Origin of the sequence: Methylobacterium sp. J-090 (assembly GCF_022829345.1) — a bacterium.
Classification (GTDB): Bacteria; Pseudomonadota; Alphaproteobacteria; order Rhizobiales; family Beijerinckiaceae; genus Methylobacterium.
In genome coordinates this window covers 1-90,800 of the sequence record NZ_JAKSXV010000017.1, presented here as the reverse complement: position 1 = coordinate 90,800, position 90,800 = coordinate 1, and the positions used below count along the sequence as shown (strand labels likewise).

The following is a 90,800-nucleotide window of genomic DNA, read 5'->3' as shown; positions in this document are numbered from 1 at the left end:
CCTGCGAGACCAAGACATCAACCTGACGCAGCTTGGCAACAATCTCTTCAGCCGTATGCTTCTTCCGTCCCATGACAACATCCTCCACATGGCTCAAAGCCATACCTCAGGGAGGACCACTTTTCAGGGGGCAGGCCACGTCGATGATCTTCTGGGCTTCGACCGGCCCGACCATGTCATCCAGAATGCGCCTTGCTGCCGAGAATCCCCGCATGAGCCGGTCTCCGATCGTCTCTCGTTCTTCAACGTCAACGACTCGATCGCGCCCCTCATCAGGCGGCGTGTCCCGCACGGTTTCTGGAATCAGACCTCCAACTTCGATGGACTTAACGTCTCCAAGATCTCCGCCAATCTGGGAGCGATCAAATTCGGATACTAGCTCGACGAAATGATCCGGTGCAATGCTGCCAGCGCAGTCGCGGAGCAGCCAAGTCAGGTACTCTTCAAGAGCTTTCGAAGGTAACGACGAGTGGGCTATGTGGTAGACATGATCGCCGATGGCAAGCCAGTATGCCATGCCATGCAAGTACTCGGTTCCCTGAGGGGCGGCCTGTTCGGCGACGCTGAAAGCGCGCATTACATCTTCAAGTGACTGATGCTCTCGTGCTGCTGTTGCGAGAATTGCTTGCATCTTTCCTGGCGAGAAAAGGCAGAGATCTCCAAATACTGAGACGTCGTCAACATGGTGATCGTTTACAACACGTCGCGCATCTTCGTTCCCTGGAACGCCGGCCAGCCGATGGTTCACATTTTCACCAATTGCTCGGCCATCAGGGCCGCGCTGGATCAGTGCTCGTGCAATGGCTGCCGAAAGAGGATCTGCCGGAAACATGCCCTGCTCTCTTCGGAGCCGGCGATAATGGATTTTGCAACGCTTCGTCGACATCAAACACCTTATGGCCGCTCAGAGGCCAGGGTATCCCTGCGCTGGAACTTCTGTACAGCGCAGCCTGAGGTCTGACAGGAATTTTCCCCCACGTCCTGCGGTTGAGGTGGAACCACCCATTCCCAACGGTCAAGTCAGGTCTTCACGCACCGGGCATGAGCCTGCTTTGACCATTGGCAGTCTGGCGTTGGACTTCGTCACGCCGCTCGCGCTGCCTCACAGTCCTTCCACTCGCGGCCGGTCTCGCGGCAATCGAGGAAGTGGAACAGATCGCCCATCCGCCACGTCCGCACGCTTGATGGATGTCAGCGGACGATCGGCCAGGGGCTTCCAGTCCTTGAGAAGGTGACGCTCCGTTTCCTCGTAGGACTGAGGTTGCAAACGGGTCTTGGCCCGCTTGAGGTAGGCGTCAGCGACGGAGCCAAGGGTGATGCTGGCCTGTTTCTCTGCTGCTGCCTTCTCCGCTTGGGGATCATGGCCGGTTTGGGCTTTCGCTAGGATTGTTCGGGCCAGTTTCCGGGCGTCGTCAAGCGAAATGGTGTTCACGCGATCGATCGTGGTGCGCGGTGTCCGGCCATCTAGAGTCCGGTACTGCGTCCCCCACTGCCGACTACCGCCGGGGTTCAGCTTCACTCCGAAGCCGGGAAGGCTGTCGTCCCAGAAGGCTGGCTTCGGCCCTGGAGGCAGCGGAAGCGCTTCGACGGCCGGCTTCGTAAGGCGCCCTGAATTCCGGACCTTGAACGACTATGGTCTAACCGGCTGCGCTTCTCGAGTTTCGTTCAACGAAGGGTACGGGCATGTCGCTCCGGGAGCTTCGGACTTTCATCGCCGTCGTCGAGGGTGGTTCGTTCGCCGCGGGCGCACGTGCGGTCGGTCGGACGCAATCGGCCGTGACGATTCAGATCAAGCTCTTGGAGGAGGAGTTCCGGGTCATCCTGTTCGACCGCTCACGCCGCCCTCCGGCGCTCACGGCGACGGGGCGCGCTCTGCTGTCCCACGCGATCGAGGCCGTCACCGCGTACGATCGCCTGTTCCACGTCGTCTCGGATACGATGGTCGAAGGGCATCTGCGCCTGGGTGTGGTGCCGAGCGTCATGACCGGGGTGATGCCGAAGGCCTTGAAGGCCCTGCGCGAGCGCTACCCCGCCCTCCACGTCGAACTCACCATGGGCCTCTCGAAGGATCTCGTCGGGCGCGTGCAGAAGGGGGCCATGGATGCCGCGATCGTCAGCGACTTCAGGCTCTCGAACGCGGGCATGAGCTGGTCGCCGTTCGCGCGCGAACCGCTCGTGCTCATCGCTCCGGTCGATGCCCCCGCCAGGAAGGCGGAGGAGTTGCTCACGAGCTATCCCTTCATCCGCTATTCCCGCCAAGCCTGGGTCGGACAGCTCATCGAGGAGTTTCTGAAGCGGCGGAAGATCCAGGTTCACGAGGCGATGGCCCTGGACACCCTCGAAGCCATCCGGACGATGGTGCATCACGGCCTCGGCGTCTCGGTCATTCCGCAGCGTGCGACCGATCAGGCGAGCGACCTGCCGGTCCGGGTGGTTCGGTTCTCGGGCCCCACGTCCATGCGCGTCGTCGGCATCGTTCAGAGGGAGGACCACGCCAAGACCGCACTCGTCGACGTCCTGCTCGAGGTCCTGAAGCGGGAGGCCGCGCCGCATTCCGACCGGACGGACGACGCGCCTCGCCCACGTGCCCGACGATCGGCTAACTTGAAGAAAGCTCAATGAAAGGTGCAGATCTATTCGATTGTGCCGAATGAGCCGGGCGTTTAAAAATCTTCTCGAGAGAAGGTTTTTGAAGGTGACGCAGGATGCCTCGGGACACCGGCGACACGCTCGAAGTGTCTATCTGGCGAGGAGGGCAGGATGGCGCTTATCAATCCTACTCGGTTCCGAGCAGGGATAGCCAAACCGTTCTCGATGTCGTGACCTATGTGCAGCGCTACATTGATCCGACCTTGACCTACCGATTCGCCTGTCGTGTCGGGATGTGCGGATCCTGTGCGATGACGGTGAATGGTCGACCCCGGTGGACCTGCCGGACGCACGTCTCCAAGGTTTCCAAGGGCGGAAACCTGAAGATCGCTCCCCTGTCGAACCTCCCCGTGATCAAGGATCTGGCCGCCGACATGCGGCCGTTCTTCGAGAAGTGGCAGGAGGCCAAAGGCGTCTTCGAGCCAACCAAGACGCGCCACGATCCCGTCGAGGCGATCCGGCCGAATGAGCCCGCGCGCGTTGCCGCGGACGAGGGCATCGAATGCATCAATTGCGGCGTGTGCTACGCGGGCTGTGACACGGTTCGCTGGAACGCGGACTACCTCGGCCCGGCCGCGCTGAATCGCGCGTGGACGCTGATGAACGACCGGCGGGATTCGGGACAGTCGCAGCGTCTGGCGGCGATCTCGACGGACGGCGGCTGCCACGCCTGCCACAGTCACCAATCCTGCCAGGAATTCTGTCCGCAGTCGCTGAATCCGACGGGCTCGATCGCGCAGCTGAAGCGGCTGGCGACGAAGGCCTACCTGCGCGGCGAGATCGGGTCGTGAACGTCCGGCTCTACGTCTGGCAGCGCGGCACGGCCGCCCTCATGGCGCCGCTGGTGCTGATCCACCTCGCGGTGATGTTCTACGCCACGCGCCAGGGCCTGACGGCGGCAGACATCCTCGGCCGGACCCGCGGAAGCATCGCGTGGGCGTTGTTCTACGGAACCTTCGTCGCAGCGTCGGCGATCCACGCCGGGATCGGTGTTCGCGGCATCCTCGTCGAGTGGGCGCCGATCCGCCCCCGCGCCGCCGAACTGACGGCCATCGTCTTTGGACTCCTGCTCTGCGCACTGGGAATCCGGGCCGTCTACGCCGTGGTGTCGGGATGAGGACTCCGCGTGCCTACCGACGCAATGCGCTCTGGATCGCCGCGATGGGGCATCGCCTTTCGGGGATCGCGTTGGCCGTCTTCCTGCCTCTGCACTTCCTCGCTCTGGCCCTCTCGCTGGAGGCCGTACGGTTCGAGGCGTTCCTGCGCTGGACCGACGTTCCCGTCGTCAAGCTCGCCGAGGCGGGTCTCGTCTTCGCATTGGCCGTTCATTTTCTCGGCGGGCTGCGGATCCTCTTCGTCGAAAACTTCGAATGGCGCTCGAACCAGCTTCGGGTCGCCACCGCGGCGGGCGGTGTCGCCGCGATGGTCGGGTTCGCATTCCTGCTCAGGGTCCTGTGAAGGTCAGCCATGACGATCGAACGAACCCGAACGGACATCCTCGTACTCGGATCGGGCGGCGCGGGTCTCTTCGCGGCCCTGCACGCGCACGACCACGGCCACGGCAACACCGTGACCATCGCCACGAAGGGGCTTCTCGGGAAATGCGGCTGCACCCGCATGGTGCAGGGCGGGTACAATGTCGCGCTGCATAACGGCGATTCGATCGAGCGCCACTTCATGGATACGATCGAGGGCGGCAAGTGGCTGCCCGATCAGGAGCTGGCGTGGACGCTGGTGTCCAAGGCTCCGGAGCGCGTCAGAGAACTCGAGAACGAGGTCGGGTGTTTCTTCGACCGGAATGCCGACGGTTCGCTCCACGGCAAGGCGTTCGCGGGCCAGACGTTCGACCGCACCGTGCACAAGGGCGATCTGACGGGCATCGAGATCATCAACCGGCTCATGGAGCAGATCTGGAAGCGCCAGAATATCCGGAAGCTCGAGGAGCATCGCGCCCTGGCACTCGTCCCGACCTCGGCGGGGGACGCCTTGGCGGGCGTGCTGATGATGGATGTCCGTACCGGACGTCTGCACTTCGTGCAGGCGAGGGCCGTCTTGCTGGCCACCGGCGGCGGCCCGACGATGTATCGCTACCATACCCCCTCGGGCGACAAGAGCATGGACGGCCTGGCGATGGCCCTCCGGGCCGGTCTTCCGCTCCGCGACATGGAGATGGTGCAGTTCCATCCGACCGGATTGCTGGCCGGCCCCGACACGCGCATGACCGGCACGGTCCTCGAGGAGGGGCTGCGGGGAGCGGGGGGCCATCTGCTCGACGGTGCCATGCGCCGCTTCATGGCGGATTACGATCCGCGCGCCGAGCGCGCGACGCGCGATATCGTCAGCCGTTCGATCTACGCCGAGATGAAGGCGGGCCGGACCTCGCCCAACGGCGGCGTCTATATCCAGATGAGCCACCTCGGGCCGGACAAGGTCAGGAAACAGTTCAAGGGCATGGTCGATCGCTGCCGGGATTCCGGTTTCGATCTCGCGGGCGGCCTCGTCGAAGTGGTTCCGACCGCCCATTACTTCATGGGTGGGATCGTCTGCAGGGCCGATACCTCGACGGAACTCCCCGGCCTGTTCGTCGCCGGCGAGGATGCGAGCGGCATGCACGGCGCGAACCGCCTGGGTGGCAACGGCGTGGCCAACTCGACGGTCTTCGGTGGCATCGCGGGCGATGAGATGCCGCGTTGGATCGCGGCGAATGGCGGCTATCGCGCCCCGGACGAGGCCGTCCTGGCCCTGGAGGCGGAGCGGTGCCTGCACCCCTTCCGCAACGCGCCGGGGAACGTCCATGCCCTCCGGGAGCGCCTGATGGAGGTGATGTGGGACCATGTCGGCGTGATCCGCGATGCGAACGGCCTTTCGCGGGGCCTCGCCGAGCTCGATGCGATCGAGGCGGAGCTGCTTCGCACGGGTGTGGCGGACGATGACCGCGCCTTCAACTTGACGTGGCACGACTGGATGAACCTCCGTTCGCTCGTCGAGACGAGCCGGATCATCGCGTTGGCCGCACAGCGACGCGAGAATTCCCGGGGCGCGCATTTCCGGTCGGACTTTCCCGAGCCCGGCGCCTTCGAAACCTCGACGTTCACCATGATCAGGAAACGGGACGACGCGCTTCAGATCACGGACGAGCCGGTTCGCTTCACGCACGTCAGGCCGGGCCAAACACTCATCGAGCCGGTCCTGGCGGCCGAGTGATCCCGGCCCTTCGGACAAATAAAGACCTGAGGTCATCGAACCATGATCCCCCAGAGCATCATCCAAGACACCGCCGAGAAACTGATGGCCAAGGCAGCCATCGAAATTCCGGACGATTATCTCGGCGGATTGCGGCGCTGCGCCGATACGGAGCGCGGGGATCTATCCTCCTTCGTCATACAGGCGATGCTCGAGAACTACGAAGCGGCCAAGGAAGACCGCCGCGCCATGTGCGGGGATACCGGCGTGCCACGCTGGTACGTGAAGTATGGAAACGACGCGCGTCCGCAGGGGGGCCCCATCGCGGTGGAGCAGACCCTTCGCCGGGCGACCGCGACCGCGACCCGAACCGTCCCGCTGCGGCCCAATCGGGTGCATCCCCTGTGGCGGACGGACCATGACAACAACGTCGGGATCAACGCGCCCGAGATTGAGTACGCGTTCCACCCGGAGGCGGATTGGATCGATCTCACGACCGTTCACAAGGGTGGTCTCTTCGGTTCGGATTACCGCATGCTGTTTCCCGGAGACGGATTGCAGGGAATCAAGCGCTTCTTCCTCGATACCCTGATCGGCTTCGGCAAGCGCGGCCTCGCGTGCCAGCCCGCCATCGTCGGCGTCGGCCTCGGAGGATCGAAGGATACGTGCATGGTTCTCGGGAAGCAGGCTTCCTGCCTCCGGACCGTCGGCAGCCGCAACCCGGACCCCAGGATCGCCGAGCTGGAGAACGAGTTTCGCGATCTCGGAAACAGCATCGGCATGGGCGCCATGGGGTTCATGGGCTCTTCGATGGTCGTCGATTGCAACATCGAGGTCGGATACTGCCACACCGGCGGGATGCCGATGAGCGTCCACATGTTCTGCCTGTCGTCACGTCGGGCGACGGCTCGGATCCATGCCGACGGACGGGTCGACTATCGGACCGATCCCGAATGGTTCACCGCCTACTCCCGCCGCGAGACCGTCGACTGGAGTGGTCCCGTTGCGGTCGCAGCCGAGTGACGAACATGCAGAAGAAACTCAAGACGGTCGAGCTGACGCTCCCGGCCTCGACGGAAGCGCTGCGCGACCTTGAAATCGGGACGGTCGTCTACCTGACCGGCCGGCTCTTCACGGCCCGCGAAGGCGTCTACAAGCGTGCCATCGAGGACGGGGTCGGCATGCCGGCTGCCAATGTCGATCTCGGGACCGCCAATTTTCACTGCTCGCCCGCCGCGACGATCGAGCCCGACGGGCGATTCAACGTCGGTGCCGTCACCGCAACGGCGTCCTTCCGTTTCGCCAAGTGGCTCGATGGATGGTTCAAGCTATCGGGCTGCAACATCATCATCGGAAAGGGCGGTATGACATCGGAGATATACCGCAATACCTTTGTGCCGAACAACGCGATCTACTTGACGACGGTCGGTTACGGAACCGGAGCCCTTCTCGGTCGCGGGATACGAAACGTGCCCGGGGTGTACTGGCGGCAGGAACTCGGCCTGGCCCAAGCCGTCTGGGTGCTCGATGTCGAGCGGTTCGGACCGTTCATCGTCGAAAGCGATCTCGAGGGTCACTCGTTGTTCGAGACCGAGCTCGCCAAAATCACGCCCGGCCTGGACCGGCTGTACGAAGGCACCAAACCGGCGACCCTCCGTCGGTACGGTGAGACCGACGACAAGAAGGACGAGGTCATCTGACGGCAAGCGGCCCCCCGCTCCGCCGGATGGCCGAGACGGTCGGCTGAAACAAGGGACGAATCTTTCGGACCTGTCGGGGTCGGTCGAACGCCCAACCCGTCTGCCTGCGCGAACACGACGTGCGGCGCGATCGGCATCCCCGAAGGTCTCCCGGAGCAAGCCGCCGACTCTGCGCGCTGGTTCCGGTCTCTGCCCATCACCGAGGCCAATCTCGCGCTCATCCTGTCCAGGAATGCGAAGGCTCCGCTTCGACTCTGAGGCTGGTGTTCGCCGGTTTCGGCCCCGGCCGGCTCTCGCCCGATGCGATCGGCGGACGGGCGAGCGCCGCGGGGGCATCGGTCCCGTCGCGACCCCCCGCGCAGCATCGTCGTCCGCCCCCTCGGAGGAGAGCGGCGCGACCGGTCCGATGCTCGCGCCGCCGCCCGGTATCCCGGTCTGGCGCGCCCTGACGGCGGCCTCCCTCGCCGTGCGGGCGCGCGTCGCGGGCCATCCCCGCGGCGCGGCGCGCGTCAGCGCTACTTCATCGTCGGCATGACGAAGTCGGCGCCGGCGCGGATGCCGGTGGGCCAGCGGGTCGTGATGGTCTTGAGGCGGGTGTAGAAGCGCACGCCCTCGGGGCCGTGCATGTGGTGGTCGCCGAACAGCGAGGCTTTCCAGCCGCCGAAGGAGTGGAACGCCATCGGCACCGGGATCGGCACGTTGATGCCCACCATGCCGACCTCGATCCCGTGGGCGAACTCACGGGCCGCGTCGCCGTCGCGGGTGAAGATCGCGGTGCCGTTGCCGAACTCGTGCGCGTTGATGAGCGCGGCGGCGGTGGCGTAATCCGGCGCACGCGTGACGGCAAGGACGGGTCCGAAGATCTCCTCCCGGTAGATCCGCATGTCGGGCGTCACCCGGTCGAACAGGGTGCCGCCGAGGAAGTAGCCGTCCTCGTAGCCCTGAAGCTTGAGATCGCGACCGTCGACGACCAACTCGGCGCCTTCGGCGACGCCCTGGTCGATGTAGCCGCGCACCTTGTCGTAGTGCTGCCGGGTCACCAGCGGACCCATGTCGGATTCGGGGTCGGTGCCGGGACCCACCTTCAGCGCCCGAACTTTCGGGATCAGCCGTTCCATCAGCGCGTCGGCGGTCTGCTCGCCCACGGGCACCGCCACCGAGATCGCCATGCAGCGCTCCCCGGCCGAGCCGTAGGCCGCCCCCATCAGCGCGTCCACGGCCTGGTCGAGGTCGGCGTCCGGCATGACGATCATGTGGTTCTTGGCTCCGCCGAGCGCCTGGGCGCGCTTCCCCTGCGCGGTCGCCGTCGCGTAGATGTACTTCGCGATCGGGGTCGAGCCGACGAAGCTGATCGCGGCGATGTCGGAATGGTGCAGCAGCGCGTCGACCGCTTCCTTGTCGCCCTGCACGACCTGGAAAACGCCGTCGGGCAGGCCCGCCTCCGTCAGCCACTCGGCCATCAGCAGCGAGGCGCCGGGATCGCGCTCGGAGGGCTTCAGGATGAAGCAGTTGCCGCAGGCGATGGCGACCGGGAACATCCACATCGGCACCATGACGGGGAAGTTGAACGGCGTGATGCCGGCCACCACGCCCAGCGGCTGGCGCAGGGAATGGCTGTCGACGCGCGTGCCGACGTTCTCGGTGACTTCACCCTTCAGAAGCTGCGGGATGCCGGTGGCGAACTCCACCACTTCCATGCCCCGCTGGATCTCGCCCACGGCATCCGACAGGACCTTGCCGTGCTCGGCCGTGATCACGGCGGCGAGTTCGTCGATCCGCGCATCGACGAGGGCGAGGAACTTGCCGAGGATACGGGCGCGGCGCAACGGCGGCATCCGCGACCAGGCCGGGAAGGCGGCGGCGGCGGCGGCGACCGCCGCATCGACTTCGGCCGTGGCCGCGAGCGCCACGGAGCCCGTCTGCTCGCCGGTGGCGGGGTTGAAGACGGAGGCGTGGCGACCGCTCCTGCCGACGACCCGGCTTCCGTTCACGTAGTGGCCGATCTCGGTCAGCATGGCATGTCCTCGTCTTCGGGCCGCGGCGGCTCCACGGTCCGCCCATTGATGGCCGCCCCATTTTCGATCTATGAATTTTGCAACTCAACGTGCGGTATCGCTCACCTGTTGTGCGGATTTTAATGGCCTTCAATTGGGATCACCTGCAGATCTTCCTGGCCGTCGCGCGGCACGGTCAGATGCTCGAGGCGGGCCGGAGACTCGGGCTCAATCACGCCACCGTCGCGCGCCGCCTCGAAAATCTCGAGGCGGCCGTCGGAACGGCCCTGTTTCATCGACGGCCCAACGGCTCGACGCTCACGGAGGCCGGCGAACGCCTGCTTCCTTCCGCCGAACGCATCGAAGCCGAGGTGATCGCCGCGACCTCGCGCATGCACAGCGAGGAAGCCGAGACGACCGGGACCGTCAGGATCGGCGCGCCGGACGCCCTGGGAAACCTGTTTCTCGCGCGGGAACTCAGCCTGCTCGCGCGGCGGCATCCCAACCTCGTCATCGAACTCGTGCCGCTGCCCCGCACGTTCTCCCTGTCCCGGCGCGAAGCGGATCTCGCGATCGGCCTCGACCGGCCGGCGCATGGTCGCCTCAAGCTCGCGAAGCTCTCCGACTACAGCCTGGGCCTCTACGCGGCGCGCGACTACCTCGAACGCGAAGGGACGCCGAACGAGCCCTCCGAACTCGCCCACCACGCCGTGGTGATCGGTGTCGAGGATTATGCCTATGCCTCCGCGCTCGACTACACGGCCTTTCTTCAGGACCGCACACGCCGCGTCTTCCGGTGTGCCGGCGCGATCGGCCAGTTGGAGGCCGTCAAGGCGGGCGCCGGGATCGGGATCCTTCACGATTTCGCGGCCGCGCACTGCCATGGCCTCGTGCGCATCCTCCCCGAGACGCGATTCCAGCGTTCCTACTGGCTGATGTCGCACCCCGACAGCCACGAGGCGCGCCGGGTGACCGTCTGTCGTGATTTCATCGTCCGCCGCTTCCGCGAGGAGCGGACCTGGTTTCAACCCTCGCCGCTCCGCGCGTGAATGGGCCGAACACGCGCGTTCCGGCGTGAACGGTACGATCGGTGGCAACCATGTGGGGGCTTCTCAGGACCACACCCGCAAGATGATCAGGAGACCGACGGGAACGACGAACATCAGGCCGATCGCCCATTGGATGTCGTTCCGCGCGCGGTTCAATCCGCTTTCCAGTTCGGCGATGCGCGCCTCCAAGGCGCGAAGCCTCGCCTCGTCCATGCCCGGCTCCCTCGGTTCTGTCGGCCCCGCCGATGGTGGAGGGGCCGGCCCCTCGCTGTCCACCGGTGCGCGAGGCCCCAGCCAAGGGTCGGCGACCGGTCGAGAGGGGGACGCGGTCGTTCCTTCTTCCGCCGCCGGCGTTGCGTCCGGTCCCCATGCCGCCGGGGCGCAGCACGGTGTGTGGCGGCAGAGATCCGCGCGCGGGTTCGCCTCGCGCGGATCGTCGCCGCGCTTCGGTCGGTCGAAGCGGCCGTCCGAGGCCGTCGCCGGAGATGGCCTCTGCAACCTGTGCACGGTTCCCGAATCGGGACGGATCGGGCTATCTCAAGCTTCGCCGTGAATGCGGCGCACCACCTGAGGAGCCTGGATGACCAAAGACGTGCAGCACGATCGCTCTGCCGCGCCGCTCGCCTCTGTCTCTGACGAGATCTCTCCAAACCCACGCAAGCGAAGGCCGGACATGCCGGCCGAAGACGTTTCGCCGACTCCCGCCGAAGACGCGGATCTCGCGGCATCCCATACCGAGAGCTTCGAGGGGTTCAGCTCCTTCGGCTGATCACGGCTCTCCAGCGTGGACGGCCTGCGGCAAGCGCAAGGCCTGCTGCCCCGGGCCGTCCCGTCGCGCATGAGCTGTCGCCGGGTTGCGCATGCGGCGGAACAATGGGGTACGTCGGCCCTTGTTGAGATCGAGGCGGGTTATCCGAGTCTCGCGGGATGAAACCCTGCGGCTCATTCGTGTGCGCGGATCATCGAGAGATGCTTGAGGACCAGCGGGATGTGGGTCGGCCGATCGCGCGCGGCGACGAGGCGCGCCGATCCGGCCCCGGTGACACGAAGGCGGTCCCCGAGGGGCGCAAGACGGAGGACCGCGATCGCGCGGATCGGACGCCGGATCAGGATTCGAAGTCCGGGTCGGACGCGTCCGAGGCGAAGAGGCCGAACCTCCTGCGCCGGCACCCGTTCTGGGCGCTCGGTCTCGCGGTGGCGGTCGTCGCCATCGCGGCCGGCGCGTACGCTTACTGGCTGACCGCCCTGCACCCCTACGAATCCACCGACGACGCCTTCGTGGATGCGCGGCAATTCTCCATCGCGCCGAAGGTGGCCGGCTACATCGTGGATGTGCCGGTGACCGACAACCAGCACGTGGAGGCCGGCACCGTCCTGTTCCAGATCGACCGGCGCGACTACGAGGTGGCCCTGGCCCAGGCCCGGGCCCAGGTCGCCTCGGCGGAGGCCTCGATCCGCAACTTCGCCGCGCAGATCGAGGGCCAGAAGGCGCAGATCGAAGCCTCCCAGGCGGAGGTGACGCAGGCGGACGCCTCGCTGAAATTCGCCCGCGAGGACGCGGCGCGCTACCGGGACCTCGCCGAGAAGGGCGCCGGCACGATCCAGCGCTCGCAATCCTCGACCTCGACCCTCGACCAGCAGCAGGCGGGCCTCGACCGGGCGAAGGCGAACGTCGTCGCGGCGCGCACGCAGGTCGGCGCGCTGGCGGCTCAGAAGGCCGGTGCGGAAGCGAACCTCGCCATGGGCAGGGCCCAGGTGGCGCAGGCCGAGCTGAACCTCGGCTACACCACCGTCACGGCGGCGCAGCCCGGACGTCTGGTGCAGCTCTCGGGTGCCAAGGGCCAGTACGCCCAGGCCGGGCAGACGCTCTCGACCCTGGTGCCGGACGACATCTGGGTGATCGCGAACTACAAGGAGACGCAGATCACCGACATGCGGCCGGGCCAGCACGCCGATCTCGAGATCGACGCCTACCCCGCGCGCAAGATCACCGGTCACGTGGATTCGGTGCAGCCCGGCTCCGGCACCGCCTTCAGCCTGCTGCCGGCCCAGAACGCCACCGGCAACTACGTGAAGGTGGTGCAGCGCATCCCCGTGAAGATCGTTGTCGACCGATGGCCGCCGGACCTCGCCATCGGGCCGGGCATGTCCATCGTCCCGAGGGTGCACGTTCGATGAGAGCCGGCTTGCGATGAGGGCCGGCTTTGCGATGAGGGCGGGCTTGCGATGAAGGCAGACTTGCGATGAGCGCCGCCGCATCGGCGGACGGCGGAAAATCCGGCGCGATGCCGAAGGCGCCCGGCGGGCACAGCCCCTGGGCCATCGCCCTGGTGGTGTCCCTCGCCACCTTCATGGAGGTGCTCGACACCACCATCGCCAACGTGGCGCTGCGCTACATCTCGGGTGGCCTCGCGGTCGGGCCGGACGAGGCCGCCTGGGTGGTGACGAGCTACCTCGTCGCCAACGCGATCGTGCTCACGGCGTCGAGCTTCCTCGCCAAGCGCTTCGGCCGCAAGGCCTTCTTCATGTGGAGCATCGCGCTCTTCACCGTGGCCTCGGTGCTGTGCGGCTTCGCCTGGAACCTCGAATCGCTCCTGGTCTTCCGGGTGCTCCAGGGCCTCGGCGGCGGCGGCATGGCGCCGCTGGCCCAGTCGATCCTGGCGGATTCGTTTCCGCCGGCCAAGCGGGGCCAAGCCTTCGCCCTGTACGGCCTCGCCGTGGTGGTGGCGCCCGTGGTCGGGCCGACGCTCGGCGGCTGGCTCTCGGACAACGTGTCCTGGCACTGGTGCTTCCTCATCAACGGGCCGATCGGCCTGATCGCGCTCGGGCTGATGCACGTGCTGCTCGAAGATCCGCCGGGGGCCGTCGCGGAGCGCAAACGCCTGCGCCGCGAGGGCGTGCGCTTCGACCTCATCGGCTTCCTCCTGGTCGCGACCTTCCTCGGCGCGCTCGAGGTCGTCCTCGACGAGGGCCAGCGCAAGGACTGGTTCGGTTCGAACTTCATCGTCGTGTTCGCGGCGATCTCCGCCGTCGCCTTCGTGGCGATGATCCCCTGGGAGCTGACGCGCAGGAATCCGGTCGTCGATCTGAGACTCCTCGGCAGCCGCCAGTTCGGCGCCTGCTTCCTGGTGATGATGGCGACGGGCGCCATCCTCATCGCGACGACGCAGTTCGTGCCGCAACTGGTGCAGGAGTATTTCGGCTACACGGCGACGCTCGCCGGCTTGGTCCTGGCACCCGGCGGCCTCGTCACCGTGTTCATGATGCTGGTGATCGGCCGCATCTCGGGGAAGGTGCAGCCGAAATACCTGATCGCCCTCGGCGCCGCGATCGTCTCGGCGGCCATGTACGACCTCACCCGGCTCTACGGCGACACCAGCTTCTGGTTCTTCGCGTGGTCGCGCATCTATATCGGCATCGGCCTGCCGATGATCTTCATCTCGATCACCGCCGCGTCCTACGAGGGCATCGACAAATCGCAGACCGATCAGGCCTCCGCGCTGATCAACGTCGCCCGCAACGTCGGCGGCTCGATGGGCGTGAGCCTCGCCCAGAACGTCCTCGCCTACCGCCAGCAATTCCACCAGAGCCGGCTCGGCGAGAGCATCACCGCAGCGAACCCGAACTACCAGGAGACGCTCCGGACCGCGACGCAGTACTTCCAGACCCATGGGGCGTCCGGCGTCGAGGCGCAGAACCAGGCCATCGCCTGGATCGGCCGGCAATTGCAGATCCAGGTGGCGTACTGGGGCTACATCGACGTGTTCTGGTCCCTCTGCCTCGTCTCCGGGGCGGCGGTGCCGCTGGCGATGATCCTGAGCAAGGTCAAGCTCGGCGGAGGGGCGCCAGCCGAGCCGTGATGCCCCTTGCGGGATCGAGCACCCGGAATGGCAGCGCATCCGTCATCCGAGGGGACCGACGCCATCGGATGACGATCTCGGGCGGAGTCCGCGCCGGCAGCCATCGCGCCTGCTGGCCGCCGCAAGGACGCCCCCCCGCCGGTGCCCGGCCGTTGCTCCGGGGCGCGTTGCCGGTGAGCCCCGTGTGGACCCGGTCGGGCACGGCCGCGCTGCGCTTGAACCGCCGGGTGGTTCAGAAAGGCCCTAGGCCGCCTTCACGCCGGACAGGAAGCGCTCCACCTCGTGGCCGAGGCTCTCGGAGTAGCGGGACAGTTCCTTGGCCGCGCCGAGGACCTGGGTGGCGGCGGCGCCCGTCGTGCCCGCGCCGATGCGCACGTGCTCGATGTTGCTCGTGACGTCCTGGGTGCCCTGGGCGGCCTCCTGCACGTTGCGGGCGATCTCGCGGGTGGCGGCGCCCTGCTCCTCCATGGCGGCGGCGATGCCGGCGGAGTAGTTGGACATGTCCGCGATGGTCCGGCCGATCCGCCCGATATCGGTGACGACCTCGCCCGTGGCGCCCTGGATCTCGCCGATCTTCGCACGGATCTCCTCGGTGGCCCGGGCCGTCTGGCCGGCGAGCTCCTTCACCTCCGTGGCGACGACGGCGAAGCCCCGTCCCGCCTCGCCGGCGCGGGCCGCCTCGATGGTGGCGTTCAGCGCCAGCAGGTTGGTCTGGCCCGCGATGGTCGTGATCATGGCGACCACGTCGGTGATGCTGTCGGCGACGGCGGCCAGGGTCTGCACGGTGGCCTCGGTCCGGCGCGTATCCGCCACGGCCTGGGCCGCGATGGCGGAGGATTGCGTGACCTGGCCGACGATCTCCTGGATCGAGGCCGACATCTCCTCGCTGGCCGCGGCCACCGTCTGGACGTTGGCGGAGGTCTGCTCGGCGGCGCCGGCCACGGACACCGCCTGGTTGATCGCCTGCTCGGCGGTGGCGGACATCGACTGGGCGGTGGCCTCCATCTCGGTGGCCGCGCCCGCCAGACCCTGCGTCAGGGCGGAGACGTTCGACTCGAAGCGCTTGGTCAGCCCGTCCAGCACCTCGGCGCGGCGCATCTTGGCGTCGTTCTCCACCTCCTGCTCGGCGGCGAGGCGGCGTGCCGTCACGGCGTTGACCTTGAACACCTCGAGCGACCGGGCCAGCAGGCCGACCTCGTCGCGGCGCTCGACGCCCTCGACGGTGATGTCGAGGTCGCCGTGGGCGAGGCGGCTCATGGACGCCGTCATCCGGCCGATCGGCCGCGCCACGCCCAGCACGACGATGGCGGCGGCAAGGCCCATGGCCGCCAGCAGGCCGACGCTCGCCGCGACGATGAGGAGGGTCGTCGACGAGGCCGCCAGCTGTTCAGCCTCGTCGGCGGACGCCTTGAGTTGTTGTTGAAGGATCGCGATCCGGGTTTGGATCGCCTCGCGCAGTTTCGCCCGGATGGGAGCGGCTTCCACCTGGGCGATGGTCATGGCTGCGCGATTCTCGTTCTTCAGGCCGAGGGCGGTCGCGCGTTCGAGAACGGCGTAATAGGCGTCCATACCCTGGCGAAGGCTCGTATTCACGGCTCTGCGCTCCTCGGAATCGGCGAGCGTTTCGAGGCCGGTCAAAGCGTCATAGCTCGCCTTGATCGCGGCGGTCTGCCGGGTCTGGTAGCCGTTCATCTTGGACTGATCGGTTTCGATGAGCGTGTTCCGGTTCTGGATTGTCGCTTCGGTCAGCTCGAGTTGAATATTCATGCTGTGGGCCTGACGGGCCGTCTGAACCTGAACGATCTGCTGGGTCTGATGGGCGAGCGTTGTCATCGCCGATCGGGCATAGGCGACGAGGCCGGCCGCGATCAGCGCGGTGAAGATCAGGGGGATGGCGATCTTCGCCAGAAGACCGAGATTGTTGAAGGTTTTCATGAGCAGGGCCTTTCCGATGCGGCGGCGCAGCGACCACACGGAAACGTTATTCTTGTCGAATGAAGTTTCAATTAATTGCATCGAATGATATACTGTTTTGATTCCAGGTGTATTCAGTCGTTACTGAAATGATCGATCATGCAACGTCGCGTGCGATCGGAAAAATTCGTCGCGGAGAGGCGGATGCCAGGAAGTACAGGGGCGGTTGTGGTCTCGCACCGAAGACACTCAATCACTGGCCGGATCTTGACGGTTTCATGACACCGCGGATCGGGGCTCGGACCAAAACACGGCCTGGACAAAAACACAGCCTGGTCCAACGCACGGCCTGAAGCGGGGCGGGGGACGGTGGAAACCGGTATTTCCCGACTCCCCATGCGGCGAACGGGTTTCGCGAACGGGTTTCGCCTGACGCCGCTTCGGCGCCCGCGCGGCGTCTGAGCGAAGCCCGGATCCGCCATCCCCGAACCCCTCATCCCGACGGGGATCGACCGGATTCGGGATGTGTCCCGGTGGGCGACCTACCGGTAATCGGTCGGGGTGAGGCCGTGGCGGGCGATCTTGTCGTAGAGGGTCTTTCGCGGGGTGCCGAGGGATTCGGCGGCGAGCCGCACGTCGCCGCCGGCCATGAACAGCTCCTCGCGGATGAGGCCGCGCTCGAACCGGTCGACCTGCTCGGCGAGGGTCCCGAGGGTGACGGTCCCGGCGGCGGCTCCGGGTGCGGCCGTCTCGGGTCGGCCGAGGCCCAGCGCGTGCCGCTCGGCGAAGTGCCCGAGCTCGCGCACGTTGCCGGGCCAGTCGTGGCGGCGCAGGTGCTCGCGCACGGCCGGCGTGACCGGGGGCGCCTCGCGGCCGAAGCGGGCGGCGGCCCGGGTCAGGAATTCCTGGAACAGCAGCATCACGTCCTCGCGCCGGTCGCGGAGCGGCGGGATCTGGATCGTGATGACGTTGAGCCGGTGATAGAGGTCGTCGCGAAACGTCCCCTGGGCCGCCGCCTGGCCGAGATCGACCTTGGTGGCCGCCACCACCCGCATGTCGATGGCGCGGACCTCGTTGGTACCCAGCGGCTCCACCGACCGCTCCTGCAGGACGCGCAGGAGCTTCACCTGCAGGTTGAGCGGCATGCTCTCGATCTCGTCGAGGAACAGGGTGCCGCCCTGCGCGTGCTCGATGCGCCCGACCCGGCGCTTGAGGGCGCCCGTGAACGCCCCGGCCTCGTGGCCGAACAGCTCGCTCTCCACCACGCTGTCGGGGAGCGCCCCGCAATTCATGGCGACGAAGTTGCGCCGCGCCCGCCGGCTCCAGCGGTGCAGGGCGCTCGCCACCACCTCCTTGCCCGATCCGGTCTCGCCGAACACGAGGACGTCGACGTCGGCGTTCGCCACCTCGCGCACGAGGCCGCGCAGGCGCACCATCTCGGGCGAGACCCCGAGGAACGCGGGGTCCTCCTCCACCGCCGCGTCGAGGGTCGCCCGCAGGGCGCGGTTCTCGAGGACGAGACGGCGGCGCTCCAGGGCCCGGCGCGCGGAGGCCATCAGGCTTTCCGCCGGGTAGGGCTTGGCGAGGAAGTCGTAGGCCCCGTCGCGCATGGCGCCGACCGCCATGCGGATGTCGCCGTGGCCGGTGATGAGGATGACGGGCAGATCCGGGTCGAGGGCGCGCAGGCGCGCGAACAGGGCGACGCCGTCGAGGTCGGGCAGGCGCACGTCGGTGACCACGAGGCCGGGCGGATCGGCCATGATCGCGGCCAGCGCCGGACCGGCGGCCCCGAAGGTCTCGACGATGAACCCGTCGAGTTCGAGGCTCTGGCGGTTGGCCTGCCGGACATCCGCCTCGTCGTCGATGAAGACGACCCGCTCGGGCGACGGCCGCTCCTGCGCTGGTTCGCTCAATGCCTCGCCTCCCGGTATCCGGCCGCCTCGGGCTCCGCCGTGCCGTTCGCCCGGGCGAGATCCATGCGGAAGACGGCGCCGCCCGCCGGATCGTCGCCCGCCGTCAGGCTGCCCCCGCAATCCTCGACGATGCCCCGGGCGATGGCGAGGCCGAGGCCGAGGCCGTCGGATTTCGTGGTGAAGAAGGCATCGAACACCTGCGCACGCAAGGCCTCGGGCAGGCCCGGGCCGGTGTCGTGCACCGCGATCCCGACGCGGTCGCCGTCCTCGCTCACCCGGAGGGTCACCCTCGGGTCGGGGCGCCCGGCGACGGCGTCGAGGGCGTTCTGGAGCAGGTTGACCAGAACCTGTTCCAGGCGCGGCCCGTCGCCGAGCACGTGGAGCCCGGCCCGGGGCGCGTCCACCACCAGGGGGATGCCGGCGCCGCGCGCGCGCGCCTCCACCAGTTCGAGGCCGTCGCGCAGGATCGCGTCCAGGGGCACCGGCTCGCGCCGGGGCGAGGCCCGCCGCGCGAAGCCCTTCAACTGGCGGGTGAGGCCGCCGATGCGGTCCGTGAGCCGGCCGATGGCGACCGTGTTCTCGGAGGCCTCGGTGGTGCGGCCGCGCTGCATCAGGATCGCGGCGTTGTCGGCGTAGGCGCGGATGGCGGCCAGCGGCTGGTTGATCTCGTGGGCCATGCTGGCGGCGAACTGACCCAGAGCCGCGAGGCGGCCGGCCTGGGCGAGCTCGCGGCCCAGGCGCTCGCGCTCGGCTTCAACCCGCTCGCGCTCGGCTTCGACCCGCTCGCGCTCGGCCTCGGCGCGCCGGCGCTCCTCGATCTCGAGGCGCAGCATCCGGTTGGCGTCCGTGAGTTCCTGGGTCCGCTCGCGCACGCAGCCTTCGAGCTCCTCGCGGCGGGCCGAGACCTCGGCGAGGCGCCGGCGCTGGCGCCGGCGCCGGTCCGCCAGGGTGGTGAGCCCGAGGCAGGCGAGCCCCGTGAGCAGGGCGGCGATGATCCAGGCCTGCACCCGCTCGCGCTCCACTGCGCCGCCGAGCGGCGTCAGGGTGTGGAGGCGCCAATCCGTGCCCGGGATCGCGGCGTCGAGGGCCAGAGCCGGCCGCGCCGGGGCCGCCCCCCGCCCGATCCGCACGCGGTCGGGTGCGCCCGGGATGGGATGGAGCGGCATCTCGGCCAGGGGCGCCGCCCCGAATTCCAGGGCCTCGCGGATGCGGCGGCGCTCGTCCTCGTCGATGCGGCGCAGGGTGGAGAAGTGCCAGGCCGGATCGCTCGCCACGAGGACGATGCCGCGGGAATCGGCCACGAACACCCCGTCGCCGCCCGCCCGCCAGGCGGCCTCGATCCCGTCGAACTCGATCTTGACCACCACGACGCCGCCGGTCCCGACGATCCTGCGCGAGAGGTAGAGGCCGGCTCGGCCGCTGACGGTGCCGAGCGCGAATTGCGAGCCGGCGCCCGTGGCGACCGCCTGCCGGAAATAGGGCCGGAAGGCGTAGTCCCGGCCGATGAAGCTGCGCTCGGCCTCCGCATTGCTCGCCGCCACGGTGATGCCGTCGGGGCGGATCACGTAGATCACCGCAGCCGCCGTGGCCGCCGCCACCTGGGCGAGGCGCCGGTTCACCCGCGCGACGAGGTCCTGCGACAGGGCAGGATCCTGGGACATGGACGCGCCCGCGACCGCCGCAATCTCCGGGTCCGCCGCCAAGGCCAGCGGCAGGGAGGCCTGCTTCTGCATCTCGGCGTGGAGCGCCGCGACCTGGAGCGCCAGGGTCGCGTGCGCCGTGCGGCGCAGGTCGGCCAGCGCCCAGCGCTCGGCCGCGCGCCCGGCGATCCAGGCGGCGAGGAGCATCGCCGCGAGGCTCGCCACCAGGACGAGGCCACGCCGCCGCCCCGGCCGGGTCGCGGCGGGATCGGGACGGGTCGGCCTCATTGGGCGCGGCGGCGTGCGGATTTCCGCACGGCTTTCTCCCGCCGGGTGCGGGTTCTCGGATCGAGGTCGGAAGAGGGCGCGCGCGGCATCGAAAAAATAGGCCTCAAATCAACGGGTTAACCAATTATTAGGGTGGTTCCCGGGCTGGCATGCCGGTTGCCATTCCGGAAACGAAACGCAGGCCTGCATCCACGGCAGGGCTGGGTGCCGGTGGGAGCGACCCGCCGGCCAACACCAGGATCGGACGGAGCCGGGGCCAACCCGCGCCTCCCAACCGACACCCGCAACGTCCAACCGGGAGAACGCCCCCATGGCTGCCGTACCATCACCGCTCACCGCCCCGCATCCGCCCGCCAAGCCCAAGCCCCTGTACCGGACCCTGTATTTCCAGGTCCTCGTCGCCGTCGCCATCGGCATCACGCTCGGCCACTTCTACCCGCAGGTCGGCGCGGACATGAAGCCGCTCGGTGACGCCTTCATCAAGCTCGTCAAGATGATCATCGCGCCGGTGATCTTCCTCACCGTGGTCTCCGGCATCGCCGGCATGACCAATCTCGAGAAGGTCGGCCGCGTCGGCGGCAAGGCGCTCATCTACTTCATCACCTTCTCGACCCTGGCCCTCATCGTCGGCCTGATCGTGGCGAACCTCGTCCAGCCGGGCGCGGGCATGCACATCGATCCGAAGTCCTTGGATCCCAAGGCGATCGCCATGTACGCCGAGAAGGCGAAGACGCAGACGATCACCGACTTCCTGATGAACATCATCCCGACGACGGCGGTGGGTGCCTTCTCGGGCGGCGAGATCCTGCAGGTGCTGTTCTTCTCGGTGCTGTTCGGCTTCGGCCTCGCCTTCCTGGGCGACCGCGGCAAGCCGGTGCTCGACATCATCAAGGTGTTGTCGGAAGCCATCTTCGGCGTCGTCAACATCATCATGAAGGTCGCGCCCATCGGCGCCTTCGGCGCCATGGCCTTCACCATCGGCAAGTACGGCATCGCGTCGCTCGCCAACCTCGCCTACCTCGTCGGCGCCTTCTACCTGACCTCGGCGATCTTCGTGCTCGGCGTCCTCGGCCTGGTCGCCCGCTACAACGGCTTCTCGATCATCAAGCTCATCCGCTACATCAAGGAAGAGCTGCTGCTGGTGCTGGGCACCTCGTCGTCCGAATCCGCGCTGCCCTCGCTGCTGGAGAAGATGGAGCGCGCCGGCTGCTCGAAGCCCGTGGTCGGCCTCGTGGTCCCCACCGGCTACTCGTTCAACCTCGACGGCACCAACATCTACATGACCATGGCGGCGCTCTTCATCGCGCAGGCCACGGACACGCCGCTGACCTACGGCGAGCAGGGCCTCTTGCTCCTCGTGGCGATGCTGTCCTCGAAGGGCGCGGCCGGCGTCACGGGTTCCGGCTTCATCACCCTCGCGGCGACCCTCGCGGTGGTGCCCTCGGTGCCGGTGGTCGGCATGGCGCTCATCCTCGGCGTCGACCGGTTCATGTCCGAGTGCCGCGCGCTCACCAACTTCATCGGCAACGCGGTGGCCTGCATCGTCGTCGCCCGCTGGGAAGGCGAGGTCGACGACGTGAAGCTCGCAGCGGCTCTGGGCGGCAACCCGATGCCCCTCGATTCCGAGCTGCCCGCCCTCCAGGCGGCCGAGTAGCCACCGCTCCCACACCGTCCGGTCTTCTCCGGTCCCCGACCCTCCGGCGCCCCGAGCCGGAGGGTTTTTCGTGGGCTTTTGTCCGACACAGGCGGGCGGCCTTGTCCCCGGCCCGCGCGCCCGCGATAGGAGGCCGACGTCTTGCGAGGCGCCTGCCCGGGCGGCTCCGCGGCTTGCGCCCGCAACGGGATGGGAATGGTATCGTCGAATGACTGAGCAGCGCGCACGGACCGCCGGGGACCCTTGCGATGTCGCGGTGATCGGGGGCGGCATGGTCGGCCTCGCCTCGGCCATCGCCCTGAAGGAGCGCGGGCTCGACGTGGTCCTCGTCGATCCGGGCGAGGCGCGGGCCCGGACCTCGTTCGGGAATGCCGGCGTGATCAGCCGCGGCTCGATCCTGCCCATGGCGAGCCCGGCCCTGTGGGGCAAGCTGCCGGTCTACCTGCGCAACGCCGACCGGGGCCTGCGCCTGCGCTACACCCATCTGCCGCGGGTCCTGCCCTGGACCCTGCACTTCCTCGCCGCCGCCCGGGCCTCGGCCTGGCGGCGGGCGGCGGGCGCGCTCCTGCCGCTGACCAGTGCGGCCTATGCCGAGCACGAGCGCCTCGCCGCCCGGGCCGGGACGACGCATCTCCTGAAGCGCACGGGCTGGCTCAAGGCCTACCGGACGGACGACGCCTTCGCCGCGGCCGCCCTGGAGCGGGCGATCCTGGCCGAGCACGGCGTCGCCATGGAGCTCCTCGACGGGCCGGGCCTGCGCGACCTCGAACCGGCCCTGGTGCGCCCCTTCGCGCGGGCCATGCTCCTGCCGGAGACGGGCAGCGTCGGCGATCCGGGCGCCCTGGTCGAGGCCTGCGCCGGGCTGTTCGCCGGCCTCGGCGGTCGCACGATCCGCGCCGCGACCCGTGGCCTCGCGCCGGAGGCGGAAGGCTGGCGCCTCGCGTTCGAGGGCGGAGAGGTCCGCGCCCGCCAGGTCGTCCTCGCGGCGGGGGCGGCGTCCGCCGACATCGCCCGGCCGTTGGGCTACCGCTTCGCCTTCGCGGCCGAGCGCGGCTACCACCGGCACTACGCCCTGCATCCCGATTCTCCGCCCCTGACCCGGCCGGTCCTCGACACGGGCGCGGGCTCGATCCTGGCGCCCATGGGCGAGGGCCGGGTGCGGGTCCTGTCCGGCGTCGAGCTCAACGCCCGCGGCGCGCCGCCCGATCACACCCAGATCGAGGCGGCCTCCCAGGAGGCCATGGGCACCCTGCGCCTCGGCGGCCCCCTCGACAATCAGCCCTGGCTCGGCGCCCGCCCGTCCACGCCCGACGGCCTGCCGGTGATCGGCCGGGCGCCCCGGCATCCGGGGCTGATCTTCGCGTTCGGGCACGGCCATATCGGCCTCTCGACGGGCCCCATCACCGGCCAGCTCGTCGCCGACCTCGCCACCGGCCGGCCCCCGCGCCTGCCCCTGGACCGCTTCGCCCCGGAACGCCTGCTGCGCTGGCCGCGCCCGTAGGAGGGGCGAGCCGTCAGAACCGCGTGGTCAGGGCGGTGAGCCAGGCGGGCGAGGCCTCGACGAGGGCGGTCTCCAGGCGCTTGTCGAGGCCGGTCAGGATCGCGAGGCCGGTCACGAGCAGGATCAGGCCGAGGACCGCCTTGAGGCCCCGGCCCAGCCCCATCATCCGGCCGCGCCACCCCATCAGCGTCGCCCGGGAGAGGAGGCCCAGGGCCACGAGGGGCAGGCCGGCGCCGAGGCCGAACAGCACCATGGTGAGCGTCACGGCGGCGAGGTCGCGGCCTTGCGCGGCGAGCAGCGAGGCGGCCCCGAGGGTCGGCCCGACGCAGGGGCTCCACACGGCGCCGAGCAGCAGGCCGACCCCGAACTGGCCGCCGAGCCCGGCGGTCGAGAACCCGCCGAACCGCGCCCGCGCCCGGTCGCTCAACGGGCCGGCGGCGACGGCCAGGCGCGTCTGGGCGGCGGGCAGCATCAGGACGAGGCCGATCCCCACGAGCAGGACGGCGGCCACCGTGCGGAACACCTCCGTGTCGAGGCCGAGGGTGAAGCCGATGGTGGCGACGAACAGCCCGATGGCGACGAACGACAGGGCGAGTCCGCCCGCCAGCGCCGCCGGCCCGAGGCGATGCTCCGTCGCCGCCGCCCCGAGGACCAGGGGCAGGAGCGGCAGCACGCAGGGCGACAGCACCGACAGGAGGCCCGCCAGGAAGGCGAGGCCGAGGGTGGCGGCCATCCGCGCGCTAGAGCGTCTTCTCCACCAGCCCCTCGATCCATTCGGGCTGGGTCTCGCCGACGGAGCGTCCGGTCTCGGTCTCGCCCTTGAAGGCGATGAGCGTGCTCTGCATGCGGGCGTCGAAGCGGCGCAGGACGTCCTTGCGGCTGTCGAAATCGACGTCGAAGATCACGAGGTCCTTGAAGCGCGGGTCCTGGGCGAGCTTGGCCAGGATCGGCTTCTGGGTCTTGCAGATCGGGCACCACGGCGCGCTGACCTCGACGAGGATCGGCCGCCCCGCCTTCTGCGCCGCCGCGAAGGCGTCCGCGTCGAAGGGCACGGGTTCGCCGGCAAGGGCGGGCAGCGCGAGCGCCAGGGGAAGGAGGGCGGCGAGGCCGAGGAGCGCGCGGCGCAGCATCATGGGGGTTCCTCCACCGAGCCTTGGCGCCCCCGTTCGGTCGGCGCGGCTCTTAGGACAGGCTTAGGGGATTGCAGCGCGCCTGTCTGCGACGGAGCGCCCCGCACCCGAAAAGTTGAAGGGCGCAAAGACGCCCCAAGAGATCCGCCCGATCGCTCCGCGATGCGGATCTCGGCCTCGCTCGGGCGCCGCGTCGCGATCCGGTCGCCGTTTCGATGAAGCACAGAATCAAGTCTCCCGGGGCGCATCCTGAACTTTGCGAACCCGCGCCGGCAGATCGCGCAGGAGGGCCGTGCGGCGAAACGGCGTCAACGTCATCCAGGCGCGGATCTCCGGGACCGTCCGGCCGCAGCCCACGCACCAGCCCGTCCGCCCGTCGAACCGGCAGACGGCGATGCAGGGATCGTTCTTGCGCATGGCTCCCGCCTCCTCCGACCCGGAGCGGACGCCCCGTGCGCTGATCCTGAGCGTCGCTCAGACGCCCGCGATCGGGCGTCGTGAGAAGCCCTCTTAGGGCATCCCGACCGCGTCGCGTAGGCACGCCGCGCGACAGGCCCGTTCCCGATCCCGGCCGACATCGCGCTGCGGAAGTTGTGTTGCAGGAGATCGTGTCGATCCAGGATGGTATCGAGTTTGTGTTCGAGGGCGATCACCGAACGTTAATCGAAACCTGATGGATGTCGGCGGATGTCGATCAAGGTCCGAACGATGTCCATCATGAGCCGATTTCTTGGCGACAGGCGCGGAAACATCGCCGTCATCTTCGGCCTGAGCTTCGTGCCGCTGATGTTCATCGCCGGAACCGGGATCGACTACGGCCGGGCCTCGGCCATGCGCACCCGGTTGCAGAACGCCGTCGACGGGACGGCCCTGAGCCTGTGCCAGACCAGCACGGCCACGACCAGCGCCGCCCTGGAGGATCAGGCCACCAAGCTCATCGCCTCCTACATGCCGGCCGCGACCCTGACGACACCGCTGGCCATCGGGGCGAACCCGCGCACGATCCTGGTGAAGGCCACCGCCACCTACACCACCGCCTTCGCCAGCCTCCTGCGCATCAACACCATCAATGTCTCCGCCTCGTCGCAATGCGCGACGCCCATGGCCCAGACCTTCGAGATCGCCATCGCGTTGGACACCACGGGGTCGATGAACAAGGCCGGCGGCTCGGGCACGAAGATGGCCGCCGCTCAGGACGCGACCAAGAAGTTCGTCGACTACGTCTACACCAAGCCCGCCTTCAGCCCGCAGACCCGGATCTCCATCGTGCCCTTCGCCGCCGCCGTGGCGGTGGACCCCAACACTTACGGGGCCGCGACGTCCTGGATCGACGGGTCGTCGGCCCCGAAATCCGCCTACCACTGGACCAACGTCGATTTTTCCGCCGCCAACGCCACCGTCAAGGCGGCGATCAAGAACCGGCTCGACATCTTTGCCCAGCTCAAGAAGCTCGACTCGACCTGGGGCTGGGCCGGATGCCTGGAGACGCTGCCCTATCCCCTGAATGTGCAGGATGCGGCCCCGACTGCGGGTAATCCCGACAGCTACTTCGTGCCGATGTTCGCACCCGACGAGCCTGCCGGCAACACCACCGGCCTTGCGCGCATCTACGGCGATTACAACTACAACATTCCCTCGACGACGGACCGCTACGCCAGCTTGAATCCATCGGTGCAGAATTACAGCAACAGCTATCTGGAGGATCATACCGCGCAGTCGGATTGCAGTGCCAAGACGATGACCGCCTCCGAGGCGGAGATGCGGGCGTGCAAGTACTACAAGCCGACGCAGTATTCCTCGCCGACGAGCACCTGGCTCTCGATCCCCAACGGGCCGAACTTCCTCTGCACCAGCAAGCCTCTGCAGACGCTGACCAACGACACCGTGAAGCTCAAGGCCCTCGTCGACGGCCTCGCCCCCCTCGGCAGCACCAACATCTTCGAAGGCTTCATGTGGGCTTGGCGGACGATCTCGCCGCTGAGCGTGTTCGCCCAGGGGACCGCCTACAGCGACACGACGGTCCGCAAGGTCATCGTCCTGATGACCGACGGGTTCAACTCGTGGAACACCAATGCCGACCTCGGCATCTCCAACATCAACAATTCCCTGTTCAGCGCCATGGGCTACATCACCAACGGCAACGGAACCAAGGTCTCGGGCAGTTCGGCGCTTGCCGGGCGCCTCGTCACGGGCACGGCCACGCCGACCTCGGACGCCCAGGCGCGCGCCGCCCTCGACGCCCTCACGCGCGAGGCCTGCACCAACGCCAAGGCGCGCAACATCGCCGTGTTCACCATCGGGTTCAGCGTGCCGAACGACCCCATCGACCAGGCGGGCATCGATCTCCTGCGGGACTGCGCCACGGTGCCGGCCCAGGCCTACGTCGCCAACTCGTCCACCGCCCTCATCGCGGCCTTCGACGACATCGCGAAAAGCATCGGCAAGCTGCGCATCGTCCGCTGATCCGGCCGGGCGACCCCGTCAACCCGACGTCGCCGGGCAGGCGACGCCCGCCGGCAGGATGACCTCGTCGTCGGCGCCGCTGGTGACGGCCTTGCCCTGGCGGGTCGGCCAGATCACCGTATCGGCCAGGGGGAACGCGCCCGTGCTGGCGCGGGTGAGGGTGGCGTAGGCGGCGCCGAGGACCGGCGTGTAGGGCATCGTGACCTGGGCGACGACGAGGCGCATGCCGTGGCGATTGTAGTTGGCCGGAATCGTCAGGCTTGTTGGCGCGAGACCGACGGGCCACTTGGCGGTGCTCGGAGATCCGTCGCTGGAGCAGATTCGGACCGTGCGGGTCGACCCCTGCATGTAGATGCCGATGGCCGCGACCCGGATCACCGCCTGCGTCGCATCGAACGGGCTGTAGACGAGCCGGGACGCCGCCAGGATGTCGTCCATGGTGGCCCGCGCCATGGGCGAGGTTGTGTCGCCCAGGGCGGTGAGGTCGGCCACGGTCCGGGCGAGCAGGCTGGTGCGCCGCTGGGCCATCGTGGCCCGGGCGAGTTCGGCACCGCCGACATACATGAGCAGCAGCACCGGCGCGACGAGGGCGAACTCGATCGCCGCGACGCCGCCCTGGGCGCGCCGGAAACGGCCGAGGACGCCCGGCCGGGCCGGCGCGACGGAGACCGGCGCGGTCATGGAAGCCTCCGGGGATAAGCGGGTCACGCGGGACTCCACGGTTCAGAACGGCTCGGTGCGAAAGACCTGGACGGATTGCAGCAGGCGCGATCCGTCCCCGAAGGCCGGCGTCATGGGGAACATGAGGGTGAGGCTCGGGTACTTCACCGCCGCCTGGATCACCACGATGGTGCTCGCCTGGGCGTTGGCGTAGTTCGTGCCGAACCCCGTCGACCAGTCCCTGGTGGACGGATCGATGGGGCTGGCGGTCGCGCCCGTCGCCATGGAGGCGAAGACCCGCACGTCCAGCTTCACCTCCGTGCACTTGAACAGGGTCCAGCGTTCGGCGCCGTTCACTTGGCAGAGCTGCTTGCGCAGGTTCTCCAGGACCAGCGCGGGATCGGCGACGCCGGAATTCACGCTCTGGAATTGCCCCGTCTGGATCGTGCGCGAAGCGTCCGCGAGGGCGTCGTCCAGGGTCTGGCTCGCCCAGAACAGCATCGACATGTCGATGATGCCGGTGATCAGCGCCAGGAACGGGAACGCCAGGATGGCGAATTCCACCACCGTCGCGCCCTCGCGCGCGCGCCGGAACCGGGCGACGAGCGCACCGGGTGTGAGCGCCCGGCGGGGGGGCGGGGGCGAGGGATCCATGGGGCGTCGAGCCTTGTCGGAGGAGCCGCGATCGAGCGCGCGCTCCACTCCTGCCGCATCCTCCTTTCAAACCTGTTGCGTGGCGGGCTTGCTGTGCAGCATCGCGCAAGATGGCCCGCCCGCGCCGGAGCTCCGGCGGCGTGCCGCGAAAGACTCCGCCGGACCAAGTCGTCGTCGCGTGCCGCTGGAGCGTTTTCTGTGATCCTTGGATCGCAGAAAACGCTCCAGCCCTTTGTTGTGTATCGCATTTTCTTGCGCCGAACCGGCAACCACTTCGGCGGAAAATGCTCTAGGGCCACGGACGTCGTGCGGCGATCGACGACGACGTCTTTGGAAGATCCGGTGCCGTTGCGTCAGGTCGGGCGCGCCGGGGCGCGATCCTGGGCCTCCAGGCCGCGCAGCACCTTGTCGAGGGTGAGCGGATAGTCGCGGATCCGCACGCCGGTGGCATTGTAGACGGCGTTGGCCAGGGCCGCCCCGGCGCCGCAGATGCCGAGCTCGCCGAGACCCTTGCTTTTCAGAGGATTGGCCTTGTCGTCGAGTTCGGGCAGGAACAAAGCCTCGACGGCCGGAATGTCGGCATGCGCCGGCACGTGGTACTCAGCGAGATCGTGGTTGACGAAGTGGCCCGTGCGCGGGTCGATCACCACCTCCTCCATCAGGGCCGCGCCGACGCCGAAGACCATGCCGCCGATGGCCTGCGAGCGCGCCGTCTTCTGGTTGAGGATGCGCCCGCCGGTGAACACCCCGAGCATCCGCCGCAGGCGGACCTCGCCCGTATCGGCGTCGACCCCCACTTCGGCGAAGTGCGCCCCGTAGGAATATTGCGAGAACGCCTTCGTCATCGCGCCGGGCTTGATCTCGCCCGTGGCCTCCATGTCGCCTTTTCGCCCGGCGATGTCGGCGAGACTCTCCGAGCGGTTGCCCGAGACGACGCGTCCCTGCTCGAAGCGCGCCTCTTCCGGCCCGAGTTCGGCCGCGGCGACGATCTTGGCCCGCAGGTTCTCGCAGGCGACGTAGAGGGCCGAGCCGGCGCTGCCCGCTCCGAACGAACCGCCCGAACCGGAGGCCTTGGGGAAGCGCGTGTCGCCGAGTTCGACGCGGACCCGCTCCACGGGGAGGCCGAGCATCTCGCCGGCGATCTGCGTCAGGATCGTGTAGGTGCCGGTGCCGATGTCGGTCATCGCCATGCGGACGGTGACGGAGCCGTCGCCCTCGAGGCGGATGGCGGCGGACGAGGGCATCAGCGGGTTGAGGCGGGCGGCGGCCGAGACGCCCATGCCGACGAGCCACTGCCCGTCCCGCGTGGTGCCGGGCGCGCGTCGCCTGTCCCAGCCGAAGCGGGCGGCGCCCTCGCGCAGGCACGGCACGAGCTGGCGGGTGGAGAACGGCACGCCCTTCTCGGGGTCCTGCGTCGGCTCGTTGCGGATGCGCAGCTCGACGGGGTCGATCTTGAGCTGCTCCGCGAGCTCGTCCACGGCGCATTCGAGGGCCAGCATGCCCACCGCCTCGCCGGGCGCGCGCATGGCCGAGGCGAGCGGCAGGTTGAGGGTGGCGAGGCGGTGCTTCGTCATCCGGTTCGGCGCGGCGTAGAGGGAGCGCGTCGCGTTGGCCGACGTCTCGTAGAACCCGTCGCCCGGCGTGGTGTCCGACCAGGATTCGTGGCCGATGGCGACGAGCGTGCCGTCCGGTCCGGCCCCGAGGCGCAGGCGCTGGATCGTATCCGAGCGCCGGGTGGTGATGTGGAATTCCTGCTGGCGGGTCAGCGCCACCTTCACCGGCCGGCCCACCGCCTTCGAGCCGAGGGCGGCGAAGACCGCGTCGGCCTGGGGCTGCAGCTTGCCGCCGAAGCCGCCGCCGATGTAGCGGCTGACGAGTCGCACGTTCTCCGGCGGCAGGCCGAACACCGAGGCGAGGGACACCTGCCCCCGGTTTAGCATCTGGTTGGCCGTGAACAGGATGACGTGATCGCCCTCCCACGAGGCGATGGTGGCGTGCGGCTCCATCATCGCGTGGGTCTGGACCGGCGTGGTGTACTCGACATCGACCCGCACGGCGGCCTTGGCGAAGGCGCCCTCGAAATCGCCGAGCGCCGAATCCGGCGGGCTCTGCATCTGCTTCGGCACCACTGCGTCCGCCATGCCGGCGCGCAGGTCGTAGGCGCCCGTCTCCTGCGCGTACTCGGCCTTGATCGTCGCGGCGGCGGCGCGGGCCTGCTCGAAGGTCTCGGCCACCACGAAGGCGATGGGCTGGCCGTGGTGACGGATCTCGGGGCCCGCCAGGACCGGCGACACCTGCTCCTTCTTCTCGCCCTGCGGCGGCACGTTCTCGTGGGTCATCACGTGAAGGACGCCCGGCATGGCGCGGGCGGCAGCGACGTCGAGGCTGCGGATGCGGCCCTTGGCGATGCCGGCCTCGACGAGGGCGCCGTAGGCCGGGTTCTTCAGTTCGCGGGTCTCGTAGGCGTAGGGCGCCGCGCCCATGACCTTGAGACGGCCCTCGATCCGGTCGATGGGCTTGCCCAGCAGGCCGTCGGGCTTGTCGTCGAGGGGCGTGCGGCCGATCGGCTGGTTCATGTCCATCGGACGGTTCCTGATTCTTTCGGGGTGTGGCGTCGCGTCAGGCTCGAAAAGGCCTCAGGCCCTGAGCGCTTCGGCGACGACGGCGCGCAGGGTCCGGCGGGTCAGGGGGATCTTGAAGTCGTTGGTGCCCTGGCCCTTGGCCCCCGCCAGAACCGCGTCGGCGGCGGCGTCGGCATCGCCGTTCGAGGCGACGAGGGCCGCCTCGGCCGCCGGGACCCGCCACGGCTTGTGGGCGAGGCCGCCGAAGGCGAGCCGCGCCGCGCGGACCCTGCCGTCCGGCCCCTTGTCGATCACCGCCGCCACGGAGATGATCGCGAAGGCGTAGGACGCCCGGTCGCGAACCTTGCGGTAGAGGTGCGCGCCGGGAACCGGCTTGCCCAGGGTCACGGCGGTGACGAGTTCGCCGGGCTTCAGGGCGGTCTCGATCTGCGGCGTGTCGCCGGGCAGGCGGTGAAAATCGGCGAGCGGGATCGTGCGCTCCGCGCCCTTGGCGTCCACGGTCTTGACGGTGGCGTCGAGCGCCCGTAGGGCGACGGCCATGTCGGACGGGTTGGTGGCGATGCAGGCGTCGCTCGCCCCCAGCACCGCGTGGATGCGGGTGAACCCGCCGATGGCGGCGCAGCCCGAACCGGGGTTCCGTTTGTTGCAGGCCTGGGTGGTGTCGTAGAAATACGGGCAGCGGGTCCGCTGCAGCAGGTTGCCGGCGGTCGTCGCCTTGTTGCGAAGCTGGCCCGAGGCCCCGGCCAGGAGCGCCCGCGACAGCACCGCGTAATCCTTGCGGATGCGCGGATGGGCGGCGAGGTCGGAATTGCGCACCAGGGCGCCGACGCGCAGGCCGCCGTCGCCGGTCTCGGTGACGTCGGCGAGGCCGAGGCGGTTCACATCGACGAGGTGGGCCGGCGTCTCGACCTGGAGCTTCATCAGATCGAGGAGGTTGGTGCCGCCGGCGATGAAGCGGGTGTTCGGCTGCGCGGCCGCCATCTCGGCCGCTTCCGCGACGGTCTTGGGCCGGGCGTACGTGAAGGCTTTCATCGGCGTGGTGCCCGTTCTGGTGTGGCCCCGTGGAGAAGGACCCGGATGACCGGGACCCGAATGCGTGCCCGGACGGCTGGGCCGGGACGGTGTTTCCCGTGAAACATGGTTAACTCAACCGGCGCGGCCGGCGGCGTCGCCGATGGCCGCGACGATGTTCGGGTAGGCGCTGCACCGGCACAGGTTGCCGCTCATGCGCTCGCGGATCTCGATTTCGGTGAGCTTCGGTGCGGCCAGGAGATCGGCGCTGGCGTGGCTCGGCCAGCCGGCCTCGACCTCGGCGAGCATGCCCTTGGCCGAGCAGATCTGCCCCGGCGTGCAGTAGCCGCACTGGTAGCCGTCGTGTTCGAGGAAGGCCGCCTGGAGCGGATGCAGCGCCTCGCCCTTCGCCAATCCCTCGATGGTCTCGATGCTGTCGCCCTCGTGCATGGCCGCCAGCGTCAGGCAGGCATTGATGCGGCGCCCCTCGACCAGCACCGTGCAGGCGCCGCACTGGCCGTGGTCGCACCCCTTCTTGGTGCCGTTGAGATCGAGGTGCTCGCGCAGGGCGTCGAGGAGGGTGGTGCGGGTGTCGAGGACGAGGTCGCGGTCCTGCCCGTTGATGGTGAGGCGCACCGGCATGGTTTGGGGCGCGGGATCGCCGGGGGCGGGTGCCGGCGCGGCGAAGGCCGGCCGGTCGACGCCGAAGCCCGCCACCCCGAAGGCGGCGAGCGCGGCGCAGCCCTCCATGACGGTGCGCCGGCTGGGGCCCGAAACTCTGTCGGTGGCGGTCTTGTCGGTCATGCGCGCGTCCCCTGCGTTCATTCCCACCGGCCGGACAGCCGTGGCGCAGGTCCCGGTTTTCACCGCCGGGTGCGCGCTGTTTGGAATGAATACGAATTCGGGGGGTGAACGCGCGCACGCCGCGTTGCGATCCGTTCGGGGAGGTGCGCCGGGATGGCGCAACCGGGCCTTCGGACCCGTCCGGCCGTCACGACCTCGCGAGCGGGCCCGCGCCGGCACCCGCGCCGCCGCGACGGCGCGGGTGCCGCGGCGTCAGAACGACAGCTTCATCCCCGCCACCAGGGTGCGGGGGGCGCCGGCGTAGATCGAGCCGGTGACGCCGGCCGGGGCCGCCGCCCCCGTGGGCAGGCCGGTGGTGGCGCTCAGGCCGTTGGCGAGGTTCTGGGCCGAGGCCACGTAGGTCCGGTCGAGCAGGTTGCGCGCCTCGACGTAGAGGTTGAGGCGCTTCGCGTAGCCGCCGGGCAGGTCGGTGACGTAGTGGAGGTTGGCGTTGACCAGGGCGTAGCCCGGCGCCTTCAGGGTGTTGGCGTTGTCGATGAAGAACCCGTCCTGCGCCACCACCTCGACGAAGCCGCCGACGCCCGAGAGCGGGCCGCCGACCTGCTCGTAGCCGAGGCGGGCGAGCAGCTGGTGGACGGGCACGCCGGGGATGAGCCGGCCGGCCCGGTCGAACCGGGCGGTGACGCTCCCGGCGCTCAGCTGCTCGACGTAGCGGGTGTAGATCTGGTCGTCGAAGGTATAGGCGAGGGTGCCGCGCCAGCCTGAGCCGAACGCCCAGTCGGCGGCGAGCTCGACGCCGCGATGCTCCGAGGCCGGGGCGTTGAAGGTGTAGGCCAGGAGCCCGGCGCCGGGGCTCTGCGACACGAGCTCGTTGCGGAAGAACTCGGCGAAGCCCGTGAGGCTGACGCGCAGGCCCTCCCAGGGGGTCCAGTCGGCGCCGAGGTCGAAGCCGAGATTCTCCTGGGTCTGGAGCCCGGTGTTGTTGCCCGGTACGCCGGCCGGGGTCACGAACAGGTTGCCGGCCGCCGGGGTGGTGTAGCCCGTGGCGGCCCGGCCCCGGAACGCCCATTCGGTGCTCGGCCGATAGACCAGGGCGAGTTCGGGCGCGACGTTGAGGAAGCTGCGATCGGCGAAGGCCGGCGTCGTGGTGCGGCCGGCCGCCGAGTAGGCGTAGGCGCGGTTCTGCCCGGTGATCCAGGTGTTCTCGGCGCTGATCCCGATCACCCCGGTCCAGGCCGGCGACAGGGCGATCTCCGTGCGCGCCCGTCCGCCGAGGTTCGATTGCTGTGCCACCTGATCGCCGATGAGGGCGCCGAGGGTCGGTCCCGCGAGCGGCTGCAGGTTGAAGGTGGTGGCGTGGGCGTCGAGGGCGTTGAAGGAGAGCGCCGCGTAGCTCACGGCGGGCAAGCCGAACAGCTCCGAGCGGTGGGTGACGTCGCTCATCACGTTGTAGGACGGGATGCTGCCGCGCCCCGAACTGGTGAAGAACGGCTGGTTGTAGTTGCGCTCGTCGAAGCCGACCTGCGTGCGCCACGTGGTCTCGGCATCGACATCGTGTTCCCAGCGGGCCGCCACGATGGTGCGCCGGTCCTTGCGCTCGAGACCGACCTCGGCCGCCGTCACCGGCACGGTGGCGCCGAAGGCGCCGTTGCGGAAGAAATTGTAGACCGTGCAGCCGGGCGCCGCCGTGGCGGCCGAGGCGCAGCCGCGCTGGTACGGGTTGATCCGGTACTGGTTGAGCGAGGACCGCGCCGGGATGTCGGCGTGCAGGTCGTTGTTGATCACCTTCAGGGTGAAGCGGTTGTCGGGGGTCGGCGTGTAGCTCGCCAGCAGGTTGATGGTCTGGGTGTCGTAGGACGCATGGTCCTGGTAGCCGTTGGCGCGGACATCGCTCGCGAACAGGCTGATCTCCACCGGGCCGCTGGCGCCGCCGACGGTGAAATAGTTGCTGAGATACCCGAAGCTGCCCGCGTCCGTGCCGATCTCGTAGCCCAGGACCTGCCCGCCCGAGATCTCCCGGCCCGTGCGGGTGCGGAAGGCGATGGCCCCGCCCGTGGCGTAGTTGCCGAACAGGGCCGATTGCGGCCCCCGGAACACGTCGATGCGGGAATAGGCGCGCGGATCGACGAGGTCGAAGCGCGAGGCGCCGTCGGGCTGGGTCAGGACGAAGCCGTCCTCCAGCACCACCATGTTCTTGGTCACTCCGGTGGAGCGGGCGTTGCTGCCGCGCACGGAGATGACGACGTCGCGGGCGCCGTTGCCCTGGCGCACGGTGACGCCGGGGCTGTCCAGCAGGACGGAGCCGATGCTCGTCGCCGGCCGGTTGGCGATGGCGCCGTCGCGTCCGACGGCGGTGACGATCTGGCCGACGGGGTTCTCGATGACACTCGGGGCCGAGCCCGGCAGGGACGCGACGCCGAAACCGGTGCGGCCGACGGGTGATCCGGTGCCGTCGCCGACGACGGAGACCTCGTCGAGGGTGACGCTCGACGCGTCCTGCGCCCGCGCGTCGAAACTCAGGCAGGCGACGGGGAGGGCGAGGAGCGGGCCGAGGCACCGCCGCGTGGGGAAGAAGAGCAACATGGGAAACGCGTCCGATCGGTCGAAGGGGGAGGGGCGACGGGATCAGGACGGATTGGGCGGCGCGCGGGGCTGGCCGGTGGGACGGGCGCGGCGGTGCGGGGGCGGCGGCGGCGGGGGCGCCCAGGCCACGGCGCGCCAGCGGGCGGCGCGCGCCACCTGCGGACCGGCCGGGACCAGGGGGGCGGTCGCGATGCCGGTGCAGAACGGGCAGGACGCGCACGGGCCCGGCATTCCGTCCTCCGACGCGACGGCGGCTTGCGCGCCATGGCCGCAGATGACCGCGTGGGCCAGGGGGTCGGGCGCGGTCAGGCGCAGGGCCGCGCCCGGCGCCAGGGCCTGGAGCCACAGGGCCAGGATCACCAGGACGATCCCGAGGCGGGCCCGGATCGGGGGGGAGGACACGGGCGACGCGCCCGGTGCGGGGTGCGCTCAGGCCGCGATCCGCCCGGCCAGGGCCCGGCCGGCGCCATCGAGGAGGATCATGCCGAGGATCGCCGCCCCCGTGAGGGGGAACAGGACGCCGAGGCCGACGACCAGAAGTGTCACGCCGGCGACGATCCCGGGTGCGCGTGGCCAGGGCGGAATGCCCAGACTCCCCGAGGGCCGGCGCTTCCACCACATCACCCCGGCGGTGACGCTGAGCAGGAGGCCGGCGAGGCAGATGGCGAGCATCAGGAACTGGTTGAGCCGGCCGAAGACCTCGCCCTTGTGCAGGCCGATGCCCCACTGGATCGCCCGGCCGACGATGCCGATCTCGGAGAACCGCACGTCGACGAGCGCCTGTCCGGTATACTGGTCCAGCGAGATCATGCGCTGGCGGGTGACGTCGCGCGGATAGGCGGCCGCCGCGTAGACGCCGGTCTCGCCCACGGGCAGGGCGAGTTCATAGCCCGCCGGCATGCCGCGCTCGCCAAGGATCGCCGCCGCCCGGTCGAGGCCGATGGGTGCGGTGGGGGCGGCCCGCGACAGGGGCACGGGCGCCTCTTCGAGCGCCCAGCCGGCGGTGGTGAGCGCCGCGCCCATGGGGACCGTCGAGACCGGCACCCGCGCCCACAGGGCGCTCGGCTGGCCGAGGCCGGCTGCGTTGGAGAGCGCCCGCAGCTGCTGACCCCACACGATGGACCAGGGCAGGCCCGTGAGCGCAAGGAACAGCAGGCCGCCCCCGGCCACAAAGCCCGTCACGGCGTGGAGATCGCGCCACCACACCCGCCGGCGGGGCGTGCCCCGGACGCTGACGACCCCACCGGGCTGCCCGCCGGATTGTCCACGCGGCCACCACAGGTAGGTGCCGGTGATGACGAGCACGATGAGGAAGCCTGCCACCACTTCGACGATCCCGTTCGCGATCCGTCCGAAATAGCTCAGGCTGTGCAGGCGCCGGATCACCGCCATGACCTCGCCGTCCGCCGCGACCCGCCCGAGGATATCGCCGGTGCGCGGATCGAGGGTGACGAGGGTCTTCACCCCGTCCTTCGCCAGGGTGACCACGGCCGGGGCCGTCGGGCCGGCCGGGTCGAGGTAGGTGAGGGGGGTGGCATCCGGCACCGCCTGGCTCGCCACGTAGACGAGGCGGTCCGGCCCCAGGGGCGCCTCGGCCGAGGCGGGCACGACGAAGCGCCGGGTGAACAGGGCGGCGTTGATCTCGTCCTTGAACAGGTAGAGCGCCCCCGTGGTCGAGAGCAGGATCAGGAACGGCAGGCAGACCAGCCCGGCATAGAAGTGCCAGCGCCACACGGCGCGGTAGACCGCCTCGCGGGAGAGGCGGGCGGGCGCGGCGAGGATCTCGCCGGTGAGGGAGGGGGGCATGGTCGTCCTTGCGGGGCACGAGCGCTCGGGGCCGCGCCTCGAGGCACGGCCGATCCGTCGAACCCGTCCGGTCTGGCGGACGGGCGTTCGGGGATCGGGGCGCCGGCCGCACCGCCGGCAGGGCGGCGGACGAGGGGCGCCCTCAGGCGACGGGCGGTGCCCGGGGCTGTGCGTGCCGTTCGGGCGGGGCCCGCGGCTGCGCGACCGCGTGCGGGCGCCACGCCGTGGGGGCGATGCGCCGGTCGGGCCAGGCGATGCCGGTGGGCACGAGGGGCGGCAGAGCGAGAGGGGAGACCGCCTGGGCCGCCGTGCAGCAGGCGAGATGCACGTGGACCGGAGCGGGCGCGTCCGGCCCGGCCTCGGCGGCCGCGTGCAGGCACAGGCCGGGGGTCTGGCCCAGGGCCGGCAGGGACGCGGCGCTGCCGAGGATGGCCTGGAGGCACAGGGCGTAGAGCGCGATCACGGCGATGATCGCGCGGTGGCTCGCTCCCCTGGGCCGGCGTCCGTGCATGGGTCCGGTAAAGGCGCCCGTCGGCGGTCCGTCAATGGCCCGTCCGCGCGGGGAGCCGTGGGCGCAACATTTTTCATGGGGGCTGTGGCCGCCGCGCGCCGCACCGGGCGGGACCAAACCGGCCCTGCGGCGTTGGCCCCCCATGACCGCGAAGCCAAGCTCGACGACCCCCAACTCACCCACGCCCAAGACGGGCCGTCCCGCACCGATGACCGATGGCGAACCGCGCCTCGGCTTCTGCTGCAAGTTCATCGTCGAGGCCCCGCCCGAGGGCTTCAAGACCCTGAAGGCCGCCCGCGAGGCCGCCCTGGAGATGAACCTCAGCCACGTCACCATGGCCAACCTCGCGCGCCTCGCCCCCGGTGCCCGCCGGGCGAAGCTGGAGGATCTGGCGCGCCACAACCTCGCCGCCCTGGAGCGGCAGGTCGCCTGGGTCGCGGCGCGCCCGCCCCTGGAGCGGCTCCTGCGCATGGCGAGCAACGTGCTGCCCGGCTACACCCACCCCATCGCCAGCGAGATCTACGCCGAGCCGGGCTTTCGCGCCCTCATCGAACCAGGCCTCGCCCGCATCGGCGATCTGGCGCGGGCGGGAGGCGTACGCCTCAGCTTCCATCCGGGACAGTTCTGCGTCATCGCCTCGCGCAATCCCGCCGCGCAGGCCAACGGTATCGCCGAGTTCGAGTACCATGCCGAGGTGATGGCGCTCCTCGGCTACGGCGCGGGCTGGCACCCGCACGGCGCGCACATCAACATCCACGTCGGCGCCCGCGACCCCGGCGTCGAGGGCTTTCGCGCGAGCCTGCCCCTGCTCTCGCGGACCGCGCGCGATCTCATCACCGTCGAGAACGACGAGAACGTGTTCGGCCTCGACACCGTGCTGCACCTCGCCGATGCGGTGCCGGTGGTGCTCGACCTCCACCACCACTGGGTCGAGAGCGGCGGCGCCTACATCGAGCCCGAGGACCCACGCATCGAACGGGTGCGCGAGTCGTGGCGCGGCGTGCGGCCCATCGCGCATATCAGCGTCTCCCGGGAAACCCTGCTGGCGGGCACCGACGCCGACGCCGCGCCGGATTTCCTCGCCCTCTCCGCCGCCGGCCATTCCCGGCGCGACCTCGCGGCTCATTCCGACATGATGTGGAACCGGGCCGTCAACGCCCTCGTCGGCCGCCACCTCGCCTGGGCGGATTTCGAGATCGAGGCGAAGGGCAAGAACGTCGCCTCCGGCCAGATCGCCGCGCAGGTCGCCCCCGGCCTCGCCGCCGCGACGCGGGTCGCGGCCTGAGCGCCCGCGTGTGACCCCCATGGAACAGGAGCTGCGCGAACCCCCGGTCCTGCCGGGCGAGGCGACCCGGGAGGAGGTGCGCATCGGCTGGCTGCGCCAGCAGCTCGCCCGCCTGCGCAAGCGCCTGCCCCTGCGCCGGCGCCTCGTCGGCGGAGCGGCGCACGGACTGATGTCGGCGTCGGCCGCCCTCATCGCCTACGTGCCGACCCAGGCCCTCAACCTGCGCGAGGGGTTCTGGAGCGCCATCACGGCCATCGCCGTGGTGCAGACGGAGTTCCGTGCCACCCGCACCATGGCCCGCGACCAGTTCCTCGGCGCCGCCACCGGCGGCCTCATCGGCCTGGCCGTCCTCAGCACCGTCGGCCAGGACCTCGTCGCCTACGCGGTCGCCGTCATCCTGTCGCTCACCGCGTGCTGGCTCCTCAACGTGGCGAGCGCCGGGCGGCTCGCCGGCATCACCGCCACCATCATCCTGCTGGTGCCCCATACCGGCACGGCCCAGCACATGTTCGGCTCGCGCCTCCTGGAGGTCGGCTGGGGCGTCAGCGTCGCCATCGCGGTGGGCTGGGTCGCGACCCGGATGATGCGCCATCCCGAGGATGGAGACTGAGCGTCCGATCCGCGGTCGCGCAAAGGATTGGTTTACCATTCCGGCACAGGATCGCGCCGTGCCGGCTCCTAGGCTGCCGGCGGCCTGCGGCTGCTCCGGCGAGCGCCCCGGCTCCACGGAGAGCGCACCCCATGATGTCCCGCGCGGAACGCACGCCTCTCACCGATTGGTGGTGGACCGTCGATCGCGGCCTGCTGGCGGGCCTCGGCGCCCTCATGGTGGCGGGCCTCGTCTTCCTCATGGGCGGCGGGCCGCCGGTCGCCGAGAAGATCGGCCTGCCGACCTTCCACTTCCTCAACCGGCAGGCGCTCTACCTCGCGCCCACCCTCCTCATCATCGTCGGCGTGTCGTTCCTGTCCCTGCGCCACATCCGGCGCGTGGCCCTGGGCACATGGCTCATGGGCGTCGTCCTGTGTGTGCTGGCCGGAAAGTTCGGGCCGGAGATCAAGGGCGCGCATCGCTGGATCCAGTTCGGCCCCTTCGGCCTGCAGCCCTCGGAATTCGTCAAGCCCGCCTTCGTGGTGGTGGCCGCCTGGGCCTTCTCGGAGGGCGCCCAGCGCCGGGACATGCCGGGCGGCCTCCTGGCGATCCTGCTCCTGCCCGTCACCATCGTGCCCCTCGTGCTCCAGCCGGATTTCGGCCAGACCATGCTCATCACCATCGTGTGGTGCGCGCTGTTCTTCGTGGCCGGCCTGCACTGGTTCTGGGTCGCGGGCCTCGGGATCGCCGGACTGCTCGGCGTCGGCGTCGCCTACCGCTTCCTGTACCACGTGCGCGAGCGCATCGACCGGTTCATGAACACCGAGTCCGGCGACAACTTCCAGGGCTTCTGGGCCCACGAATCGTTCAATGCCGGCGGCTGGCTCGGCGTCGGTCCGGGCGAGGGCCTGGCCAAGCGCCACCTGCCCGACGCCCACACCGACTTCCTGTTCTCCGTCATCGGCGAGGAGTTCGGCGTCCTCGTCTGCCTCGGCCTCGTGTCGCTGTTCGCCTACCTCGTCATGCGCGGCCTCAAGCTCGCGCGGCGCACGGACGACACCTTTTCGCGCCTCGCCATCACGGGTCTGGTCACCCTGTTCGGGCTCCAGGCCTGCATCAACATGGCGGTGAACGTCCAGCTCATGCCCGCCAAGGGCATGACCCTGCCGTTCGTGTCCTACGGCGGCTCGTCGATGCTGTCGCTGGCCCTCGGCATGGGCTTCCTCGTCGCCTTGACCCGCAAGCGCCCGCGCACCACGACCCTGAGCCAGAAGCCGCCGGGCACCGCCCCGGCGACCGTCGCCGGAGTGATGCGTTGACCGTCGCCACTGCCACGATCCTGCTCTGTGCCGGCGGCACGGGCGGGCACCTGTTCCCGGCCGAGAGCCTCGCCCACGTTCTGCGCGCGCGCGGGCTGCGGGTGGTGCTCGCCACCGACGCGCGGGTGGATTCCATCGCCACGGGGTTTCCGGCCTCCGAGATCGTCACCATCGCGTCGGCGACCCCCTCGGGCCGCTCGCCGGTGAAGCGCGGCCTCGCGCTCCTCACCCTCGGGCGCGGCTTCGGCGTCGCCGCCCGGCAGATCAGGCGCCTCGACCCCGCCGCCATCGTGGGCTTCGGCGGCTATCCCACCGTGCCGCCCATGCTCGCCGGGCAGATCCTGCGGGTGCCCACGGTCCTGCACGAGCAGAACGCCGTCATGGGCCGGGCCAACGCGTTCCTGGCGCGCGGCGCGCGGGCCATCGCCACCGGGTTCAAGGAGGTGCGCGGCGTGCCCGTGAAGGCGCTCGCGCCGCGTACCCACACGGGCAATCCCCTGCGCCCGGCGGTGATCGCGGCCGCCGCCACACCGTATCCCTCCGTCGCTCCGGACGCCCCCCTCCACCTCCTCGTCTTCGGCGGCAGCCAGGGCGCGCGGGTGATGGGCGAGGTGGTGCCGAAAGCCATCGAAGCCCTGCCGGCGGATTTGCGCGCGCGCCTCCACCTCGTCCAGCAGGTGCGCTCGGAAGACCTCACGGCCGTGCAGAACCTCTATCTCGGCCTCCGCCTCGGCGGGGTCGAGGCGGCGCCGTTCTTCAAGGACCTGCCGGCCCGCATGGCCGCCGCCCACCTCGTCATCGGGCGTTCCGGCGCCTCCACGGTCTCGGAACTCGCCGCCATCGGCCGGCCGTCGATCCTCGTGCCGCTCCCCGGCGCCATCGATCAGGACCAGGCCGCCAACGCCGCGACCCTCGCCTCCATCGGCGCGGCCCTGGCGATTCCCCAGAGCGCGTTCACGCCCGACCGCCTCGCGGCCGAACTCGTGGACCGCTTCACCAACCCTGAAAAATTGACCGCGGCGGCGGCAGCGGCCAAAAGCGCGGGCATCCACGACGCCGCCGAACGCCTCGCCGACATCGTCGTCGCCACGGCCGCCCGCACCTGATTCTTACCCAACGGGCGCTCCGGCGCGCCCACCCTGGACTGGTTCATCCCATGAAGCTGCCCGACAAGCTCGGACCCATCCACTTCATCGGCATCGGCGGCATCGGCATGTCCGGCATCGCCGAGGTGATGATGAACCTCGGCTACACCGTCCAGGGCTCGGACGCCTCCGACAACGCCAACGTGCGGCGCCTCTCCGAGAAGGGCATCCGCACCTTCGTCGGCCACTCCGCCGCGAACGTGGAGGACGCCGCCCTCGTCGTGGTCTCGACGGCGATCCAGCGCGACAACCCCGAGCTCATCGCCGCCCGCGAGCGCCGCCTGCCCGTGGTGCGCCGGGCCGAGATGCTGGCCGAGCTCATGCGCTTCAAGTCCTGCGTCGCCATCGCGGGCACCCACGGCAAGACCACGACGACCTCCCTCGTCGCCACCCTGCTCGATGCCGGCAACATGGACCCGACGGTCATCAACGGCGGCATCATCAACGCCTACGGCACCAACGCCCGCATGGGCGAGGGCGAGTGGATGGTGGTGGAGGCCGACGAATCCGACGGCACCTTCCTGAAATTGCCGGCGGATGTCGCCATCGTCACCAACATCGACCCCGAGCACCTCGACCATTTCGGCTCGTTCGACGCGGTCAAGGACGCGTTCCGGCGCTTCATCGACAACATCCCGTTCTACGGGTTCGCCGTGATGTGCATCGACCACCCGGTGGTGCAGGATCTGGTCGGCCACATCGAGGACCGCCGCATCATCACCTACGGCGAGAACCCGCAGGCCGACGTCCGCCTCATCGACATCGACCTGCGCGGCGGCCAGAGCCGGTTCCGGGTGATGATCCGCGACCGGCGCCCGGGCTTCCGCCTCGAGATGGAAGACCTGATCCTGCCGATGCCGGGCAAGCACAACGCCCTGAACGCCACCGCCGCCCTGGCGGTGGCCCACGAGCTCGGCGTCGAGCCCGAGGCGATCCGCAAGGCGCTGGCCGGCTTCGGCGGGGTCAAGCGCCGCTTCACCAAGACCGGCGAGTGGAACGGCGCCCTGATCTTCGACGATTACGGACACCACCCCGTGGAGATCAAGGCGGTGCTGAAGGCCGCCCGTGCCTCCACGGACGGCAACGTCGTCGCCATCGTCCAGCCGCACCGCTACACCCGGCTCGCGTCGCTGTTCGACGATTTCTGCACCTGCTTCAACGACGCCGACACGGTCATCGTCGCCCCGGTCTACGCGGCCGGCGAGGCGCCCATCGAGGGCATGGACCGCGACGGCCTCGTCGCGGGCCTCAAATCCCGCGGCCACCGCGACGCCCTCGCCCTCGACCGCTCGGAGGATCTCGCCGGCCTCGTCGCGGGCCGCGCCAAGGCCGGCGACTACGTGGTGTGCCTCGGCGCCGGCAACATCACCCAGTGGGCCTACGCCCTGCCGGGCGAACTCGCGGCGCTCGGAGGTGTGACGGGGTGAGATCGCGTCACGCGGCTTCGGCGTCCGGCACGAGATCGTCCATGTCGACGCCGAGTGCCTCGGCGAGGGCTCGATAACGCGTGATGTCGCTCACGGCCGCGCCCCCCTCCATTGCGACAAGATCGGATTCCGCGAGACCGGCCCGTTCGGCGAGCGCGGCCGTTTCGACCCCCCGGCGCGCCCGCCAGAACGCGAGGGGCGTGGGTGCCGCCCGCAGGGCATCGAGATCGGCTTCGCTCAACAGATCCTCGGTTCCCCCGTCGATCCGGGCTTTCGAGGCCGACAGGGCCTTTCCGTCGAGGGCGTCCTCGGCCAGCGCGGTGAGCCGCTCGAACTCCGCCTCCGGCACGATCACGATGGCCTCGCCGGACGGGGTCCTGGTACGCACGACGGTCATGAGGCCCACTCTATCCGTAGATCGACCCGCGCGGTCCGACATCATGCACAATGACCCGATCGGGCTCGCTCGTGAAGATCACTCGCCAATCGCCGACGCGCAGGCGGCAGCCGTCCTGTCCTTTCAGGGCCCTGACGTTGTTGGCCAGGGCGTCCGGCTCGTCGGCGAGCTGGCGCAGCTTGGCGCGGATCAGGGCCTCCGTCGTCGCCGGCATCCGGCTCAGCGCCCGGGCCGCCGGGCGGGTGAAGACGATCGCCCTGCCCATTGCGAGATCTGCCCGATTGATCTGCAATCCTTAGTTGATTCCGCCGAAAGGCACCAGCTCCCATGACCGCCTTTCCCGATCTCACCCCCGCCATCCGCGCGGCGGCGCCCGCCCTGCGCGGACGCCTCATCGCCAACCAGCCCCTGTCGGACCTGACGTGGTTCCGCGTCGGCGGTCCGGCGCAGGTGCTGTTCACCCCGGCCGATGCGGAAGACCTCGCCGCCCTGCTCGCCGGGCTCGATCCCGAGATCCCCGTCACGGTGATCGGGCTCGGCTCGAACCTCATCGTGCGCGACGGCGGCGTGCCCGGCGTGGTGGTGCGGCTGGGCGGCAAGGCCTTCGGGTCGGTGGCGATCGACGGCGCGCACCTGCGCGTCGGCACGGCCGTGCCCGACATGCGCCTCGCCAAGGCGGCGGCGGAGGCCGGGCTCGACGGCCTCGCATTCTTCCGCGGCATCCCGGGCGCCATCGGCGGGGCGCTGCGCATGAACGCCGGGGCCCATGGCGGCGAGACCACGGACGTGCTGATCGAGGCCGAGGGCGTCGACCGGGCGGGCAACCGGCGCACCTTCACCCACGCCGAGATGGGCTTCGCCTACCGCCACAGCGGGGCGCCCGACGACGTGATCTTCACCAGCGCCCTGTTCCGGGGGCGCCCCGGCGACCGCCAGAGCATCGAGGCCGAGATGGACCGGGTGACGGCGGCACGCGAGGCGGCCCAGCCGATCCGCGAGCGCACGGGCGGCTCGACCTTCAAGAACCCGCCCGGGGGCAAGGCCTGGCAACTCGTCGATGCCGCCGGCTGTCGGGGCCTCACGGTCGGCGGCGCCCAGGTCTCGGAGATGCACTGCAACTTCTTGATCAACCGCGACGGCGCCACGGCGGCCGACATCGAGGGGCTCGGCGAGGAGGTGCGCCGGCGCGTGCGCGAGACCAGCGGCGTCGACCTGCACTGGGAGATCAAGCGCATCGGCCTCGAATCATCGCAGACAGGCGCCTGAGCCCGTCCGGAGAAAAGCATCATGTCCCAGCACGTCGCCGTCCTCATGGGCGGGTGGTCCTCCGAGCGGCCGGTCTCGCTCAACTCCGGCAACGCCTGCGCCGAGGCCCTGGAAGGCCGGGGGTTCCGCGTGACCCGCGTCGATGTCGGGCCGGACATCGCCACGGTCCTCACCGATCTGAAGCCCGACGTGGCCTTCAACGCCCTGCACGGGCCGGCGGGCGAGGACGGCACGATCCAGGGCCTGCTCGAACTCCTGCGCATCCCCTACACCCACTCGGGCGTGCTCGCCTCGGCGCTCGCCATGCACAAGGAGCGTGCCAAAACGATCATGCGGGCGGCCGGCGTCAGCGTCCCCGAGGGCCGCGTCGTTAACCGTCACGAGGCCGCGAGCGCGCACCTGCTGACGCCCCCCTACGTGCTCAAGCCCGTGGCCGAGGGCTCCTCCATGGGGGTCATCATCGTGCGCGACGGACGCTCCCACCCGCCCCAGGAAATCGGCCGGGACGATTGGGGCTACGGCGATGAAATCCTTATCGAAACCTACGTCGCCGGGCGCGAGCTGACCTGCGCCGTCATGGGGGACAGGGCGCTCGGCGTCATCGAGATCAAGACCGCGTCGGGGGACTGGTACGACTACGACGCGAAGTACGCCGAGGGGGGGTCGATCCACGTCCTCCCGGCAGAAATTAAACCAAATCTTTACCAGCGTGTCCAAGAGTTGTCGTTAACGGCGCATCAAGCACTCGGGTGCCGGGGCATCAGCCGTGCGGACCTCCGCTACGACGACACACCGGGTGGAACCGGTGCCCTCGTCGTCCTGGAGGTCAACACGCAACCCGGCATGACGAAGACGAGCCTTGTGCCGGAGATCGCAGCCCACGCTGGCTATAGTTTCGGTGAGCTCGTCCAATGGATGGTGGAGGACGCAACGTTGGGCCGCTGAGCGCGCCGGGTCATCCCGGCGGCGCAGGCTTCGCCCCGGCCCGCGCCCTGCGCGACGCCCTGACCGCACGTCTGCGGCGCCTCTCCGGACCGGGCCGCCGCTCGCGCCTCGCCCTGCCCATCGAGCGGCGCATCCCGCGCCACCTCGGCACCATGGCCGTCTCCGTGTCGTTCGCCGCCCTGGCGCTGACCGGCTTCGTCGCCAGCGGCCGCTACGAGCGCTTCGTCCTCGAGAACGGCCGCCCCTTCGACATCCTCGCGCGCCTCGCCGGTTTCGGCGTTGAGCGCGTCACCATCTCGGGCATCGCCCGCCTCTACGAGCGGGAGGTCCTCCAGGCCGCCGGCATCGACGGCCACTCGTCCGTCGTGTTCCTCGACGTCAACGAGGTCCGCGAGCGGCTGATGCAGGTGCCCCTCATCGCCAGCGCCTCGGTGCGCAAGGTCTACCCGAACGAGATCGTCATCACCCAGGTCGAGCGCGAGCCCGCCGCCCTGTGGCAGCGCAACGGAATCATCTCGGTCATCGCCGCCGACGGCAAGGTGATCGACGAGATGCGCGACGACCGCTACGCCGCGCTCCCCCTCGTGGTGGGCGAGGGCGCCAACGAGCGCCTCAAGGATTACCTCGCCCTCATCGAGGCCGCCGGCACCCTCGCCGAGCGCGTCAAGGCCGGGACCTACGTCTCGGGCCGGCGCTGGACGCTCAAGCTCGACGGCGTCGACATCCGCCTGCCCGAGACCGGGGCGGCGGACGCGCTCGCCCGCCTCGTGCGCCTCGAGCGCGAGGCCGGCATCCTCGAGAAGGACATCATCGCGGTGGACCTGCGCATGCCCGACCGGGTGGTGGTGCGGCTCACCGAGGAAGCCGCCGCCGCCCGCGCCGAATCACAGAAGAAGCCGAAGGCCAAGGGAACCGCGACATGAGCCGCACGATCCGTCCGGCGCATCCCGCGTCCACGCCGACTCCCTCCACGTTCCTGGCCCGGTAGCACGATGCACCACCAGCATGGCCTCACCCCGCGGCTCAAGCCGCTCTCCGCCCGCCGGAGCACCACCCTCTCGGTGCTCGACATCGGGACGAGCAAGATCGTCTGCCTCATCGCCGAGCTCCAGCCGGCCGAGGCGCTCTCCACCCTGCGCGGGCGCACCCATTTCGCCCGCATCATCGGCATCGGCCACCAGCGCTCGCAGGGGCTCAAGGGCGGCGCCATCGTCGATCTCGAGGCCGCCGAGGGCGCCATCCGCCAGGCGGTCCACGCCGCCGAGCGCATGGCCAAGGTCGAGGTGCAGTCGGTCATCGTCAACATGTCGGGCGGCCGCATCGGCTCCCAGCATTTCGAGGCCCGGGTCAACACCCGCACGGGCACCGTCACCGGCACGGACGTGGAGCGCGTGCTGGAGACTGCCTCCGCCCACGGCGTCAGCCCCGGCCGGGCCGTGCTCCACGCGCTGCCCACGGGCTACGCCATCGACGGCCAGGGCGCGGTCATCGACCCGTCGGGCATGATGGGCGACGCGCTCGGCGTCGACCTCCACGTGGTCACCGGCGAGGCGGCCGCCGCCCGCAACCTCATGCTGGCGGTGGAGCATTGCCACCTCGGCGTCGAGGCGGTCATCGCCACCCCCTACGCCGCCGGCCTGTCGGCCCTCGTCGACGACGAGGCCGAAATGGGCGTCTGCGTCGTCGACATGGGCGGCGGCACCACCAGCGTCGGCGTGTTCTCCGGCGGCCACCTCGTCCACGTCGACGCCATCGCGGTGGGCGGCCACCACGTCACCATGGACATCGCCCGCGGCCTCTCCACCCGGGTCGCGGCCGCCGAGCGGTTGAAGACGCTCTACGGCTCGGCCATCGCCACGGCGTCCGACGACCGCGACATGATCGCGGTCCACGGGGTCGGCGAGGACGAGGGCGACGCCCCCACCCACGTGCCGCGCTCGCAGCTCGTGCGGATCATCCGCCCGCGCGTCGAGGAGGTCATCGAACTCGTGCGCGACCGCCTGCGCAACGCCGGCTTCTCGGCCCAGGCCGGGCGCCGGGTGGTGCTCACGGGCGGGGCGAGCCAGCTCGTCGGCCTGCCGGAAGTCGCCCGCCGGGTGATGGAGGGCCAGGTCCGCATCGGCCGGCCGCTGGGCATCCGCGGCCTGCCCGAGGCGGCCAAGGGACCCGCCTTCTCGGCGGCGGTGGGACTGCTGGTCTATCCGCAGGTGGCGCATGCGGAGCACTTCGAGCCGCGCGGGCACGGCGCCTTCGCCCGCACCGGCACGGACAACTACATCCAGCGCGTCGGGCGCTGGCTGCGGGAAAGTTTCTGAGACGACCGCCGCCCGCGCCCCGAACCCCCGGCATCGGGGTGGGCGCGAACGGCCAGACGAGAATCGGCGCCTTCCTCCATCGAGGCGTCAAATGAAACGTGAAAGGCACGAGAGGCTCGACACCCATGGCCATCAGTCTGCAGGCACCTGACATCCGGGAACTGAAGCCCCGCATCACCGTCTTCGGCGTCGGTGGAGCCGGCGGCAACGCCGTCAACAACATGATCGAATCCGGCCTGCTCGGCTGCGAGTTCGTCGTCGCCAACACGGACGCCCAGGCGCTCACCTCCTCGAAGGCCGAGCGCGTGATCCAGATGGGTCTCGGCGTGACGCAGGGCCTCGGTGCCGGCTCGCACCCCGAGGTCGGCTCGGCCGCCGCCGACGAGGTCATCGACGAGATCCGTGACCAGCTCTCCGGCGCCCACATGTGCTTCATCACCGCCGGCATGGGCGGCGGCACCGGCACCGGCGCGGCTCCCGTCATCGCCCGCGCCGCCCGCGACATGGGCATCCTCACCGTCGGCGTCGTGACGAAGCCGTTCCAGTTCGAGGGCGTGCGCCGGATGCGCACGGCCGAGGCCGGCATCCAGGAGCTCCAGGCCGCCGTCGACACCCTCATCGTGATCCCGAACCAGAACCTGTTCCGGGTCGCCAACGAGAAGACCACCTTCGCCGACGCCTTCGCCATGGCCGATCAGGTGCTCTACTCGGGCGTCGCCTGCATCACCGACCTCATGGTCAAGGAAGGCCTGATCAACCTCGACTTCGCCGACGTGCGCGCGATCATGCGCGGCATGGGCAAGGCGATGATGGGCACCGGCGAGGCCTCCGGCGAGAACCGCGCCAACCGCGCGGCGGAAGCGGCCATCGCCAACCCGCTCCTCGACGACGTGTCGATGAAGGGCGCGCGCGGGCTGCTGATCTCGATCACGGGCGGCAACGACCTCACCCTCTACGAGCTCGACGAAGCCGCGACGCGGATTCGCGAAGAGGTGGATTCGGACGCCAACATCATCCTCGGCGCCACCTTCGACGAGAGCCTCGACGGCATCATCCGCGTCTCCGTGGTCGCCACCGGCATCGAGCCGGCCCTGATCACGGCCCATTCGCAGAACAACCCCGAGATCCAGCAGACCGAGCAGCGGATCGCGGAAGTCGCCGAGCGGCTCCGGGCGGAAGCGAGGGCCCGGGCGGCGCAGCCCGCCCCGACCTTTCGCGCCCCCGGACAGGACCAGCCCCTGACCGCCACTCCGGCCGCCGCCCCCGCCGCCGCTCCGGCGCCGGTCCAGGCTCCCCGCGTGGCCCTGCCGGAGGCCGCCGCCCCCGCCGAGCCCATGCGGATGGAGCCGGCGCCCGTCATCCGTGACGAGGTCGTGCTGACCCAGACCCAGCCCCGCGCCGCCATGGCGTACGAGCCGGCGCCCCAGCCCCTGCCCGAGCCGGCACCCGTCCCCGCCGCCGGCCCGTTCGTGCCGCCGCGCCCGGCGGTCGCCGTCGCCCGCTCGCCGCGCATGCCGCAGATCCAGGACCTGCCGATGCCGGGCCAGGCCCAGATCCGCGCCAGCCGCGGCGAGGAGCCGGCGGAGCCCGCCGGCGACACCAAGCGGATGACCCTCCTGCGCCGCCTCGCCAGCGTCGGCTTCGGCGGACGCCGCGAGGAGGCCGAGACCGCCCCGGCGCCGGTTCCGGTGCCCGTGCGCGCTCCGGCGGCGCCCGTGCCTCAGGCCCCCGTCGACTATGCCAAGCGGGCGCCCGCGCCCGTCGCCCAGGGCTACCGCCCCGCGCAGGGCAACCTCGACGCCCAGGGCCGTGTCGCGGCTCCGCAGGCCCGGATGATGGACGACGATCAGCTCGAGATCCCGGCCTTCCTCCGTCGTCAGGCCAACTGAAACGTCCCGGACGGGGCGCATCCCCGTCCGGCTTGATGTGTTTTTGCAACGCACCCGGGGTCTCGCGACCTCGGGTGGCATGCGTTGTTAAATCATTGATCGAAAAAAGCTTTTTCGATCGGGTTCCGGACGCTGCATTGTAACACAGCGTAAGAAACCGTGATTTGGTCCCGCTTTGGGGCGGGGCTATACGAATTTTGGAACGAAAAGCGCGGCGGTTTCGCCGCCCGCGCTCGCGGGGCTTCAAGCAGCGGACGGATCACGGGAACGACTTGCCTCCCTCGAAGGAGGCCTGCGTTCGATCACGGCCGAGGGCTATGGAATGCGAACGAACCAACAGACAACGCTCAAGGCACCGGCCACCCTTCGGGGGATCGGCGTGCATTCCGGCAACCCGGCGGAGATCACGCTCCACCCCGCGCCGGCGAACCACGGGATCGCGTTCCTCCGCACCGGGATGCCCACCGGCAACGACCGCCTCATCAAAGCCCACCACGCCTGCGTTTCCGCCACCGAGCTCTGCACCGTCATCGGCGATGTCCAGACCGGCGCCGTGGCCACCATCGAGCACCTGATGTCGGCCCTGTACGGGCTCGGGCTCGACAACGTCCTCGTCGAGATCGACGGCCCCGAGATGCCGATCCTCGACGGCAGCGCCCGTCCCTTCGTGCAGGCCATCGACGCCGTCGGCCTCGCCTCCTGCGGCGCCGCCCGGCGCTGGATCAAGGTGCTGCGCCCCGTCCGCATCGAGGTGGACCGGGCCTTCGCCGAACTCCGTCCCATCGACAGGGGCTTCCGCCTCGACGTGGAGATCGATTTCGAGAACCCGGTGATCGGCCGCAGCCGCAAGGCCATGGACCTCACCCCCTCCGCCTACCGCCGCGAGATCGCGGGCGCGCGCACCTTCGGGATGATGCGCGACGTCGAGCGCTACTGGAAGGCCGGCTTCGCCCTCGGCGCCTCCCTCGAGAACACCGTCGCGGTCGGCGAGACGGCCGTCGTGAACCCCGAGGGCCTGCGCTACGCCGACGAGTTCGTGCGCCACAAGTTCCTCGACGCCGTCGGCGACCTCGCGCTGGCCGGCCTGCCGATCCAGGGCGCCTACCGCTCCTATTGCGGCGGCCACCGCATGAATGTCGGCGTGCTCACCGCCCTGTTCGCCGACCGCGCCAACTACGCCATCGTCGAGGCCGCGAGCCCGCGCCGCGAGACCAGCCTCGCCGAGTTCGGCAGCAGCCTCGGCCTCGCCGCCTTCGCGGGCGATCTCTAGACCTGTAGCGGGTCTGCAACACGCGTCCGGTTCGGATGCGTCGGCGGTGCGGACCGAAGCGGCCGCCGCTTTCACGCCCAAATCACACGCCACGGTGAATCGTCCGTGAAACGGAGCAAGGTCCGCTGGGCAACGCAGCCGGACCGTGGCATCACGCCGTCAGCCACGCGACCGACACCTGTGATGGCTTGACGACGCGCGTCCCGAGCGGGCCGCCTGTTGGGGGAAGTACCGGAATGCGCCTCATTCATCCCAACCGCGGTGCGATGGCGGCCGTGCTTCTCACGCTCTGCGGCGTGGGCCTCGGCGGCTGCGACGCCCTCGATTCGATCAATCCCTTCGCCGAGAAGTACAAGCCCGAAATCGTGCCGGATGTTCCCGCCGACAAGCTCTACAGCGACGGCTTGGCGCGGATGGAGGACAAGGACTACGAGGGCGCCTCGAAGAAGTTCGGCGAACTCGACAAGGCCTACAGCTATTCCGACTGGTCGCGCCGCGCGCTCCTGATGACGGCCTACTCGAACTACGAGGGCCAGAAGTACGACGACGCCATCTCGGCCTCGAAGCGCTACCTCCAGCGCCACCCGGCGAGCAAGGACGCGGCCTACGCCCAGTACCTGATGGCGATGTCGCACTACAAGCAGATCCCCGACGTGACCCGCGACCAGGACCGCTCCGAGAAGGCGCTCACCGGCCTGCAGGAACTCGTTCAGAAGTATCCGACCTCGGAATACGCCGCCGACGCCAAGGCGAAGATCCAGATCACCCGCGACCAGCTCGCCGGCAAGGAGATGGAGGTCGGTCGCTTCTACCTCGAGCGCCGCAACTTCCCCGCCGCCATCAACCGTTTTCGCGATGTGGTGAGCAAGTACCAGACGACCCGCCACGCCGAAGAGGCCCTCGAGCGCCTCGTCGAGGCCTACATGGCGCTCGGCATCACCGCCGAGGCCCAGACCGCCGCCGCCGTGCTCGGCCACAACTTCCCCGACAGCCCCTGGTACAAGGACGCCTTCGCGCTCCTCCAGAACGGCGGCCTGGAGCCCCGCGAGGAGAAGACCTCCTGGCTGAGCAAGGTCTATCGCGGCGTCATCGGCCGGACCGCCGAGGCGCAGTGATCCGCGGCGGCCCCGCGCGGGGCCGCCCCTCAGCGCAGCCCGTGCGTCTCCGCCGATGCGGGCAGGCGATTTCGTCCCACCCCGAATCCCGCTAAGAGATCCTCACGCAAAGCCCCCGCGCCCTTCGTCGCCGGGGGAAGGCGCCGGACGGGCGTTTCGTGAGAGGCACCCAAACGTGGCCACCGTTTCCAACAGGGCCGAACCCGCGGCATGCTGAGCCAGCTCGCGATCCGCGACATCGTCCTCATCGACAAGCTCGACCTGAATTTTCGCGAAGGGCTCAGCGTCCTGACCGGCGAGACGGGGGCGGGCAAGTCGATCCTGCTCGATGCCTTCGCGCTGGCGCTCGGCGGGCGCGGCGACGGCCGCCTCGTGCGCCACGGCGAGGCCCAGGGCGCGGTGACCGCCGTGTTCGACATCGGCCTCGACCATCCCGCCCGGGCGCTCGCGGCCCTGGCCGACCTCGACACCGAGGGCGACCTGATCCTGCGCCGCATCCAGATGGCCGACGGCCGCACCCGGGCCTTCGTCAACGACCAGCCCGTTGGCGTTCAGGTCCTGCGCGCCATCGGCGCCGCCCTGGTCGAGATCCACGGCCAGCACGATGACCGGGCGCTCGCCGACCCCGGCACCCACCGCGCCATCCTCGACGCCTTCGGCGGCCTGCACGGCCCCCTCGGGCAGGTGGGGGAGGCGGCCAAGCGCGTGCGCGCGGCGCGCACCGGCCTCGCCGAGCACCGCGCCCGCGTGGAGGCCGCGCGCAAGGAGGTCGACTTCCTGCGCCACGCCGTCGACGAGCTCGAGACCCTCGATCCGAAGGCCGGTGAGGAGACGGGCTTGGCCGAGCGCCGCACGGTGATGCAGCAGGGCGAGAAGGTCGCCCGCGAACTCAACGAGGCCATCGAGGCGTCCGGCGGCCCGAGCGTCGCCCACCTCTCCTCCGCCCTGCGCAAGCTGGAGCGCCGCGCCGGGCAATTGCCCGCCCTGGTCGAGCCCTGCGTCGCCGCCCTCGACGCCGCGCTCACGGCCCTCGACGAGGCCCACACGGTCCTCGACGCCGCCCTGCGCGAGGCCGAGTTCGACCCGCGCGAGCTGGAGCGCGTCGAGGAACGGCTGTTCGCGCTCCGCGCGGCCTCGCGAAAATACGACGTGCCCGTCGACGATCTCGCGGCCCTGCGCGAGCGCTACGCCGCGGATGTCGCCGCCATCGATGCCGGCGAGGAGGCGCTGGGCGGCCTGGAGAAGACCCTCGCCGAGGCCGAGGCCGCCTACGCCAAGGCGGCGACGAAGCTCACCGAGGGGCGCAAGCGCGCCGCCAAGGCCCTCGACGCGGCGGTGAAGGGCGAGCTGCCCCCGTTGAAGCTGGAGCGCGCCCGCTTCATCACCGAGATCGGCACCGACCCTGAGTCGCGGGACGCCGCCGGCTACGACCGGGTCGAGTTCTGGGCGCAGACCAATCCGGGCACCCGTCCGGGGCCGATGATGAAGGTGGCTTCCGGCGGCGAGTTGTCGCGCTTCATGCTGGCCCTCAAGGTGGTGCTGGCCGACAAGGGCTCGGCCCCGACCCTGATCTTCGACGAGATCGACACCGGCGTCGGCGGCGCCGTCGCCGACGCCATCGGCGCGCGCCTCGGGCGCCTCGCCACCCGGGTCCAGGTGGTGGCCGTCACCCACGCGCCCCAGGTCGCCGCCCGGGCCGAGACGCACTTCCTCATCGCCAAGGACCCGGTGAAGGGCAGCGACCGCGTCGCCACCCGGGTCGCGTCCCTGGCCGCCCCCGCCCGGCGCGAGGAGATCGCCCGGATGCTCGCCGGCGCCACGGTGACCGACGAGGCCCGCGCGGCCGCCGCCCGCCTGCTTCAATCGGCGGATGCATGATGCGCCCGGGACACGGTGCGCCTTAAGGTTTCGTTTACCACGATCGCGGACTCTCGTGCGGTGACGGACACGCCCTGATTCGGCGCAGGCGTTGAACATCGCTCGAGAGGAGGGGCTGCGACGTTGGACCAGAGACTCACCGGTATGGGCAGGGATTGCGAGCACGACGGCGACGTGCATCCGACCCTGACCGACGACACGCGCTACCGCCTCGGCACCGCCCTGCGCTCCCTCTACGAGGAGACCTGCGACACGCTGCCGATTCCGGACGGTCAGATCGACCTGCTCCTGCGCCTGCGCCACAAGGAGCGCGACCGCCGCCGGGTGGACTGAGCGCCCGGCCTTCGCCGCCTACCAGCGCCGCGCGCCCGGCCGCCGCCGATACTCCGCCGCCCGGATCAGGGTGAGCACCCGGTCGAGGTCGAGCAGGGTCTCCCGCTCCTCGCTGCCGGCCCGCGCGATCGCGTCCGCGTTCGTGCCGAATTGCTGCTGCTGCTGGACGAGGACGAGCCTGCGCTCCAGGGCCTCTCGCTGCACGTGCAGATCGAGGAAGGCGCCGTCGCCCTGGTCCGCGCCCACCGGCGCCGCGCCGCTCGCTTCGTTCGTCACCGTCGCCTCCTCGCCAGGGCCGCATCGCTCCGCCCGGAATGCCACGGGCCGGGAACCCGATCGGGTCTCGCGGACGCGACGAGGGTCCAACGCGCGAAGCCCGAAATCCGTGCCATCCGGCCCCCGGCGGGTGCTGTCATCGGCGTGTCACGTCGCGGTCATAGAGCCGCACCATCGGGCGGCTAACGGGTCGTGGCGGATCGAGGGCGCGCGGACCGCGCGGGCCCGCGGTCCCCCCTCTCGCTCGACAGACACGGAGAGCCTCGTGAAACCCTTCGCCTACGCGCTTGCCCTCGGGCTCGCGACCGCCCAGCTCGCCACCTCCGTCCTCGCCGCCGACATCACCGGCGCCGGCGCGACCTTCCCGTTCCCGGTCTACTCCAAGTGGGCCGAAGCCTACCGCAAGGAGAGCGGCATGGGGCTGAACTACCAGTCCATCGGCTCAGGCGGCGGCATCAAGCAGATCCAGGCCAAGACCGTCGATTTCGGCGCCACCGATGCGCCCCTCAAGGGTGCGGCCCTCGAGAAGGACGGCCTCGTCCAGTTCCCCACCGTCATGGGCGGCGTCGTCCCGGTGGTGAACATCGCCGGCGTCGAGCCGGGCAAGCTCAAGCTCACCGGCGAGATCGTCGCCGAGATCTATGCCGGCCGGATCACCAAGTGGTCCGACGCGAAGATCGCCAAGCTCAACGACGGCGTGAAGCTCCCCGAGGCGACCATCACCCCGGTCTACCGCTCGGACGCGTCGGGCACGACCAACATCTTCACCACCTACCTCTCCCAGGCCTCCGAGGCCTGGAAGAAGGAGTTCGGCGCAGCCACCACGGTCAGCTGGCCCGCGGGCCAGGGCGGCAAGGGCAACGAGGGCGTCACCGCCACCGTCAAGCAGGTCCCCAACGCCATCGGCTACGTCGAGTCGGCCTATGCCAAGCAGAACAAGCTCAGCCACGCCCTGATCCAGAACAAGGCCGGCAAGTTCCCGCAGCCCGACGACAAGGCCTTCCAGGCCGCCGCCGCCAGCGCCGACTGGAAGTCCGCGCCGGGCTTCGGCATCTCCCTCACGGATCAGGCCGGCGAGAATGCGTGGCCGATCACCGCCGCGACCTTCATCCTCGTCTACAAGGAGCCTGTCGACGCGGCCAAGTCCGCCGACGTGCTCAAGTTCTTCGACTGGGCCTACAAGAACGGCGACAAGCTCGCCACCGACCTCGACTACGTGCCCCTGCCCGACAACGTCGTCGGTCTGATCCACGACGCGTGGAAGGAGATCAAGACCAAGGACGGCAAGCCCGTCTTCAACATGTAAGCCCGTCTTCAACAGGTAAGCCCGTCTTCGGCGGGCAAGGCTTCGGTAGGCAAGGCTTCGGTAGGCAAGGCTTCGTCCTCCCATAGGACGGGTGATCCATCGACGGGCCCGGCGCATGCGCCGGGCCCGTCCCATGGGAAACGATCGGCTCGCGTCGGGACACGCCGCGCTGTAGACGCCGCAGAGAGAAGAGACACTTCGGATGGGCGCCTTGACTGAACAGATCTCCCTGACGCGGACAGCCGCTCCGGCCCGGCGCAAGCCCGGCGGCCTCGGCGACCAATTGTTCCGCGCCGCGTCCTACGCCTCGGCGATCCTCGTTCTCCTCGTGCTCTTCGGCATCCTCGCCTCCATCGCGTATGGCGGCTGGCCGGCCTTCGCCGAGTTCGGCCCCGGCTTCATCACGTCGAGCGCCTGGAACATCGGCCAGGAACAGTACGGCGCCTTCGTCGCCATCATCGGCACCCTGGCCTCCGCCCTGCTGGCCCTGCTCATCGGCGTGCCCCTGTCGCTCGGCATCGCCGTCTACCTGACGCAGCTCTGCCCGGGCTGGGCGCGCAAGCCCGTCTCGATGACCATCGAGCTCCTCGCCTCGGTGCCGAGCATCATCTACGGCATGTGGGGCCTGTTCATCTTCGCGCCGCTCTTCGCCCGCTTCGTGCAGGTGCCGGTGTCGAACCTCGTCGAGGGCATGCCCATCGTCGGGACCCTGTTCTACGCCCGCGTGCCCTCGGGCGTCGGCATCCTCACCGCCGGCATCATCCTCGCCATCATGATCGTGCCCTTCGTGGCCTCGATCACCCGCGACATGCTCGATCAGATCCCCACGGTGCTGCGCGAGAGCGCCTACGGCATCGGCTGCACCACCTGGGAGGTGGTGCGCCACGTCCTCGTGCCCCAGGCCTCGGTCTCGATCATCGGCGCGATCATGCTCGGCCTCGGCCGGGCGCTGGGCGAGACCATGGCGGTGACCTTCGTCATCGGCAACGCCAACCGCCTCTCGGCCTCGGTGTTCGATCCGGGCTCCACCATCGCCTCGCGCATCGCCAACGAGTTCAACGAGGCCGACGGCCTGCAGCTGAATTCGCTCATGGCGCTCGGCTGCATCCTGTTCGTCATCACCTTCGTCGTCCTCATCGTCGCCCGCCTGCTCGTGCGACGCGTGAAGGTCGCGTGAGTTCGCCGGAGCCAACACCCATGGACGCGCTCAACACCGTCGCCGGCGCCGCGCCGCCCCTGCAGGCCAGCCGGGTCCGCTCCGGGCGCCGGGTCGCCGACAAGCTGCTCATCGGCGCCAGCACCCTCGCCACCCTCATCGGCATCCTCGTGCTCGGCTCCATCCTGGCGATGCTGATCATCGAGGGCGTGAAGGGCTTCTCGCCGCTCCTCTTCACCGAGCCGACGCCCGGCCCCGGTTCCGAGGGCGGCGGCATCGCCAACGCGATCCTCGGCAGCCTCGTGATGACGTTCCTCGGCATCCTGGTCGCGACGCCCGTGGGCGTCATGGCCGGCACGTTCCTCGCCGAGTACGGCCGCAACTCGAAGCTCGCCGACCTCGTGCGCTTCCTCAACGACATCCTCTTGTCGGCGCCCTCCATCCTCATCGGCCTGTTCGTCTACACCCTGATGGTGCGGCCCATGGGCAGCTACTCGGGCTGGGCCGGCGCCGTGGCGCTCGCCATCATCGCCACCCCGGTCATCGTGCGCACCACCGAGGACATGCTGCGCCTGGTGCCCTCGACCCTGCGCGAGGCCGGCGCGGCCCTCGGCGCCCCGCCCTCGAAGGTCATCACCGCCATCACATGGCGCGGGGCGAGTGCGGGCATCGTCACCGGCATCATCCTGGCGCTCGCCCGCATCGCCGGCGAGACCGCGCCGCTCCTGTTCACGGCGCTCAACAACAACAGCTGGTTCTCGCCGAACCTCATGGGCGGCGTGCCGAACCTGCCGGTGATGATCTACCAGTTCGCCCTTTCGCCCTACCCGAACTGGCAGCAGCTCGCCTGGGCCGGCGCCCTCCTCATCACCATCACGATCCTCGCCCTGTCGATCGTGGCCCGCTTCGTCATCAAGAGCGAGCGGGCGCGCTGACCCGCGCGCCGCTCCCACCGCCCCCCGCCCGATCGAAGGATTGCCACCGATGAACGCCGCCTCCGGGATCACCGCCGCGCAGCTCACCGGCCGCCACAAGGCGGACGAGAACTCCCCCGTCCGCATCGCCGTGAAGGACCTGAACTTCTACTACGGCAGCTTCCACGGCCTGAAATCCGTGAACCTCAACTTCCACGACCGGCAGGTGACGGCGCTCATCGGCCCGTCGGGCTGCGGGAAATCGACCCTGCTGCGCACCTTCAACCGCATCTACAGCCTGTACCCCGACCAGCGCGCAGAGGGGGAGATCCTGCTCGACGGCCAGAACGTCCTCGATTCGAAGGTCGATCTCAACGAGCTGCGCTCGCGCATCGGCATGGTGTTCCAGAAGCCGACGCCGTTCCCCATGTCGATCTACGACAACGTCGCCTTCGGCCTGCGCCTCTACGAGAAGCTGCCCAAAGCCGACCTCGACGTCCGCGTGGAGGAGTCGCTCCGCAAGGCCGCCCTGTGGGACGAGGTGAAGGACAAGCTCAAGCAGTCCGGCATGGGCCTCTCGGGCGGCCAGCAGCAGCGCCTGTGCATCGCCCGCACCGTGGCCCAGCGCCCCGAGGTCATCCTGTTCGACGAGCCGACCTCGGCCCTCGATCCGATCTCCACGGGCCGCATCGAGGAACTCATCGAGCAGCTTCGCTCCGAGTTCACCATCGTCATCGTCACGCACAACATGCAGCAGGCCGCGCGCATCTCGCAGTTCACGGCGTTCATGTATCTCGGCGAGCTCGTCGAGTTCGGTCCGACGACGCGGATCTTCATGAACCCCGAGAAGCGCCAGACCCAGGACTACATCACCGGCCGCTTCGGCTGAGTGTCTCCCGCGAAACGCCCGCCGCGCCGCCGGATTCGAGAAGAGAACCGGCCGTGATCGGGGGGTTCGCGCGGCACTCTGATCCTCGGGCGGGGGAGATCGACCCCCGCATCCCGCCCCAACGCCACGTGGCAGGTTCCCTGAGGACCTGACCGAGGAGTGCGACATGCCCGACCACATCGTCAGTTCCTACGACACCGACCTCGAAGACCTGCGCCGTTCCATCTCCGAGATGGGCGGCATCGCCGAGAAGATGATGACGGAAGCGAGCGACGCCCTCGTGCGCCGCGACGTGCCCCTGGCCCAGGCCGTCATCGCGGCGGACCATCGCCTCGACACCCTGCAGCGCGAGATCGAGGAGCGGGCGATCCTGCTCATCGCCCGGCGCCAGCCCATGGCCATCGACCTGCGCGAGACGGTCTCCGCCATCCGCGTCTCGAACGACCTCGAGCGCATCGGCGATCTCGCCAAGAACGTCGCCAAGCGCGTCGTCGCCATCGCCGAGCAGAACCAGCCGCAGAAGATCGTCATCGGCGTCCAGCACATGAGCGACCTCGTGCAGGAGCAGCTCAAGGACGTCCTCGACGCCTATGCCAGCCGCGACACCAAGGCGGCGTTGGACGTGTGGGAGCGCGACGACGCCATCGACGCCCTCTACAACTCGCTGTTCCGCGAACTCCTGACCTACATGATGGAGGACCCGCGCAACATCTCGTTCTGCACGCACCTCCTGTTCGTCGCCAAGAACATCGAGCGCATCGGCGACCACACCACCAACATCGCCGAGACCATCCACTACCTCGTCACCGGCGCCAACAGCCTGGCCGAGAGCGATCGTCCCAAGAACGACGCCTCGAACTACGCGACGGTCGACGTGCCGCCCCTCGACGTCGCCACCGGCGTCTGAGTGACGGCGGGCCCTCCCCGACGGGCACCGGGCCCGATCGCCGGGGGGCTGGAGACGGGACAGTTCCGGGGGCGTTCGGACCAGGCCCGGTCCGAACGCCCCCGGATTCGCATGGGCGGGCGTATGTTGGGCGGGCGTAAGTTGGGCGGGCGGGTGTGATGAGTACGCGGATCCTGATCGTCGAGGACGAGGAGGCCCTGACCCTCCTGTTGCGCTACAACCTCGAGGCCGAGGGATTCGTGGTCGATACCGCCGCGCGCGGCGACGAGGCGGACATCCGGATGCAGGAACAGGTCCCCGACCTCGTCCTCCTCGACTGGATGCTGCCGGGCCTGTCGGGGATCGAGCTGTGCCGCCGCATCCGGGCGCGCCGGGAGACAGAGCGCCTGCCGGTCATCATGCTCACGGCCCGGGGCGAGGAGAGCGACCGCATCCGCGGCCTCGGCACGGGGGCCGACGACTACATCGTCAAGCCGTTCTCCGTCCCCGAGCTCCTCGCCCGCGTGCGCGCCCTCCTGCGGCGGGCCAAGCCCGCCCACGTGGCCAACCTGCTGGTGGCCGGGGACATCGAGCTCGACCGTCTCAGTCACCGCATCCGCCGGGAGGGCCGCGAGATCCATCTCGGACCCACCGAGTTCAAGCTCCTCGAATTCCTGATGCAGAGCCCCGGCCGCGTGTTCTCGCGCGAGCAGCTCCTCGACGGGGTCTGGGGCCACGACGTCTACATCGACGAGCGCACGGTGGACGTCCATGTCGGGCGCCTGCGCAAGGCCCTCAACCGGCCCCGGCAGAGCGACCCGATCCGCACGGTGCGGGGCTCGGGCTACTCGTTCGACGAGATGTTCGCGAACGCCGAACCCTGAGACCCGGCGACGACGTGTGAACGCATCGTCGTCTACCCACACGACCGCGTCGATGGTCGGCCCTCGGTCGCAATCAGGGCCGCGTGTGATGGCGCCTGCGCCTCAGCGGAAGCCGCCGACCCGGCGGTCGCGCCTGCGCTCGGCCGCCGGCTGGTAGGCGATCTCGGCGTGGTGGGTGCAGTAGGGCAGGCCGGTGATGGCGCGGTCGCCGCAATAGTGGAAATCGGGCGTGGTCGGGTCGCCCAGCGGCCAGCGGCACATGGATTCGCGCAGGTCCATGATCGTCACGCGCCGGGAGGCCGCCAGGGCCACGGGCTCGACCCGCGCGACGGGCGCCGGGTCGGCACAGGCGGTGGCCTCGGCCGCCACGGGCACCATGGCGATGACCGATCCGGAGCCCGTCACGGTTCCGGCCTCGGCGCCCGGTCCCGCCTCGGCCGCTTGAGCCGCCCCGGTCCCTTCGGCCCCGGCCGTCTCTTGGGCTTCCACCTCCCGGACCGCCTTCTTGCGGGGGAGGGCCGCGTCGGCCCCCTTCGCCACGCGGCCGGACAGGCCGAGTCGATGGACCTTGCCGATGACGGCGTTGCGGGTGACGCCGCCGAGCTGCGCGGCGATCTGGCTGGCGCTGAGGCCCTCCTGCCACAGGCGGCGCAGGAGATCGACGCGCTCGTCCGACCAGCTCGGGATCGTATCCGTCATCGCCCCCTCCGACATCGTCCTCGATCACCCTCGGGCGTCGCGGGCACGAAGGGACAGCGGCGGGGCTCCGCGGCTGGCGACTTCGGGACCGGACGGGTGACGTTCGCCTCGGGCTCTCTTCGGCGACGGGCGAACCGTACAGGAGCGCGCGAGCCGGAGGCAAGAGCGGCTTCGGCGGCGACCGGAAGGGCGGCCAAGTTCTCACCGGCCAAGTTCCTTTCGATCAAATTTCCTCCGATCAAGTCTCCACCGGCCGGTTTCCACCCATGGGCTTCCGCCGGCCGAGGCGCGCCCGCGGCTCCGCATTGCCGGTGGGGGAGGGGCGGCCTATCTGAGGGGCGACCGCCGCATCCCGATTCACCCCATCAGGAGACCCCATGCGTCTGCCCCGCGCCACGGCCTGTCTCATCCTGTTCGCCACCGGGGCGGCCGCCGCCGAGCCCGTGCACCTCGCCAGCCACCGGGCGGTCTACGACCTGTCCCTGGCCCAGAGCGGCGGCACCCGGGCGGTGGAGAGTGCGCGCGGGCGCATCGTCATCGATTTCTCGGGCGACGCCTGCAAGGGCTACACGATGCAGACCCGGCAGGTGACGGTGCTGGAGAGCGGCGAGACCGGCAGCCGCACCTCGGACCTGCGTAACACCACCTTCGAGAGCGCCGACGGGCGCAGCTACCGCTTCAAGGTCAGCACCCTCCTCAACGGCACGCCCGGCCAGTCCGTGGACGGCACCGCCGAAACGGCGGCGGATGCCCTCAAGGTCCGCCTCAAGGAGCCCAAGCGCGACGGGTTCCAGGCGAGCGGCGAGGTGCTGTTCCCCACGGTCCACATGCGCCGGCTCATCGAGGCGGCCCGCGCCGGTCAGACCACCCTCTCCGTCAAGGTCTACGACGGCACCGACGACGGCCGGAAGGTCTACGACACCCTGGCGGTCATCGGACGCCCGGCCACGACCGCCTCCGCCAAGGCGGAGTCCGACCGCGACAAGCCCCTGCGCGAGGGCGAGATGGCGGCCATGCCCCATTGGCCGGTGACCCTGAGCTACTTCACCTCCGGCGAGGGCGAGCGCACGCCGATCTACGTGCTGACCTTCGACCTCTACGAGAACGGGGTCAGCGGAAACCTGCGCCTGGACTACGGAGAGTTCGCCGTGGCGGGCAATCTCAGCCGCCTCGACAAGCTCCCGGCCGCGACGGACTGCAAGTCCTGACGCTCCCTATCGCTCGGGGCGCGGCACGGCGGTGAAGGCGAGGCCGCGCTGGATCGCCCCGGCGCCGAACTTTTCGCGGAGCCGATCGAGGGCGGCCTCGCGCCGGACGGTGCGGGCCAGCCCTTCCGGGACGCGGCCGCCCGCCGTGAGGCTCCCGTCGATGAGGTCGCCCCGGTCGGCGTGGACCGCGTCGCACAGGTCGCCCCCGCCGATGCCGAGGAGGCGGAACGAGGTGCCGTCGCAGGCCTCCCGCAGGAGGGGTTCGCTGTCGGCGAACAGGCGCGCGGCGAGCTGGGTCGGCGCCAGGCCCCCGCGCGTGCGGGTGCGCAGGCGGAACGCCGAATCCTTGAGCTTGAGGGTGACGTTGGCGGCCGCGAGGCCCTGGCGCTTGAGCCGGCCCGAGACCTTCTCGCACAGGCGCCACAGGATCGGCCGCAGGGCCTCGAAGGCCGCGATGTCCGCGCTGAAGGTGGTCTCGGCCGAGACGCTCTTGGTGTCGCGCTCGGGCCGGACGGGGCGCAGGTCGTCGCCCCGGGCGAGGGCCAGGAGCCGGCCCGCGTCGCGCCCCAGGGCCGCGTGCAGGGTGCGCGGGTCGGCCCTGGCGATGTCGGAGACGAGGCGGATGCCGCGCTCGGCCAGCCTGGCCCGCGCCGCCTGGCCGATGCCGGGCAGGATCGAGACCGGGCGCCCGGCGAGGAATTCCACGGCCTCCGCCCGGCCGAGGATGGCGAACCCGCGCGGCTTGTCGAGGTCGGAGGCGATCTTGGCCAGGAACTTCGCATCCGACAGGCCGATGGAGACGGTGATGCCGATCTCCCGCTCCACCCGGGCGGCGAAGCGCGCCAGGGTGAGGGCCGGGCTCGCCCCGTGCAGGCGCTCGGTGCCCGACAGGTCGAGGAAGGCCTCGTCGATGGAGACGGGCTCCACCAGGGGCGTCAGGTCGAGCATCATCCGCCGGACCTCCCGCCCGACGCGGGCGTACTTCTCCATGTCCGGGCGCAGGACCACGGCGTCGGGGCAGGCCTTGAGGGCCTGGAACATCGGCATCGCCGAGTGGACGCCCGAGATCCGCGCGAGGTAGCAGGCGGTGGCCACCACGCCGCGGGTGCCGCCGCCGATGATGAGGGGCCGGTCGCGCAGGGACGGGTCGTCGCGCTTCTCCACCGTGGCGTAGAAGGCGTCGCAATCGACATGGGCGATGGTGAGCCGGTCGCGCTCGGGATGCGACAGCAGGCGCGGCGAACCGCAGGCGCGGCAGCGTGTCGAGCCGGCCTGTCCCGTGCAGCAATCCCGGCAGAACGCCGTCATGGGAAATCGTCGCCCGCCGCCCCGTGGTCGGAGAAACCGTCGTCGAACTCCGTGGGCGAGAGCCGGCGCCACGCCGCCGCGATGCGCTCGGGCGGAACCGCGAGGGCTTGGGCCGCGGCCATCAGGGTGGCCTCGTCGCCCATCACGTGGTCGAGGAGGCCCGCGAGGAAGCCGGCATCCTGCGCGCTCGCCCGCAGGGTGTCGGGGGTCGCGCCGGTGGCGTTGAGGAAGGGGTGGAGCCGCTCGTCGTCGGTGGCCAGCCAGGCGAGGACCGCCACGGCGAGGCGCTCGGCCGAATCGCGCTCATTGTCGGATTTGCGTTTCGTCAACATGTATCCGTTACATCTTCTCGCGCGGGCCATGTCGCGCGGGCCGAGCCTCCAAGAACGGGCCATGCCTCCAAGAACAATGAGCCGCTCGAACGCCGGGAACAATGGGCCATGACAAAGACGGTGCTCATCGTCGAGGACAACGAGCTGAACATGAAGCTCTTCAACGACCTGTTGGAGGGGCACGGCTACGCGACGCTCAAGACCGCCAACGGCATCGAGGCGATCGAGCTCGCCCGCACCCACCGGCCCGACCTCATCCTGATGGACATCCAGCTCCCCGAGGTCTCCGGCCTCGAGGTGACGAAGTGGCTGAAGGAGGACGACGACCTGAAGTCGATCCCGGTCATCGCCATCACGGCCTTCGCCATGAAGGGCGACGAGGAGCGCATCCGCGAGGGGGGCTGCGAGGCCTACCTCTCGAAGCCGATCTCGGTGGCCAAGTTCCTCGCCACCGTCCGTCAGTATCTCGGCGACGGCCGGACGACGTGACCGCGTCCGCTCCCTTCGACTCGAACGCGTGAGGACAGATGTCGGCCCGTATCCTGATCGTCGATGATCTCTTCCCCAACGTGAAGCTCCTCGAGACCAAGCTCTCCCTGGAGTATTTCGACGTGCTGGCGGCCATGAACGGCCCGGACGCCCTGGCGATCTGCGCCAAGGGCCTGTGCGATCTCGTGCTGCTCGACGTGATGATGCCCGGCATGGACGGGTTCGAGGTGTGCCGCCGCCTCAAGAACGACCCCAACACCGCCCATCTGCCGGTGGTGATGGTCACCGCCCTCGACCAGCCCTCCGACCGCCTGCGCGGCCTCGACGCGGGCGCCGACGACTTCCTGACGAAGCCCATCGACGATGTCGCCCTGTTCGCCCGCGTTCGCAGCCTCGTGCGGCTGAAGGCCGTGACGGACGAGTTGCGCAGCCGGGCCCTCGCGTCGCGGGATTTCGGCATGGGCGACCCCCTGGCGCTGGCCACCGCCGAGACCGGCCAGAACGCTTCGATCCTGCTGGTCGACGACCGTGCGAGTTCGGCCGACCGCCTGTCCACGGCGCTCAGCCAGCACCACAGCGTCACCGTCGAGTCCGATCCGCACAAGGCCCTGGTGCTCGCCACCGAGGGGAATTTCGACCTCGCCCTCGTCAGCCTCGATCTGGCCGATTTCGACGGCCTGCGCCTGTGCAGCCAGCTGCGGTCCCTCGACCGGACCCGGGCCATGCCGGTTGTGATGATCGCCGAGCCGCACGACAAGGCGCGGGTGGTGCGCGGCCTCGATTTCGGCGTGCACGACTACCTCATGCGCCCCGTTGACCGGAACGAGCTCGTCGCCCGCGTCCGCACGCAGGTGCGCCGCCGCCGGTTCTCCGACACCCTGCGGGGCGCCGTGCAGGCCTCCATGGAGCTCGCCATCACCGACGGGCTCACCGGCCTGCACAACCGGCGCTACCTCGACAGCCATCTCGGCGCCCTGTTCGCCGAGGCCGCCCTGCGCGGCCGCCCGGTGGCGACCCTGATGCTCGACATCGACCGCTTCAAGGCGATCAACGACACCTGGGGCCACGAGGCCGGCGACGAGGTGCTGCGGGCCTTCGCCGACCGCATCCGCACCCATACGCGCGGCATCGACATCGTCTCCCGCTACGGCGGCGAGGAGGTGGTGATCATCCTGCCCGACGCCGAGCCGCCCGAAGCCCATGCCATCGCCGAGCGCATCCGCGAGCGGATCGAGGCGGTGCCGTTCTCGATCCAGCGCGACACCCGCGCCATCGCCGTCACGGTCTCCATCGGCGTGTCCTGGCGCCGGCCCGAGGATGTGGGCCCCGCCGACATGCTCAAGCGCGCCGATCTCGCCCTGTACCGGGCCAAGAACGCCGGCCGCAACCGCGTCGAGGCGGCCGCCGCCTGAGGCTCAGGCGGGCTCGGCCCGGCCCTCTCGCAGCCAGCCCTCCCGGAGCCAAGTCACGGCGCCGCCGAGGCCCGCCACCCACCAGGCCTGCCACGCGCCGTGCTCGACGAAGGCGACCGCCGCCGCCGCGCCGAGGAGGCCCAGAGCCGTGACCATTTGGGATCGGTGCATCGCCGCGATGGACCGGAGCGTCAGGAACAGCAGGGCCGCCATCAGGCCGGCTCCGACGATCCCGAGCTCGGCCCAGACCTGCAGGAAACTGTTGTGCGGGTGGCCCACCGCCAGCATCCGGCGCCAGTCCGGCGCAAGGGAATCGGCCACGGGCGTCCAGGCGAAGCGCCCGGCCGTGCCGTAGCCGGCCCCGCGCCACGGATCGGCGGCGACCGCCGCGCCGAAGCTGCGGGCGATGGCGACGCGGGCCCGCGAACTGCTCTGGATCAGGCGTTCATGGGCCGCCTCCGGCATCAGGCGGTGCAGGAGGTCGCCCTCCACGGGGCTGAGCGCCACGGCCAGCGCCAGGCCCGCTCCGGCGAGGCCGAGGCCGGCGCGCCGGGGCAGGCGCCAGGCCGCGAGCGCCAGCCCCGACCCGGCCAGGAGCCCGAGGGACGCCGCCCCGCTCACGGAGCGCAGGATCGCGGCGGCGGACACGAGCACGGCGAGGCCCGCCGCCAGCCGGTGCCCGCGCCGCAGCAGCACGGCCGCGAGGGGGCCGGCCACCAGCAGGATCGTGAGGACCGGGCGGTTGAAGACGAAGTAGGCGACCCGCGTGCCGAGCGCCTTCTGCACCGGCAGGTCGGCGGCGAGATCGACCACGATGTAGAGACCGGCGAGCGCCAGCATCCAGGCGGCGGCCAGGGGGGTTCCGGGCGGCATCCGCCCGGGTGCCAGGCGCGCGACGCAGTAGGCCGCCACGAGGGTGGGCCCGAACTCGCCGGCCGTGCGCCAGGACAGGGCGGGGAACGGGCTCCAGGCGATGGAGACGAGGCCCCAGCCGAGGAAGGCGAGGGCGGCGAGTCCCGCCGGCGTGCGCAGGGGCGCGGCGAGCGCGGTCCGGGCCGCGCGCCGGTCCTCCACCAGGGAAGCGGCCAGGAACAGCACGGCGGCGAGGCCGATGACGGCCGGGCTCGACCGATTGGCCGCCGCCATCGCCAGGGGGAGGGCGGCCAGGACCAGGGCGCCGGCGCCGCGCAGGCGCGCGACGGACGGGGACGTCACGGGGACGACCGCGCGGGAGCGGGGCGCCCTACTGGAGCTGGTGGCCGCGCTTCACCATCTCGGTCCGGACGCGGACCATGACGTATTCCGAGACCTCCTGGGTCCAGCCCTGCATGGCCTGGACGATGCCGTCGAGGACCTGGGGCTGGGTCTCGACGTAGCGCTTGCCGGCCGGGGAGCGGAAGAAGGCGGCGATGTCGGCGAGTTCGGCCTCGGTGAGGCGGGTGGCGTAGATGCGCGCGGCCGTGTCGATCATGGCCTGCTTCTGCATCTCCATCTCGGGCTGGAGGCCGGCCAGCACCTCGTCGAGGTCCTTGCCGAGTTCCGGCCGGGTGACGGCGTTCTGCCGGATCTGCTCGCTGAAGGCCGGGATGATGGAATCGAACGAGCGGGCGATGCCCGAACTCAGCATGACCTCGCGGGCCAGCGCCATGTGCGACGGGGCGAAGGCCGGGGCCTGCGTGTTCGCCGCCGGGGTCGGCGCGGCGGGCGTCGGCGCGGCGGGTTTGGCCGGGGCGGCCTTCTGCGGGGCGGCCGGCTTCTGCGGTGCCTGGGCCCAAGCGGCCGGGGCGATCACCAGAACGGCCCCCGCCAGGGCGGCGCGCAGGGTCTGAGAGCGGACGAAGGGGCGGGACATGGAAAGCGCTCCGGAGGTCTTCTGCGATGCGGTTCGGGCGAGGGGTCGAGCCAAGGATCGGACTTCTGGTCAGACGGCGCCGAGGCAGGTCACGTGTGCGACCCCGTTCCGTGCTTCCGCCAGGATCGCCCCGGTGGCGAGGCCGAGGAACAGGCCGTGCTCGACCACGCCCGGCACCGCCCACAGGGCGGCCGACAGGGCCTCGGGATCGGCGATGCGCGTCAGGTGCGCGTCGAGGATGTGGTGGCCGCCATCGGTGCGCAGGGGCGTGCCGTCGGCACCCGCGCGCAGGACGATCTCGCCCGCGCAGCCGGTGGCGGCGACGGCCGCCGCGACGGCGCGGCGGGTGGCGCCGAGGCCGAACGGGTTGACCTCGATGGGCAGCGGGAAGGCGCCCAGGGTCTCGACCCGCTTGGCGGCGTCGGCGATCACCACCATGCGGCGGCTGGCGAAGGCGACGATCTTCTCCCGCAGCAGGGCCGCGCCGCCGCCCTTGATCAGGCGCAGGTGGCCGTCGATCTCGTCGGCCCCGTCGATGGTGAGATCCAGTTCCGGCATCTCCTCGAGGGTGGCGAGCCGGATGCCGGCGGCCTCGGCCGCCACCCGCGTCGCCTCCGAGGTCGGCACGCCGACGACGTCGAGTCCGGCCCGGACGCGGGCGCCCAGGAGTTCGACGAAGACGTTGGCGGTGCTGCCGGTGCCGATCCCGAGGCGCATCCCGTCGGTCACGAGGGCGACGGCCCGCTCGGCGGCGGCGCGCCGCAGGTCGGGCCCGCTCACGCCGAGAATCCGGCGGCGCGGGAACGGATCGGGACGGCAGGGCGCATGGAACGGGCTCAGGGCTTCGGGCGTCGGCAGGCCCTACCACGGCTGGCAGCGCCGTCAAACGCGGGGCGGCGGCGGGTTCGATCAGGGGCGCGGCGCGCCTTGAAGCCTCAGGGGCGCGGCGCGCCTTCAAGTTTCAGGGGCGCGGCGCGCCTTGGGGCGGCGTCACGCTCGGGCTCGCCCGGCCGGGCGCGGGGCTCGCGGCCTCCTCCGGCCCGGCGGGGTTGGCCTGGGCCGTGCAGACCACGGCCTCCTTCTGGAGCTGGACGTAGCAGATGCTCATCTCGCCCGTGCGGTAATTGACCCGGAACACCCCCGCTTCGCGGGTGTGGCGGGAGGCGACGAGGCCGTACTCGGACGGCGCCTGAGCGCTCGCCCCCTCGCCGGCGCCGTAGCACACGGTCACGCCGACGCTGCCGACCGCGCCCTCGCGCAGGCCGTACTGGCACGAGGTGACCTCGCCCGTGACCTTGTCGACCCGGTAGACCCGGTTGAGGTCGATCTGCGGGGCGGGCACGAATTCGTAGGAGCTCGCCGCGGCCGTCCCCGTGAGGAGGCCGAGCACGATGCCCGCGCGCAAGAGGTGGGAGGCCTGGTGTGTCAGACGCATGAGTGCCCCGATGTCCCGTTGTCGGATGTCGCGCGAGCGGTATCGCCGCCTTGCGGCGCAACCGTGACCCTTGCACCGTGACCCTTCCACCCGGACCCTTGGGCCGCGACCTTCGGGTCGGCGTCTTGCCCCTGCCGCATCGCCCCGGTAGCCCTGGCCCCGATCCAGAGCCGAGCCATCGCGGAAAGCCAGTCCATGTCGTCCCTGCCCAGCCTGCCGCCCATCGCGGTGTTCGACCTCGACGGGACCCTGGCCGAGACGGCCGGCGACCTCGTCGGCACCCTCAACGCGATCCTGGCGCAAGAGGGCCTGAAGACCCTCGACCTCGCGCAGGCCCGCGACATGATCGGCGCCGGCGCCAAGGCGCTGATCCGGCGCGGGTTCGAGGCGGCCGGCGAGGCTCTCGACGACGACCGGCTCGAAGTCCTGTTCGTGGCGTTCCTGGATCATTACGGCCGCCACCTGTGCGACCACTCCCACCTGTTCCCCGGCGTGACCGAGGCCCTGGACGGCCTCGCCGCCCGGGGCTTCATGCTCGCCGTGTGCACCAACAAGGTCGAGGCCCACGCCCTCGCGCTCCTCGAACTGCTCGGGGTCTCGGGGCGCTTCTCCGCCATCTGCGGCCGGGACACCTTCGCGCATTTCAAGCCGGACCCGCGCCACATCACCCTCACCATCGAGCGCGCCGGCGGCGATCCGGCCCGGGCGGTGATGGTGGGGGATTCGCGCGCCGACATCGACGCGGCGAAGGCCGCCGGCATCCCGGTGATCGCGGTGCCGTTCGGCTACACCGACCTGCCCGTCGAAGCTTTTGGCCCGGACCGGGTGATCGCGCATTTCGACGCGCTGGTGGAGGCCGTGGAGGCTCTCGTGCCGGTGGGGCGGAGATAACGCCACCGGCACTGTCGGTTCGATGGATCTGTTTTCCCCCGGTCAATTACCTTCTCCCGAGGCGGTTGACCGGACTGAAATCAGATGCACGACCGCACGCCATGCGGCGGCGAGAGCTCTCGGAAGATTGGGGTTCGTCGAAGGAAATGGTGGGCGGTACAGGGATCGAACCTGTGACCTTCCCCGTGTGAAGGGGACGCTCTACCGCTGAGCCAACCGCCCGTTGCCATTGTCGTGCCGGTTCGCTTAGGGGGCTCTCGCGAGCGTTCCCATGATCGTCGGGCGAACGGCGTCCCGCGGGCGCTGCCGCCGGAACCGAGGGCCTTCTAGGGCGCGGCCCCCCGGGCCGTCAAGGCGGGAATTTCGCCGGGACCGGATTTCAGGGACGGGTCGTCGCGGCGGCCGCGCGCCAGGTGCCGAGGCGCATCAGGACCACGACGGGCACGAGGCCGACGAGGACGATGAGCAGGGCGGCCACCGTGCCGTCCTCGTAGGTGCCGCGCGCGGCCTCGCCGTAGAGGTGGGTCGCGAGCGTCTCGACGTTGAGGGGGCGCAGGAGCAGGGTCGCGGGCAGTTCCTTGACGCAATCGACGAAGACGAGGAGCGCCCCGCTCAGCACCGCCGGCCAGGCGAGCGGCCATTGCACCCGGGCGAGTGTCGCGGCGGGTCCGCGGCCGAGCATGCGCCCGGCATCGGGCAGGCTCGGCGGGATGCGGGCGAGCCCGGCCTCGCAGGTTCCCGTGCCGACGGCGAGGAAGCGGATGAGGTAGGCGATCACGAGGGCGCCACCGGTGCCGAGGCCGATGAGGGCGGGGGCGACGCCGAACAGGCGCGTGAGGACGTCCGACAGGATCGTGTCGGCGAGCGCCAGGGGGCCCAGCAATCCGATGGCCAGGATGGCACCCGGCAGGGCGTAGCCGAGGCTCGTCACCCGGATCATCCCGCGCCCGAAGGGACCGGGCAGGAGGCGGGGTCCGGCGGCGACGAGGAAACCGATGCCGGCGGCGAGCCCCGTCGCGAGGCCCGCGTACAGCACCGTATGGCCGATCTCGGCCAGGATGGTCTCGGGCCAGCCCATGCGGGTGACCCGCGCGAAGGCCGCGCGGCACAGGTAGGTCGCGGGAATCAGGAAGCCGATGGCGACGGGCACGAGGCCGAGCGCCAGGGCGGCTCCGGCGCGCCAGCCCTGGAGGGCGCGGCGGGCGAGGGCGCGCGGGCGCTGGGCGGTGCCGGCGAATCCCCGGCCGCGCCGGGCCCAGCGCTCGATGGCGACGAGGGCGAGGACGGCCACCAGCATCACCAGGGCGATCTGGGCCGCACCCGGCAGATCGGAGCGGTTCACCCAGGTGGCGTAGACCTGCACCGTGAGGGTGCGCACCCCCAGGAATTCCGCCGCGCCGATGTCGTTCAGCGCCTCCATGAGGGCGAGGCTGGCGCCGAGCGCGATGGCCGGCCGCGCCAGCGGCAGGGCGACGCGCAGGAACACGGCGGAGGGCGCGCGCCCGAGCATCCGCCCGGCCTCGATGAGGTTGGCCGCCTGCATGAGGAACAGGGCGCGGGTCGGCAGGTAGACGTAGGGATAGAGGACGAAGCCCAGCAGCAGGATGCAGCCCGGCAGGGAACGCAGCTCCGGCAGCACGAAGTCGCGGGGCCGGGCGTAGCCGAGCCACCCGCGCAGGGCCGTCTGCACCGGGCCGATGGGGTGCAGGAGGTCGAGATAGGCGTACGCGACGATGTAGGTCGGCACCGCCATCGGCAGGAGGAGCGCCGCCTCGAGCCAGCGCCGGCCGGGAAACGCGTAGGCCGAGACGAGCCAGGCCGCGCCGGTGCCGAGCACCACCACGAGGGCGCCGACGCCGGCAAGCAGCAGGCCGGTGTCCCACACGGCCCGGGGCAGCACGTGGGCGAGGAGGTGGGGCCACAGGGCGCCGTCGCCCAGCGCCGCCGCGCGGACGAGGGAGGCGACGGGGCTGAGCACCAGGGCCGCCAGGACCAGGGCGGCCACGGTCCAGGCGAAGGTCCGGGGCCGCAGCCGCGTCGCCCGCCCTTTCGGCCGGGGCGTCGGCAGATCTTCGGCGTCGAGCGCCTGCGCCGCGCCGGTCATGGTTGCCCGATCAGTTGTCGAAGCCGACCTTGTCGAGGAGCAGGCTCGCCGCCTTGCGGTTGCGGGCGATGTCGGCGAGCGGCGTCGTGTCGACGGTCAGGGGACCGAGGGCCGCGAGCAGGGGATCGACGGGCGCGCCGGCCTTGACCGGGTACTCGTAATTGCCCTGGGCGTAGAGCCCCTGCGCCTCGTCGGAAACGAGGTATTCGAGGAGCTTGACCGCCTCGTCGCGGTTCGGCGCCGATTTCGCCACCACGGCGCCCGACACGTTGACGTGGGTGCCGCCGCCGAGGAACGTCGGCAACAGCACGGCGATGCCGTCGCCCCAGGCCTTCTGCTCGGGGCCGCCTTTGCCCGAGCGCATGAGGCCGACATAGTACGAATTGGCCAATCCGATCTTGCAGGTGTCGGCGAGGATGTCGCGGGCGACGTCGCGGTCGCCGCCGGCGGGCTTGCGGGCGAGGTTGGCCTTCACGCCCTTGAGCCATGTCTCCGTCGCCTCGGCACCGTGCCGGACGAGGTAATGGGCCACCAGCGCCGTGTTGTAGGGGTGCTGGCCGGAGCGCAGGCACAGGCCGCCCTTCCAGCTCGGATCGGCGAGGGTCTCGTAGGTGAGGCCCTTCTGGTCCTTCAGGTCCTTCGCCGCGTAGGCGACGCGGGCGCGCATGGAGAGGGCGAACCAGCGCCCGTCCGCGTCCCGCAGGGCGGCGGGGATCGCCGCCTCCAGAATGGGCGAGCGCACGGGTTGCGCCAGATCGCGGTCCACGAGCTCGACGAGGTTGCCGATATCGACGGTCATGAGCACGTCGGCCTTGGCCCGCGTCCCCTCCGCCGCCACGCGCTCGGCCAGGCCCTTCTCCACGAACACCGTGTTGACGGTGGTGCCCGTGCGGGCGGTGTAGGCATCGAGCAGCGGCTTGATCAGGCCGGGCTCGCGGGTGGTGTAGAGGTTGACCTCCGCCGCCTGCGCCGATCCGAGGGTCGCCCAGGCGACGACACCCGCCAGAGCGAACTGCTTGACCCCACCGACCATGATCCGTCCTCTCGTAGCGTTTCGGAGGACGTTCAGACGCAGAGCATGGGAAAAAGCAAGCGCGATCTATTAGACTTATAATCGTTAAAAACTAACGCTCGTCTTCCGATCGGCCTCGTTGCAGTGCGGATGCAAGCAACGGCTTTTAATCCATCCCATCGGCGAAAATAAATGTGCTCGCCTCGTCGCAGCGCAGACCCACGGCGTCGCCCGGCCCGCGTCCATCCGTGCCGGACACGGGCAGCGGGAGCGACGCGTCGAACCCTGCGGCCTCGACGGCGAGGATGGCCGTCGCGCCGAGGAAGCGGCGGCCGACGACGCGGCCCGGAAGGCCCTCGCCCACGGGCGCGAGCCGGATCGCCTCGGGGCGCCAGCAGGCGACGGCGCCGGCGCCCTCCGGCAGGTCCGGCGCGGGGCAGGCGCCGAAGGGCGTCGCCACGTGGCCCGCCCGGCAGGTGCCGGTCACCTCGACGAGATCGCCGAAGAAGCGCGCGGCGAAGCGCGAGATGGGGCGGCGATAGAGGTCGTCCCCCGTGCCCACCTGAACGATGCGCCCGGCCCGCATCAGGGCGATGCGGTCGGCAAAACCGAGGGCCTCTTCCGGATCGTGGGTCACCAGGATCGTCGTGGTGCCGGTCTCGCGCAGGAGATCGAGCGTGTCGGAGCGGACCCGGTCGCGGGTGCGCCGGTCGAGGTTCGAGAACGGCTCGTCGAGGAGCAGGATGCGCGGCCCCGGCGCCAGGGCGCGGGCCAAGGCCACTCGCTGGCTCTCGCCCCCCGACAGGGTGCCGGGATAGCCGGCTTCGCGGTCGGCGAGGCCGACCTGCTGCAGCCGCGCCGTCGCGACGGCGCGGGCCGCCTTGCCGGGATGGGCATGGAGGCCGAAGCGCACGTTCTCGGCCACGGTGAGGTGCGGGAACAGGGCGTAGTCCTGAAACATGAGTCCGACGCCGCGCGCCTCGGGCGGCACGCCGCCGACATCGGCGCCGTCGAGGCGGACGGTGCCTCGATCCGGCCGCTCCAGCCCGGCGATGGTGCGGAGAAGCGTGCTCTTGCCGCAGCCGGAATCGCCGAGCAGGGCGACGATCTCGCCGGGTCGCACCGCGAGATCGATCCCGTCCAGCGCCCGCACGGCCCCGAAGCGCAGGCCGAGACCCCGCATTTCGAGGCGGGGCGGTAGGGCGGGGTCGGTCCGGGTCATGGGCGTCCTTCGGAGGGCTTCGCGTCGGGGGCGAGGAATCGTCCGTTCCGGACGAAGTGCAAGGCTTCGCCGATGACGCGCGGGTTCCACATCATCAGGCCGTGCGTGGTGTGCAGGGTCACGTGGGCGCTCATGCCGGCGACCCGCGTGCGGTCGACGCTCACCCGCCCGTCGTTGGGGCGGGGCAGCATCAGCCAGGATTCGACGGGATAGAGCGTGCGGTCTCCCGCGATGACGCCGAGGGGATAGTCGACGGGGCCGAGGAGCGCCGCCAGCTCTGCGTCCCGCCGCGTCGTCAGCTGCGCCCCGGCCGGGCCGAAGAAGGACCGATAGGCGGCCAGGCGATGAAGGCGGTCGGCGACCTCGCTCCCGCCGTTGGGCGGGGCCAGCATCACCACGCGGCCGAGATTGTCCGGGCGGTGGCGGGTCAGGAGGGCGCGGGCGACGAGGCCGCCCATGGAATGCGTGACGACGTGCAGGCGGCGCACCCGCGCGGCGAAGGCGGCCACGGGCGGGGCGATGCCCGCCGCGAGGTCCGCGAGAGCGGCCGTGCGGGCCGGGTAGTCGAGGTTCAGGGTCGCGTGTCCCTGCGCCCGGAAGGCGCGCTCCATCCGGGCCAGGGAGGAGGCGCGGCGCGCGATGCCGTGCAGGAACAGCACGCCCTCCGGCGGGCCGGCGCCGGGAATCGGCCCTGGATCTGGATGGCGCATCGTGACCTCGCGGCACGGATTCGACGGGGGGTCGGCGCCCGGAATGGTCGAGGCGTGCCCGTCGCGCAACCGGCCGATCATGCCTATATTCCGGTTATGTTCCAGAACAGCTCACGCCGATGCCCAGCGTCACCGAGATCCTGATCCCGCTCGCGCTCGACAGCGCCTACAGCTACGCCGTGCCCGCCGGCCTCACCCTGGCGGTGGGCGACGTGGTGCAGATCCCCCTCGGTCCCCGCGAGACCGTGGGGGTGGTCTGGGGCGTGCGCGAAAGCCCGGCGGGCTCGAACCTGCGTGCCGTCACGGGCCGCCTCGACGTGCCGCCCCTCGCCGGGCCCTTGCGCGAGCTCGTCGACTGGCTCGCCCGCTACACCCTGGCACCGAAGGGCTCGGCGCTGGCCATGGCCCTGCGCCTGCCCGACGAGGCGGCCCAGGGCGAGACCGTGCGGATCGGCGTGCGCGCGTCCGGCAAGCCGCCCGCCCGTCCGACGACGGCGCGGACGAAGGTGCTGGCGGTCGCCGCCGACGGCGCCATGCGGGGCAAGAGCGCGCTCGCCAAGGAAGCCGGCGTGTCCCTCAGCGTCGTCGACGGCCTCATCGACGACGGCGCCCTGGAGGCGACGGCCCTCGCCCCCGAGCCCGTCGCCCTGCCGCCCGACCCGGACCACGCCCGCGTGCCCCTGTCGGAGGCGCAGGCGCAAGCCGTGCGCGACTTGATCGCGATGATGAACCCGGCGCCCGCCGATGCGCCGACGGACGCGATCGGCGACCCGTTGCCGGAGGGGACGGCGCCCGTGGCGACGGCCGCGCCCCCGGGGCATGGGGAAAAGGCGCCCACCATCCTGCTCGAAGGCGTCACCGGCTCGGGCAAGACCGAGGTGTATTTCGAGGCCGTGGCCGATTGCGTCCGGCGCGGGCGCCAGGCCCTGATCCTGATGCCCGAGATCGCCCTCACGGCCCAGTTCCTCGACCGCTTCGCCGAGCGCTTCGGCGTGCGTCCGGCGACCTGGCATTCGGGGATCGGGGCGAAGCGCCGCGAGCGCATCCGCGCCGGGGTGGCGGCCGGCGAGATCGCCGTGGTGGTCGGCGCCCGCTCGGCCCTGTTCCTGCCGTTCGCGAAACTCGGGATTATCGTCGTCGACGAGGAGCACGAGGCCGCCTACAAGCAGGAGGACGGGGTGCATTACCATGCCCGCGACATGGCGGTGGTGCGCGGGCGCATCGAGAACTGCCCGGTGGTGCTGGCCTCCGCCACCCCCTCCATCGAGACCCGGGTGAACGCGACGCGCGGGCGCTACCGCCACGTCGGCCTGCCCGAGCGCTTCGGCGGCCGGCGCCTGCCCGACATCGCCGCCATCGACATGCGCTCCGACAAGCCGGAGCGCGGCAGCTTCATCGCGCCCGCCCTCATCGCCGCCGTGCGCGAGACGGTGGCGGCGGGCGATCAGGCGCTGCTGTTCCTCAACCGCCGGGGCTACGCGCCGCTGACCCTGTGCCGGGCCTGCGGCCACCGCTACCAGTGCCGCAACTGCTCGACCTGGCTGGTGGAGCACCGCTTCCGCAAGGCGCTCGTGTGCCACCAGTGCGGCCACGCCGAGCGGCGCCCCGAATCCTGCTCGGAATGCGGCACCTTCGACAATTTGACTCCGTGCGGGCCCGGCGTCGAGCGCATCGCCGAGGAAGTCGCGGCCTTGTTTCCCGACAAGCGCGTCATCGTCCTGTCAAGCGACTTTCCCGGGGGAGCCGAGCGCCTGCGGGCCGAGCTCCAGACCGTGGCCGAGGGCGGCTGCGACATCGTCATCGGCACGCAGCTGGTCGCCAAGGGCCACAACTTCCCGCACCTCACCCTGGTCGGCGTGCTCGACGCCGATATCGGCCTGACCTCGGGCGATCCGCGCGCGGCCGAACGCACGTTCCAGCTGCTCCAGCAGGTCACCGGCCGGGCCGGGCGCGGCGAGAAGCCGGGCCGCGCCCTGGTCCAGACCTTCCAGCCCGAGCATCCGGTCATCGCCGCCCTGCTGTCGGGGGATGCGGCGCGGTTCTACGAGGAGGAGATCGCCGCCCGCGAGGCCGCCGGCCTGCCGCCCTTCGGGCGTCTCGCCGCCCTCATCGTGTCGGCCAACGACCGCGCCGTGGCCGAAGCCCACGGGCAGGCCCTGGCGCGGGCGTCCGAGCCGCCGGACGGCGTGATGGTGCTGGGACCGGCCGAGGCGCCGCTGGCCCTGGTGCGGGGCCGCTACCGCTTCCGCCTGCTGGTGAAGACCGAACGCTCCGTCGATCTGCAGAGTTATCTGCGCGACTGGATCGCACGCGGACCCAAGGTTCGCGGCAACGTGAAGGTCGCCATCGACGTGGACCCGCAGAGTTTCCTATAACGCGGGCTCGACGTTCGCTCGGGGTCGCGTTCGACCCCATCAGGAGTGCTGCACGTGCTGACCTATACGAAGAAGCCGGACTCGAACGTCGCCGAGATCGTGGTCGACGGGCAGATCACCGATGCGGACATGAACACCGTCATCACCGCCATGCAGGCCGACCTCGACAAGGGCGGCAAGATCAAGCTCCTCGAGGATGTCCGCGAGTTCAAGGGCATGGAGCCGGCGGCGTTCTTCAAGGACCCGCGCTTCGGCCTCGCCATGATGAAGGGCGTCAGCCACGTCGCCCTCGTCACCGACGCGTCGTGGCTGCGGATGATCGCCGACACCTTCGGCAAGGTCTCGCCGGCCACCATCAAGACCTTCGACCGCGCCCATATCGAAGAGGCGCGGAGCTGGCTGGCGACGGCCTAAACCCTACTCGGCCTGGGCGGTGCGCGTCGTGTGGCGCCGTGCCGTCCAGCGGCCCGAGCACAGGGACGAGACCTTCCAGGTGCCGCCGCCGGAGGTCGCCTGGAGCCGGCCCGAGACCGCGCCCGTGGCGGTGCCGTTGGTGACGCTGAGGCCCACGGTGCCGTCCGGCCCGACGCGGCCGCTCATGGTGGCGTTCTGACCCGAGACGAGGCGGACCTGCCCCTCCTGCACCGACACCGAGTAGCTGTAGCGGCTGTCGCAGACCATGCCGCTCTCCGTCACGAGGTCGACCGACCAGGCGCCGTTGAAGTTGCCGGCGTCGCGGGCTTGGCCGGGAAGCGGCGCGAGGGCGGCGAGGCCGGTTCCGAGGGTCAACAGCGCGGCGAGTCTGGACATGCATCATCCTTCGGCAAAACTGCCCGGCCGATCCCCCGCGCAGTCGGCGCGACAGCATCCCAAGCAAACGATCAGTGAAGAGTGACCACAGGATACTCGGGCAAGCGGCAGGATTATGACGGGCGGTGCCATTTCAAGATGACAGCCATGGCGGAGGCCGCCTGAACCGGCGATGACTGGACCGATCCGGATCGATAACCTTGGCAGTCTTGGCGATCTCGGCGTCGGACGCGACGGGGACCGAACCGCTTCCCCGGACACGCGGGCCTTCGCGCCATCCGCACCCCTGGCGGACGGCGCCCGCGGCTATCGGTCGTAATAGGCCTGGAGCGCCGCCCGGTCCTTGGTCAGGGGAACCGCCAGGAGTGCCAGCACCCGGGCCTTGTCGGGCGTCAGGTCGTCGGCGAACACCGCGCCGGCCTTGAGCAGGGTGTTGCCGCCGCCCTTGAACCCGTACACGGGCAGGGCCCGGCCGTTATGGACCTTGGTCGCGACGATGACCGGCACGCCCTTGGCGATGGCGTCCCGGATCGCGTCGTGCATCGCCGCGTTGACATTGCCGAAGCCGTAGGCCTCCACCACGATGGCCTCGGCGCCGCCCTCGGCGGACTGGCGCACCTGCGTGCCGTCCGCGCCCGCATACATGGACACGAGGTCGATGCGCGGCATGCGCTCGGGGATCGGCAGGGTCTGGCGGCGCAGGGATTTTCGCGAAAAGATCACCCGGTCCTCGTCGACGTAGCCGAGGGTGCCGGCATCGCCCGAATTGAAGGTCTCGACGTTGCTCGTATGGGTCTTGCGCACCTCGCGGGCCGCGTTGATGCGGTGGTTGAGGGTCACCGTGACGCCCATGTCGACGGCGTCGCGCGACAGGATCTGCCGCACGGCGTTGAGGAGGTTGCGGCTCCCGTCCGAGTCGGCATCGGACGCGTTGCGCTGGGCTCCCACCATCACCACCGGCTTGGGGCTGTGCAGGGTGAGGTCGAGGAAATAGGCGGTCTGGTCGAGGGTGTCGGTGCCGTGCAGGACCACGGCGCCCGCGATGTCGGGCCGGGCGAGCAGTTCGTCCACCTTGGCGGACAGCCCGGGCCAGAGCTCCGGGCCCATGTAGTCGCTCGGCACGTTGCTGAACTCGGTCACCTCGATCCGGGCGATGTCGGCGAGTTTCGGCACGGCGCCGACGAGGTCGGCCCCCGACAGGGCCGGCACCGGTGCCCCGGTGACGGGGTCGTTCTTCATCGCGATGGTGCCGCCGGTGGCGACGATGGCGACCAGGGGGCGCTCGGCGGCGGTGACGGTCATGGTGGCGGTCAGGGCCCAGGTGAGAAAGGCCAGGGCGGCGTGACGGAGGAAGGCAGGTTTCGTCATGGCGCGCGCCCGGGCTCTGAGGGAGGATACGTCAGTCGAGGGGCCGCGCCTCTTCGGGCAGCATGATCGGGATGCCGTCGCGGATCGGATAGGCGAGCTTGGCCGACCGGCTGATCAGCTCCTGACGGGCGACGTCGTAGTCGAGCGTGTCCTTGGTCAGGGGGCAGACCAGGAGTTCGAGGAGCTTGGGGTCGACGCGGGTCGCCTCGACCGGGCTCTGGGTGTCATCGGCCATGGGCACTCATCCTCGAAGGCAACGGATCACTGCAGGGTGGGCTCGGAGCCCGAGCCCCGCACCAACTCCATTTCGGTCACCGCAATCAAGACCTCGGCCCGCGTCTTGAGGTCGGGGGCTTCCAGCATCGCCTGCTTCTCGCGGGCGCCGAACGGGCTCATCATGCACAGCGCGTTGACGAGCGCCTCGTTGGGCGCCTCGTCGATGCCGGCCCAATCGACCTTGAGATCGTTGACCTCGACGAAGTCCTTCAGGGCCTTCAGCACGCCCTCGCGGTCCACGGCGTCCTCACCGGCCCGCGGCTCGAAGTCGGTGGCGAAGTCGTCGTAGGAGACCTGGCAGCGGCGATAGCGCGAGGCCACCGCCATCTCGCTCTCCACCCGGAACCGGGCGACGCCCGTGAGCGAGATGAGGTAGCGCCCGTCGCCGGTCTCGGCGAACTGGGTGATGCGCCCGGCGCAGCCGACCCGGAACAGCTTCGGGGTCATGGGCGACGCGCCGCTTTCCACGTCGGGCTGGATCATGCCGATGATCCGGTCCGTACGCAGGGCGTCGTCCACCATGGCGAGGTAGCGCGGCTCGAAGATGTTGAGCGGCATCTGCCCGCGCGGCAGCAGGAGCGCGCCGGGCAGGGGAAAGACCGGGATGACCCCGGGGCAATCGGCCGGTCCCTTGTAGCCCGCATGCGTGCTCATCGCGTCGCCCCGTCGGTTCGATGCCTCACGCCGACACCCGATCTTACGTGAAGATCTGGCCTCACGCGAAAACCAGGGTGGAGAGTCGTCGCCGGCCCCGGATCGAGGCCTTGTCCATCAGGCCCCAGGCTTCGAAGAAGGTGAGGAGCTGCTTGCGCGCCGCGCCCTCGTTCCATGTCCGGTCCCGCCGCTCGATCTCGATGAGCTGGTCCACGGCCTCGTCGCGCTTGTTGAGGCCGTTGAGGCCGAGCGCGAGGTCGAAGCGGGCCTGATGATCGCCGGGGTCGGCCTCGATCCGGTTCTGAAATTCCCCGAGGTCGCCGAGTTCGGCGGCCTTCTCAGCCAGCTCCAGGGCCGCGCGCACGCCGGTCAGGGCCGCATCCCCCGCCTTGTCGGCCGGCGCCATGGCGAGAATCTCCTTGGCCTTCTCGATCTCGCCGAGATCGAGCTGGAGCTTGGCCAGGGCCGCGATGGCGGCGATGTTGTCGGGCTCCTGCGCGAGGATCGCAGCGTAGAGCTGGGCGGCGCCCGCCGCGTCACCCACGCCCAGCATCGCCTCGGCCTCGGACAGGGCCTCCTCGATGGGGGAGGGGCCGGCCGGACCGGCGAGGCGTTCGATGAAGTCCTTGATCTGGGCCTCGGGTACGGCACCCATGAACCCGTCCACCGGCTGGCCCTTGTCGAAGGCGATGACGGCGGGAATCGATTGGATGCCGAGCTGGCCGGCGATGGAGGGGTGCTCGTCGATGTTCATCTTGACGAGTTTCACGGCGCCGGCCGAGGCCTGCACCACCTTCTCCAGCACGGGGGCGAGCTGCTTGCACGGGCCGCACCACGGCGCCCAGAAATCCACCAGCACGGGCTGCTGCATGGACTCGGCGACGACGTCCTGGCGGAAGCTCGCCGTCGTCACGTCCTTGATCGGTTCGCCCGCCTGGGGCGCGTCGTTCAGCATCGGGTCCTCGAAACGTCGTCAGGAGTCTTCGGTAAAGGTTCGGGGCAGAGGTCTCGGGTGTCGGCCGGGTCTGTCCGTCCGCGTGCCCGTCCGTCAAGAGATGGTCGCGCTCCGGCCTCGGAACCAGACCCGAAATCCTCCTCAGGGCGCCGGCGCACCGGGCGGCGCCTTGGTGTCGGTCACGAACGTTCCCGCATAGGCGCCCTTGGCGGCGTTGGCCTCGCAGGTGATGGCGGTCTTGCCCGGCATCGGTGTGCTGAACGAGCAGGAGCCCACCGCCACCAGCGGGCCCTGAACCACGCCGTCCTTCGTCGTCTCGCTCGGGATCACGAGGTTGATGGGCTGGAGCGGGTCCGTCTCCTCCGTGCGCTCCTGCTGGGCGCCGTTGCCGCTGAAGCTGAGGGCACGACCCTCGGCCGAGAAGTCGAAGCTCGTGCGGCTGCGCGAGACCGAGTTCATCAGCGTGCCCTTGCACGAACTGGTCACGTCCTGGCCGGCGATCACGAGCTTCTCGCAGCGGCCCTCGAGCTTGATCGCCGTCTGCGCCAGGGCGGGACCGGCGAGCAGAAGGGGGGCGAGGGCCAAAGCGAGGCCGAGGGTCGGGGCGAGGCGGAGGGTCGGAGCGTACATCATGGGGCAGATGTATGGTGGCGTCCCGATCTGTCGAGGGGCAGGCGCCGTCGCGAGACCGGGTTCGGGCGGCCTACGGGGCCTCCCGACCCGGCGGCGTCTCCTTCTGGAACGCGCGGATATCGAAGCGATCGTCGGGCACGCGGGTGAGGAAGCGCTCGGCCATCTCGAACAGCAGCAGGTCGGGCCGCACGGATTCGACGTAGCCCCAGTCGAGGCTCGACGACCACACGAAGTGCACTTCGGCAAACGTCTCGGCCAGGAGGCCCGTCAGCATGATCGGCGCGAAATGCGCGTAGGAATCGCCGAACAGCACCACCGTGCGCGGGTCGGCGCCGGGCGTGTCGTTGCGGTAGACCACGTGGGCGCCGACGTGCAGGTCGTGGGCGCGCCCGGCCGTCTCGTAGGCCTCGACCAGGGGGCTGGCGTAGTGGCGCCGCGCATCGCGGTCGATGACGCCGTGGCTCGCCGTCTCCGTGGGCTGGCTCGGGAGCTTGTCGCCGAGGTCGCGCACCCGGGTCGTCTCGAAGCGCGGCCGGTCGAACAGGTCGGCGGGCGGCACCGCGCCGCAGGCACGCAACAGGGTGCGGTAGGCGAAGAGGCAGCCGTCGTAGTTCCAATGGGTGTCCGTGCGGTAGTAGAGCGGCACGGGCCCGTCGCGGCCCGCCCGCATCGGTCCGAGGAGATCGACGAAGGCCGGGTCGTTGACGAGCCTCCGGGCCAGGCGCCGGGCCGGCGAGCGCCTTGCGTCGAAGCCGAGGCCATCGGTGCGGTCGTCGTAGACGGAGAGCTTTTCCGGCACGAGGGTGTGGACGTAGCGGATGCCAAGGGACCGCGCCCGGGCGGCCCGGGCCTCGATGAGCTTGCTCCAGGCGCGCAGGCGCCACCAGCGCGCCGGGGTCGCGCGGTACTGCGCGAGCACGCCGTTGCTGCCCCCGATCAGGAAAAGCCAGCCCTCCCGCCCCACATGGACAATCTCCCGGTGTTTGCGCCGCATGTCCGGCTCTCTAGACGGCGAACGGGTTCCTGAACAGACCGGGGCTGGACCCGTGAGGCCGACCGCGCCATCTGCACAGCCACATGACGAATTCCGGCGCGACGCCCGACCCCCTGATCCTGACCCTGCAATTCGATGCGCAGACCTTCGCGCGGTTCGACGGCCTGCGCCGGCGGCACTTCCCCGCCGCCCTCAATCACATCCCGGCCCACGTCACCCTGTTCCACCACCTGCCCGGCCTCGACGAGGCCGGCATCGCCGAGACCGTGGCGGCGCTCGCCCGGGTCGAGGCGCCGCCGCAGGTCGCGGTGACGGGCCTGCGCTTCCTCGGGCGCGGGGTGGCGTACGGGTTGGAATCGCCCGCCCTCGCGACGTTCCGGGGCCGCCTCGCCCACGAATTCGCGGCCGTGCTGACCGCCCAGGACGGCCAGGGCTGGCGCCCGCACGTCACCGTCCAGAACAAGGTCGCGACCGGTGTGGCGCGCGCGCTCCTGGCCGAGTTGGAGGCGGAGTTCACGCCCTTCGCCTTCACGGCGCCGGGCCTCGTCCTGTGGCGCTATCTCGGCGGACCGTGGGAACGCCGGGCCGCCTTCGCGTTTGGAGAGAACAGGTGAGCCAGGTCAGGACAAGCGCCCGATGAAATCCCTCCCGGCGCTCGGGCGCATCGACCCGCTGATCGGCCGCGCCAATGCCTTACGGCTGGCCCTGCGCCTCAACGAAGTCGGCGCCGTCGTGGCGCTGCTCGCCGTCAGCCTCCTCGGCTACGGCTTCTTCGCCCTGGCGAGCGAGGTCGGCGAGGGCTCGACGGCCGCCCTCGACCGCAAGATCCTGCTGTCCCTGCGCAACCCGGCCGACCTCTCGGACCCCATCGGGCCGCGCTGGCTCGAGGAGACCATGCGGGACATCACCGGCCTGGGAAGCGTCTTCACCATCGTGTTCGTCACGGCGGTCGCGGTGGCCTACCTCGCCATGACGGGGCGGCGCCGGATCGCCGCCTTCGTGGTCGCCGCCATCGGCGGGGGCGAACTCGCCTCCACGGTGCTGAAGCTGTTCTACCACCGGCCCCGGCCGGACCTCGTGCCCCACGGCATGGAGGTGTTCACGGCGAGCTTCCCCAGCGGCCACGCGATGATGTCGGCCATCGCCTACCTCACCCTCGCGGCCCTCGTGGCCCGCGTCGATCGCCAGCGCGGCGTCAAGGTGCTGGTGATGCTGGTGGGGGTGTCGATGACCCTGCTCGTCGGTTTCAGCCGGGTCTATCTCGGCGTGCACTGGCCGAGCGACGTGCTCGCCGGCTGGTGCGTCGGCGCGGCCTGGGCGGCCCTGTGCTGGTTCGTCGCCCTGCAACTCCAGCGCCGGGGCGAGGTCGAGGCGCCGAAGGCGGCCCCGGCGCCCCGTTAACGCTTCGGTCGGAAAGGCGGCCCGACCGCGCAGCCGTTAGGGCCTGGTTGTGGTTGTATGGTCACGCAACCGATGGAGCGCCGTGTGACCGATCCCCGCGAACGCCGCCGTGACCCACGTCAGCGCAGTCTCCTCGGCGCCAGTATCCAGGTCGGCCCGGGGGAATCGACCACCACCTGCCTCGTGCGCAACATCGGCCCGGCGGGAGCGAAGCTGGCCCTGAACGAGGCGATCCCCCTGCCCGCCGCATTTCCCGTCACCATCGACGTCCGCCGCGTGACCCGGACGGCGAACGTCGTCTGGCGCAGGGGGGATGCCGTCGGTGTCAGCTTCGCGCCCGAGCCGGCCGCCGGGACGACCATTCCCCTCGACCTCGTGCGCGCCTTGCGCGCGATACGGGCGGAGAATGCCGGCCTGCGTGGACGCCTCGCCGCCGCCGGCCTGGACGACTGACTGCAGGAACACCCGCCCCCGCATGGCGTTCCCGGACAGCAATCGACCTGTCCGAAACGTCAGCGGCGTGACTTCATGAGCGACGACCTGCCCCTCTCCCGGCGAAATCTCCTGCGCGCCGGAGGCCTGACGGTCACCGGAGCGGCCCTCGGCCTCGGCACCGGGGCGGTGAACGCGCAAGGGCTGCCCGGCCCGTCCGTGCCCGCCGATACGGGGGCGGTCCAGGGCGGGCGTGTGATGTTCCCGAACTGGCGCGGAGCCGGTGACCGGGTGCCGCCGCCGCCGCCCGCCCCGATGCCGCCGTCCGAGCGCGTCGGGTTCGCCGTGGTCGGCCTCGGGCGCCTCAGCCTGGAGGAGATCCTGCCGGCCTTCGGGGAGACGAAGCGGGCCCGCCTCGCGGCGGTGATGTCGGGCACGCCGGCCAAGGCCCGGCTGGTCGCGGAGCAGTACGGCGTTCCGGCCGACGCGGTCTACGGCTACGACGCGTGGGATCGCCTGGCCCAGAATCCTGCCGTCAAGGCGGTCTACATCGTCACCCCGAACGGCCTGCATCGCGACCACGTGCTCGCCGCCGCGCGATCGGGCAAGCACGTGCTGTGCGAAAAGCCCATGGCCAATTCCTCGGCCGAAGCCCGCGAGATGATCGAGGCCTGCGCCAAGGCGGGCCTCAAGCTGATGATCGCCTATCGCTGCCAGTATGAGCCCTACAACCGCGAGGTGACGCGCCTCGCCCGCTCCGGCGAGTTCGGCAGGCCGCGCCTGATCCAGGCCTTCAACGGCCAGACCACCGGCCTGCCCCAGCAATGGCGCCTCAAGAAGGCCCTCTCGGGGGGCGGGGCCCTGCCGGATATCGGCCTCTACTGCCTCAACGGCGTGCGGGCGCTCACGGGCGAGGAGCCGGTCTCCGTGGAGGCGAGCCTCCATTCGCCGCCGAATGACGCGAAGTTCGCCGAGGTGGAGGAGACGGTCTCGTTCACCCTGCGGTTTCCCTCCGGCCTCATCGCCCAGTGCATGACGAGCTACGGCATCCACGAATCGCGCCGGCTCCAGCTCCACACGGAGCGGGCCGACATCGACCTGCGCAACGCCTTCGCGTATCGCGGCCAGCACCTCGTCGTCTCGCGCCCCGACGGCGCCGCGGAATCGCAGGATTCGCGGGTCCTGACGCCGAAGAACCAGTTCGCCCTCGAGATCGACCACATGGCCCGGTGCATCCTCGAGGACCGGCGCCCGCGCACCCCCGGCGAGGAAGGGCTGCAGGATCAGATCCTGATGGAGGCGATCTACGAGGCGGCGCGCTCCGGCCGTCCCGTCACCGTCGGTCCGCCGGCCGGGAGCGGCGGCGGCCTCGATGTCACGCGCGGCCCGGAACTCGACGAGGCCGGCTGAGGGCTCTCGGGATCGTCATGAAACCGGGGTAGGGTTCGCCGAACACCTGCCCAGGGGCCGTCCATCTCCCTCCGCCGCTTCATCGCCCCCGGCCTGGCCCTCGGCTCGACCCTCGGCCTGCTCGGCGCCGCGAGCCTTCGCGGCGCGCAGGCCCAGAGCCCCGCCGAAGAGCTCGCCCGGATCGCGGCCGAGCCCGTCGCCATCGGATCGTCGCGCGGCGCGGGCGGCGATCCGCTGACCTCGGTGGCCCAGTCGGTCACCTCGTCCCGCCCATCCGCCAACCTCGACACCTCGATCCAGGATCAGCTCGGCGCCTACGGCGATCCGTTCGGCCTTCGCGCGTATCTCAAGGCCCGCGGCATCACCTACAGCTTCACCTACATCGGCGAAGGCCTGGGCAACGCGACGGGCGGCCTGCGCCGGCGCGCGATCCTCGAGGGCCTCCTCGACCTCGAGATCGATGCCGACCTCGGCCCCCTCCTCGGGTGGCAGGGGGCGTTCCTGCACACCAACCTGTTCCAGATTCACGGGGCGGGCCTGTCGCGGGGCACCGTCGACAACCTCGTCACGGTCAGCGGCATCGAGGCGCTGCCGTCCTCGCGGCTCTACGAACTCTCCTTCGAGCAGAAGCTGTTCGACGACCGGGTCTCGGTGCGGTTCGGGCAACTCGCCGCCGACACCGAGTTCGCCGTGACCCAGACCGGCACGGTGTTCGTGAATTCCACCTTCGGCTGGCCGAACAACATGGCCGTGGTGATCCCGAGCGGCGGGCCGATCTATCCCCTGGCGGTGCCGGGCATCCGCGCGAAAGTCGTGCCCAACCCCAACCTCTCCCTGCAGGTGGGCGTGTTCGACGGCGATCCGGCGGGGGCCGCCCGATCCGGCATCGATCCCGATCCGCAGCGCCGCAACCGCACCGGCACCAGCTTTCGTACGAACGATCCCGCCCTCGTCATCGCCGAGGCCGCCTACGCCTACAACATCGAGCCCGGCAGCACCGGCGAGGCCGGAACGGTGACGCTCGGCGGCTGGCACCATTTCGGGCGCTTCGACAGTCTGCGCTTCGACCAGAACCGCACGCCCCTGGCCTCATCCGGCGGCACCGGCATCGCCCGGCGTTTCCGGGGCGACAGCGGCCTCTACGGCATCATCGACCAGACGATCTATCGCGAGCCCGACGACCCCAACGACGGCGCCAGCGTGTTCGTTCGCGTGGCGGGCGGGCCGTCCGACCGCAACCTCATCGACCTCTATGTCGATGCCGGCATCGCCTACAAGGGGCTCCTGCCGGGACGCTCCGACGACACCGTCGGCGTCGCCTTCGCCCTCTCGCGGATCTCCCGCGACGTGCGGGGCTTCGACGCGGACACGATCCTGGCCAGCGGCGTCCCCGGCCCGCGCCGGAGCAGCGAGGCGGTGCTGGAGGCGACCTACCAGGCGGTGCTCGGCCCCGGCGTGACCCTGCAGCCGGACATCCAGTACATCTTCCGGCCGAGCGGCGGCATCCTCAACCCGCGCGATCCCGATGCCGGGCGCATCCGCAACGCGGCGGTGTTCGGCCTGCGCACGACGATCCGGTACTAGGCACCCGTACGTCTCGGGCGCCCGCCATGGCGTGTGCAAAATCCCCTGTTGGCGAATCCCCTGTTGGCGAATCCCCTGTTGGTAAGCCTGCGGCCACTCGTCCAGGGCGGAACACCGGGTCTGTTCGCCCGGTTGCACAGGGCCGCGTCATCGGCTGCCGCATCTCTGCGCAGCCGGCGTTGGCCGAGTGATGAGTGCGTATGCAGTTTCCCAGGGACGACCGTGACCATGCGCTGGCGCATGCCTTCCGCGACTTCATCCGTGACCCACCCTTTCCCTGCGTCGGCGCGAAATCGGCCCTGTCGAAGGGGCAGATGAAGATCGTGGTGGCCCGGGACATCACCTCCGGCTGGGACGACATGCGGATCTATCCCGCGCTCCTCGCCTTCGCCGCGCGCTACAAGCGGGCACCGGACCTGTTCCAGAGCTTCGCCGTGGTGTTCGAGGGGCCGGGCGACCTCGGGGAGGAACAGTTCGAGCGTCACCTCTGGGCCCGCGCCCAGTCGCTCGCCGACAAGGATCAGTGGCTCGGCCAGCCGTGGGACCGGCGCGTCGCGAGCGATCCCGAGAGCCCGCACTTCTCCCTGAGCTTCGGCGGCGAGGCCTTCTTCATCGTCGGCCTCCACCCGCGGGCGAGCCGGCCGGCCCGGCGCTTCTCGTCGCCCGTGCTGGTGTTCAACCTCCACGCCCAGTTCGAGGCCCTGCGCGAGGCCAACCGCTACGAGAAGCTGCGCACCTCCATCCTCGCCCGCGACGCGGCCTTCGCCGGCTCCGCCAATCCGATGCTGGCCCGCCACGGCGAAATGTCCGAGGCCCGCCAGTACAGCGGCCGGGCCGTCTCGGAGGCGTGGCAATGCCCGTTCCAGGGCCGCGCCCGCGCGAGCGAGGCGACCCAGGCTCGCGCGAGCGAGGTGACCGATGTGTGACGCGCCTGCGCCCCACGCGATCGCGCCGCGCTCGGGCGTCGCCTTCACCCTCGACCGGGGCCAGCGCCTCACGGTCATTGACCCGCAGGGCGAGCAGGTCGCCGACCTCCTCGCCTACAACCGGCACGACATCGCGGAAGTCCTGTCCTCGGGCCGCACCCTCGACTATGCGAGCCGGATCTACCTCACCACGGGCGATCCCCTGTACTCGAACCGCTCCAACGTGATGCTCACCATCGTGGCCGACACCGTCGGGCGCCACGACTTCCTGATGACGCCGTGCTCGAAGGACACGTTCCGGATCATCTACGGGGATACCGATCCGCATCGCGGCTGCTTCGGCAACCTCGCGGCGGCGCTCGCTCCCTACGGGATCGGGCCCGACCAGATCCCCATCGCGTTCAACTGCTTCATGAACGTGCCCATCGACGCCGCGACCGGGGCCATCACCGTCGAGCCTCCGTTGAGCCGGGCCGGCGACCACATCACCTTCGAAGCGCAGGCCGACCTCATCATCGGTCTCACGGCCTGCTCGGCCCTGCAATCGAACAACGGCAGCTTCAAGCCGATCCATTACCGGATCGACACGGCGGACGCCGCCTGAGTCAGGCGGAGCCGGGGTCGATCGCGGATTCTAGTCGGATTTCTTCGCCCCATCGTCGCTCCATTCGGGCGGCAGTCCGAGATGGGTCGCGACGGCGCCGGCGAGGCCCGGGCTTCGGCCGAAGGCTTCACAGACCGAGTATTTGGGTGCCATTCCGAGGGCGCGGCCCATCTTGTCCGACGACGGCCAGGAGCCCATGCGCCCGAAGGGACTTTCGCCGTCGACGAGAAGGTCGCTGAAATCCTCGCCGAACTTGCCGGCGAGGGTATAGGCATCGCCGACATCGGAGACGGTCGCGGCCGAGGCCATGATCTCGGCTCCGCGCGCCCAGACCATCGCGGCTTTCTGGGCGCCCTTCGCGTCCCGCGCTTCCGCCTCCACGGAGAGGCTGCCGAGGCCGAAGGGAAGGCGTGGGACGGGGGCGCTCACGCCGATCGCCATGGGTACGAATCCGAGGCCCTTGGAGACGCCCGCAGAGACCTGGTCGGTGACTTCGAGGTTGCCGACGACGGCCTGGACCGTGAGGTCGGCGGTTGTAATTACCCACCCCCGTAATCTCGGGGTTCAGGCGCCGACGGTTTTGAGGATGGTGCCGAAGGAGCTGCTGCCTGTGAGGCGCGCGGTATCGACGACGGTGCGGATGGCAGCTTCGCCCTCGGCGGCCCACATCG

Annotated in this window: 87 protein-coding genes, 1 tRNA gene and 1 pseudogene; 47 read left to right on the top strand and 42 right to left on the bottom strand. The window is 70.4% G+C overall.

Going from position 1 to position 90,800, the window contains the following annotated elements; all coding sequences use genetic code 11:
- Nucleotides 1-106 precede the first annotated feature (106 nt).
- Both MKK49_RS01975 and MKK49_RS01970 read right to left on the bottom strand, forming a co-directional pair.
- Nucleotides 107-832, bottom strand: coding sequence for a hypothetical protein (locus MKK49_RS01975; protein WP_244026382.1), 726 nt, complete (start codon nucleotides 830-832; stop codon nucleotides 107-109).
- A gap of 270 nt (nucleotides 833-1,102) precedes the next feature.
- Nucleotides 1,103-1,591, bottom strand: a pseudogene (locus MKK49_RS01970) (Arm DNA-binding domain-containing protein); the annotation flags it as partial.
- 92 nt (nucleotides 1,592-1,683) lie between these two features.
- Here MKK49_RS01970 and MKK49_RS01965 point away from each other — a divergent pair.
- From MKK49_RS01965 to MKK49_RS01935, 7 genes are all read left to right on the top strand, one after another.
- Nucleotides 1,684-2,622: a LysR family transcriptional regulator gene (locus MKK49_RS01965; protein ID WP_244026381.1), complete on the top strand. Its 939-nt coding sequence runs from the start codon at nucleotides 1,684-1,686 to the stop codon at nucleotides 2,620-2,622.
- Between the two features lie 83 nt (nucleotides 2,623-2,705).
- A complete protein-coding gene (locus MKK49_RS01960; protein ID WP_244026380.1) occupies nucleotides 2,706-3,440 on the top strand; it encodes a succinate dehydrogenase/fumarate reductase iron-sulfur subunit in 735 nt (244 codons plus the stop codon).
- Entirely contained in the window at nucleotides 3,437-3,766 is a 330-nt protein-coding gene (locus MKK49_RS01955) for a succinate dehydrogenase (protein ID WP_244026379.1), read from the top strand. The genes MKK49_RS01960 and MKK49_RS01955 overlap by 4 nt, the downstream gene beginning before the upstream one ends.
- Nucleotides 3,767-3,837: 71 nt before the next feature.
- Entirely contained in the window at nucleotides 3,838-4,107 is a 270-nt protein-coding gene (locus MKK49_RS01950) for a succinate dehydrogenase, cytochrome b subunit (protein ID WP_244026378.1), read from the top strand.
- Between the two features lie 9 nt (nucleotides 4,108-4,116).
- Complete coding sequence (locus MKK49_RS01945; protein ID WP_244026377.1) at nucleotides 4,117-5,853, top strand: L-aspartate oxidase; 1,737 nt, start codon at nucleotides 4,117-4,119, stop codon at nucleotides 5,851-5,853.
- A 42-nt stretch (nucleotides 5,854-5,895) separates the two neighbouring features.
- Nucleotides 5,896-6,855, top strand: coding sequence for a fumarate hydratase (locus MKK49_RS01940; RefSeq protein ID WP_244026376.1), 960 nt, complete (start codon nucleotides 5,896-5,898; stop codon nucleotides 6,853-6,855).
- Between the two features lie 5 nt (nucleotides 6,856-6,860).
- A complete protein-coding gene (locus tag MKK49_RS01935) occupies nucleotides 6,861-7,532 on the top strand; it encodes a fumarate hydratase C-terminal domain-containing protein (RefSeq protein WP_244026375.1) in 672 nt (223 codons plus the stop codon).
- Nucleotides 7,533-8,047: 515 nt separating this feature from the next.
- Here MKK49_RS01935 and MKK49_RS01930 read toward each other — a convergent pair.
- Entirely contained in the window at nucleotides 8,048-9,547 is a 1,500-nt protein-coding gene (locus MKK49_RS01930) for a CoA-acylating methylmalonate-semialdehyde dehydrogenase (protein WP_279595265.1), read from the bottom strand.
- A gap of 122 nt (nucleotides 9,548-9,669) precedes the next feature.
- Here MKK49_RS01930 and MKK49_RS01925 point away from each other — a divergent pair, with 122 nt between their 5' ends.
- Nucleotides 9,670-10,575, top strand: coding sequence for a LysR family transcriptional regulator (locus MKK49_RS01925; protein ID WP_244026388.1), 906 nt, complete (start codon nucleotides 9,670-9,672; stop codon nucleotides 10,573-10,575).
- A gap of 63 nt (nucleotides 10,576-10,638) precedes the next feature.
- On the opposite strand, the gene MKK49_RS01920 is transcribed toward MKK49_RS01925, so the two are convergent.
- Nucleotides 10,639-10,788 carry a hypothetical protein gene (locus MKK49_RS01920; RefSeq protein WP_244026374.1) on the bottom strand — a complete coding sequence of 50 codons (150 nt, stop codon included), beginning with the start codon at nucleotides 10,786-10,788 and terminating at the stop codon, nucleotides 10,639-10,641.
- Between the two features lie 367 nt (nucleotides 10,789-11,155).
- Between MKK49_RS01920 and MKK49_RS01915 the strand changes: the two genes are divergently transcribed.
- The 3 genes from MKK49_RS01915 (at nucleotide 11,156) to MKK49_RS01905 (ending at nucleotide 14,435) form a co-directional block, all read left to right on the top strand.
- Complete coding sequence (locus MKK49_RS01915) at nucleotides 11,156-11,344, top strand: hypothetical protein (RefSeq protein ID WP_244026373.1); 189 nt, start codon at nucleotides 11,156-11,158, stop codon at nucleotides 11,342-11,344.
- A gap of 200 nt (nucleotides 11,345-11,544) precedes the next feature.
- Nucleotides 11,545-12,753, top strand: a complete 1,209-nt coding sequence (locus tag MKK49_RS01910) for an HlyD family secretion protein (RefSeq protein ID WP_244026372.1) — start codon at nucleotides 11,545-11,547, stop codon at nucleotides 12,751-12,753.
- 65 nt (nucleotides 12,754-12,818) lie between these two features.
- On the top strand, nucleotides 12,819-14,435 hold the full coding sequence (locus MKK49_RS01905) for a DHA2 family efflux MFS transporter permease subunit (RefSeq protein WP_244026371.1): 1,617 nt from the start codon (nucleotides 12,819-12,821) through the stop codon (nucleotides 14,433-14,435).
- A gap of 243 nt (nucleotides 14,436-14,678) precedes the next feature.
- Here MKK49_RS01905 and MKK49_RS01900 read toward each other — a convergent pair whose 3' ends face one another.
- The 3 genes from MKK49_RS01900 to MKK49_RS01890 all read right to left on the bottom strand — a co-directional run bounded on the left by MKK49_RS01900 (nucleotide 14,679) and on the right by MKK49_RS01890 (nucleotide 20,190).
- A complete protein-coding gene (locus MKK49_RS01900; protein ID WP_244026370.1) occupies nucleotides 14,679-16,370 on the bottom strand; it encodes a methyl-accepting chemotaxis protein in 1,692 nt (563 codons plus the stop codon).
- Between the two features lie 521 nt (nucleotides 16,371-16,891).
- Nucleotides 16,892-18,262, bottom strand: coding sequence for a sigma-54-dependent transcriptional regulator (locus MKK49_RS01895; protein WP_244026369.1), 1,371 nt, complete (start codon nucleotides 18,260-18,262; stop codon nucleotides 16,892-16,894).
- Nucleotides 18,259-20,190 (bottom strand): ATP-binding protein, encoded by a 1,932-nt coding sequence (locus MKK49_RS01890; protein ID WP_244026368.1) that lies wholly within the window; start codon nucleotides 20,188-20,190, stop codon nucleotides 18,259-18,261. The genes MKK49_RS01895 and MKK49_RS01890 overlap by 4 nt, the downstream gene beginning before the upstream one ends.
- A 310-nt stretch (nucleotides 20,191-20,500) precedes the next feature.
- On the opposite strand from MKK49_RS01890, the gene MKK49_RS01885 reads away from it, so the two are divergent.
- Nucleotides 20,501-21,844 (top strand): dicarboxylate/amino acid:cation symporter, encoded by a 1,344-nt coding sequence (locus MKK49_RS01885; RefSeq protein WP_244026367.1) that lies wholly within the window; start codon nucleotides 20,501-20,503, stop codon nucleotides 21,842-21,844.
- Between the two features lie 208 nt (nucleotides 21,845-22,052).
- The gene (locus tag MKK49_RS01880; protein WP_244026366.1) at nucleotides 22,053-23,345 is read left to right on the top strand and encodes an NAD(P)/FAD-dependent oxidoreductase; all 1,293 of its coding nucleotides are present in this window, start codon (nucleotides 22,053-22,055) and stop codon (nucleotides 23,343-23,345) included.
- 13 nt (nucleotides 23,346-23,358) lie between these two features.
- On the opposite strand, the gene MKK49_RS01875 is transcribed toward MKK49_RS01880, so the two are convergent.
- The 3 genes from MKK49_RS01875 to MKK49_RS01865 all read right to left on the bottom strand — a co-directional run bounded on the left by MKK49_RS01875 (nucleotide 23,359) and on the right by MKK49_RS01865 (nucleotide 24,892).
- On the bottom strand, nucleotides 23,359-24,078 hold the full coding sequence (locus MKK49_RS01875; RefSeq protein WP_244026365.1) for a cytochrome c biogenesis CcdA family protein: 720 nt from the start codon (nucleotides 24,076-24,078) through the stop codon (nucleotides 23,359-23,361).
- Nucleotides 24,079-24,085: 7 nt separating this feature from the next.
- Complete coding sequence (locus MKK49_RS01870; protein ID WP_244026364.1) at nucleotides 24,086-24,478, bottom strand: thioredoxin family protein; 393 nt, start codon at nucleotides 24,476-24,478, stop codon at nucleotides 24,086-24,088.
- Nucleotides 24,479-24,703: 225 nt separating this feature from the next.
- Nucleotides 24,704-24,892, bottom strand: a complete 189-nt coding sequence (locus MKK49_RS01865; RefSeq protein ID WP_244026363.1) for a DUF1289 domain-containing protein — start codon at nucleotides 24,890-24,892, stop codon at nucleotides 24,704-24,706.
- Between the two features lie 300 nt (nucleotides 24,893-25,192).
- Here MKK49_RS01865 and MKK49_RS01860 point away from each other — a divergent pair, with 300 nt between their 5' ends.
- The gene (locus MKK49_RS01860) at nucleotides 25,193-26,938 is read left to right on the top strand and encodes a TadE/TadG family type IV pilus assembly protein (RefSeq protein ID WP_244026362.1); all 1,746 of its coding nucleotides are present in this window, start codon (nucleotides 25,193-25,195) and stop codon (nucleotides 26,936-26,938) included.
- Nucleotides 26,939-26,956: 18 nt separating this feature from the next.
- On the opposite strand, the gene MKK49_RS01855 is transcribed toward MKK49_RS01860, so the two are convergent.
- The 9 genes from MKK49_RS01855 to MKK49_RS01815 all read right to left on the bottom strand — a co-directional run bounded on the left by MKK49_RS01855 (nucleotide 26,957) and on the right by MKK49_RS01815 (nucleotide 37,501).
- Nucleotides 26,957-27,619, bottom strand: a complete 663-nt coding sequence (locus MKK49_RS01855; RefSeq protein ID WP_244026361.1) for a TadE/TadG family type IV pilus assembly protein — start codon at nucleotides 27,617-27,619, stop codon at nucleotides 26,957-26,959.
- A 42-nt stretch (nucleotides 27,620-27,661) separates the two neighbouring features.
- Nucleotides 27,662-28,252 (bottom strand): TadE/TadG family type IV pilus assembly protein, encoded by a 591-nt coding sequence (locus tag MKK49_RS01850; protein WP_244026360.1) that lies wholly within the window; start codon nucleotides 28,250-28,252, stop codon nucleotides 27,662-27,664.
- A 353-nt stretch (nucleotides 28,253-28,605) separates the two neighbouring features.
- Complete coding sequence (locus MKK49_RS01845; protein WP_244026359.1) at nucleotides 28,606-30,834, bottom strand: xanthine dehydrogenase family protein molybdopterin-binding subunit; 2,229 nt, start codon at nucleotides 30,832-30,834, stop codon at nucleotides 28,606-28,608.
- 54 nt (nucleotides 30,835-30,888) lie between these two features.
- The gene (locus MKK49_RS01840; RefSeq protein ID WP_244026358.1) at nucleotides 30,889-31,866 is read right to left on the bottom strand and encodes an FAD binding domain-containing protein; all 978 of its coding nucleotides are present in this window, start codon (nucleotides 31,864-31,866) and stop codon (nucleotides 30,889-30,891) included.
- Between the two features lie 114 nt (nucleotides 31,867-31,980).
- Nucleotides 31,981-32,649 carry a 2Fe-2S iron-sulfur cluster-binding protein gene (locus tag MKK49_RS01835; RefSeq protein ID WP_244026357.1) on the bottom strand — a complete coding sequence of 223 codons (669 nt, stop codon included), beginning with the start codon at nucleotides 32,647-32,649 and terminating at the stop codon, nucleotides 31,981-31,983.
- Nucleotides 32,650-32,901: 252 nt separating this feature from the next.
- On the bottom strand, nucleotides 32,902-35,232 hold the full coding sequence (locus MKK49_RS01830; RefSeq protein ID WP_244026356.1) for a TonB-dependent receptor family protein: 2,331 nt from the start codon (nucleotides 35,230-35,232) through the stop codon (nucleotides 32,902-32,904).
- A gap of 42 nt (nucleotides 35,233-35,274) precedes the next feature.
- The gene (locus MKK49_RS01825; RefSeq protein ID WP_244026355.1) at nucleotides 35,275-35,634 is read right to left on the bottom strand and encodes a DUF2946 family protein; all 360 of its coding nucleotides are present in this window, start codon (nucleotides 35,632-35,634) and stop codon (nucleotides 35,275-35,277) included.
- Nucleotides 35,635-35,661: 27 nt separating this feature from the next.
- Nucleotides 35,662-37,038, bottom strand: a complete 1,377-nt coding sequence (locus MKK49_RS01820; RefSeq protein ID WP_244026354.1) for a PepSY-associated TM helix domain-containing protein — start codon at nucleotides 37,036-37,038, stop codon at nucleotides 35,662-35,664.
- Between the two features lie 142 nt (nucleotides 37,039-37,180).
- The gene (locus MKK49_RS01815; protein WP_244026353.1) at nucleotides 37,181-37,501 is read right to left on the bottom strand and encodes a hypothetical protein; all 321 of its coding nucleotides are present in this window, start codon (nucleotides 37,499-37,501) and stop codon (nucleotides 37,181-37,183) included.
- A 256-nt stretch (nucleotides 37,502-37,757) separates the two neighbouring features.
- On the opposite strand from MKK49_RS01815, the gene MKK49_RS01810 reads away from it, so the two are divergent.
- The 5 genes from MKK49_RS01810 (at nucleotide 37,758) to murC (ending at nucleotide 43,314) form a co-directional block, all read left to right on the top strand.
- Nucleotides 37,758-38,834 (top strand): UV damage endonuclease UvsE, encoded by a 1,077-nt coding sequence (locus tag MKK49_RS01810; protein WP_244026352.1) that lies wholly within the window; start codon nucleotides 37,758-37,760, stop codon nucleotides 38,832-38,834.
- A 19-nt stretch (nucleotides 38,835-38,853) separates the two neighbouring features.
- The gene (locus MKK49_RS01805; protein ID WP_244026351.1) at nucleotides 38,854-39,444 is read left to right on the top strand and encodes an FUSC family protein; all 591 of its coding nucleotides are present in this window, start codon (nucleotides 38,854-38,856) and stop codon (nucleotides 39,442-39,444) included.
- Between the two features lie 131 nt (nucleotides 39,445-39,575).
- Nucleotides 39,576-40,742, top strand: coding sequence for an FtsW/RodA/SpoVE family cell cycle protein (locus MKK49_RS01800; RefSeq protein ID WP_244026350.1), 1,167 nt, complete (start codon nucleotides 39,576-39,578; stop codon nucleotides 40,740-40,742).
- Nucleotides 40,739-41,848: a UDP-N-acetylglucosamine--N-acetylmuramyl-(pentapeptide) pyrophosphoryl-undecaprenol N-acetylglucosamine transferase gene (locus MKK49_RS01795; RefSeq protein ID WP_244026349.1), complete on the top strand. Its 1,110-nt coding sequence runs from the start codon at nucleotides 40,739-40,741 to the stop codon at nucleotides 41,846-41,848. Before MKK49_RS01800 ends, MKK49_RS01795 begins: the two co-directional genes overlap by 4 nt.
- 50 nt (nucleotides 41,849-41,898) lie before the next feature.
- Complete coding sequence (murC, locus tag MKK49_RS01790; RefSeq protein WP_244026348.1) at nucleotides 41,899-43,314, top strand: UDP-N-acetylmuramate--L-alanine ligase; 1,416 nt, start codon at nucleotides 41,899-41,901, stop codon at nucleotides 43,312-43,314.
- 7 nt (nucleotides 43,315-43,321) lie between these two features.
- Here murC and MKK49_RS01785 read toward each other — a convergent pair whose 3' ends face one another.
- Nucleotides 43,322-43,711 (bottom strand): helix-turn-helix domain-containing protein, encoded by a 390-nt coding sequence (locus tag MKK49_RS01785; protein WP_244026347.1) that lies wholly within the window; start codon nucleotides 43,709-43,711, stop codon nucleotides 43,322-43,324.
- 10 nt (nucleotides 43,712-43,721) lie between these two features.
- Complete coding sequence (locus tag MKK49_RS01780; RefSeq protein ID WP_244026346.1) at nucleotides 43,722-43,976, bottom strand: type II toxin-antitoxin system RelE family toxin; 255 nt, start codon at nucleotides 43,974-43,976, stop codon at nucleotides 43,722-43,724.
- A 62-nt stretch (nucleotides 43,977-44,038) separates the two neighbouring features.
- Between MKK49_RS01780 and murB the strand changes: the two genes are divergently transcribed.
- The 9 genes from murB (at nucleotide 44,039) to MKK49_RS01735 (ending at nucleotide 54,722) form a co-directional block, all read left to right on the top strand.
- Nucleotides 44,039-44,977, top strand: a complete 939-nt coding sequence (gene murB / locus MKK49_RS01775; RefSeq protein ID WP_244026345.1) for a UDP-N-acetylmuramate dehydrogenase — start codon at nucleotides 44,039-44,041, stop codon at nucleotides 44,975-44,977.
- Nucleotides 44,978-44,998: 21 nt separating this feature from the next.
- The gene (locus tag MKK49_RS01770; RefSeq protein WP_244026344.1) at nucleotides 44,999-45,922 is read left to right on the top strand and encodes a D-alanine--D-alanine ligase; all 924 of its coding nucleotides are present in this window, start codon (nucleotides 44,999-45,001) and stop codon (nucleotides 45,920-45,922) included.
- Nucleotides 45,889-46,845 carry a cell division protein FtsQ/DivIB gene (locus MKK49_RS01765; protein ID WP_244026343.1) on the top strand — a complete coding sequence of 319 codons (957 nt, stop codon included), beginning with the start codon at nucleotides 45,889-45,891 and terminating at the stop codon, nucleotides 46,843-46,845. Before MKK49_RS01770 ends, MKK49_RS01765 begins: the two co-directional genes overlap by 34 nt.
- A 69-nt stretch (nucleotides 46,846-46,914) precedes the next feature.
- The gene (ftsA, locus tag MKK49_RS01760) at nucleotides 46,915-48,237 is read left to right on the top strand and encodes a cell division protein FtsA (protein WP_056089465.1); all 1,323 of its coding nucleotides are present in this window, start codon (nucleotides 46,915-46,917) and stop codon (nucleotides 48,235-48,237) included.
- A 125-nt stretch (nucleotides 48,238-48,362) separates the two neighbouring features.
- Nucleotides 48,363-50,126, top strand: a complete 1,764-nt coding sequence (gene ftsZ, locus MKK49_RS01755; protein ID WP_244026342.1) for a cell division protein FtsZ — start codon at nucleotides 48,363-48,365, stop codon at nucleotides 50,124-50,126.
- 322 nt (nucleotides 50,127-50,448) lie between these two features.
- Nucleotides 50,449-51,396 carry a UDP-3-O-acyl-N-acetylglucosamine deacetylase gene (lpxC, locus tag MKK49_RS01750; RefSeq protein WP_244026340.1) on the top strand — a complete coding sequence of 316 codons (948 nt, stop codon included), beginning with the start codon at nucleotides 50,449-50,451 and terminating at the stop codon, nucleotides 51,394-51,396.
- 236 nt (nucleotides 51,397-51,632) lie between these two features.
- On the top strand, nucleotides 51,633-52,511 hold the full coding sequence (locus tag MKK49_RS01745; protein ID WP_244026338.1) for an outer membrane protein assembly factor BamD: 879 nt from the start codon (nucleotides 51,633-51,635) through the stop codon (nucleotides 52,509-52,511).
- A 210-nt stretch (nucleotides 52,512-52,721) separates the two neighbouring features.
- A complete protein-coding gene (recN, locus tag MKK49_RS01740; RefSeq protein WP_244026337.1) occupies nucleotides 52,722-54,389 on the top strand; it encodes a DNA repair protein RecN in 1,668 nt (555 codons plus the stop codon).
- A 123-nt stretch (nucleotides 54,390-54,512) separates the two neighbouring features.
- The gene (locus tag MKK49_RS01735; protein WP_244026335.1) at nucleotides 54,513-54,722 is read left to right on the top strand and encodes a hypothetical protein; all 210 of its coding nucleotides are present in this window, start codon (nucleotides 54,513-54,515) and stop codon (nucleotides 54,720-54,722) included.
- An 18-nt stretch (nucleotides 54,723-54,740) separates the two neighbouring features.
- Here MKK49_RS01735 and MKK49_RS01730 read toward each other — a convergent pair whose 3' ends face one another.
- Nucleotides 54,741-54,998 carry a hypothetical protein gene (locus MKK49_RS01730; protein ID WP_244026333.1) on the bottom strand — a complete coding sequence of 86 codons (258 nt, stop codon included), beginning with the start codon at nucleotides 54,996-54,998 and terminating at the stop codon, nucleotides 54,741-54,743.
- A gap of 265 nt (nucleotides 54,999-55,263) precedes the next feature.
- Between MKK49_RS01730 and pstS the strand changes: the two genes are divergently transcribed.
- The 6 genes from pstS to phoB all read left to right on the top strand — a co-directional run bounded on the left by pstS (nucleotide 55,264) and on the right by phoB (nucleotide 61,033).
- Nucleotides 55,264-56,304, top strand: coding sequence for a phosphate ABC transporter substrate-binding protein PstS (gene pstS / locus MKK49_RS01725; protein WP_244026331.1), 1,041 nt, complete (start codon nucleotides 55,264-55,266; stop codon nucleotides 56,302-56,304).
- Nucleotides 56,305-56,506: 202 nt separating this feature from the next.
- The gene (gene pstC, locus MKK49_RS01720) at nucleotides 56,507-57,481 is read left to right on the top strand and encodes a phosphate ABC transporter permease subunit PstC (RefSeq protein ID WP_244026329.1); all 975 of its coding nucleotides are present in this window, start codon (nucleotides 56,507-56,509) and stop codon (nucleotides 57,479-57,481) included.
- Between the two features lie 20 nt (nucleotides 57,482-57,501).
- Nucleotides 57,502-58,395, top strand: a complete 894-nt coding sequence (gene pstA / locus MKK49_RS01715; protein ID WP_244026327.1) for a phosphate ABC transporter permease PstA — start codon at nucleotides 57,502-57,504, stop codon at nucleotides 58,393-58,395.
- A gap of 49 nt (nucleotides 58,396-58,444) precedes the next feature.
- On the top strand, nucleotides 58,445-59,263 hold the full coding sequence (gene pstB / locus MKK49_RS01710) for a phosphate ABC transporter ATP-binding protein PstB (RefSeq protein ID WP_244026325.1): 819 nt from the start codon (nucleotides 58,445-58,447) through the stop codon (nucleotides 59,261-59,263).
- Between the two features lie 166 nt (nucleotides 59,264-59,429).
- Nucleotides 59,430-60,170 (top strand): phosphate signaling complex protein PhoU, encoded by a 741-nt coding sequence (gene phoU, locus MKK49_RS01705; protein ID WP_244026324.1) that lies wholly within the window; start codon nucleotides 59,430-59,432, stop codon nucleotides 60,168-60,170.
- Between the two features lie 158 nt (nucleotides 60,171-60,328).
- Nucleotides 60,329-61,033 (top strand): phosphate regulon transcriptional regulator PhoB, encoded by a 705-nt coding sequence (gene phoB, locus MKK49_RS01700; protein ID WP_244026323.1) that lies wholly within the window; start codon nucleotides 60,329-60,331, stop codon nucleotides 61,031-61,033.
- A 102-nt stretch (nucleotides 61,034-61,135) separates the two neighbouring features.
- Here phoB and MKK49_RS01695 read toward each other — a convergent pair whose 3' ends face one another.
- Nucleotides 61,136-61,732, bottom strand: a complete 597-nt coding sequence (locus MKK49_RS01695) for a GcrA family cell cycle regulator (protein WP_244026322.1) — start codon at nucleotides 61,730-61,732, stop codon at nucleotides 61,136-61,138.
- Between the two features lie 377 nt (nucleotides 61,733-62,109).
- Between MKK49_RS01695 and MKK49_RS01690 the strand changes: the two genes are divergently transcribed.
- On the top strand, nucleotides 62,110-62,940 hold the full coding sequence (locus MKK49_RS01690) for a cell envelope integrity EipB family protein (RefSeq protein WP_244026321.1): 831 nt from the start codon (nucleotides 62,110-62,112) through the stop codon (nucleotides 62,938-62,940).
- A gap of 6 nt (nucleotides 62,941-62,946) precedes the next feature.
- Here MKK49_RS01690 and MKK49_RS01685 read toward each other — a convergent pair whose 3' ends face one another.
- A complete protein-coding gene (locus tag MKK49_RS01685; RefSeq protein WP_244026320.1) occupies nucleotides 62,947-64,248 on the bottom strand; it encodes a DNA polymerase IV in 1,302 nt (433 codons plus the stop codon).
- Nucleotides 64,245-64,580, bottom strand: a complete 336-nt coding sequence (locus MKK49_RS01680) for a DUF3572 domain-containing protein (protein WP_244026318.1) — start codon at nucleotides 64,578-64,580, stop codon at nucleotides 64,245-64,247. The genes MKK49_RS01685 and MKK49_RS01680 overlap by 4 nt, the downstream gene beginning before the upstream one ends.
- A 108-nt stretch (nucleotides 64,581-64,688) precedes the next feature.
- Here MKK49_RS01680 and MKK49_RS01675 point away from each other — a divergent pair, with 108 nt between their 5' ends.
- On the top strand, nucleotides 64,689-65,069 hold the full coding sequence (locus MKK49_RS01675; protein ID WP_056089426.1) for a response regulator: 381 nt from the start codon (nucleotides 64,689-64,691) through the stop codon (nucleotides 65,067-65,069).
- Between the two features lie 38 nt (nucleotides 65,070-65,107).
- Nucleotides 65,108-66,481, top strand: coding sequence for a PleD family two-component system response regulator (locus MKK49_RS01670; protein ID WP_244026317.1), 1,374 nt, complete (start codon nucleotides 65,108-65,110; stop codon nucleotides 66,479-66,481).
- Between the two features lie 3 nt (nucleotides 66,482-66,484).
- Here MKK49_RS01670 and MKK49_RS01665 read toward each other — a convergent pair whose 3' ends face one another.
- From MKK49_RS01665 to MKK49_RS01650, 4 genes are all read right to left on the bottom strand, one after another.
- Nucleotides 66,485-67,627, bottom strand: coding sequence for an O-antigen ligase family protein (locus MKK49_RS01665; RefSeq protein WP_244026387.1), 1,143 nt, complete (start codon nucleotides 67,625-67,627; stop codon nucleotides 66,485-66,487).
- A gap of 97 nt (nucleotides 67,628-67,724) precedes the next feature.
- Nucleotides 67,725-68,333 (bottom strand): DUF2059 domain-containing protein, encoded by a 609-nt coding sequence (locus MKK49_RS01660; RefSeq protein ID WP_244026315.1) that lies wholly within the window; start codon nucleotides 68,331-68,333, stop codon nucleotides 67,725-67,727.
- 69 nt (nucleotides 68,334-68,402) lie between these two features.
- The gene (gene rpiA, locus MKK49_RS01655) at nucleotides 68,403-69,113 is read right to left on the bottom strand and encodes a ribose-5-phosphate isomerase RpiA (protein ID WP_244026313.1); all 711 of its coding nucleotides are present in this window, start codon (nucleotides 69,111-69,113) and stop codon (nucleotides 68,403-68,405) included.
- Between the two features lie 181 nt (nucleotides 69,114-69,294).
- Entirely contained in the window at nucleotides 69,295-69,768 is a 474-nt protein-coding gene (locus tag MKK49_RS01650; protein ID WP_244026310.1) for a hypothetical protein, read from the bottom strand.
- A gap of 195 nt (nucleotides 69,769-69,963) precedes the next feature.
- Here MKK49_RS01650 and MKK49_RS01645 point away from each other — a divergent pair, with 195 nt between their 5' ends.
- Nucleotides 69,964-70,659, top strand: coding sequence for an HAD family hydrolase (locus MKK49_RS01645; RefSeq protein ID WP_244026308.1), 696 nt, complete (start codon nucleotides 69,964-69,966; stop codon nucleotides 70,657-70,659).
- A 147-nt stretch (nucleotides 70,660-70,806) separates the two neighbouring features.
- On the opposite strand, the gene MKK49_RS01640 is transcribed toward MKK49_RS01645, so the two are convergent.
- The 5 genes from MKK49_RS01640 to MKK49_RS01620 all read right to left on the bottom strand — a co-directional run bounded on the left by MKK49_RS01640 (nucleotide 70,807) and on the right by MKK49_RS01620 (nucleotide 75,707).
- Nucleotides 70,807-70,881, bottom strand: a tRNA-Val gene (locus MKK49_RS01640).
- A 157-nt stretch (nucleotides 70,882-71,038) separates the two neighbouring features.
- The gene (locus MKK49_RS01635; protein ID WP_244026307.1) at nucleotides 71,039-72,763 is read right to left on the bottom strand and encodes an ABC transporter permease; all 1,725 of its coding nucleotides are present in this window, start codon (nucleotides 72,761-72,763) and stop codon (nucleotides 71,039-71,041) included.
- A gap of 10 nt (nucleotides 72,764-72,773) precedes the next feature.
- On the bottom strand, nucleotides 72,774-73,796 hold the full coding sequence (locus MKK49_RS01630) for an extracellular solute-binding protein (RefSeq protein ID WP_244026305.1): 1,023 nt from the start codon (nucleotides 73,794-73,796) through the stop codon (nucleotides 72,774-72,776).
- Nucleotides 73,797-73,941: 145 nt separating this feature from the next.
- Nucleotides 73,942-74,997 (bottom strand): ABC transporter ATP-binding protein, encoded by a 1,056-nt coding sequence (locus MKK49_RS01625; protein WP_244026304.1) that lies wholly within the window; start codon nucleotides 74,995-74,997, stop codon nucleotides 73,942-73,944.
- On the bottom strand, nucleotides 74,994-75,707 hold the full coding sequence (locus tag MKK49_RS01620) for an esterase/lipase family protein (protein WP_244026386.1): 714 nt from the start codon (nucleotides 75,705-75,707) through the stop codon (nucleotides 74,994-74,996). Before MKK49_RS01620 ends, MKK49_RS01625 begins: the two co-directional genes overlap by 4 nt.
- Before the next feature lie 119 nt (nucleotides 75,708-75,826).
- On the opposite strand from MKK49_RS01620, the gene MKK49_RS01615 reads away from it, so the two are divergent.
- Complete coding sequence (locus MKK49_RS01615; RefSeq protein ID WP_244026302.1) at nucleotides 75,827-78,082, top strand: primosomal protein N'; 2,256 nt, start codon at nucleotides 75,827-75,829, stop codon at nucleotides 78,080-78,082.
- 54 nt (nucleotides 78,083-78,136) lie between these two features.
- The gene (locus tag MKK49_RS01610) at nucleotides 78,137-78,496 is read left to right on the top strand and encodes an STAS/SEC14 domain-containing protein (RefSeq protein ID WP_244026300.1); all 360 of its coding nucleotides are present in this window, start codon (nucleotides 78,137-78,139) and stop codon (nucleotides 78,494-78,496) included.
- Nucleotides 78,497-78,499: 3 nt separating this feature from the next.
- On the opposite strand, the gene MKK49_RS01605 is transcribed toward MKK49_RS01610, so the two are convergent.
- The 7 genes from MKK49_RS01605 to MKK49_RS01575 all read right to left on the bottom strand — a co-directional run bounded on the left by MKK49_RS01605 (nucleotide 78,500) and on the right by MKK49_RS01575 (nucleotide 83,772).
- On the bottom strand, nucleotides 78,500-78,892 hold the full coding sequence (locus tag MKK49_RS01605; protein WP_244026298.1) for a hypothetical protein: 393 nt from the start codon (nucleotides 78,890-78,892) through the stop codon (nucleotides 78,500-78,502).
- 306 nt (nucleotides 78,893-79,198) lie between these two features.
- Nucleotides 79,199-80,260: an asparaginase gene (locus MKK49_RS01600; RefSeq protein ID WP_409565003.1), complete on the bottom strand. Its 1,062-nt coding sequence runs from the start codon at nucleotides 80,258-80,260 to the stop codon at nucleotides 79,199-79,201.
- A 31-nt stretch (nucleotides 80,261-80,291) separates the two neighbouring features.
- Nucleotides 80,292-80,495, bottom strand: coding sequence for a Trm112 family protein (locus tag MKK49_RS01595; RefSeq protein ID WP_091972664.1), 204 nt, complete (start codon nucleotides 80,493-80,495; stop codon nucleotides 80,292-80,294).
- A gap of 26 nt (nucleotides 80,496-80,521) precedes the next feature.
- On the bottom strand, nucleotides 80,522-81,190 hold the full coding sequence (locus tag MKK49_RS01590) for an LON peptidase substrate-binding domain-containing protein (RefSeq protein WP_244026296.1): 669 nt from the start codon (nucleotides 81,188-81,190) through the stop codon (nucleotides 80,522-80,524).
- Nucleotides 81,191-81,251: 61 nt separating this feature from the next.
- Nucleotides 81,252-82,145 carry a thioredoxin gene (gene trxA, locus MKK49_RS01585; RefSeq protein ID WP_244026295.1) on the bottom strand — a complete coding sequence of 298 codons (894 nt, stop codon included), beginning with the start codon at nucleotides 82,143-82,145 and terminating at the stop codon, nucleotides 81,252-81,254.
- Between the two features lie 141 nt (nucleotides 82,146-82,286).
- Entirely contained in the window at nucleotides 82,287-82,778 is a 492-nt protein-coding gene (locus tag MKK49_RS01580; protein ID WP_244026294.1) for a hypothetical protein, read from the bottom strand.
- 70 nt (nucleotides 82,779-82,848) lie between these two features.
- Nucleotides 82,849-83,772, bottom strand: coding sequence for an alginate O-acetyltransferase AlgX-related protein (locus tag MKK49_RS01575; RefSeq protein WP_244026293.1), 924 nt, complete (start codon nucleotides 83,770-83,772; stop codon nucleotides 82,849-82,851).
- Between the two features lie 83 nt (nucleotides 83,773-83,855).
- Here MKK49_RS01575 and MKK49_RS01570 point away from each other — a divergent pair, with 83 nt between their 5' ends.
- From MKK49_RS01570 to MKK49_RS01540, 7 genes are all read left to right on the top strand, one after another.
- Nucleotides 83,856-84,386 carry a 2'-5' RNA ligase family protein gene (locus tag MKK49_RS01570; protein ID WP_244026292.1) on the top strand — a complete coding sequence of 177 codons (531 nt, stop codon included), beginning with the start codon at nucleotides 83,856-83,858 and terminating at the stop codon, nucleotides 84,384-84,386.
- 22 nt (nucleotides 84,387-84,408) lie between these two features.
- Nucleotides 84,409-85,173: a phosphatase PAP2 family protein gene (locus tag MKK49_RS01565; RefSeq protein WP_244026291.1), complete on the top strand. Its 765-nt coding sequence runs from the start codon at nucleotides 84,409-84,411 to the stop codon at nucleotides 85,171-85,173.
- Nucleotides 85,174-85,257: 84 nt separating this feature from the next.
- The gene (locus MKK49_RS01560; RefSeq protein WP_244026290.1) at nucleotides 85,258-85,626 is read left to right on the top strand and encodes a PilZ domain-containing protein; all 369 of its coding nucleotides are present in this window, start codon (nucleotides 85,258-85,260) and stop codon (nucleotides 85,624-85,626) included.
- A 75-nt stretch (nucleotides 85,627-85,701) separates the two neighbouring features.
- The gene (locus MKK49_RS01555) at nucleotides 85,702-87,015 is read left to right on the top strand and encodes a Gfo/Idh/MocA family protein (RefSeq protein WP_244026289.1); all 1,314 of its coding nucleotides are present in this window, start codon (nucleotides 85,702-85,704) and stop codon (nucleotides 87,013-87,015) included.
- Between the two features lie 93 nt (nucleotides 87,016-87,108).
- Nucleotides 87,109-88,599: a carbohydrate porin gene (locus MKK49_RS01550; RefSeq protein WP_279595267.1), complete on the top strand. Its 1,491-nt coding sequence runs from the start codon at nucleotides 87,109-87,111 to the stop codon at nucleotides 88,597-88,599.
- Nucleotides 88,600-88,799: 200 nt separating this feature from the next.
- Nucleotides 88,800-89,525 carry a guanitoxin biosynthesis heme-dependent pre-guanitoxin N-hydroxylase GntA gene (gene gntA / locus MKK49_RS01545; protein ID WP_244026288.1) on the top strand — a complete coding sequence of 242 codons (726 nt, stop codon included), beginning with the start codon at nucleotides 88,800-88,802 and terminating at the stop codon, nucleotides 89,523-89,525.
- A complete protein-coding gene (locus tag MKK49_RS01540) occupies nucleotides 89,518-90,129 on the top strand; it encodes a DUF1989 domain-containing protein (protein ID WP_244026287.1) in 612 nt (203 codons plus the stop codon). Before gntA ends, MKK49_RS01540 begins: the two co-directional genes overlap by 8 nt.
- Nucleotides 90,130-90,159: 30 nt before the next feature.
- Here MKK49_RS01540 and MKK49_RS01535 read toward each other — a convergent pair whose 3' ends face one another.
- Nucleotides 90,160-90,669, bottom strand: coding sequence for a DUF3313 family protein (locus tag MKK49_RS01535; protein WP_244026383.1), 510 nt, complete (start codon nucleotides 90,667-90,669; stop codon nucleotides 90,160-90,162).
- Nucleotides 90,670-90,800: the final 131 nt, after the last annotated feature.

Coding starts and splice junctions, on each gene's coding strand:
- MKK49_RS01975 (WP_244026382.1), bottom strand. CDS start 832: ATGTTTCCGGCAGATCCTCTTTCGGCAGCCATTGCACGAGCACTGATC.
- MKK49_RS01965 (WP_244026381.1), top strand. CDS start 1,684: ATGTCGCTCCGGGAGCTTCGGACTTTCATCGCCGTCGTCGAGGGTGGT.
- MKK49_RS01960 (WP_244026380.1), top strand. CDS start 2,706: ATGCCTCGGGACACCGGCGACACGCTCGAAGTGTCTATCTGGCGAGGA.
- MKK49_RS01945 (WP_244026377.1), top strand. CDS start 4,117: ATGACGATCGAACGAACCCGAACGGACATCCTCGTACTCGGATCGGGC.
- MKK49_RS01940 (WP_244026376.1), top strand. CDS start 5,896: ATGATCCCCCAGAGCATCATCCAAGACACCGCCGAGAAACTGATGGCC.
- MKK49_RS01935 (WP_244026375.1), top strand. CDS start 6,861: ATGCAGAAGAAACTCAAGACGGTCGAGCTGACGCTCCCGGCCTCGACG.
- MKK49_RS01930 (WP_279595265.1), bottom strand. CDS start 9,547: ATGCTGACCGAGATCGGCCACTACGTGAACGGAAGCCGGGTCGTCGGC.
- MKK49_RS01925 (WP_244026388.1), top strand. CDS start 9,670: ATGGCCTTCAATTGGGATCACCTGCAGATCTTCCTGGCCGTCGCGCGG.
- MKK49_RS01920 (WP_244026374.1), bottom strand. CDS start 10,788: ATGGACGAGGCGAGGCTTCGCGCCTTGGAGGCGCGCATCGCCGAACTG.
- MKK49_RS01915 (WP_244026373.1), top strand. CDS start 11,156: ATGACCAAAGACGTGCAGCACGATCGCTCTGCCGCGCCGCTCGCCTCT.
- MKK49_RS01910 (WP_244026372.1), top strand. CDS start 11,545: ATGCTTGAGGACCAGCGGGATGTGGGTCGGCCGATCGCGCGCGGCGAC.
- MKK49_RS01905 (WP_244026371.1), top strand. CDS start 12,819: ATGAGCGCCGCCGCATCGGCGGACGGCGGAAAATCCGGCGCGATGCCG.
- MKK49_RS01900 (WP_244026370.1), bottom strand. CDS start 16,370: ATGAAAACCTTCAACAATCTCGGTCTTCTGGCGAAGATCGCCATCCCC.
- MKK49_RS01890 (WP_244026368.1), bottom strand. CDS start 20,190: ATGAGGCCGACCCGTCCCGATCCCGCCGCGACCCGGCCGGGGCGGCGG.
- MKK49_RS01885 (WP_244026367.1), top strand. CDS start 20,501: ATGGCTGCCGTACCATCACCGCTCACCGCCCCGCATCCGCCCGCCAAG.
- MKK49_RS01880 (WP_244026366.1), top strand. CDS start 22,053: ATGACTGAGCAGCGCGCACGGACCGCCGGGGACCCTTGCGATGTCGCG.
- MKK49_RS01875 (WP_244026365.1), bottom strand. CDS start 24,078: ATGGCCGCCACCCTCGGCCTCGCCTTCCTGGCGGGCCTCCTGTCGGTG.
- MKK49_RS01870 (WP_244026364.1), bottom strand. CDS start 24,478: ATGATGCTGCGCCGCGCGCTCCTCGGCCTCGCCGCCCTCCTTCCCCTG.
- MKK49_RS01865 (WP_244026363.1), bottom strand. CDS start 24,892: ATGCGCAAGAACGATCCCTGCATCGCCGTCTGCCGGTTCGACGGGCGG.
- MKK49_RS01860 (WP_244026362.1), top strand. CDS start 25,193: ATGAGCCGATTTCTTGGCGACAGGCGCGGAAACATCGCCGTCATCTTC.
- MKK49_RS01855 (WP_244026361.1), bottom strand. CDS start 27,619: ATGACCGCGCCGGTCTCCGTCGCGCCGGCCCGGCCGGGCGTCCTCGGC.
- MKK49_RS01850 (WP_244026360.1), bottom strand. CDS start 28,252: ATGGATCCCTCGCCCCCGCCCCCCCGCCGGGCGCTCACACCCGGTGCG.
- MKK49_RS01845 (WP_244026359.1), bottom strand. CDS start 30,834: ATGGACATGAACCAGCCGATCGGCCGCACGCCCCTCGACGACAAGCCC.
- MKK49_RS01840 (WP_244026358.1), bottom strand. CDS start 31,866: ATGAAAGCCTTCACGTACGCCCGGCCCAAGACCGTCGCGGAAGCGGCC.
- MKK49_RS01835 (WP_244026357.1), bottom strand. CDS start 32,649: ATGACCGACAAGACCGCCACCGACAGAGTTTCGGGCCCCAGCCGGCGC.
- MKK49_RS01830 (WP_244026356.1), bottom strand. CDS start 35,232: ATGTTGCTCTTCTTCCCCACGCGGCGGTGCCTCGGCCCGCTCCTCGCC.
- MKK49_RS01820 (WP_244026354.1), bottom strand. CDS start 37,038: ATGCCCCCCTCCCTCACCGGCGAGATCCTCGCCGCGCCCGCCCGCCTC.
- MKK49_RS01810 (WP_244026352.1), top strand. CDS start 37,758: ATGACCGATGGCGAACCGCGCCTCGGCTTCTGCTGCAAGTTCATCGTC.
- MKK49_RS01805 (WP_244026351.1), top strand. CDS start 38,854: ATGGAACAGGAGCTGCGCGAACCCCCGGTCCTGCCGGGCGAGGCGACC.
- MKK49_RS01800 (WP_244026350.1), top strand. CDS start 39,576: ATGATGTCCCGCGCGGAACGCACGCCTCTCACCGATTGGTGGTGGACC.
- murC (WP_244026348.1), top strand. CDS start 41,899: ATGAAGCTGCCCGACAAGCTCGGACCCATCCACTTCATCGGCATCGGC.
- MKK49_RS01785 (WP_244026347.1), bottom strand. CDS start 43,711: ATGACCGTCGTGCGTACCAGGACCCCGTCCGGCGAGGCCATCGTGATC.
- MKK49_RS01780 (WP_244026346.1), bottom strand. CDS start 43,976: ATGGGCAGGGCGATCGTCTTCACCCGCCCGGCGGCCCGGGCGCTGAGC.
- murB (WP_244026345.1), top strand. CDS start 44,039: ATGACCGCCTTTCCCGATCTCACCCCCGCCATCCGCGCGGCGGCGCCC.
- MKK49_RS01770 (WP_244026344.1), top strand. CDS start 44,999: ATGTCCCAGCACGTCGCCGTCCTCATGGGCGGGTGGTCCTCCGAGCGG.
- MKK49_RS01765 (WP_244026343.1), top strand. CDS start 45,889: ATGGATGGTGGAGGACGCAACGTTGGGCCGCTGAGCGCGCCGGGTCAT.
- ftsA (WP_056089465.1), top strand. CDS start 46,915: ATGCACCACCAGCATGGCCTCACCCCGCGGCTCAAGCCGCTCTCCGCC.
- ftsZ (WP_244026342.1), top strand. CDS start 48,363: ATGGCCATCAGTCTGCAGGCACCTGACATCCGGGAACTGAAGCCCCGC.
- lpxC (WP_244026340.1), top strand. CDS start 50,449: ATGCGAACGAACCAACAGACAACGCTCAAGGCACCGGCCACCCTTCGG.
- MKK49_RS01745 (WP_244026338.1), top strand. CDS start 51,633: ATGCGCCTCATTCATCCCAACCGCGGTGCGATGGCGGCCGTGCTTCTC.
- recN (WP_244026337.1), top strand. CDS start 52,722: ATGCTGAGCCAGCTCGCGATCCGCGACATCGTCCTCATCGACAAGCTC.
- pstC (WP_244026329.1), top strand. CDS start 56,507: ATGGGCGCCTTGACTGAACAGATCTCCCTGACGCGGACAGCCGCTCCG.
- pstA (WP_244026327.1), top strand. CDS start 57,502: ATGGACGCGCTCAACACCGTCGCCGGCGCCGCGCCGCCCCTGCAGGCC.
- pstB (WP_244026325.1), top strand. CDS start 58,445: ATGAACGCCGCCTCCGGGATCACCGCCGCGCAGCTCACCGGCCGCCAC.
- phoU (WP_244026324.1), top strand. CDS start 59,430: ATGCCCGACCACATCGTCAGTTCCTACGACACCGACCTCGAAGACCTG.
- phoB (WP_244026323.1), top strand. CDS start 60,329: ATGAGTACGCGGATCCTGATCGTCGAGGACGAGGAGGCCCTGACCCTC.
- MKK49_RS01695 (WP_244026322.1), bottom strand. CDS start 61,732: ATGACGGATACGATCCCGAGCTGGTCGGACGAGCGCGTCGATCTCCTG.
- MKK49_RS01690 (WP_244026321.1), top strand. CDS start 62,110: ATGCGTCTGCCCCGCGCCACGGCCTGTCTCATCCTGTTCGCCACCGGG.
- MKK49_RS01685 (WP_244026320.1), bottom strand. CDS start 64,248: ATGACGGCGTTCTGCCGGGATTGCTGCACGGGACAGGCCGGCTCGACA.
- MKK49_RS01680 (WP_244026318.1), bottom strand. CDS start 64,580: ATGTTGACGAAACGCAAATCCGACAATGAGCGCGATTCGGCCGAGCGC.
- MKK49_RS01675 (WP_056089426.1), top strand. CDS start 64,689: ATGACAAAGACGGTGCTCATCGTCGAGGACAACGAGCTGAACATGAAG.
- MKK49_RS01670 (WP_244026317.1), top strand. CDS start 65,108: ATGTCGGCCCGTATCCTGATCGTCGATGATCTCTTCCCCAACGTGAAG.
- MKK49_RS01665 (WP_244026387.1), bottom strand. CDS start 67,627: ATGGCGGCGGCCAATCGGTCGAGCCCGGCCGTCATCGGCCTCGCCGCC.
- MKK49_RS01660 (WP_244026315.1), bottom strand. CDS start 68,333: ATGTCCCGCCCCTTCGTCCGCTCTCAGACCCTGCGCGCCGCCCTGGCG.
- MKK49_RS01650 (WP_244026310.1), bottom strand. CDS start 69,768: ATGCGTCTGACACACCAGGCCTCCCACCTCTTGCGCGCGGGCATCGTG.
- MKK49_RS01645 (WP_244026308.1), top strand. CDS start 69,964: ATGTCGTCCCTGCCCAGCCTGCCGCCCATCGCGGTGTTCGACCTCGAC.
- MKK49_RS01635 (WP_244026307.1), bottom strand. CDS start 72,763: ATGACCGGCGCGGCGCAGGCGCTCGACGCCGAAGATCTGCCGACGCCC.
- MKK49_RS01630 (WP_244026305.1), bottom strand. CDS start 73,796: ATGGTCGGTGGGGTCAAGCAGTTCGCTCTGGCGGGTGTCGTCGCCTGG.
- MKK49_RS01625 (WP_244026304.1), bottom strand. CDS start 74,997: ATGACCCGGACCGACCCCGCCCTACCGCCCCGCCTCGAAATGCGGGGT.
- MKK49_RS01620 (WP_244026386.1), bottom strand. CDS start 75,707: ATGCGCCATCCAGATCCAGGGCCGATTCCCGGCGCCGGCCCGCCGGAG.
- MKK49_RS01615 (WP_244026302.1), top strand. CDS start 75,827: ATGCCCAGCGTCACCGAGATCCTGATCCCGCTCGCGCTCGACAGCGCC.
- MKK49_RS01605 (WP_244026298.1), bottom strand. CDS start 78,892: ATGTCCAGACTCGCCGCGCTGTTGACCCTCGGAACCGGCCTCGCCGCC.
- MKK49_RS01600 (WP_409565003.1), bottom strand. CDS start 80,260: ATGACGAAACCTGCCTTCCTCCGTCACGCCGCCCTGGCCTTTCTCACC.
- MKK49_RS01595 (WP_091972664.1), bottom strand. CDS start 80,495: ATGGCCGATGACACCCAGAGCCCGGTCGAGGCGACCCGCGTCGACCCC.
- MKK49_RS01590 (WP_244026296.1), bottom strand. CDS start 81,190: ATGAGCACGCATGCGGGCTACAAGGGACCGGCCGATTGCCCCGGGGTC.
- trxA (WP_244026295.1), bottom strand. CDS start 82,145: ATGCTGAACGACGCGCCCCAGGCGGGCGAACCGATCAAGGACGTGACG.
- MKK49_RS01580 (WP_244026294.1), bottom strand. CDS start 82,778: ATGATGTACGCTCCGACCCTCCGCCTCGCCCCGACCCTCGGCCTCGCT.
- MKK49_RS01575 (WP_244026293.1), bottom strand. CDS start 83,772: ATGCGGCGCAAACACCGGGAGATTGTCCATGTGGGGCGGGAGGGCTGG.
- MKK49_RS01570 (WP_244026292.1), top strand. CDS start 83,856: ATGACGAATTCCGGCGCGACGCCCGACCCCCTGATCCTGACCCTGCAA.
- MKK49_RS01565 (WP_244026291.1), top strand. CDS start 84,409: ATGAAATCCCTCCCGGCGCTCGGGCGCATCGACCCGCTGATCGGCCGC.
- MKK49_RS01555 (WP_244026289.1), top strand. CDS start 85,702: ATGAGCGACGACCTGCCCCTCTCCCGGCGAAATCTCCTGCGCGCCGGA.
- gntA (WP_244026288.1), top strand. CDS start 88,800: ATGCAGTTTCCCAGGGACGACCGTGACCATGCGCTGGCGCATGCCTTC.
- MKK49_RS01540 (WP_244026287.1), top strand. CDS start 89,518: ATGTGTGACGCGCCTGCGCCCCACGCGATCGCGCCGCGCTCGGGCGTC.